Annotated in this window: 94 protein-coding genes and 4 pseudogenes (2 of these 98 cut by a window edge); 58 read left to right on the plus strand and 40 right to left on the minus strand. The window is 59.2% G+C overall.

Annotated elements, in window-relative coordinates:
• The 16 genes from gltB to AC3ZVB_RS06670 all read left to right on the plus strand — a co-directional run.
• Positions 1-3,632: the 3' portion of a glutamate synthase large subunit gene (gltB, locus tag AC3ZVB_RS06595; RefSeq protein WP_162439918.1), read on the plus strand. The gene continues 817 nt to the left of window position 1, outside the view; 3,632 of the gene's 4,449 nt are visible here — the last part of the coding sequence; the start codon falls outside the window, past its left edge; it ends in the stop codon at positions 3,630-3,632.
• Positions 3,633-3,665: 33 nt separating this feature from the next.
• Positions 3,666-5,084, plus strand: coding sequence for an FAD-dependent oxidoreductase (locus AC3ZVB_RS06600; protein WP_045061932.1), 1,419 nt, complete (start codon positions 3,666-3,668; stop codon positions 5,082-5,084).
• A gap of 240 nt (positions 5,085-5,324) precedes the next feature.
• Entirely contained in the window at positions 5,325-6,392 is a 1,068-nt protein-coding gene (gene hemE, locus AC3ZVB_RS06605) for a uroporphyrinogen decarboxylase (protein WP_162439917.1), read from the plus strand.
• 294 nt (positions 6,393-6,686) lie between these two features.
• Positions 6,687-8,153, plus strand: a complete 1,467-nt coding sequence (gene gbpA / locus AC3ZVB_RS06610) for an N-acetylglucosamine-binding protein GbpA (protein ID WP_162439916.1) — start codon at positions 6,687-6,689, stop codon at positions 8,151-8,153.
• A gap of 28 nt (positions 8,154-8,181) precedes the next feature.
• Positions 8,182-8,772 (plus strand): cytochrome b, encoded by a 591-nt coding sequence (locus AC3ZVB_RS06615; RefSeq protein WP_490146111.1) that lies wholly within the window; start codon positions 8,182-8,184, stop codon positions 8,770-8,772.
• 7 nt (positions 8,773-8,779) lie between these two features.
• A complete protein-coding gene (locus AC3ZVB_RS06620) occupies positions 8,780-9,313 on the plus strand; it encodes a type II secretion system protein N (RefSeq protein WP_162439922.1) in 534 nt (177 codons plus the stop codon).
• Positions 9,314-9,320: 7 nt separating this feature from the next.
• Complete coding sequence (gspD, locus tag AC3ZVB_RS06625; protein ID WP_490146112.1) at positions 9,321-11,249, plus strand: type II secretion system secretin GspD; 1,929 nt, start codon at positions 9,321-9,323, stop codon at positions 11,247-11,249.
• The gene (gene gspE, locus AC3ZVB_RS06630; RefSeq protein ID WP_490146113.1) at positions 11,246-12,733 is read left to right on the plus strand and encodes a type II secretion system ATPase GspE; all 1,488 of its coding nucleotides are present in this window, start codon (positions 11,246-11,248) and stop codon (positions 12,731-12,733) included. The genes gspD and gspE overlap by 4 nt, the downstream gene beginning before the upstream one ends.
• Before the next feature lie 3 nt (positions 12,734-12,736).
• Complete coding sequence (gene gspF / locus AC3ZVB_RS06635) at positions 12,737-13,945, plus strand: type II secretion system inner membrane protein GspF (protein ID WP_490146114.1); 1,209 nt, start codon at positions 12,737-12,739, stop codon at positions 13,943-13,945.
• A gap of 3 nt (positions 13,946-13,948) precedes the next feature.
• Complete coding sequence (gspG, locus tag AC3ZVB_RS06640) at positions 13,949-14,404, plus strand: type II secretion system major pseudopilin GspG (RefSeq protein ID WP_162439912.1); 456 nt, start codon at positions 13,949-13,951, stop codon at positions 14,402-14,404.
• 3 nt (positions 14,405-14,407) lie between these two features.
• Entirely contained in the window at positions 14,408-14,875 is a 468-nt protein-coding gene (gene gspH / locus AC3ZVB_RS06645) for a type II secretion system minor pseudopilin GspH (protein WP_194691658.1), read from the plus strand.
• A complete protein-coding gene (gene gspI, locus AC3ZVB_RS06650) occupies positions 14,868-15,251 on the plus strand; it encodes a type II secretion system minor pseudopilin GspI (RefSeq protein WP_162439910.1) in 384 nt (127 codons plus the stop codon). Before gspH ends, gspI begins: the two co-directional genes overlap by 8 nt.
• A complete protein-coding gene (locus tag AC3ZVB_RS06655) occupies positions 15,244-15,786 on the plus strand; it encodes a type II secretion system protein GspJ (protein WP_490146115.1) in 543 nt (180 codons plus the stop codon). Before gspI ends, AC3ZVB_RS06655 begins: the two co-directional genes overlap by 8 nt.
• Positions 15,783-16,634 (plus strand): type II secretion system minor pseudopilin, encoded by an 852-nt coding sequence (locus AC3ZVB_RS06660; RefSeq protein WP_490146116.1) that lies wholly within the window; start codon positions 15,783-15,785, stop codon positions 16,632-16,634. Before AC3ZVB_RS06655 ends, AC3ZVB_RS06660 begins: the two co-directional genes overlap by 4 nt.
• Positions 16,631-17,737 carry a type II secretion system protein GspL gene (gspL, locus tag AC3ZVB_RS06665; protein WP_490146117.1) on the plus strand — a complete coding sequence of 369 codons (1,107 nt, stop codon included), beginning with the start codon at positions 16,631-16,633 and terminating at the stop codon, positions 17,735-17,737. The genes AC3ZVB_RS06660 and gspL overlap by 4 nt, the downstream gene beginning before the upstream one ends.
• Positions 17,734-18,165 carry a type II secretion system protein M gene (locus AC3ZVB_RS06670; protein ID WP_194691653.1) on the plus strand — a complete coding sequence of 144 codons (432 nt, stop codon included), beginning with the start codon at positions 17,734-17,736 and terminating at the stop codon, positions 18,163-18,165. The genes gspL and AC3ZVB_RS06670 overlap by 4 nt, the downstream gene beginning before the upstream one ends.
• On the opposite strand, the gene AC3ZVB_RS06675 is transcribed toward AC3ZVB_RS06670, so the two are convergent.
• Positions 18,158-19,390, minus strand: a complete 1,233-nt coding sequence (locus AC3ZVB_RS06675) for an MFS transporter (protein WP_442966294.1) — start codon at positions 19,388-19,390, stop codon at positions 18,158-18,160. The genes AC3ZVB_RS06670 and AC3ZVB_RS06675 overlap by 8 nt on opposite strands.
• Positions 19,391-19,557: 167 nt before the next feature.
• On the opposite strand from AC3ZVB_RS06675, the gene AC3ZVB_RS06680 reads away from it, so the two are divergent.
• The 7 genes and pseudogenes from AC3ZVB_RS06680 (at position 19,558) to AC3ZVB_RS06710 (ending at position 25,441) form a co-directional block, all read left to right on the plus strand.
• Positions 19,558-20,499, plus strand: a complete 942-nt coding sequence (locus AC3ZVB_RS06680) for a LysR family transcriptional regulator (protein ID WP_162439904.1) — start codon at positions 19,558-19,560, stop codon at positions 20,497-20,499.
• A 51-nt stretch (positions 20,500-20,550) separates the two neighbouring features.
• On the plus strand, positions 20,551-20,934 hold the full coding sequence (locus tag AC3ZVB_RS06685; protein ID WP_490146118.1) for a type II toxin-antitoxin system PemK/MazF family toxin: 384 nt from the start codon (positions 20,551-20,553) through the stop codon (positions 20,932-20,934).
• Positions 20,935-21,660: 726 nt separating this feature from the next.
• Positions 21,661-21,991: pseudogene (locus AC3ZVB_RS06690) on the plus strand (DUF6124 family protein).
• A gap of 359 nt (positions 21,992-22,350) precedes the next feature.
• Positions 22,351-22,839 carry a hypothetical protein gene (locus AC3ZVB_RS06695; protein WP_490146119.1) on the plus strand — a complete coding sequence of 163 codons (489 nt, stop codon included), beginning with the start codon at positions 22,351-22,353 and terminating at the stop codon, positions 22,837-22,839.
• Positions 22,840-22,843: 4 nt separating this feature from the next.
• The gene (locus AC3ZVB_RS06700; protein ID WP_490146120.1) at positions 22,844-24,259 is read left to right on the plus strand and encodes a PAAR domain-containing protein; all 1,416 of its coding nucleotides are present in this window, start codon (positions 22,844-22,846) and stop codon (positions 24,257-24,259) included.
• Positions 24,256-24,645: a hypothetical protein gene (locus AC3ZVB_RS06705; protein WP_490146121.1), complete on the plus strand. Its 390-nt coding sequence runs from the start codon at positions 24,256-24,258 to the stop codon at positions 24,643-24,645. The genes AC3ZVB_RS06700 and AC3ZVB_RS06705 overlap by 4 nt, the downstream gene beginning before the upstream one ends.
• Positions 24,646-25,114: 469 nt before the next feature.
• Positions 25,115-25,441, plus strand: coding sequence for a DUF6124 family protein (locus AC3ZVB_RS06710; RefSeq protein WP_490146122.1), 327 nt, complete (start codon positions 25,115-25,117; stop codon positions 25,439-25,441).
• A 158-nt stretch (positions 25,442-25,599) separates the two neighbouring features.
• On the opposite strand, the gene AC3ZVB_RS06715 is transcribed toward AC3ZVB_RS06710, so the two are convergent.
• From AC3ZVB_RS06715 to AC3ZVB_RS06810, 20 genes are all read right to left on the minus strand, one after another.
• The gene (locus AC3ZVB_RS06715; RefSeq protein ID WP_490146123.1) at positions 25,600-26,826 is read right to left on the minus strand and encodes a beta-ketoacyl-ACP synthase; all 1,227 of its coding nucleotides are present in this window, start codon (positions 26,824-26,826) and stop codon (positions 25,600-25,602) included.
• A complete protein-coding gene (fabG, locus tag AC3ZVB_RS06720) occupies positions 26,826-27,554 on the minus strand; it encodes a 3-oxoacyl-ACP reductase FabG (protein ID WP_490146124.1) in 729 nt (242 codons plus the stop codon). The genes AC3ZVB_RS06715 and fabG overlap by 1 nt, the downstream gene beginning before the upstream one ends.
• On the minus strand, positions 27,547-28,011 hold the full coding sequence (locus AC3ZVB_RS06725) for a hotdog family protein (protein ID WP_490146125.1): 465 nt from the start codon (positions 28,009-28,011) through the stop codon (positions 27,547-27,549). The genes fabG and AC3ZVB_RS06725 overlap by 8 nt, the downstream gene beginning before the upstream one ends.
• Positions 28,008-29,204 (minus strand): beta-ketoacyl-[acyl-carrier-protein] synthase family protein, encoded by a 1,197-nt coding sequence (locus tag AC3ZVB_RS06730; protein WP_490146126.1) that lies wholly within the window; start codon positions 29,202-29,204, stop codon positions 28,008-28,010. Before AC3ZVB_RS06730 ends, AC3ZVB_RS06725 begins: the two co-directional genes overlap by 4 nt.
• On the minus strand, positions 29,201-29,683 hold the full coding sequence (locus tag AC3ZVB_RS06735; protein WP_490146240.1) for a hypothetical protein: 483 nt from the start codon (positions 29,681-29,683) through the stop codon (positions 29,201-29,203). The genes AC3ZVB_RS06730 and AC3ZVB_RS06735 overlap by 4 nt, the downstream gene beginning before the upstream one ends.
• Before the next feature lie 113 nt (positions 29,684-29,796).
• Positions 29,797-30,522, minus strand: coding sequence for a class I SAM-dependent methyltransferase (locus AC3ZVB_RS06740; protein ID WP_490146127.1), 726 nt, complete (start codon positions 30,520-30,522; stop codon positions 29,797-29,799).
• Positions 30,519-31,766 carry an NAD(P)/FAD-dependent oxidoreductase gene (locus AC3ZVB_RS06745; protein ID WP_490146128.1) on the minus strand — a complete coding sequence of 416 codons (1,248 nt, stop codon included), beginning with the start codon at positions 31,764-31,766 and terminating at the stop codon, positions 30,519-30,521. Before AC3ZVB_RS06745 ends, AC3ZVB_RS06740 begins: the two co-directional genes overlap by 4 nt.
• Positions 31,753-32,910, minus strand: a complete 1,158-nt coding sequence (locus AC3ZVB_RS06750; protein WP_490146129.1) for a cation:proton antiporter — start codon at positions 32,908-32,910, stop codon at positions 31,753-31,755. Before AC3ZVB_RS06750 ends, AC3ZVB_RS06745 begins: the two co-directional genes overlap by 14 nt.
• Positions 32,910-35,252: an MMPL family transporter gene (locus tag AC3ZVB_RS06755; RefSeq protein WP_490146130.1), complete on the minus strand. Its 2,343-nt coding sequence runs from the start codon at positions 35,250-35,252 to the stop codon at positions 32,910-32,912. The genes AC3ZVB_RS06750 and AC3ZVB_RS06755 overlap by 1 nt, the downstream gene beginning before the upstream one ends.
• Complete coding sequence (locus AC3ZVB_RS06760; protein WP_490146131.1) at positions 35,236-35,811, minus strand: outer membrane lipoprotein carrier protein LolA; 576 nt, start codon at positions 35,809-35,811, stop codon at positions 35,236-35,238. The genes AC3ZVB_RS06755 and AC3ZVB_RS06760 overlap by 17 nt, the downstream gene beginning before the upstream one ends.
• Positions 35,812-35,978: 167 nt before the next feature.
• Positions 35,979-36,404 (minus strand): acyl-CoA thioesterase, encoded by a 426-nt coding sequence (locus tag AC3ZVB_RS06765; RefSeq protein ID WP_194691642.1) that lies wholly within the window; start codon positions 36,402-36,404, stop codon positions 35,979-35,981.
• On the minus strand, positions 36,397-37,941 hold the full coding sequence (locus AC3ZVB_RS06770; protein WP_490146132.1) for an HAL/PAL/TAL family ammonia-lyase: 1,545 nt from the start codon (positions 37,939-37,941) through the stop codon (positions 36,397-36,399). The genes AC3ZVB_RS06765 and AC3ZVB_RS06770 overlap by 8 nt, the downstream gene beginning before the upstream one ends.
• On the minus strand, positions 37,922-38,863 hold the full coding sequence (locus AC3ZVB_RS06775; protein ID WP_162439892.1) for a lysophospholipid acyltransferase family protein: 942 nt from the start codon (positions 38,861-38,863) through the stop codon (positions 37,922-37,924). Before AC3ZVB_RS06775 ends, AC3ZVB_RS06770 begins: the two co-directional genes overlap by 20 nt.
• Positions 38,860-39,594, minus strand: a complete 735-nt coding sequence (locus AC3ZVB_RS06780; protein ID WP_490146133.1) for a glycosyltransferase family 2 protein — start codon at positions 39,592-39,594, stop codon at positions 38,860-38,862. Before AC3ZVB_RS06780 ends, AC3ZVB_RS06775 begins: the two co-directional genes overlap by 4 nt.
• Positions 39,595-39,740: 146 nt before the next feature.
• On the minus strand, positions 39,741-41,420 hold the full coding sequence (locus AC3ZVB_RS06785; protein WP_490146134.1) for an ApeI family dehydratase: 1,680 nt from the start codon (positions 41,418-41,420) through the stop codon (positions 39,741-39,743).
• Positions 41,417-41,962 (minus strand): COG4648 family protein, encoded by a 546-nt coding sequence (locus tag AC3ZVB_RS06790; RefSeq protein ID WP_490146135.1) that lies wholly within the window; start codon positions 41,960-41,962, stop codon positions 41,417-41,419. Before AC3ZVB_RS06790 ends, AC3ZVB_RS06785 begins: the two co-directional genes overlap by 4 nt.
• Positions 41,959-42,213: an acyl carrier protein gene (locus AC3ZVB_RS06795; protein WP_059408122.1), complete on the minus strand. Its 255-nt coding sequence runs from the start codon at positions 42,211-42,213 to the stop codon at positions 41,959-41,961. The genes AC3ZVB_RS06790 and AC3ZVB_RS06795 overlap by 4 nt, the downstream gene beginning before the upstream one ends.
• Before the next feature lie 9 nt (positions 42,214-42,222).
• Positions 42,223-42,483, minus strand: a complete 261-nt coding sequence (locus AC3ZVB_RS06800; protein ID WP_122841506.1) for a phosphopantetheine-binding protein — start codon at positions 42,481-42,483, stop codon at positions 42,223-42,225.
• Positions 42,464-43,273: a lysophospholipid acyltransferase family protein gene (locus AC3ZVB_RS06805; protein ID WP_194691635.1), complete on the minus strand. Its 810-nt coding sequence runs from the start codon at positions 43,271-43,273 to the stop codon at positions 42,464-42,466. Before AC3ZVB_RS06805 ends, AC3ZVB_RS06800 begins: the two co-directional genes overlap by 20 nt.
• A complete protein-coding gene (locus tag AC3ZVB_RS06810) occupies positions 43,249-43,974 on the minus strand; it encodes a beta-ketoacyl synthase chain length factor (RefSeq protein ID WP_162439886.1) in 726 nt (241 codons plus the stop codon). Before AC3ZVB_RS06810 ends, AC3ZVB_RS06805 begins: the two co-directional genes overlap by 25 nt.
• Before the next feature lie 263 nt (positions 43,975-44,237).
• Between AC3ZVB_RS06810 and AC3ZVB_RS06815 the strand changes: the two genes are divergently transcribed.
• Positions 44,238-45,008: a ParA family protein gene (locus AC3ZVB_RS06815; RefSeq protein ID WP_194691634.1), complete on the plus strand. Its 771-nt coding sequence runs from the start codon at positions 44,238-44,240 to the stop codon at positions 45,006-45,008.
• A 129-nt stretch (positions 45,009-45,137) separates the two neighbouring features.
• Here AC3ZVB_RS06815 and trxC read toward each other — a convergent pair whose 3' ends face one another.
• Positions 45,138-45,572 (minus strand): thioredoxin TrxC, encoded by a 435-nt coding sequence (trxC, locus tag AC3ZVB_RS06820; RefSeq protein ID WP_162440178.1) that lies wholly within the window; start codon positions 45,570-45,572, stop codon positions 45,138-45,140.
• A 269-nt stretch (positions 45,573-45,841) separates the two neighbouring features.
• Here trxC and mazE point away from each other — a divergent pair, with 269 nt between their 5' ends.
• On the plus strand, positions 45,842-46,111 hold the full coding sequence (gene mazE / locus AC3ZVB_RS06825; RefSeq protein WP_490146136.1) for a type II toxin-antitoxin system antitoxin MazE: 270 nt from the start codon (positions 45,842-45,844) through the stop codon (positions 46,109-46,111).
• Complete coding sequence (mazF, locus tag AC3ZVB_RS06830; RefSeq protein WP_162440180.1) at positions 46,111-46,473, plus strand: type II toxin-antitoxin system toxin MazF; 363 nt, start codon at positions 46,111-46,113, stop codon at positions 46,471-46,473. Before mazE ends, mazF begins: the two co-directional genes overlap by 1 nt.
• 6 nt (positions 46,474-46,479) lie before the next feature.
• On the opposite strand, the gene selO is transcribed toward mazF, so the two are convergent.
• The 5 genes and pseudogenes from selO to AC3ZVB_RS06855 form a co-directional block, all read right to left on the minus strand.
• Entirely contained in the window at positions 46,480-47,943 is a 1,464-nt protein-coding gene (selO, locus tag AC3ZVB_RS06835) for a protein adenylyltransferase SelO (RefSeq protein ID WP_490146137.1), read from the minus strand.
• A gap of 48 nt (positions 47,944-47,991) precedes the next feature.
• A complete protein-coding gene (gene mscK / locus AC3ZVB_RS06840; protein WP_490146138.1) occupies positions 47,992-51,342 on the minus strand; it encodes a mechanosensitive channel MscK in 3,351 nt (1,116 codons plus the stop codon).
• 33 nt (positions 51,343-51,375) lie between these two features.
• Positions 51,376-53,118: a potassium/proton antiporter gene (locus AC3ZVB_RS06845; protein ID WP_162440183.1), complete on the minus strand. Its 1,743-nt coding sequence runs from the start codon at positions 53,116-53,118 to the stop codon at positions 51,376-51,378.
• A gap of 469 nt (positions 53,119-53,587) precedes the next feature.
• Entirely contained in the window at positions 53,588-54,460 is an 873-nt protein-coding gene (locus AC3ZVB_RS06850) for a methyl-accepting chemotaxis protein (protein WP_490146241.1), read from the minus strand.
• Positions 54,443-55,213: pseudogene (locus tag AC3ZVB_RS06855) on the minus strand (MCP four helix bundle domain-containing protein); the annotation flags it as partial. The gene AC3ZVB_RS06850 and the pseudogene AC3ZVB_RS06855, both read right to left, overlap by 18 nt.
• A gap of 275 nt (positions 55,214-55,488) precedes the next feature.
• Between AC3ZVB_RS06855 and AC3ZVB_RS06860 the strand changes: the two are divergent.
• From AC3ZVB_RS06860 to AC3ZVB_RS06875, 4 genes and pseudogenes are all read left to right on the plus strand, one after another.
• Complete coding sequence (locus AC3ZVB_RS06860; protein ID WP_162440185.1) at positions 55,489-55,719, plus strand: hypothetical protein; 231 nt, start codon at positions 55,489-55,491, stop codon at positions 55,717-55,719.
• Positions 55,716-56,018, plus strand: a complete 303-nt coding sequence (locus tag AC3ZVB_RS06865) for a cell division protein ZapA (protein ID WP_162440186.1) — start codon at positions 55,716-55,718, stop codon at positions 56,016-56,018. Before AC3ZVB_RS06860 ends, AC3ZVB_RS06865 begins: the two co-directional genes overlap by 4 nt.
• Positions 56,019-56,163: 145 nt before the next feature.
• Positions 56,164-57,207: pseudogene (locus AC3ZVB_RS06870) on the plus strand (HAMP domain-containing protein); the annotation flags it as partial.
• Positions 57,208-57,339: 132 nt separating this feature from the next.
• Complete coding sequence (locus tag AC3ZVB_RS06875; protein ID WP_490146242.1) at positions 57,340-58,071, plus strand: methyl-accepting chemotaxis protein; 732 nt, start codon at positions 57,340-57,342, stop codon at positions 58,069-58,071.
• Positions 58,072-58,182: 111 nt separating this feature from the next.
• Here AC3ZVB_RS06875 and AC3ZVB_RS06880 read toward each other — a convergent pair whose 3' ends face one another.
• Complete coding sequence (locus tag AC3ZVB_RS06880; protein WP_490146139.1) at positions 58,183-59,985, minus strand: acyl-CoA dehydrogenase; 1,803 nt, start codon at positions 59,983-59,985, stop codon at positions 58,183-58,185.
• A gap of 257 nt (positions 59,986-60,242) precedes the next feature.
• Entirely contained in the window at positions 60,243-64,193 is a 3,951-nt protein-coding gene (gene putA / locus AC3ZVB_RS06885; RefSeq protein ID WP_490146140.1) for a trifunctional transcriptional regulator/proline dehydrogenase/L-glutamate gamma-semialdehyde dehydrogenase, read from the minus strand.
• Between the two features lie 462 nt (positions 64,194-64,655).
• On the opposite strand from putA, the gene putP reads away from it, so the two are divergent.
• The 7 genes and pseudogenes from putP to AC3ZVB_RS06920 all read left to right on the plus strand — a co-directional run bounded on the left by putP (position 64,656) and on the right by AC3ZVB_RS06920 (position 73,932).
• Positions 64,656-66,140, plus strand: a complete 1,485-nt coding sequence (gene putP, locus AC3ZVB_RS06890; RefSeq protein WP_162440190.1) for a sodium/proline symporter PutP — start codon at positions 64,656-64,658, stop codon at positions 66,138-66,140.
• A 245-nt stretch (positions 66,141-66,385) separates the two neighbouring features.
• Positions 66,386-68,314 (plus strand): annotated as a pseudogene (locus tag AC3ZVB_RS06895) (type VI secretion system Vgr family protein); the annotation flags it as partial.
• A 1,028-nt stretch (positions 68,315-69,342) separates the two neighbouring features.
• Complete coding sequence (locus AC3ZVB_RS06900) at positions 69,343-69,714, plus strand: hypothetical protein (RefSeq protein WP_490146141.1); 372 nt, start codon at positions 69,343-69,345, stop codon at positions 69,712-69,714.
• A 1,214-nt stretch (positions 69,715-70,928) separates the two neighbouring features.
• A complete protein-coding gene (locus AC3ZVB_RS06905; RefSeq protein ID WP_490146142.1) occupies positions 70,929-71,315 on the plus strand; it encodes a hypothetical protein in 387 nt (128 codons plus the stop codon).
• 30 nt (positions 71,316-71,345) lie between these two features.
• The gene (locus AC3ZVB_RS06910; RefSeq protein ID WP_490146143.1) at positions 71,346-72,077 is read left to right on the plus strand and encodes a DUF4123 domain-containing protein; all 732 of its coding nucleotides are present in this window, start codon (positions 71,346-71,348) and stop codon (positions 72,075-72,077) included.
• 340 nt (positions 72,078-72,417) lie between these two features.
• Positions 72,418-72,744: a hypothetical protein gene (locus tag AC3ZVB_RS06915; RefSeq protein ID WP_490146144.1), complete on the plus strand. Its 327-nt coding sequence runs from the start codon at positions 72,418-72,420 to the stop codon at positions 72,742-72,744.
• A gap of 351 nt (positions 72,745-73,095) precedes the next feature.
• A complete protein-coding gene (locus AC3ZVB_RS06920) occupies positions 73,096-73,932 on the plus strand; it encodes a 23S rRNA (adenine(2030)-N(6))-methyltransferase RlmJ (protein WP_490146145.1) in 837 nt (278 codons plus the stop codon).
• Between the two features lie 135 nt (positions 73,933-74,067).
• Here AC3ZVB_RS06920 and msrA read toward each other — a convergent pair whose 3' ends face one another.
• The 5 genes from msrA to aceE form a co-directional block, all read right to left on the minus strand.
• Positions 74,068-74,715, minus strand: coding sequence for a peptide-methionine (S)-S-oxide reductase MsrA (msrA, locus tag AC3ZVB_RS06925; RefSeq protein WP_490146243.1), 648 nt, complete (start codon positions 74,713-74,715; stop codon positions 74,068-74,070).
• Positions 74,716-74,798: 83 nt separating this feature from the next.
• Complete coding sequence (locus tag AC3ZVB_RS06930; protein WP_490146146.1) at positions 74,799-77,492, minus strand: sensor domain-containing phosphodiesterase; 2,694 nt, start codon at positions 77,490-77,492, stop codon at positions 74,799-74,801.
• A 261-nt stretch (positions 77,493-77,753) separates the two neighbouring features.
• Entirely contained in the window at positions 77,754-79,148 is a 1,395-nt protein-coding gene (locus AC3ZVB_RS06935; protein ID WP_490146147.1) for an alkaline phosphatase D family protein, read from the minus strand.
• 284 nt (positions 79,149-79,432) lie between these two features.
• Positions 79,433-81,388, minus strand: a complete 1,956-nt coding sequence (gene aceF / locus AC3ZVB_RS06940; RefSeq protein WP_490146148.1) for a dihydrolipoyllysine-residue acetyltransferase — start codon at positions 81,386-81,388, stop codon at positions 79,433-79,435.
• 11 nt (positions 81,389-81,399) lie between these two features.
• Positions 81,400-84,045, minus strand: coding sequence for a pyruvate dehydrogenase (acetyl-transferring), homodimeric type (gene aceE / locus AC3ZVB_RS06945; protein WP_490146149.1), 2,646 nt, complete (start codon positions 84,043-84,045; stop codon positions 81,400-81,402).
• 383 nt (positions 84,046-84,428) lie between these two features.
• Here aceE and glnE point away from each other — a divergent pair, with 383 nt between their 5' ends.
• From glnE to AC3ZVB_RS07025, 16 genes are all read left to right on the plus strand, one after another.
• A complete protein-coding gene (gene glnE / locus AC3ZVB_RS06950; protein ID WP_490146150.1) occupies positions 84,429-87,368 on the plus strand; it encodes a bifunctional [glutamate--ammonia ligase]-adenylyl-L-tyrosine phosphorylase/[glutamate--ammonia-ligase] adenylyltransferase in 2,940 nt (979 codons plus the stop codon).
• A gap of 364 nt (positions 87,369-87,732) precedes the next feature.
• Positions 87,733-88,767 (plus strand): lipopolysaccharide heptosyltransferase II, encoded by a 1,035-nt coding sequence (gene waaF, locus AC3ZVB_RS06955; protein ID WP_162437167.1) that lies wholly within the window; start codon positions 87,733-87,735, stop codon positions 88,765-88,767.
• A 1-nt stretch (position 88,768) separates the two neighbouring features.
• Positions 88,769-89,830 (plus strand): lipopolysaccharide heptosyltransferase I, encoded by a 1,062-nt coding sequence (waaC, locus tag AC3ZVB_RS06960; RefSeq protein ID WP_162437166.1) that lies wholly within the window; start codon positions 88,769-88,771, stop codon positions 89,828-89,830.
• The gene (locus AC3ZVB_RS06965) at positions 89,830-90,951 is read left to right on the plus strand and encodes a glycosyltransferase family 4 protein (RefSeq protein ID WP_490146151.1); all 1,122 of its coding nucleotides are present in this window, start codon (positions 89,830-89,832) and stop codon (positions 90,949-90,951) included. Before waaC ends, AC3ZVB_RS06965 begins: the two co-directional genes overlap by 1 nt.
• The gene (gene rfaP / locus AC3ZVB_RS06970; RefSeq protein ID WP_490146152.1) at positions 90,951-91,757 is read left to right on the plus strand and encodes a lipopolysaccharide core heptose(I) kinase RfaP; all 807 of its coding nucleotides are present in this window, start codon (positions 90,951-90,953) and stop codon (positions 91,755-91,757) included. The genes AC3ZVB_RS06965 and rfaP overlap by 1 nt, the downstream gene beginning before the upstream one ends.
• Complete coding sequence (locus AC3ZVB_RS06975) at positions 91,757-92,491, plus strand: lipopolysaccharide kinase InaA family protein (protein ID WP_194691613.1); 735 nt, start codon at positions 91,757-91,759, stop codon at positions 92,489-92,491. Before rfaP ends, AC3ZVB_RS06975 begins: the two co-directional genes overlap by 1 nt.
• Positions 92,488-93,240, plus strand: coding sequence for a lipopolysaccharide kinase InaA family protein (locus AC3ZVB_RS06980; RefSeq protein ID WP_162437162.1), 753 nt, complete (start codon positions 92,488-92,490; stop codon positions 93,238-93,240). Before AC3ZVB_RS06975 ends, AC3ZVB_RS06980 begins: the two co-directional genes overlap by 4 nt.
• Positions 93,240-94,691 (plus strand): lipopolysaccharide kinase InaA family protein, encoded by a 1,452-nt coding sequence (locus tag AC3ZVB_RS06985; RefSeq protein ID WP_490146153.1) that lies wholly within the window; start codon positions 93,240-93,242, stop codon positions 94,689-94,691. Before AC3ZVB_RS06980 ends, AC3ZVB_RS06985 begins: the two co-directional genes overlap by 1 nt.
• 50 nt (positions 94,692-94,741) lie before the next feature.
• A complete protein-coding gene (locus AC3ZVB_RS06990) occupies positions 94,742-95,158 on the plus strand; it encodes a YceK/YidQ family lipoprotein (protein ID WP_490146154.1) in 417 nt (138 codons plus the stop codon).
• Between the two features lie 176 nt (positions 95,159-95,334).
• Complete coding sequence (locus tag AC3ZVB_RS06995) at positions 95,335-97,092, plus strand: carbamoyltransferase family protein (RefSeq protein WP_162437159.1); 1,758 nt, start codon at positions 95,335-95,337, stop codon at positions 97,090-97,092.
• Positions 97,076-98,206, plus strand: a complete 1,131-nt coding sequence (locus tag AC3ZVB_RS07000; RefSeq protein WP_490146155.1) for a glycosyltransferase — start codon at positions 97,076-97,078, stop codon at positions 98,204-98,206. Before AC3ZVB_RS06995 ends, AC3ZVB_RS07000 begins: the two co-directional genes overlap by 17 nt.
• Entirely contained in the window at positions 98,206-99,102 is an 897-nt protein-coding gene (locus AC3ZVB_RS07005) for an antimicrobial resistance protein Mig-14 (protein WP_490146156.1), read from the plus strand. The genes AC3ZVB_RS07000 and AC3ZVB_RS07005 overlap by 1 nt, the downstream gene beginning before the upstream one ends.
• 8 nt (positions 99,103-99,110) lie before the next feature.
• Complete coding sequence (locus AC3ZVB_RS07010) at positions 99,111-100,541, plus strand: PIG-L deacetylase family protein (RefSeq protein WP_490146157.1); 1,431 nt, start codon at positions 99,111-99,113, stop codon at positions 100,539-100,541.
• A complete protein-coding gene (locus AC3ZVB_RS07015; protein WP_490146158.1) occupies positions 100,538-101,494 on the plus strand; it encodes a glycosyltransferase family protein in 957 nt (318 codons plus the stop codon). Before AC3ZVB_RS07010 ends, AC3ZVB_RS07015 begins: the two co-directional genes overlap by 4 nt.
• A gap of 54 nt (positions 101,495-101,548) precedes the next feature.
• Complete coding sequence (locus AC3ZVB_RS07020) at positions 101,549-102,310, plus strand: glycosyltransferase family 2 protein (protein WP_194691606.1); 762 nt, start codon at positions 101,549-101,551, stop codon at positions 102,308-102,310.
• A 48-nt stretch (positions 102,311-102,358) separates the two neighbouring features.
• Complete coding sequence (locus AC3ZVB_RS07025) at positions 102,359-103,453, plus strand: glycosyltransferase (protein WP_490146159.1); 1,095 nt, start codon at positions 102,359-102,361, stop codon at positions 103,451-103,453.
• Here the strand turns inward: AC3ZVB_RS07025 and AC3ZVB_RS07030 are convergent.
• Positions 103,448-104,014: a BUD32 family EKC/KEOPS complex subunit gene (locus AC3ZVB_RS07030; protein ID WP_235992822.1), complete on the minus strand. Its 567-nt coding sequence runs from the start codon at positions 104,012-104,014 to the stop codon at positions 103,448-103,450. The two genes, AC3ZVB_RS07025 and AC3ZVB_RS07030, sit on opposite strands and share 6 nt — an antisense overlap.
• A gap of 148 nt (positions 104,015-104,162) precedes the next feature.
• Between AC3ZVB_RS07030 and AC3ZVB_RS07035 the strand changes: the two genes are divergently transcribed.
• From AC3ZVB_RS07035 to hldE, 3 genes are all read left to right on the plus strand, one after another.
• Positions 104,163-105,335 (plus strand): O-antigen ligase family protein, encoded by a 1,173-nt coding sequence (locus AC3ZVB_RS07035; RefSeq protein WP_490146160.1) that lies wholly within the window; start codon positions 104,163-104,165, stop codon positions 105,333-105,335.
• A 15-nt stretch (positions 105,336-105,350) separates the two neighbouring features.
• Positions 105,351-107,156, plus strand: coding sequence for a lipid A export permease/ATP-binding protein MsbA (gene msbA / locus AC3ZVB_RS07040; RefSeq protein ID WP_162437150.1), 1,806 nt, complete (start codon positions 105,351-105,353; stop codon positions 107,154-107,156).
• A gap of 199 nt (positions 107,157-107,355) precedes the next feature.
• Positions 107,356-108,780, plus strand: a complete 1,425-nt coding sequence (hldE, locus tag AC3ZVB_RS07045; protein WP_162437149.1) for a bifunctional D-glycero-beta-D-manno-heptose-7-phosphate kinase/D-glycero-beta-D-manno-heptose 1-phosphate adenylyltransferase HldE — start codon at positions 107,356-107,358, stop codon at positions 108,778-108,780.
• Between the two features lie 86 nt (positions 108,781-108,866).
• On the opposite strand, the gene AC3ZVB_RS07050 is transcribed toward hldE, so the two are convergent.
• From AC3ZVB_RS07050 to AC3ZVB_RS07065, 4 genes are all read right to left on the minus strand, one after another.
• Positions 108,867-109,835: a metal ABC transporter ATPase gene (locus AC3ZVB_RS07050; protein WP_162437148.1), complete on the minus strand. Its 969-nt coding sequence runs from the start codon at positions 109,833-109,835 to the stop codon at positions 108,867-108,869.
• Positions 109,836-109,867: 32 nt separating this feature from the next.
• Complete coding sequence (locus AC3ZVB_RS07055; RefSeq protein WP_162437147.1) at positions 109,868-110,680, minus strand: aldo/keto reductase; 813 nt, start codon at positions 110,678-110,680, stop codon at positions 109,868-109,870.
• Positions 110,677-111,852, minus strand: a complete 1,176-nt coding sequence (locus AC3ZVB_RS07060) for an FAD-dependent oxidoreductase (protein WP_490146161.1) — start codon at positions 111,850-111,852, stop codon at positions 110,677-110,679. Before AC3ZVB_RS07060 ends, AC3ZVB_RS07055 begins: the two co-directional genes overlap by 4 nt.
• A gap of 265 nt (positions 111,853-112,117) precedes the next feature.
• The gene (locus AC3ZVB_RS07065) at positions 112,118-112,450 is read right to left on the minus strand and encodes a DMT family transporter (RefSeq protein ID WP_162437145.1); all 333 of its coding nucleotides are present in this window, start codon (positions 112,448-112,450) and stop codon (positions 112,118-112,120) included.
• A gap of 102 nt (positions 112,451-112,552) precedes the next feature.
• Between AC3ZVB_RS07065 and AC3ZVB_RS07070 the strand changes: the two genes are divergently transcribed.
• Both AC3ZVB_RS07070 and waaA read left to right on the plus strand, forming a co-directional pair.
• Positions 112,553-113,455: a LysR family transcriptional regulator gene (locus tag AC3ZVB_RS07070; protein ID WP_490146162.1), complete on the plus strand. Its 903-nt coding sequence runs from the start codon at positions 112,553-112,555 to the stop codon at positions 113,453-113,455.
• An 11-nt stretch (positions 113,456-113,466) separates the two neighbouring features.
• Entirely contained in the window at positions 113,467-114,744 is a 1,278-nt protein-coding gene (waaA, locus tag AC3ZVB_RS07075) for a lipid IV(A) 3-deoxy-D-manno-octulosonic acid transferase (RefSeq protein ID WP_490146163.1), read from the plus strand.
• 114 nt (positions 114,745-114,858) lie between these two features.
• On the opposite strand, the gene AC3ZVB_RS07080 is transcribed toward waaA, so the two are convergent.
• On the minus strand, positions 114,859-115,343 hold the end of the coding sequence (locus tag AC3ZVB_RS07080) for a TolC family outer membrane protein (protein ID WP_490146164.1). The gene runs 949 nt beyond the window's last position; only the last 485 of its 1,434 coding nucleotides appear in the window; its start codon lies beyond the right edge, outside the window — the gene reads right to left on this strand; the stop codon is at positions 114,859-114,861.

Raw genomic sequence — 115,343 nt, forward strand, 5'->3', positions numbered from 1 at the left:
GCCCGCTGGTCAACCGCGTCGGTTCCGACTCCTCGAGCATGGACAACATGCTGGAGCTGATGGTTACCGGTGGCATCGACCTGTTCCGTGGCGTGCGGATGATCATTCCGCCTGCGTGGCAGAACGTCGAAACCATGGACCCGGATCTGCGTGCGTTCTACGAGTACAACTCGATGCACATGGAGCCGTGGGACGGCCCGGCCGGCGTGGTAATGACCGACGGTCGTTACGCGGTGTGCCTGCTCGACCGTAACGGTCTGCGCCCGGCGCGTTGGGTCACCACCAAAAACGGTTTCATCACCCTGGCCTCGGAAATCGGTGTCTGGAACTACCAGCCTGAAGACGTGATCGCCAAGGGTCGCGTGGGCCCGGGTCAGATTTTTGCCGTGGACACCGAAACCGGTCAGATCCTCGACACCGACGCCATCGACAACCGCTTGAAGTCCCGTCATCCGTACAAGCAATGGCTGCGCAAGAACGCCCTGCGCATCCAGGCGACCATGGAAGACAACGACCACGGTTCGGCGTTCTACGACGTTGATCAGCTCAAGCAATACATGAAGATGTACCAGGTCACGTTCGAAGAGCGCGATCAGGTGCTGCGTCCGCTGGGCGAGCAAGGCTACGAAGCCGTGGGCTCCATGGGCGACGATACGCCGATGGCCGTGCTGTCCCAGCGCGTGCGCACGCCGTACGACTATTTCCGCCAGCAGTTCGCGCAGGTCACCAACCCGCCGATCGATCCGCTGCGTGAAGCCATCGTCATGTCGCTGGAGATCTGCCTCGGTGCCGAGCGCAACATCTTCCAGGAGTCGCCGGAACACGCCTCGCGCGTGATCCTCAGCTCGCCGGTCATTTCCCCGGCCAAGTGGCGCTCGCTGATGAACCTCGATCGTCCGGGCTTCGAACGCCAGATCATCGACCTCAACTACGACGAGAGCGTCGGCCTCGAAGCGGCGATCCGCAACGTTGCCGATCAGGCTGAAGAAGCTGTTCGTGCCGGTCGTACCCAGGTTGTGCTGAGTGACCGTCACATCGGTCCAGGTAAATTGCCGATCCACGCTTCGCTCGCCACTGGTGCGGTGCACCACCGCCTGACCGAAAAAGGCCTGCGTTGCGACTCCAACATCCTCGTGGAAACCGCGACTGCACGTGATCCGCATCACTTCGCCGTGTTGATCGGTTTCGGCGCCTCTGCCGTTTACCCATTCCTCGCGTATGAAGTCTTGGGCGACCTGATCCGTACCGGTGAAGTGCTGGGCGACCTCTATGAGGTGTTCAAGAACTACCGCAAAGGCATCACCAAAGGCCTGCTCAAGATCCTGTCGAAGATGGGCATCTCGACCATCACTTCGTACCGTGGTGCGCAGTTGTTCGAAGCCATCGGTCTGTCCGAGGAAGTGTGTGACCTGAGCTTCCGTGGCGTGCCGAGCCGCATCAAAGGTGCACGTTTCGTCGACATCGAAGCCGAGCAGAAAGCCCTGGCCGCCGAAGCCTGGAGCCCGCGCAAGCCTATCCAGCAGGGCGGTTTGCTGAAGTTCGTCCACGGTGGCGAGTATCACGCGTACAACCCGGACGTGGTCAACACCCTGCAAGCCGCAGTGCAGCAGGGCGACTACAGCAAGTTCAAGGAATACACGTCGCTGGTGGACAACCGACCAGTGTCGATGATCCGCGACATGTTCAAGGTCAAAACCCTGGACACGCCGCTGGACATCAGCGAGATCGAACCGTTGGAATCAGTGCTCAAGCGCTTTGACTCCGCGGGCATCTCCCTGGGCGCCTTGTCGCCGGAAGCTCACGAAGCCCTGGCCGAAGCCATGAACCGCCTTGGTGCGCGTTCCAACTCCGGCGAAGGCGGCGAAGACCCAGCCCGTTACGGCACCATCAAAAGCTCGAAAATCAAGCAAGTGGCAACCGGCCGTTTCGGTGTGACCCCGGAATACCTGGTCAACGCTGAAGTGCTGCAGATCAAAGTCGCTCAGGGTGCCAAGCCCGGCGAAGGTGGTCAGCTGCCAGGCGGTAAAGTGAACGGTCTGATCGCCAAGCTGCGCTACGCAGTACCAGGTGTGACGCTGATTTCGCCGCCGCCGCACCACGACATCTATTCGATCGAAGATTTGTCGCAACTGATTTTCGACCTGAAACAAGTCAACCCGAAGGCCCTGGTCTCGGTGAAGCTGGTAGCAGAAGCGGGCGTCGGCACCATCGCCGCCGGTGTGGCCAAGGCCTACGCGGACTTGATCACCATCTCCGGCTACGACGGCGGCACCGGTGCATCGCCGCTGACCTCGATCAAATACGCGGGCGCACCGTGGGAACTCGGCTTGGCCGAAACCCACCAGACCCTGCGTGGCAACGACCTGCGCGGCAAAGTCCGGGTGCAAACTGACGGCGGCCTGAAAACCGGCCTCGACGTTATAAAGGCGGCCATTCTCGGCGCTGAAAGCTTCGGTTTCGGCACCGCGCCAATGATCGCGCTGGGCTGCAAATACCTGCGTATCTGCCACCTGAACAACTGCGCCACCGGCGTCGCGACCCAGAACGAGAAGCTGCGCAAGGATCACTACATCGGCACCGTCGACATGGTGGTGAACTTCTTCACCTATGTCGCCGAAGAAACCCGCGAGTGGCTGGCCAAGCTGGGCGTGCGTTCCCTCGAAGAGCTGATCGGCCGTACCGATCTGCTGGACATCCTCGAAGGCCAGACCGCCAAGCAGCAGCACCTTGATTTGACTCCGTTGCTCGGCAGCGATCACATCCCGGCAGACAAGCCACAGTTCTGCCAGGTCGACCGCAACCCGCCGTTCGACAAAGGTTTGCTGGCCGAGAAAATGGTCGATATGGCCACTTCGGCTATCAACGACATGAGCGGTGCCGATTTCGCACTGGATATCTGCAACTGCGACCGTTCGATCGGCGCGCGGATCTCCGGTGAAATCGCTCGCAAGCACGGCAACCAAGGCATGGCGAACGCGCCGATCACCTTCCGCTTCAAAGGGACGGCTGGTCAGAGCTTCGGTGTGTGGAACGCCGGCGGCCTGAACATGTACCTGGAAGGCGACGCCAACGACTACGTCGGCAAAGGCATGACCGGCGGCAAACTGGTCATCGTTCCGCCCAAGGGCAGCATCTACAAGACTCAGGACAGTGCCATCATCGGCAACACCTGCCTCTACGGCGCCACGGGCGGCAAGCTGTTCGCCGCCGGTACCGCGGGCGAGCGTTTCGCGGTGCGTAACTCCGGTGCTCACACCGTGGTAGAAGGCACGGGTGATCACTGCTGCGAGTACATGACCGGTGGTTTCGTCTGCGTCCTGGGCAAGACCGGTTACAACTTCGGCTCAGGCATGACCGGCGGTTTCGCCTACGTGCTCGACCAGGACAACACCTTCGTTGACCGGGTCAACCACGAACTGGTGGAAATCCAGCGGATCAGCGGCGAAGCGATGGAAGCCTATCGCAGCCACCTGCAGCGCGTGCTGGACGAATACGTCGCGGAAACCGACAGCGAATGGGGTCGTAACCTCGCTGAAAACCTCGATGACTATCTGCGCCGTTTCTGGCTGGTCAAGCCCAAGGCTGCCAACCTGAAATCGTTGCTTTCCAGCACCCGTGCCAACCCGCAGTGATATGCGCCTGAAGAGTTTGATGAGGTTTTAACAATGGCTGAACGTCTGAATAACGACTTCCAGTTCATCGAGGTCGGGCGCAAAGATCCGAAGAAGAAACTGTTGCGTCAACGCAAGAAAGAGTTCGTGGAGATCTACGAGCCCTTCAAACCCCAGCATTCGGCCGATCAGGCCCACCGCTGCCTGGGTTGCGGTAACCCGTATTGCGAATGGAAGTGCCCGGTGCACAACTTCATTCCAAACTGGCTGAAACTGGTGGCCGAGGGCAACATCCTTCAGGCCGCCGAGCTGTCGCACCAGACCAACACCCTGCCGGAAGTGTGCGGCCGGGTGTGCCCGCAGGATCGTCTGTGCGAGGGTGCCTGCACCCTGAACGACGGTTTTGGCGCGGTGACCATCGGATCGGTCGAGAAGTACATCACCGATACCGCTTTTGCCATGGGCTGGCGCCCGGACATGTCCAAGGTCAAACCGACCGGCAAGCGCGTTGCCATCATCGGCGCGGGCCCGGCTGGTCTGGGCTGTGCCGACGTGCTGGTGCGCGGCGGCGTGACCCCGGTGGTGTTCGACAAGAACCCGGAAATCGGCGGTCTGCTGACCTTCGGCATTCCCGAGTTCAAGCTGGAAAAGACTGTGCTGAGCAATCGTCGCGAAGTCTTCACCGGCATGGGCATCGAGTTTCGCCTGAACACCGAAGTGGGCAAGGACGTGACCGTCGAGCAACTGCTCGAAGAGTACGATGCCGTGTTCATGGGCATGGGCACCTACACCTACATGAAGGGCGGTTTTGCCGGTGAGGACCTTCCGGGTGTGCATGACGCGCTCGATTTCCTGATCGCCAACGTCAATCGAAACCTGGGCTTTGAAAAGTCGCCGGAAGATTTCGTCGACATGAAAGGCAAGAAGGTGGTGGTGCTGGGCGGTGGTGACACGGCGATGGACTGCAACCGTACGTCGATTCGTCAGGGCGCCAAATCGGTGACCTGCGCCTATCGTCGCGACGAAGCCAACATGCCGGGCTCGCGCAAAGAGGTGAAGAACGCCAAGGAAGAAGGCGTGAAATTCCTCTACAACCGCCAGCCAATCGCGATCGTCGGCGAAGACCGCGTCGAAGGCGTGAAAGTGGTCGAGACCCGTCTCGGCGAACCGGATGCCCGTGGCCGTCGCAGCCCCGAGCCGATCCCGGGTTCCGAAGAGATCATCCCGGCCGACGCCGTGGTCATCGCTTTCGGTTTCCGCCCAAGCCCGGCGTCGTGGTTCGAACAGCACAGCATCCAGACCGACAGCCAGGGCCGTGTTGTGGCGCCGGAACAAGGTCAGTACAAGCACCAGACCAGCAACCCGAAAATCTTCGCCGGTGGCGATATGGTTCGCGGGTCTGACCTGGTGGTAACGGCGATCTTCGAAGGCCGCAATGCCGCTGAAGGGATCCTGGATTACCTGGGCGTCTGACTCCGCGACAAAAAACCTTGTAGGAGTGAGCCTGCTCGCGATAGCGGTGAATCAGTCACCAGATGCAATGACTGATACTCCGCCATCGCGAGCAGGCTCACTCCTACAGTTGTTTCGCGGTGTTGCGAAAACCGCATTCCCCCGCGACAAATTGACCCGATAGACAAAAGGCTGACCTGCAACCGTGCCTTTTGCGTCGCGCTCTGAGAAAATGCCCGCACTTTTTTTCCGGATGCCGACATGACTGCCCTGAAGAACGACCGTTTCCTTCGTGCCCTGCTCAAGCAACCCGTAGACGTCACGCCCGTGTGGATGATGCGTCAGGCCGGTCGCTACCTGCCGGAATACCGCGCCAGCCGTGCCAAGGCCGGCGACTTCATGAGCCTGTGCATGAATCCGGAGTTCGCTTGCGAAGTCACCCTGCAACCGCTCGACCGCTATCCGCAACTGGACGCGGCGATTCTCTTCTCCGACATCCTGACCATTCCCGACGCGATGGGCCAAGGCCTGTACTTCGAGACCGGTGAAGGTCCGCGCTTCAAGAAAGTGGTCAGTACCTTGGCCGACATCGAAGCCTTGCCGATTCCTGATCCGCACAAAGACCTCGGCTACGTCATGGATGCTGTCAGCACCATCCGCCGTGAATTGAACGGTCGTGTGCCGTTGATCGGCTTCTCCGGCAGCCCATGGACCCTGGCGACCTACATGGTTGAAGGCGGCTCGTCGAAAGACTACCGCAAGACCAAAACCATGCTCTACGACAACCCGCAAGCCTTGCACCTGTTGCTGGACAAACTCGCGCAGACGGTCACCAGCTACCTCAACGGCCAGATCATGGCCGGTGCGCAAGCCGTGCAGATTTTCGATAGCTGGGGCGGCAGCCTCTCGGCGGCGGCGTACCAGGAATTCTCCCTGGCCTACATGAAAAAGATCGTCAGCGGCCTGATCCGCGAACACGAAGGCCGCAAGGTTCCGGTGATCCTGTTCACCAAGGGCGGCGGTTTGTGGCTGGAAAGTATCGCCGACGCTGGTGCGGATGCGCTGGGGCTGGATTGGACCTGCGACATCGGCAGCGCCCGTGATCGCGTCGGCAGCAAAGTCGCCCTGCAAGGCAACATGGACCCAACCGTGCTCTACGCCAAACCGGAAGTCATTCGTACCGAAGTCGGGCGCATCCTCGCCAGCTACGGCAAGGGCAGCGGTCATGTATTCAACCTCGGCCATGGCATCACACCGGAAGTCAATCCAGAGCACGCCGGCGCGTTCCTGCGCGCAGTGCATGAGTTGTCGGCGCAGTATCACGAGTAACGGCTACTGAAGTATTTGAAGCCTGCCGGGACGCGTTCCCGGCAGGCTTTTTTTATGCCTGTTGAAATGACTGTCGTAAGGCGCGTGCTTGTCCGTAGGAACATTTTTATCGGCTGACAGAGAGATCATTACAAAGACCATTCCTGCTTTTGAAAGCGATTACTCCTACATAGAAATTGCCGCTATCCCCGTAAGGTTCCAGCCCCTCGTCGGGTGCGTTATGCACCCGGTGATATCGCACCCATTGGCGCTTTTCCGAGCGTCTGTATTTCGATAAGCAGTCTGGAATCCATCATGAAAAACAACTTCGAAAAGAGAAGTGCGTTAGCCGCCTGCACTTCTTCAATGATCCTGTTATCGGCAATGTTCGCTTCGCAAACCGTTTCTGCCCACGGCTATCTGGACGTGCCGCCTTCGCGGGCACTGCTGTGCCAAAAAGGCGTGAACACCCACTGCGGGAACGCGCAATACGAACCGCAAAGCGTGGGTGAAACCTTCAAGGGCTTCCCGGCTGGCGTCGGCGGTGCTCCATTGCAAGGACCGGTCGATGGCAAGATCGCCAGTGGCGGCCACTCGTCATTCTCCGCTCTGGACGCTCAGTCCGCGACGCGCTGGCAGCTGACCGAAATCAAAGACCGCAACATCAATTTCGAATGGCAATACACCGCCGTTCACCCTGCGACCAAGCACGAATATTTCATCACCCGCAACGGCTGGAACCCGAATGAGTCGCTCAAACGCGCCACCTTCGAAAGCACGCCGTTCTGCACTATCGATGGCGGCAACCAGAAACCCGTTTCCGGTGCCAAGCACAGCTGCACCCTTCCTGAAGACAAGTCCGGTCAGCATGTCATCCTGGCGATCTGGACAGTCGGCGATACCGATGCGGCCTTTTACAACGTGGCCGATGTGAACATTCTGGCCGAGGCATCGCTGCCCGGTGGCTGGTCCGCCGTGGGTGGCATCGCGCCGTCGACCGCATTGCTGGTCGGTGACAAGGTCAAAGCTCGCGCGTTCTCGGCCAATGGTGAAAGCCCGCAATACAGCGTCGAAATATCCATCGACAACGTCGAGGAAGGTTCGCCGAACAACTGGGCCTTCAAGCTGGCCGAAAAAATCAATGCGACCCATACCCTTGTCCGTGCTGGCGTTCGTGATGAGAACGGCAACGTCGAACCGGTGAAGGGTAACAACCGCCTGTACGCGCAAAAGGAAAGCGGAATCACCCGTTACGAAGTGCAGCTGGACATGAAAGAAGACGCTGCGGCTCGCCTGTCGGTGGCTTCGCAGCAAGCGGAGTACGTACTGGATAAAGGTCGTGCCAAGGTCGACTTCAGCATCATTTCCAATCGAAAAATGAACGTCGAAGCGACCCTGTTCGATCAGAACAACAAGCCGGTCGGCACTACCTCGGGCCAAGTGGATAGCGGACTTGCGTCGCTCTCCATGGATGTTCGCAGCAACCCGGGCGCGCACACGTTGACGCTCGTCGGCACCACACTGGATGGCCGCACGACTCGCCAGGATACGCAGCCAACCAACATGACGGGTGAAGGCGCAGGCGTCGAATATGACTTCGTGTTCCCTGAAGGCGTAAGCGACTACACCGCCGGCACCAAGGTACTGCAGCCCAAAACCGATGAAGTCTTCGAGTGCAAGCCGTTCCCGGAGTCCGGTTACTGCAAGCAGTACAGCCCGACCGCTAACGGCTTCGAGCCGGGTGTCGGTGCTCACTGGCACATGGCGTGGGACAAACTCTAAGCCCCTCAGGTGACGCTTCAGGCGATCGTTGTCCGATCGCCTGAAGACTTGTGCCTCTATTGAATCGAGTTTGAAGATGACGGTTTCGGGTTACTCCAGACAACGAGTTTGGCTGCATTGGTTGTCGGCGGTTGTCATTATCTGGACCCTGGCCTCGGGGTTTTACGTGGCCAGCGTTCAAGTGCCCGCGCAGCTCAAACAGACGGTTGCGTTCTTCAACGTTTCTCTGACCACGGTGTTCATTCCTTTTTTCATTTGGCGTCTCTTCGCTTTTATCTCTCACACCAAACTTAGGGGTGTCATCCATCTATCGAGGGTCGAAGGACGTGTGCTGCTTGCCCACCTCTCGATCTACATCACCGTGAGCGTTGTGTTGGTCACCGGCGTTTTGATGATGGATCGCCCGATCGATGTATTTGGGGTCGTCGAGATTGCTCAGCCACTGACCCAACCAGCATTTATCCAGTTGTACTTCACGATCCATATTTGGGCATGTGGCCTGCTGTCTTTGCTTGTCGCACTGCATGTCGGTGCAGTGATCGTCCATGAGGTATGCAACCACCGCGTACTCAGACGGATGTCTTTTTGCAGCAAGCGCCGAAATGAGCACCTCGAGTGAAGTTGCCATGAAGCGTTTCCTGAAACAGCTCACTGGGAGCGCCTTGACCAAGGGGTTGTTGTTGCTGATACCCGTCAGCTACGGGACATTTCTCGCTTGGCAAGAGTGGCTCTGGCGCGAAAACCTCGCTTCTGTGGCGCATTCCGTGGTCGCGCCAATCGCCGCGCCTTCCCGTGAGAATCTTGATACGACGGCAGTTGCTACGGTGTTTGGCCTGGTGGATGAAGCGACGCGGTTGCCAAGTGCTGAATCCTTGAGCTTGCAGGCCAGTTTTGTCGTCGCGTCGGGTGTGTCGAGGGCGCTGCTCGCCGACGCTCAAGGCTCGCGCATGTACCAGGTGGGAGAACAATTACCGGGTGGCAGCGTGCTGCGCCGTGTCGAACCCAACCAGGTCGTGTTGTGGAACAAGGGGCGCGAAGAACTGCTGACCTTGCAGCCATCTGCCGAACGTTTTCTGCGCAGGCTTGAATCGCCCGCCGCCCCCAATGCAGCAGCCGCTTCTTCGCGTTTTCTACGTCCGTTTCTCGGGCCGTCAGAGTGATCATTTCATGAACAGCTTCTTCCGTGCGCGGGCGTTTCGCGTCCTGCTTCTTCTCGTCCTTTTAGTGTCGGCGAACGAGCCCGGCACGCTTCAAGCCGAAGACGAAAAATGGCAGCTGGCAATGAACAATGCCGAGCTGCGGGACATCGTCGAGGAGATTTCCACCATTCTCGGAACCACCGTAGTGCTTGATCCCAGAGTCACTGGGCGCATTACCGTCATGTCCCGTCAGGCCCTTGATCGCGAGGGTGTCCGTCGCTTGTTCTACTCGGTGCTGGATGCGCATAACTTCACGGTGATCGACGAGGGCGACCGGATACTGATCACGCCGGTGACCGAAGCCAAAACCCGTGCCGGCCAAGGCGTGGCGAAGAACGCTACAGCCTCGCAATTTGTCACCCAGGTCATCGAACTGGATACCAGCAACGCCGCCGACATTGCCGGGCTGATGCGGCCATTGATTTCGGCCAATGGCTACGTCGGCCCGTCGGTGTCGGCCAACGCCCTGGTGGTGACCGACGCGGCCGCCAACGTGCAGCGTGTTGCCCAGCTCGTCCGGCAGTTGGACGCTGGCCAGAACACACAGCATGCCGTCGTGCAGTTACGTCACGCCCAGGCGGCTGACGTGGCGCCGGTGATGGAAGCGACGCTGGGTAAACGCAATGCCGATACCGCCATTCAGGTCATTGCTGACACGCGGACCAACCGTTTGATCCTCGTCGGTCCGCCGACGGTCCGCCAGCGTCTGGTCGACCTGGCGCGCAGCCTGGATACACCGGCTACCGCGAACCTCGACAACGCCCGAGTCATTCGCCTGCGCTACAGCGATGCCAAGCAACTGGCCGAAGTCCTTGAGACGATGGGCCAGGGCAGAAAGCCGACCCAGACAATGGGAGGGGCGAAGGAACAGGCCTCTGGCCACGGGTTCATCATCAAGGCAGATGAAAGCCAGAATGCATTGGTGCTGATTGCCGAGCCGGCGCAGATCCGCACCATCGAAAACATTGTGCGTCAGTTGGATCAGCCCAGAGCACAGGTGCTGATTCATGCTGCGATTGTGGAAATTTCTGGCGACATGGCCGAGGCCGTGGGTGTCCAGTGGGGCATCAACACCGGTGACGCGAAGGGTTTCCTGAACTTCCCCGGTACCGACATCCCGATCGTCGGTGGACTGAGATTCGACGAGATTAAGAGCGCACCGGAAGGCGCCATTCTGCAGTTGGGCAGCGACCGCTTCGGTGCGTTGATTTCAGCGCTGGCAAGCAATACCCGCAGCAACTTGCTGTCCACGCCGAGTCTGCTGACGCTGGACAATCAGCAGGCAGAAATCATCGTCGGCCAGAACGTGCCGTTCAAAACCGGTTCCTATGCCACCAATAGCAGCGGTGCGGATAATCCGTTCACCACGGTCGAGCGCAAGGACGTGGGCATCAGCCTGAAGATCAAGCCCTACATCAACGAAGGCTCGACGTTGCGTCTTGAGGTCGAGCAGGAAGTGTCCGACATCGCGCCCTCAGTATCGGGCGTCGATTCCTCTGATCTGATAACCAACAAACGCGCGCTCAAGAGCACCATCCTGGCCGACGATGGCGAGATCATCGTCATCGGTGGCCTGATCAGGGACAGCGTCCGCACTCAGCAGAGCGGCGTGCCATTGCTGCGTGATATCCCTTACCTCGGCGCGCTGTTTCGCTGGAAAAAAGACACTCAGAGCAAAAGCAATCTGATGGTCTTTTTGCGCCCGACCATTGTGCGCAGCAAGGAGGATCTGTCGGAGGTCAGCCAGCAGCGTTACAACGCGCTGCACGACCTGAGCAAGTCTGGCGCGCAGGGCAATAACTCATTGCTGCTGCCGGCGGATTCGCGTCAGTTGTTCGAGCCGGTGAGCGATACGCCGGTGATTGATTTGCGCAAGCAAGCGCCGGTGCGTCCTTGAACGATAAGCCCGTAAAAGAAGGTTACGAGCAATTGCCCTTCGGCTTCGCGCGGCGTTTTGGTGTGCTACTGGAGCGTGAAGGTCCGAAGCCGAGCCTGGCACTGCGGGCCGACACGCCGCTGACGGCGCTGGCAGAAGCTCGCAGGATGTGCGGTCAGGACCTGTCGTTTCGAATTCTCGATGCGGATGTTTTCGCCTTGCGCCTGGCATCGGCCTACCGCGAAGGTCAGAGCGCTGCGGAGCAGGTCGCCCAAGGGCTGGACGACGAACTGGACCTGCTCAGCCTGGTCGATCAAGTCCCGCAAACCGCCGACCTGCTGGAGCAGCAAGGTGATGCGCCGATCATCCGGCTGATCAATGCATTGCTCAGCGAAGCGGTGCGCGAGCAGGCATCTGATGTGCACCTGGAAACCTTCGAGCAGTACCTGTCGGTGCGCATGCGTGTTGATGGGCAACTGCGCGAAATGCTTCGTCCCCGGCGTGAGCTGGCGACCCTGTTGGTGTCGCGAATCAAGGTCATGGCGCGCCTGGACATCGCCGAAAAACGCGTCCCTCAAGATGGCCGTATCGCATTGCGCCTGGCGGGGCATGAAGTCGATGTGCGGGTCTCGACATTGCCCTCGGCCCACGGCGAAAGAGTGGTGTTGCGCCTGCTCGACAAACAGGCAGGACGCCTGCAGTTGCAACGCCTGGGAATGCCGGACGATACCCTCGCGACCCTGCGCCAATTGTTGGCCAGGCCCCACGGCATCCTGCTGGTGACCGGCCCCACCGGCTCGGGCAAGACCACTAGTTTGTATGCCGCGCTCAGCAGTCTGAATGACCAGACCCGCAACATTCTCACGGTCGAAGACCCCATCGAGTATCACCTGCCGGGGGTAGGGCAGATGCCGGTCAACCCGAAGGTGGACATGACCTTCGCCCGAGGCTTGAGGGCGATCCTGCGTCAAGACCCGGACGTGGTGATGGTCGGCGAAATTCGCGACCGCGAGACGGCGGAGATTGCCGTTCAGGCCTCACTGACCGGTCACCTGGTGCTCTCGACATTGCACACCAACAGCGCGGTCGGTGCGGTAACCCGGCTGGTGGACATGGGCGTCGACACCTACCTGTTGGCGTCGTCGCTGGTGGGGGTTTTGGCCCAGCGCCTGGTGCGTACGTTGTGTCCCCATTGCAAGGTGCTGTACCTCGCTGATGCGGCGACCTGTGTGCGTTTGGGGATCGACCCCGAAACCTCGCAGCAACTCTTCAGGGCCGAAGGCTGTGAACAGTGTCAGCGCGGGTATCGCGGTCGGGTCGGCATTTACGAACTGATCAGCATCACACCCGAAGTGTCCGCACTGATCCATCAAGGCAGCAGTGAACAGGCCTTGACCGAGGCAACCCGCAAGCACTCGCGCAGCCTGTTTCAGGACGGTCGCCAGCGGGTACTGGACGGTTTGACCAGTCTCGATGAGTTGTTGCGTGTAACGCAGGAGGATTAGCACATGCCGACGTTCGATTACCGCGCCCACGATGCCCATGGCCGCAGTTGTAAAGGTCGACTGGAAGCCGATGGCGCGCGTCATGCCCGACAATTGTTGCGTGAGCGTGGGTTGTGGCCACTTGAGTTGACCGAGACCCGTTCCGGCAGCGACGGAGGTGTAAAGCCGCGCGGGGGGCGTTTGAGTGCGGCTGAACTAGCGCTGCTGACCTTGCAGTTGTCGACGCTGGTCCAGGCCGGCTTGCCCCTGGAGGAAGCGCTCGAGGCGGTGGCGAAGCAGAGCGCCAAGCGAAAGGTGGCCGGTCTGCTGTCCGCCGTCAGAAGCCGGGTGATGGAAGGGCATGCCTTGGCGGCAGCGTTGGGGATGTTTCCCCGGGCGTTTCCCGAATTGTTCCGGGCCACCGTGGCCGCTGGTGAACGTTCCGGGCACCTCGGCCACGTGCTGGAGCAACTGGCGGCTTACACCCAGACCCGTCAGGCCTCGCGCCAAAAAATCCAGATGGCCCTTGTCTACCCGCTCATTTTGATGCTGGCCAGTGTGGCGATCGTCGGCTTTCTGCTGGGTTTTGTCGTGCCCGACGTCGTGAAAATTTTCGTCGACAGCGGGCAGCCATTGCCCTGGCTGACCCAAGCGTTGATCGCCGTGAGCAACGGGCTGCGCAACCACTTTCTGCTGCTGCTGGCGCTGCTGGCAACACTCATCAGCCTGTGGCGCTGGAGCCTGCGTCAGCACTCATGGCGCCTGCGCTGGCATCGGCTGGCCTTGCACCTGCCGGTCATGGGCGAAGTATGGCGTGCGATGGAAGCCGCGAGGTTTGCCAGCACGTTAGCGATCCTCGGCAAGAGCGCGGTGCCCTTGGTGGACGCGTTGGAAATCGCCGCTGCGGTCATCGGCAACCTGACCATTCGCGCCCGCATGGTCGATGTCGCCCGCTCGGTCCGTGAAGGCGGAACCCTGACTCGCGGCCTCGAATTGAGCGGCGATATCCCGCCGATGATGCTGCACATGATTGCCAGCGGTGAACGCGCCGGCGAACTCGATCGCATGCTCGCCCGTGCCGCGGATCAACAGGAAAGCAGCCTGGCGGCGCGTATCGCACTGGTCGTCAGCCTCTTTGAGCCCGCCATGCTGGTGGTGATGGGCGGCGTCGTGCTGCTGATCGTCATGGCCATCCTGCTACCGATTCTCAGCCTCAACCAATTGGTGAATTGAACCATGCAACCCTTACGCAAAAACTCCTCCTCCGCCCAGCGCGGTTTCACCCTGATTGAAATCATGGTGGTGGTCGTCATCATCGGTGTGCTGGGGGCGATCGTGGTGCCGCAGTTCATGAGCCGACCCGATCAGGCCAAAGTCACCGCCGCCAAAATCGACATACAGGCCATCGCCACCGCGCTGGAAATGTATCGCCTGGACAACTTTGCCTACCCCTCGACGCAACAAGGTCTGGAAGCCCTGACCAAGCGCCCTTCCGGGCTCCCGGCCGCACGCAACTGGAACCCTCAGGGTTACCTGAAAAGCCTGCCCGTCGATCCGTGGGGCACGCCGTATCAGTACCTCAATCCCGGGGTGCGATCGATCGACGGGGACTACGACATTGTGTCGCTGGGTTCCGACGGCGTGATCGGGGGTGAAGGGCAGGCGAGCGATATCGGCAACTGGAGTCGCTGACCAATGCGCAAGCGGTGTACAGGCTTCACGTTGCTGGAGCTGATGATCGTCATCGTCTTGATCGGTGTGTTGCTGGGCATGGCGAGTTTTGCCACTGGCCTGAATCCGGCGCGCCAGGCAAGGCAGGAGGCGCACGCGCTTGCGCAGGTCATGCAACAGCTGCGAGAGCGCGCCGTGATCGAGGGGCGCGAATATGGCCTGCGACTGAGCATCGAGGGCTATCGCGTGATGCGGTATGACATTCGCGGCTGGGAATCGGCGGGCAGCTTTTATCGGTGGCCCGATAACGTTCGGGTGCGGCTCAAGCAAGACGGGTATTCGCTGATCCTCGGCGCTGACGCGGGACCGCCTCAATTGCTGTTGCTCAGCAGCGATGAAACCAGCGCGTTCACGCTGACGTTCATGTCCGCCGACAGGACCTGGCTGAGCCTTTCCGGGGACGGCATCGGTGAGGTCGTGATCGATGGGTAGCCGTCATTCCATCACGCACATGCGCGGCTTCACGCTGTTGGAAATCATGGTGGCCCTGGCGATTTTTGCGACGCTGGCGGCCGCTGTACTGTCGGCGAGTCAATACGTGGTGAAGCAGACCGCCGGTATCGAAGCGCGCGTCTTCGCGGCGTGGTTGGCGGATAACCGGCTCAACGAACTGCGTCTGCAACCGCACCTGGCCATCGGTCAACAACACCTGATCGTGCACATGGATCGTCGCGACTGGATGCTGCGCCAGACCATCAGTGCGGCGAGCGATCCGGACCTGCTCAACATCGACATCCAGGTCACGCTGGCGGGTCGCGAGCAGACCTTGTATCGCGCCAACGGCTGGGCACCCAATCGCCATGAATAACCAGCAAGGGTTCACGTTGCTGGAGCTGGTTATCGCGTTGGCGATATTCGCGCTGCTGGGGTTGGCCAGTTGGAGGTTGTTCGATGGTGTGGTGCGCGTGCAGCAAGGTACGACGGCTCATGAACGTGAATTCAGAAGCCTGCAACGCGCCATGGCCGTGATCGAACGCGACCTGATGCACGTGACCGGGCAGCCTGTCGTGCTGACGCAGGCAGGCCTGCAATTACAGCGCAGCCACTGGCGTAATCCCCTGGACCAGCCCCGCAGTGAACGCCAAACGCTGAGCTATCAGCTGGAGAACGGCGCGCTGTGGCGCGAGAGTCGCGGGGACGGCACGGCGATCGTGCAACGCCAGAAGCTGCTCGACGAGGTGCGTGACTTGAGCTGGCGATTGTTTGATGCCGAGGGCGGCTGGCTGAGCGATTGGCCGGCAGGACAACACAGGAACGCGCCAATGGCGCTGGAAGTTCAGGTCTCGGTCGGACGTTTCGACGCGATCCGTCGGGTGCTGCTGATGCCAGGCTCGCGGCCATGAACGGGCGCCAAAAAGGCATCGCATTGATCAGCGTATTGCTGGTCATGAGCCTGGTGCTGTTGATCACCAGCGCCTTGCTGCGCAGTCATCGCCTGATGCTGCAAAGCAGCGCTCAACAGCTGCAGCAGTTACACCTGCGTCAGTTGGTCGTAGGCGCCGAAGCCTGGGCACGGCTGCAGTTACAGGACGCGGAACAAGGCACACCTAAAACCGTTGATCTGACTCAGGACTGGGCTCGCCTGACGCCTGCATTCGACATTGAAGAGGCGCAAATCAGTGTCGACATCGAGGATCTCGCAGGACGCTTCAACCTCAACGCATTACTGAAGCCGGGACAGATTGATCAGGTCACGCTCAACCGTTGGGCGCGCTTGCAGGCATCGCTCGATCTTGCACCGCTGCAGCTCGGCCAGGTGGGGGAATTGCGGGAGCTGAGCCAGCTCCGATTACTGCCGGGCTTTGACGGTCAGGTGTTGCGACAACTTGAACCCTGGGTGGCGCTTCTACCTCCCGAGGCGGCTCTGAACATCAACACAGCACCCGCGCTGATCTTGAGGACCCTCGGTGAAGTCGACGCCGCACTAGGCGATGCATTGGTTCGGCAGGCGTCGACCTCCGCCTGGGGCAGTGTTCAGGCGTTTACCCAGGACCCGATGATTTCCGGTTTGGGCCTGAGCAGCCATGGCCTGGGGATCGCCAGCCGCTGGTTTCGGATCACGGTGCAAGCGACGTCTGGAGAGCGCAGTTTGCGCTTGGTGACCGACGTCGAACGTGACCTCAAGACCCGCCAACTGACGGTCCTGCAAAAACGTTTTCTCCCTTCGATGGCCAACGAGGCTTTGCGATGAACACCTGGCTTTACCTGACCGCCGAAGGCCTCGATGCAGGGTCGACTGACTGGCCCTGCTGCGTCTGGTCACCGACCGGCCAACGTCAACCCCTGTCCATGGATCAAGCAGCGCAGGCGTTGAACGGGCAGGCCGTCGACCTGCTGTTGCCAATCGAGTTATGCAGCTGGGTGCTTAGCGATCCCTGGCCTTCGCGACGTGCTCCCGACAAACGAGTCATCGCGTTTGCGGTGGAAGATCAACTCAGCGAGGCGCTCGAGGCGCTGCACCTCTGCATAGGTTTGCGTGACCGTGAAGGACGTTACCCGGTGATGGTCATTGCCCGACAACGATTGACCGCCATCCTGACGTTGTTGGCGGCGTCGGGCATTGAGGTTCGTTCGATCTTCGTTGATGCCGACGTCTTGCCCGACGATCACGCGCTAGGCGTCTGGTGGTGGGGTCGATGGATTCTGGGTGGGGGGCTGCCGGCGCGGATGGCGTTGTCGGAAGACGGGCTGACGCAACTGCGGCCCATGTTGCCCGCGGACATTCAGTGGTGCGACGAGCGTCAGGATGGCCCACCCCTTGATCAATGGCTGAAGACGCGCCCAGCGCATGCAATCAATCTGCTGCAAGGTGCTTTCGCCCCGCGTCGCAGGTCTTTGCCCTGGCGCCTCGGCGGGTTTGCGATGGCGATGCTGTTGTTGATGACTTGGGGCGCCAGTGAAATGCGCATTCGTTTTCTGGACAGTGAAACCCGTCGTCTTGTCACGCAAAACGAGCAGCGGTTCAAGGCGATCTACCCTGATCAAAGCCGCATCGTGGATCTGGCCGCGCAACTCAAGGCACTTCAAAATCGACCGGTAGAGTCGCCGAACACGCGCATTGCCAGCCTGGTGAAACTGATTGATCAAGTCATCGGTGCCAGCGCTGTCGAGGTGCGTCGTATCGAATTTCGGGTGGGGGACGGATGGAAAATCCAGCTGACCGCCAACAGCTTTGCCGCGCTTGAACAGTTGCGTGAGCGGGGGCGGCAGCAAGGCATGTCCGTCAGGCTCGATAGCGCCACCAAAGAGCGCGACAACGTGCACGCCACCCTCACCGTGGAAGACAACGCATGAAGCAGGTATGGCAGCGCATTTCTGTGCGTGAACAACGGTTGCTGCAAGCCCTGGGTGCTTTCTTGCTGATCGTTGTGGCATTCAGTCTGATCTGGCAGCCGACTCGTCAGCGCCTGGAAACCGTCGAGCGTCAACATCGGCATCAGTTGGCACTGGTTGCGCAGCTGCAACACGCGCAACCGCGCAGCAATGCTCCAGCTGATTCCGGTCAGCCCCTGTCGCTGCGCATCAGCGACAACGCTACGGCGGCGGGGCTCGATATCCACCAGATGGAAACAGACGTCGATACAGTGCGCCTGACCCTCAGCGGCAACGCGAACGCCGTGATGCAATGGCTAGACGGCGTCGAGCGTGAGGGGGTTGCGCTGCAATCGTTGACGCTGGAAAAACGGGACGCGCTGCTGGAGGCGCGGGTGGTGTTCAGATAGGGGTGCCGTTGCCGGGCAATAGCGGCAGTTTCGCCAACTTCAACGCCACGAGCAGCGCAATCACCAGCAAGGTGCCAACGAACAGCCCGATCCCGTTCCACCCACCCAGGTGCCAGAACACGCCGCCCGCCGTCCCGGCAATGCTCGACCCGGCGTAATAGCTGAACAGGTACAGCGAGGACGCCTGGCCCTTGGCCGTGGTTGCGCGTCGGCCAATCCAGCTGCTCGCGACCGAATGCGCGCCGAAGAAGCCGAAGGTGAAAATCAGCATGCCGATGATCACCAGGGGCAGTGGCGTGAACAGGGTCAGGGCAAGACCGGCGATCATCAATACGATGGTCGACCAGAGCACTTTGCGGCGGCCCAGTTTGTCGGCCAACGAACCGATTTTTGCTGAACTGTAGATCCCCGACAGGTACACCACCGACAGCAGTCCGACGAAGGCTTGTTCCATGTGGTAAGGCTCCGCCAGCAGGCGATAGCCGATGTAGTTGAACAGGGTGACGAACGCGCCCATCAACACAAAGGCTTCAAGGAACAGCAGCGGCAGGCCGGCATCGCGAAAGTGCATGGTGAAACCGTCGAGCAGGCTGCGCGGGTGCAGCGAGCGTGGGCGGAAGTTGCGCGATTCCGGGAGGATTTTCCAGAACACCGCCGCTGCAATCAGCGCCAGGCCTCCGATGACCAGCATCGCCGTGTGCCAGCTGACGAAGTCGATCAACACGCCGGTGATCAAACGCCCGCTCATCCCGCCGATGGCGTTGCCGCCGATGTACAGGCCCATCGCCAGGCCGATGTGTTGTGGGTGGATCTCCTCGCTCAGGTAGGTCATGGCGACCGCCGCCAGACCGCTCAACGACAAGCCGATCAGCGCTCGCATGAGCAAGACACCGTGCCAGCTCGGCATCATCGAGCTGGCGATGGTGCACAACGCTGCGGCGAACAACGCAGCAACCATCACCGGTTTACGCCCCACTCGGTCGGAGATCGGGCCGGTGATCAGCAGGCCGATGGCGAGCATGCCGGTGGCAACCGAGAGGATCAGGCTGCTCTGCGCTGCATTGATGGCGTATTCGTGGGACAACAGCGGCATCATCGGTTGCACGCAGTACAGCAGGGCGAAGGTCGCGAAGCCGCCGCAGAACAGCGCCAGCACCGTGCGCATGAACATCGGCGTGCCTTTTTCGATGTAGATCTCCTTCATCTCGGCGACGACATCGTCCAGCGCGGCGGGTGGAACTTCATGGGCGAGTGGAGCGACAACAGTTTTCACTTCGGACCTCGGTAGCAGGCAGCCGGTCAGGCAATGAAAAAAGCATATAGCTGCCTAATGATTCAATCCAATATATTGTTCGACCTGTTTGAGAGGTTTTACGACCTAATGGAGTTTTCATGGAATTACGCCACCTGCGCTACTTCATCGCCGTCGCTGAAGAACTGCACTTTGGCCGCGCCGCACAGGTGCTGGGCATCTCGCAGCCACCGCTGAGCCAGCAGATTCAGGCACTGGAACAGGAAGTCGGGGCGCGCTTGTTCGAGCGTACCAATCGTCGGGTCGAGCTGAGCGAAGCCGGGCGACTGTTTCTGGAAGAGGCGCGACTGGCGCTGGCGCAGGTCGACAAGGCTGCGGACGTCGCACGCCGGGCGCAACTCGGTGAGCTGGGCGAAATGAAGATTGGATTCACCTCGTCGGCGCCCTTCAACTCGACCATTCCCCAAGCGATTTTTTCGTTCCGCCAGCGTTTTCCGGCGGTGCATTTGAACCTGCGGGAAATGAGCAGTACCCAAGTGGCTGAGGCGCTGGTGGATGAGTCGATCGAAGTCGGGATCATGCGACCGCTGGGTCTGCCGGATTCTCTGAGCGTGGTGGAGCTGATGCGTGAGCCGCTGGTGGCGGTGCTCAGCTCCAAGCATCCGCTGGTGAATGGCAGCGAGGGTGGCCTGTTTCTGTCAGCCCTGGCTCTCGAACCGTTCGTCTTTTTCCCACGCAGCTACGGCAGCGGGCTGTACGCGCAACTGCTGAGCCTGGCGCGAGACTCCGGCTTCAGCCCGCACTTCGCCCAGGAAGCCGGCGAGGCGATGACTATCATTGGATTGGTGGCGGCGGGGTTGGGCGTGTCGGTGCTGCCGGCGTCTTATCAGCGGATGCGCATTGATGGGGTCGTGTACCGACCTTTGCTTGATCCGGCAGCGGTGTCGGCGGTGTGGCTGGTGCAACGCAAGGATCAGAAATCGCCGATGGCGCGGGCGTTTGTGGAGTTGTTGACGAGGAAGGTTGAAGGGGAAAATCAAAGCACCGCACCCCGTACATTTGAAGTTACGGATCGACCTTAGAGATTTGTCTGTTCCTTGCGCATTATCGATTTCTTTTGATGAGTGCCACGGATGCCACTTCTGTATCAACCTAAGGAAGGTAGTGTGCTGATTTGCGATTTCAGAGGTTTTGAAGTCCCCGAAATGATTAAAGTCAGGCCTGTTGTCGTTATACGCAAACACAGGACGTACAGCTTGTTGGTAACGGTTGTCCCTTTAAGCACCACTGCGCCGGATCGTCTGCTGGAACACCATTTGGAACTGCAAAGCCATCTCCAGGGTGCCAATGCAGTTTGCTGGGCAAAGTGCGATAGGGTTGCAACAGTCAGCTTGTCGAGACTTGACCGGATCAAAAGCCGGGATCGCCAGGGGAAGCGCGTTTATTTAATTTCACAACTTGAAGCAGATGAGTTTCACGCAATCAAAGCCGCAGTTCGCAGCGCGCTTGGCTTGTGATGTCATGAGGTGTGGCATACGGGCCAACTGCCAGCTGTTGTCCCTGGTTCAGTTTCAAGCAATATTACCGGAGTTCCCGAAAGGGGCTTGTGAGACTCTGAGGATCCTGGGTAACCAGCCATCGCAGAGCCAGACAGGTACAGAGCGATGACAAGCCAACCTGTTTGTGAAGGGGCGCCGAAAGGCGCCCTTTGTCGTTTCTGGTGTCGCATAAGCGTCTGCTTTCCAGTCAATCGCGGGCAAGACCGCTCTCACAGGTCAAGCGGTGTGAACGCGATGGTCGCCACACTGCAAAAATTTGTGGGAGCGGGCTTGCCCGCGAAAGCGTCCGCCAGCCCACCAGAAACGGTGCGTTCACCTACGCCAAATCGGACGATTCGCTGAAGGGTGTAGGACATTTCCATATTGCCTTGAGCAGGCCACAGCGCCTTGCGGCATTGCCTACAACTAATCCAGAATCCGCCGGCTTGTGCGCCTTGGGGGCGGTCGATAACTTGGTTCGGTCACTGATTCCCAGTGATCGGGTTTAGTCGCCCGGGGTTGTTAGTAGGTGCACAGCGTTCTATTCAGTCAGGTATCCCTCATCCCTGTACTTAATGGTGGTTGTGCGCAGGGCGCTTTCGGGCGCGCCGGTATTGCTAACTCCCCGGTCGACTAACCTGCGCACAGCCGCCACCCATTCGTTTAGTCGCGAGGCAGTTGCGGCTCCATTCAAGGAGTTGGCAAATGTTAAAGGTCACACCCAATCCGCCGGACACCGATCCGACGTCGCCGCACGAAGCCCCCAATTCTGAAAAGCCGCTCGAAGCCACCGATCACATGGCCGGTCGCACGCGCCAACCGAGCTCCATCTTCCTCATCGCCCCTGATATCGACAACCAGACCCTGCTGGAATACGCCTGCGAATCCCTGGCCTCAGCGAACGTCATGGCCAGCGACTTTGTGCGGTATCTGGAGGGCTCACAGTGCAACACACTGCTGGGGATTCAGCAGTCGATCATGCTGGGAGAGCTGGCGGTGAATCGGGTGCCTGGATAACCTTGATCCATCCAATTAACCACCGCGTTACCTGTTGAAAAAATCGTCTGAACGCGGCACGAGTCTTCGGCAGCTCCTACAGTGTCCGAGTCGTACACACGACCCCTGTAGGAGCTGCCGAAGGCTGTGATCTTTTGATCTTGATACATATTTGATGGTGGGTCGGAGAATCAGTAATCACCTATTACGGACTGTCTTCAATCCGATAAATGGTTAGTTCTTTTGAATAAGCTCTCTACAGAAACGTCCCTGTAGGAAAAGGTTTTCATGTTGTAGCGAAACTTCCTAATCGGCTTTTTAACACTGTCGCGGGATCTCGGCGCTTTTGACGTCCGTCGTAATATTTTCGCCTCTCATACCAGGAAAAAGGCCAGCGAAATGAATACCTCCGCGAACGTCTACTACACCAACGAAGCTACCCCTGAACATCTGCGCAGTCTGGACAAGCCATACTTCAGTGAGCAGAAAATTGCGCAGTTCGATGAGCACGCCCAGTCGGTTGTTCGTCAGCAACGGAATTACATTAAATCTCACCCCGCCATCGCCATCTTCCGTTGTGCAACGGAGGGCAGCCTATCCCGTAACGGCGGGGTCATCCAGGATGCTTCGGCGTCACTGCAATTCAAACTGGAAAATGGTCAGACCGTCCGCGCAGCACGCAAAGGCGATCACGTTATTTATGCCGATGGCAGTTCAGCGCACATCATCACCGGCGCCGGGGAAGCGAATAGCAACGTTGCGCTGGTTGGCAGTTTGCTCAGCAATGGCGACGAGATCATCAATACACCACAAAGCACTTGTGTGTTGATTGCCCGTGAAGGTGTACCTATGGCAAAGGATTTTCTGCCCTCCTCCGAGGGGAAGTAGATTCATGGCTAAAGGTTATTTCATCGGTCTGCATGATAAAACCAGTTGTGGCGGCACAGTTCTGGATGGTGATACCAGGATTATGTTGTACGGCTTGGCTCATGCCCGCGAAGGTGACCGAGTCTCATGTGGAGTGGACGGCGAAACTTACCGGATCATCGGTGGCATTTCATACATGAACAGTCATGGCAAACTTATGGCTGGCACGCTGGATAGCTACAGCGGTTGTCCTTGCAAGGCCCGGCTGATTCCTTCGATTTTCACGGCTACCTATCAAAATGAGACAAGTCCTGCTTCGCAGGGCATCAGGAGTTCCGCACAACCGACCATCCCTGCGGCTATCCCTCAGCAAGTAGTGCCACGTCAATCCGGCTTCGCTCCCTCCAGCAATCCAGTGCTGTCAGGATTTACCAGCGTCGACTTGCCAGAGCCTGGCTTTTTTGTTGTGCCGAGAACCATGACCCGCGAACAGGTGGAGGCCATGCTGTTCGCCGCGCGCCCCTCAATGGTGATGAGTAAGTTTCAGGCGCTGAACCCTTATCTAGGCGACCTTAAAGCTGGCTCGATGATCGTTCTAAGCGATCCGAACAACACTTCTTGCACCTACCAGGAAGGACAGCTGATGCAGGCAGCTCAAGAGGTCAAGGCGTCACTCGATCCGCTAACGCCGGAGGAAGCCGATTTCATGCATCGTCACGGTGCCGAAATCGCCAGCTTCACTGGCCAGACTTCGACCTGGCTTGGCGTCAGCGCAGTCGTCATGGAAAAACACCTGAGCAGCCTTCGCGATACTCTTCAAGCTATGGAACGCCTGCATCAGGAGAGCTATCGCCAACTCGGTCACCTCAGGTCGGCGCAATTTTTTGCCGATCGCCAGCGGCTGCTCGTCCAGCTGGATGCACACTTGCTGAATTCCACCCGATTGCGCGGGCAGACGACCCTTGGTGATCATCCCAAGTTGAAGACAGCGCTTGGCATTTCCAGTCGTAGCCTGGTTCATCACTGGGACAAGGCTGGGGCGCCTGGGCAGATTCCAGGTTATGTCACACATGTGAGTGCCGTGAGTCGCGCTGCCAAGTACATGCAGTCAGGCGGCTATATTGGAATTGGTATTGGCGGGGTTTCTTCGTTGCTGGCTATTCAAGAAGTTTGTGTGGGTGACTCTGGGGTTGCTTGCGAGAAGATCAAATTTACTGAAGGAGGTAAATTCATCGGGTCCACTGTAGGTGGTATGGCAGGGGGGGCCGGATCCTCTTGGGTCGCTGGTCCTGTCTGTGTGGCGCTGGGTGTTACCACTGCTGTAGGAGGCGTTATTTGTTTTGCCGCCTTGGTCGGACTTGGCGCATGGGCAGGGGCTGAGTTCGGTGGCACAGGAGGGGAATACACAGGTACAAAACTGTTTGAAGCTAAACAGCCATGACCAGTATTGATACGTGGCCGCTGTGGATGGCAATCGTTTTTGCCGGCGGCCCAATTTTGCTGGGATGTGTGGGCATTGCACTCTGTGTGTACCTGAGCCGTCGTCATCTTGATGCAATAGTGGATGCTTTGAAAAACAGTCGCTACCTATATATATGGGCGCAGGGATGGCGGCGGCAAGGCTGGATTGGGGAGTGCGTATTGATCAATAGAGTTGCTGGGATAGTCGTTTGGCCTCAGTACTACATCCGTTGTGGTGACGTGGACCCTTTAGAGATTAGACGCTTCCCGTCTCATCTGAAAAAGCTTCTGACTGCCTATGTGGTGACGGTCGTGGTCACCATAGTTTGGATGTTCATTGTGTATTTGCTGGTGAAGTTTAAGTAACGAAACTCCTACATGTTGTTGTCCGCTTCGTCTGACGACGAAGGTAGAGCCGCTGGCAAGCGTGACTGCTGAACCGTCAATCGTAAGCTCACTAGAAAGGATCCAGCTATCTACGCCAGAACGGACGTTTCGCTAGAAGGTGTAGGACATTTCCATATTGCCTTGAGCAGGCCACGGCGCCTTGCGGCATTGCCTACAACTAATCCAGAATCCGCCGGCTTGTGCGCCTTGGGGGCGGTCGATAACTTGGTTCGGTCACTGATTCCCAGTGATCGGGTTTAGTCGCCCGTCGTAACTAAGTCGTACGAGTGCACATCAGTCAGGTTCCACACCTGAACTTGATGGTAGCTGTGCGCAGGGCGCCTTCGGGCGCGCCGATTTCTTAGTTCGTCGGTCGACTAACCTGCGTACAGCTGCCTCCCTTTCGTTTAGTCGCGAACTGGATGCAGCCAAACAGGAGAACTAAGAGATGGTCAAGGTCACACCCAATCCGCCGGACACCGATCCGACGTCGCCGCACGAAACCCCCAATTGTGACAAGCCGCTCGAAGCCCCCGATCACATGGCCGGTCGCACGCGCCAACCGAGCTCCATCTTCCTCATCGCCCCTGATATCGACAACCAGACCCTGCTGGAATACGCCTGCGAATCCCTGGCCTCAGCGAACGTCATGGCCAGCGACTTTGTGCGGTATCTGGAGGGCTCACAGTGCAACACACTGCTGGGGATTCAGCAGTCGATCATGCTGGGAGAGCTGGCGGTGAATCGGGTGCTGGATAACCTTGATCCACCGTAAGCAGCTACACCACTGATCGTTCCCACGCTCCGCGTGGGAATGCCTCAACGGACGCTCCGCATTCGGCTCTGGATGGGACGCTGAGCGTCCCGGGCTGCATTCCCACGCAGAGGGTGGGAACGATCAATAAACCATCAATGTGGGAGCGGGCTTGCAGATTAAGACCAACGCCGAAAAATCAGCGACGTATTCACCCCGCCAAACGCAAAATTGTTGTTCATCACATACTGATTACTCATCTGCCGGAACTCGCCGCGCAGGTAATCCAGCTTGCCGCAATGCGGGTCAACTTCATCGAGGTTGAAGGTGTGCGCGTACAAATCGCTGTTCATCATTTCGATGCTGAACCACGACTCCAACGCCCCGCAGGCGCCGAGGGTGTGGCCTAGGAAGCTTTTCTGCGAGCTGATCGGCATGTGTTCACCAAACAGCGCGCTGGTCGCGAGGGTTTCGGCAATGTCGCCTTGCTCGGTCGCGGTGCCGTGACCGTTGACGTAGCCGATGTCAGACGGCTGCAAGCCTGCGTCTTCCAGTGCCAGCTCCATGGCCCGGCGCATGGTGAGTTGCTCCGGACGGGTGGTGTGCTGGCCGTCGGCGTTGCTGCCGAAGCCGACGAGTTCGGCATGAATGCGCGCACCGCGAGCCAGGGCGTGTTCGAGTTCTTCGAGCACCAGCATGCCGCCACCTTCACCAATCACCAGGCCGTCGCGGTCCTTGTCATAAGGGCGCGGGGTGGTTTGCGGGGCGTTGTTTTTCAGGCTGGTGGCGTAGAGCGCGTCGAAGACCATGGCTTCGGTGGGGCACAGTTCTTCGGCACCGCCAGCGAGCATCAGCGGCAGGCGGCCGAACTTGATCGATTCGTAGGCGTAACCGATGCCCTGGCTGCCGCTGGTGCAGGCGCTGGACGTCGGAATCAACCGGCCGGTGAGGCCGAAGAAGATGCTGATATTGGCGGCGGTAGTGTGGGGCATCATGCGCACGTAGGAATTGGCGTTGAGCCCCTCGGCGACCGAGTTGAGCAGCATGTTGCCGAAGGCCTTGATCTCGTCCGTGCTGCCGGTGGAAGACCCGCAAGCGACGCCCATGCGCCCATCCTTGATCGATTCATCGCCCAGCAACCCTGCGTCGGCGAGGGCTCGCTCTGACGCACCAACGGCAAGGCGCGAAACGCGGCCCATGCTGCGCAGTTGTTTGCGAGTCCAGTGGCTGGGCACCTTGAAGTCATCGATGGGCCCGGCCAGGCGGGTGTTGAGTTCGGTAAACCGGTCCCACTCGTCCATTCGGCGAATGCCGCTGCGGTTGGCCGCGAAGTTGCCGGCGATGGTTTCCCAATCGCTGCCCAGAGAAGTGATGCCGGCCATGCCGGTGACGACGACGCGCTTCATCAGCACAGGCCTCCGTTGACGGCCAAAACCTGCCGGGTGATGTACGACGCTTCCGCCGACATCAGGAAATTCACTGCACCGGCCACCTCTTCCGGGGTGCCCATGCGTTGTGCGGGGATCATTTTCATCAGTTCTTCCACCGGCACGTTTTCATCGAGCATCGCCGTATCGATCAGGCCGGGAGCGACGCAGTTGACGGTGATCTTGCGCTTGCCCAGTTCGATCGCCAGGGCTTTCGCCGCACCGATCAAGCCCGCCTTGGAGGCGCTGTAATTGACCTGGCCACGGTTGCCGATCAACCCGGACACCGACGTGATGCAGACAATCCGCCCAGCGGCGCGACGACGAATCATCGGCATCATCACCGGGTGCAGCACGTTGTAGAAACCGTCGAGGTTGGTGCGCATCACCACATCCCAATCATCCTCGCTCAGCGCCGGAAAAGCACCGTCGCGTGTCAGTCCGGCATTCAGTACCACCCCGTAATACGCGCCGTGGGTTTCCACATCGGCCTCAAGAATGGCTTTGCAGCTGGCACGGTCGGACACGTCGAATTGCAGCACGCGGGCATGGCGGCCCAGGGCTTCGATTTCTGCCTTCACCGCCTGCGCGTCGGCGAGACCGCTGCGGCAATGCAGCACGATGTCATGCCCGGCCAGGGCCAGACGCAAGGCGATAGCGCGGCCGATGCCACGGCTGGAACCGGTGACCAGTACGGATTCAGTCATGACTGGACTCCTTCGATTCATGAAGATATTGCGCAGGCTGAGGCGGGCGGAACACGTTCAGACGGGCGGTGGCGTGGATGCCGGGGGCGTTGATGTGGCATTCGAACACGCCCATGCCGTTATCGTCTTCGAGCGAGCGCAGCCCGTGGATGGTCAGCTCGGTGCCGGCGGGGAAATGTTCGACGTTGCATTCGAATTTACGGGTGCCCAGCAGGAAGCCCAGCGCCACGGCATCGCCACGCTGGCGTGCATGACAGCCGGCATAGGCGGCAACGCTCTGGGCCATCAGTTCGATGCCGACCCAGGCTGGCAGGCTGCCGTCGGGACGGTTGAACAGGCCGTCGGGTTTGACGATCAGCCGGGTGAGGATCTGCTCGTCATCGAAGGACAAAACCTGCTCGATCAGGATCATGTCGCCAGCGTGAGGCAGCAGTTCGGCGAGCGGCCAGTCGATCATGGTGCGTCTCCGATTATCAGGCTGACGTTGTTGCCACCGAAGGCAAAGGAATTGCTCATCAGGTAGCGAGGTGCAATGGACGTCAGCCGATCGGCCGGGGTCACCCACTTCAGTGCGGGCAGCCCAGGGTCTGGCTGGCCATCCCAGACGTGCGGCGGCAAGGCGTGCTGTTGATTGTCAGTGCTCAGGCTCAACCAGCAGAAGGCCGCTTCGAGTGCCCCGGCCGCGCCAAGGGTATGACCGGTCATCGGTTTGGTCGACGAACACGGCACGCCTGCCGGGAACAGCGTGGCCACCGCCAGGCTTTCCATCGCGTCGTTGTGTTGCGTGGCGGTGCCGTGCAGGTTCAGGTAGCCAATCTGTTCGGGTTGCAGGCTCGCGCGGCTCAGGGCTTTGCGCATCGCTTGCAGGGCACCGCGGCCGGTCGGTTCCGGGGCGGAGATGTGATGCGCGTCGGAGCTGGCGCCGCTGCCGAGCAGGGCAATCGATTGATGTTCGCCGGCACGTCTGGTCATCAGAAACAACACCGCTGCTTCGCCGATGTTGATGCCGTTGCGATTGACCGAAAACGGATTGCAGCGTTGCCCGGATACCGCGTCCAGCGCCGAGAACCCGTTCAATGTCAGCTTGCACAGGGTGTCGACCCCGCCGCACAGCACTGCGTCGCACAGGCCGAGATTCAGCAGGCGCTGGGCACTCATCAACGCCCGTGCGCTGGAGGTGCAGGCGGTGGAAATTACATAGGCCGGACCACTCAATTGCAGCCATTGCGCAAGGAAATTCGCCGGCGCGCCGAGTTCCTGTTGCTGATAGTCGTATTGGGCGGGAAATTCATCTTCACGAATGTAGTGAGCGAGCCCGCGACTGGCTTCGTCGATGCCCGATGTGCTGGTGCCCAGGACCACGCCGATACGGTCACGACCGTAAGTCTGGATGGCCTGGTCGATGTCTCCGCGGATCTGCAGTGCCGCTTCGAGCAGCAATTGATTATTACGGGTGCCTTGGTCCGCGAGTCCAGCGGGAATGGGTGCGAGCTCACCGCGTACGGCGGCCACCGGTAATGAGCGGTCTGCGACCCAGCCGCTTTCATTGCGCATGCCGGAGCAATCACCGGCAAACAGATGGTGTGCTACTTCCTGCTTGTCCCGACCCAGGGCACAGATCACCCCGAGTGCGTTCAGATAGGCCGTCATGGCGTGTCCCCGCTCAGCGGCGTGACCTGATATTTCGGGCCTTTAGGCAGGGTCAGCTCAAAATTCATCGGCTGCGCGTAACGCACATCCCAGTGCTCGGGCAGGCTCCGTTGTGCGCCATGTTGCCAGGCGAGCGGATAGTTACCCTGGAGTTGATCCTTGGGCGTCAGCGCAAACATCAGTGCCGCGAACAGCTCTCTCGCTTCCGGATTCGGCGGCAGCAGACCGTCGGCGTGCCATTCACCGTCGATCAGTTTCTGGCGGGCCTGCGGGATACCCAACAAGTCCATCATCGACCAGCGAATGCCAGGGCCTTCGCGCTGGATCACCAAAACCCAGTCCAGACGCTGATCGTCCTGCAGGCGCTGGATGTGCAGTTGCAACGGCAATGGCAGGTCCGGGGTCTGCTCGGGCAGCGGCGCGCGGGTGGCACAGGCGCTCAACAGCAAGGCGGCGCCCAGTAGCAAAAACCTCGCTATCCCGGTAGGCGTGAGCCTGCTCGCGATGACGGTATTACATCCAACAGTCAGGTTGCCTGAGCCAGCGCAATCGCGCGCAGGCTCACTCCCACAGAATTTGACGACAGTGAACATCACAGTGCTCTCTCAAGCGGTTTGCGGGCCACCACATTGACCAGGGTTTCTTCCCGCTGGCCAAAGGGCTTTGGCTGACGCAAGCCGAAGCGTTCAAGCAAACCGAAATCCCTGGCGCGGCTCCACCACAGGTACGGGTACGAAACGTTCTGCGGACTGAATTCGAAACCCTGTTGGCGGATCATCTGCAGATACCCGGCAGCGCTTTTCTGCACGTGCATCGGATGACGAAACAACCAGCGGATCACCCACGTATCAATGTAAGCCTCGGTGGACTCGGCGAACAGCAGATAACCGCCCGGCTTGAGCACCCGGTAGAACTCGGCCAGGGCTTCGTCTTGCTCGACCAGATGGTGGAACGTCTGGTGGCAAAACAGCAGGTCAACGCTGGCATCCGGCACGTTGATGCGGGCGCAGTCGCTGCCGATCAACTCCACGTCCATCCCCTGACGGGCCGCTTCTTCACGGCTAAGGAGCAAGCTGTGTGGGTCGGCGTCCAGACCGATCAATCGCTGAGGCGAAAAGCGCTGGTGCAAGTACTGGAACGACTTGCCCTGACCGCAACCGGCATCCAGCAACACGGGATTGCACGGCAGCGCTTCAGTGAACAGGTTGCGCAAATCATTGATGGCGACTCGCAACACATGGTGCTGCCAGGTATGGCTGCGCAGGAACCAGAAGCCGAAGCGGGTTTCCTCGACGTAGTTGTCGCTCAGGTAACTCATGTCGCATCCCTTGCACAGAGCTCCGACAGCATGCGCAGTCGGCGTTTGGGTTCGGCAACGAACGGGTTGCGCACGTCCCAGGCATAGCCCGCGAGGATCGCGCTGATCATGCGGCGGATATCGGGTGAGCTGTCCGGGTGGTAAATCACGTCCTGGAAAGTCCCGGCGTACCAGCCTTCGACGTAGCAGCGGAACGTGTCCACGCCACGCTTGAGCGGTTCGGCAAATTCGGTCTGCCAGTCGACGCTTTCGCCTTGCAGTTGGCGGTGCAGAACGGCGGCGGCCATGCTCGCCGAACGCATGGCGATGGTCACGCCGGAGGAGAAGACCGGATCAAGGAATTCCGCCGCATTACCCAACAGCGCAAAGCCCGGGCCATGCAGGGTTTTGACGTTGGCGGAGTAACCGCCGATGGTGCGCGCCGGCGTATCCCACACGGCATTGTTCAGCACGCCGGACAGGCTAGGGGTTTGGGCGATGAATCCGCGCAGGCAGTCGTCGAGATTATCGGCGCGACCTTCGAAATGTTCCGCCGCCGCGACCACGCCTACCGAGCATCGGCCATTGCTGAAGGGGATGGTCCAGAACCAGATGTCGCGTTGGGTCGGGTGGGTGGTGACGAGGATTTTCGTGCGGTCGAAAGACGGGTTGTCGATATGGTCTTCGACGTGGGTGAACACGGCCTGGCGCACCGGAAAATTCGAGGGCGCTTCGAGGTCGAGCAAGCGCGGCAGGACGCGGCCGTAACCACTGGCATCGAGCATGAACCCGGCTTCGATCTGGTACTCGCTGCCGTCTTCTCGCTGCACACCGAGCAGGGGGGTTGGCCGGTCGATATCAACGCTGACAATGGCTTCGCCGTAGCGGACTTCCACGCCTTGCAACGCGGCCTGATCCGCCAGCAGCTTGTCGAAATCGGCGCGCTGTACCTGGAAGGTGGTGGGCTTGCCGTTGCTGAAGGTGTCACCAAAATCAAAGGCGCTGTACTGCTCGCCCCAGGCGAAGGCGGCGCCGGTTTTCAGCTGGAACCCGGCGGCGTTCACTGCCTCGAGCATGCCGGCTTCTTCGACGAAATCCAGGCAGTGGGACAGCAGGCTTTCGCCGATGGAAAACCTCGGGAAATGCTGGCGCTCGATCATCAGCACATCGTGCCCCTTGCGCTTGAGCAGCGCGGCGGCGATTGCGCCCGACGGGCCTGCACCGATGACAACAACCTGGCGACGTTCCATTTCAACTGTTGGCATGGGGATTCCTTGTCGGGGCGGCGATGTTCATGGGGGTTCGGTGCATACCGGCCAGTGCCGGCAGCAGTGTCGCAATCAGGCCCATCAGCATCAGCGCAAAGTACAGCGCCGGGCTGATGAGTTGTTGTTGCAACAGCAGGTTGAGAAAGACGATCTCACTCAAACCGCGAATGTTCAGCAGGATACTTTCGCGCCAGCGGCTGGCGCCTTCGAACGATGCACCAGCCCAGCCCAGGCCGAGCCAGTTGCCCAGCAGTTTACTGGCAATCGGCAACAGCAGCAGTGCACTCAGTTGCAGTCCGCTGAGGCTGTCCATGGCGCTGTGGACGTTGATCTGCACGATACCGAACGTGAGGATCAGCGGGATCGCAATGTACGTCTGCAGGCGACTCATCCACAGGGCCGGCAGCGGCAGAATCAGCGGCACCTTCAATGCCGCCATGCACAACAGATAACCGATGCCGAGAATCAGCGCGTTAAGCCTGTAGTGTTCCGCGACCACCAGCAGGGCGAAGAAGCAGCCACTGTGCAGCAACGGTTGGCGCAGCCTGAGCAGACGCAGCAGCAACGGCAGGCACGCCCCGGCGAGTGGCAGCAACAGGCTGCTCAGGTGCAGGCTGCCCTGGGCGATGGCGAACAGGGTCCAGCACGTGAGGTCGATCAGGATCGCGGTTTGCACCAGTCGCCGAGTGGCGGCAGTCGGGTAGTTGATGTGCCGCAGGTACAGGTACAACACCGGGATCGCGGTAATGGCGAACAGCAAACCGACCGCCAGTGAACTGATCCACGGTTGCGCCGGCAGCAGCCAAGCGGCCGTCGCCAGTCCGCAGGCGAACGGAATGCAGAAACTCGGCAGAGCTATTTTCAGGCTCTGGCGATCAAGGCGCAGGTCGATCACATCACTGAGGATGTGTCCCAGCAGCAGGGCAAAACTCAGGCTGTAGAGATTTTTCAACCAGGTTGGCGAGATCAGTTGAGCGCCGCTCAACTGCCAGCCCGGCTCGATCCAGAAGTACATCAACAGCGGCAAGCCGAGGGTCGCCAGGAGCAATTGGCTGACGATCGGGATCAGCCCGAAGTGGCGCCCGACACGAGTGGCCACGGCGAACAGCGCCAGGGCCATTGCCCAAAACCCGAGGATCATCACTCTGCCCGCTCCGCAACCACAACCGCATGGTTTTGGCGCCCGGCCCACGGCGCCAGCATGAAGCTGAAGGCCAGGCCCAGGCTCACCGAGAGGCCAAAGTTGCTGACGGCAGGGGTGCTCGAAACCGCGAGTAAACCGAACGACAGCCAGGTGGTCAGCGCTGCCAGCAAGGTGCCCAGCAGGCTCACGGCAGCGCCGCCGACCTGCTCGCGCATGAGGATCGCATAATCGACACTGATCGCCGTCACCAGCAGCAGGCCGAACAGGCTGAACAACGTCAGCGGTTGTCCCAGCCAGCCCAGACTGGCCAGGCTACACAGTGCGGCCAGCAACGGCAGGGCGACGATGCGCAGGGCACCGCCGAGGCCGAACGGCAGGATCAGCACCAGCACGATCAATACGCAGGAGGCGAGTTTCAATTCAGCGGCGCTGATCTGGGTGGCGGCAAACACCGAATTCAGTTCACCGAGGCGATCGACCAGTTCCACTCCCGGCAAGTCCCTCGCCTGAATTTGCAGCAGCGCAGGGTTGTTCAGACCTTGCAGGCTGACCATGGCCGCCACACCGCCGTCATCGGTCGGGCCCAGCCAGAGTGGGCGATAAGGCTCCGCCAAGGGGCCGGCCAGTGCCGCGTCGATGTCCTGAGTGGGCAACGCCTGCAGCGTCGTCACTTCGGCGTGCAGCGCTTCGGCCGGCACACCGAGGGCGAGCAGTGGCTGCCAGAATTGCGCCAGTTTTTGCAGCGCTTCGCGCACCTGCAACTGCTCGCTTGGCTGACTGACCAATTGATTGAGCGAGAGGTAGCCCTGAAGTTTTTCCAGGTTGACCAGTTGATCCAGGCGGTCGCTCAGCGCGGTTTGCCGTTCGAGTAATTCCTCTTGATTGGTCGCCCGCACAAGGAAGAATTGACTGGTGGGCTGATAGCCGGTGATGCGCGCAATGGCTTGAGCTTCATCGGTCAATTGCTGCGGTGCGCCGACCCATTGGCGAATATCGTTCTTGCTGTCGAGCTTCAACAGACCGCCCACGCAGAAGGCGATCAGCAAGGCCAGCAGCACCGGCGTGCTGGCATGTTTGAGCAATGCCTCGCGCAGCTTCAGCAAGTATTCGCAGACTTTCAGCGGCCATTGCGCCGGTCGCAGATCGACGCCCTTGAGCAGCGCAGGTAACAGGCACACCGCAGACAGGTAAGCGCCAAGCAGCCCGGCGGCAGAGAACACGGCGATCTGGGTCAGGGCCGGGAAGGGCGTCCAGGCCAGGGCGAGATAGCCGATGCAGCTTGTGATCAGGCTCAGCGTCAGGCCGGGCAACGTCAGGCGCAAGGCCGGCCAACTGTGCCAGGGTTTCAGGCTCCAGCTCTTGGACAGGTAATGCAGCGGGTAGTCGACGGCAACGCCGATCAGGCTCGAACCCAGCACCAGCGTCATGACATGCATATGACCGAACAACGCGACGCACGCGACTGCGCCGAACAGCATGCCCACCAGTACCGGGACGAACGCGAGCACAACGCGCCAGCGTCGGAAGGCCAGCAACAGCAACAGCAAAATCCCGACCGTCGCGCCGCCGCCCACCCAGGTCATCTCGCGGGTGGCTTGCTGCTGGCCATTGGCGGCGTACAGCAGGCCACTGGCAGCAAGCAGTTGCACGTCGGCCTGCGCAGCTTCTTCGCGACTGGTCTGGAGCAGGTCGGCCACTTGCAACGGCAGCTTCATGTCGAAGGCGTTGCCGGTGGTGCGTGCACGCAGCAACACCCAACTTTTGCCGTCGGCGTCGGCAATCAGCGCGCCGCTGCCGATGTCCAGCTGCACTGCGCCGTGCTGCGGCTGGCTGTTCTGGATGCGTCCGGTCAGGCCGAGCCAGTCATCCTGGCTCGGTACCAGCGTGAAGCCAGTGAAAGGGTCGAACAGCGCTTGTACGCGCTGTTGGATGAACGCGTCAGGATGCTCGATCAGCTGTTGCCGATCCTCTGCGGAAAGCATTGCCAATCGACCTTGCAACAGTTGCGTGCGCAACGCCGGCAGGTCGGCTTGCAGGTTCCACTGGACCTTTTCGAACAGGCCGCTGGCCTGCCACTGCTCCCCGAGTTTCTGCGCCATCGCGACGGCTTGCTGGCGATCGGTATGGCCGACCAGCACCAGCATTTCCCGGTTGAGCGGTTCTTGCATGCGTTGTTCGGCGCGCAGTTCCAATGCGTCCGGGGCGGTGCCCGGCACCAGCTCCATGAGGTTGGCCGACAGCGGAGGGCCGTCACGCCATTGCCAACCAGCGAGCGCGAGCACCGCCAGCAGCAGGATCAGAAAGAACGTGGGGAGCCTGCGTTCATTCGGCAAAGTCATGCTGCTCCGCTTCGGTTAACGGTTGTGCGCTGGTGCTGTCCTGCATGCGCAGCAGCGTGCTGTCGCCCTGGGTTTCCAGCAGTTCGATGCTGTGCACCAACTCACCCCCGGTGATGTTGATCTGGTTGAACACCTGCTTGAGCAACATCGAGCGGGGGATCAAGGTCAGCTTCCAGTCCTGTGCGTCGCCGCTTAGCGACAGCTCGAAATCCCTGGTCAGTCCGCTGCTGTCACCTTGCAAGACGGCGAGGAACAAACGGTTCTGCTCGGCGCCGGCACTTTTGCCCGGTAGCAGTTGCCAACCGTTGGCATCACGTCGTGAGATTCCTTTGTCGTTGATGCGGTAATCCTGTTGCAGCGGCGTTTTCAGTAACCACAGCAGGCCCTGATTTTTTGCGAGAACGAACGTGCCCTTGCTGGTCAACGGTTGAGGCAGGGCGCGCAGGTGTTTTTCCTGAATGAAATGGCCGTGGATGACATCGGGTTTGGCCAGTTGATCGCTGAGTTGCTGCAGATCAAACGCCTGAGCGAGCGACGACAAGCCGAGCAGCGCCAGCATACTCAGGCACCTGAGCAGTAAAAATTGTGGCGAGCGAGCTTGCTCGCGCTGGACTGCGTAGCGGCCCCAAAATCGGCGAATTGGTGAGCGCTGCGCACTCAAGCGCGAGCAAGCTCGCTCGCTACAGGGGGTCGGCGGGGCATCAAAAGAGGTGTCGATTCCTGGAGTCATGGAAGCATCCTTTCGACTGCGTCGGTGAAGACCTTGGGCGATGCGAGTTGCATCTCACGGCTGTCCATGTCGACAGCGACTTGCACGGACACGGCGCGGGTCAGGCGTTCGCCGGTGTCCAGGTCGCTGATCAGGTAGTTGATCTTCAGGCGGTTCTCCCATTCCACCAGATTGGCTCGAACATTCAGCTTCTGGCCGAACACGGCGCCGCGTACGTAACGCAGTTGCAGGTCGATCACCGGCCAGGCATAGCCAGATTCGACCATGGCGGTGTAGTTGTGGCCGATCTTGTCCAGCAACGCGCAGCGGGCGACTTCAAGGTATTTGACGTAATGGCCATGCCAGACGACGTGCATGGTGTCGACGTCGAAAAATGGCACCTGGATTTCCGTATCGATGTGAAGCACGCCCTTGCTACGCATGAAGCCTCCAGTGTTGTTCGGCGATACGCTTGAGGCACAGACGCAATTCGCCTTCCAGTGCCCGGTCTTCGATGACCGGCGGGAAGTCCTTGCCCAGGGCTTCGTGCATGGCCGCTAGGGCCGGTGGCAAAGGACGCGCGTCCTCGGCTTTGCTGCGCAACCAGACGCCTTGATTGGCGGCCAGCAGCGTGGCGGCGGCGACCTGTTCGGTCAGCTCCAACACACGGATGGCGTCGCGCGCCGCGATGGTGCCCATGCTCACCTTGTCCTGGTTATGACACTCGGTGGAGCGCGAAAACACACTGGCGGGCATGGTGTTTTTCAGCGCTTCGGCGGTCCAGGCGCTGGTGCCGATCTGCACCGCCTTGAAGCCGTGGTTGAGCATCGCGCGATCAGCGCTGGCGCCGGACAGATTGCTTGGCAGGCCGTGGTTGTAACGCTCGTCCACCAGGAGTGCCAGTTGGCGATCCAGCAGATCGGCGACGTTGGCGACCAGGTTCTTCAGGCTGTCCATCGCGAAGGCAATGTGACCGCCGTAAAAGTGCCCGCCGTGCAGCACACGCTCGGCTTCGGCGTCGATGATCGGGTTGTCATTGGCGCTGTTGAGCTCGATTTCGATGAAGGAGCGCAGCCAGTTCAGGCTGTCGGCCAGCACGCCGAGAACATGCGGCGCACAACGTAGGGAATAGCGGTCCTGCAGGCGATGCAGCGGTGCAGTCGGCGCGTCGATTGCCAGGTCCTTGCGCAGCCAGGCGGCCACTTGCATCTGCCCGGGATGAGGCTTGGCGGCGAACAGGCGCTCGTCGAAGTGCTCCGGATTGCCTTGCAGCGCAACCACGTTCAGCGCCGTGATGCGCGTGGCGAGTTGCAACAGGTAATCGGCGCGGGCATAGGCCAGGCAAGCGAGACCGGTCATGACGGCAGTACCGTTCATCAACGCCAGCGCTTCCTTGGGACGCAGCACCAACGGCTCCCAGCCGAGTTCGTCATGCACATCAGCGGCCTGTCGACGTTCGCCACGGAACATCACCTCGCGTTCTCCCGATAACGTCGCGGCAACATAGGACAACGGCGTCAGATCCCCGCTGGCGCCTACCGAACCTTCCTCGGGAATCAGCGGCAGGATGTCGTGTTCGATGAACGCCTGGAGGCGTTCCAGCAGTTCCACGCGAACCCCGGACACTCCTTGGCACAACGACTGCAAACGCGCCGCGAGTACCGCGCGAGTCGCCTGGGCATCGAGCAGTTTGCCCAGGCCGCAGCCGTGGAACGTGTACAGATGACGGGGCAGCGCCTCGACGTGATGCAGCGGCACCGCGACCACGCAAGAGTCGCCATAACCGGTGGTGACACCGTAGATCACGCCTTCCTTGTCCAGCAGGGAATCCAGGAACTGCGCGCCCTTGGCGATACGCCGACGGAACTCGGGGTCGCCTTGCAATTGCGTCGGCGCCTGACGGTTGGCCAGGGCCAGCACGTCTTCGATGGACAAAGGGAGTTCGCCGAAAGTTACCGGCTCAAGCGTTGGCGTCGTCATCGGTCTTCCAGAAAGGGTAAAAGTTGAACCATTGTTGAGGGGCTTCGAGGCAATAGTGACCCAAGCGTTCGGCGTAGCGGGTCGCCCACTGATGAATGACCTGCTCGCGCTCGCTTCGTTTCCAGACCACGGCGTCGGTGAACGGTTCGAGGGTCAGTCGATAGTCGCCTGTGGGTTTCTTGAGGCACAGCAACAGATTGACCGGGCACTTGAGCAGGCCGGCCAGCAGCCACGGTCCTTGGGGGAACGCCGCTTGATGCCCGAGAAAGTCCACCGTGACGCTTCGCCCGCCGTGCAGCGGCACGCGGTCGCCGGCAATCGCCAGCCATTCACCGCGCTCCAGGCGCTCATGCAGTTGCAGCATGATCACCGGGTTCAGCTCGCTGACCTGGATCAGGCGCAGGTTGGTCGCCCCGGCTTCGCCCAGCAAACGGTTGAATTGTTCGGCGTGCTTGGTGTGCACCAGCACGTTCATGGTGACTTTTTCGCCAATCTCGGCGAGCGCGCGGCAGACTTCGAGGTTGCCCAAATGTGCGCCCACCAGCATCTGCCCGCGAGTACCGCGTAGCTGACTGCGCAGCAGCGCCGGGTCGATGATTTCGATCTGCTCGATGCTCAGTTTGCCGTTCCACACGTCGAGCTTGTCGAGCATGGAATCGGCAAACGCCATGAACTGACCGAACACCCGCCAATGGGTCGGGCGCAGTTCGCTGCGGCCACTCCAGTCGGCGAGGCGCTGCTGGTATTGCCAGGCGCTTTTACGAGCGCTGCGGCCGAACAGGAAAAAGTACAGGACGATGCCGTACAGCAGCGGGCTGAGCAACCGCCGGCCCAGCACTTTGGCGCAGACGGCGGTGAATTTCATCAGCCAGAAACTGCCGCGTTCCTCGCGGTCGGCCCAGTGCTCGTTGTCGACGCTCATGCTCGCCACCGCCGCCAGAGAATCACCGGCGCCCGCAGCAACATGCCGAAGAACAGGCGTGTGTGCATGCTCGAAATCAGCACGTTGTCGTGGAACAGGCGGAAATGCGAAACGCCGTCCAGCGGGTAATGAACCTTGGTGGGCAGCCAGTGCATGGGCTGGTTGCGCCAGGCCAGTCGCACGAGGATGTCCGAGTCGAAATCCATGCGCTTGCCGATTTTCGCCGAATTGATCAGCGCCAGGGTCGGTGGCACGGGATACACGCGAAAACCGCACATGGAGTCGCGAATCTGCAACGACAGCGTGTTGATCCAGACCATGACGTGAGTCAGGTAGCGGGCATACAAGCGACCCTTTGGCACGCTGTCGTCGTACTGCGGATAGCCGCAGATCACCGCTTCGGGATGCGCGCGCGATTGCTCGATGAAAACACTCACGTCCAGCAGGTCGTGCTGGCCATCGGCGTCCACTTGCAAGGCGTGGCTGAAACCCAGGCGGGAAGCCTCGCGCAGACCGGTCATGACCGCGCCGCCCTTGCCCTGGTTAGCGGTGAGGCGGATCAGAAAGACGTTTTCGCGCCGGGCCAGGTGGTCGAGCACTTTTGCGCAGACTGGATCGCTGGCATCGTCAACCAGAATGCAGGGTAAGCCGCTGCCGAGCACCGCATCGACCACGGTGGTGATGGCGGTTTCGTGGTTGTAGACGGGGATGATGGCGCAGGGGTTATGCATGAAGATTCACACCCCTGTAGCAGCTGGCGAAGCCTGCGTCCGGCCGCGAAGCGGTCGTTGAGGGTTTTTTGGAGTGAATGGGCAGGCCAAGGCGAGTGCTTCGCACTCGGACGCAGCCTTCGGCAGCTGCTACAGGGGATCGTACATTACCCACCATTGGCCTCCAGCAAAATCCGCCCGCTTGAACAGGTCGCGGTCTCGTTGCGATAGGCGAAATACAATTTGCTGCGTACCGGGTCGAAGCGCAGATGCAGTTGCACTTCATCCCCAGGACGCACCAGTTGCTGAAACTTCAGGACTTCCATGCCGGCAAATTTTTCCGGCAGGTTCATCAGTTGCTGACCAAAGCTTAACGCCCAATCCACCTGCACCACGCCCGGTAACACGGGCGTCTGCGGGAAATGACCACTGAAGAAGGCGAGGTCCGGTGGCACCGCCAGTTGCAGGCTCCACTCACCCTCGACCTCAACCTGTTCGAGCACCTCCGGTGTTTTCGGACGCGGCGCCAACAGCAATGCTTCGACCTGGCCTTGCGGCAGCTTGCCCTGCGCGTTCAGCGGCAGTTGTCGCAAAAGACGCCAGCGTCGCGGCAGCGCCAGGGTTTCGCAGTGCTGGCTCAGGTGCTGACGCAGTGCTTCAGTGAGTGTGCGCCGGCCTTGATTGCGCAAGGCATGCAGGCCGGACTCGCTCAGCACCAGCAGCGCGCCCAATGAGGCGCGGTTTTCCTGCACCACGCCAAGGCGCGCTTCAGCCACCCAGCCGTGGGCCATCAGGGCGTGTTCGAGCATCGGAAGCGAGATACGTTTCTCTTCGAGTTTGACGATTCGGTCCAGCCGCCCCAGCAATTCGAATCGGCCGTCGGCAGCGATTCGCGCAGCATCCGCAGTGTGTTCGGTATGACCGGGAGGCAGATAAGGCGAAGCGACAAGCAGCGCGCCGTCGCTGTCCTGGCTCAGCTCGACACCGGTAAAGGGTCGCCACAGGTCATCTGCCTGACGCCAGGCAATACCCCCCGTTTCCGAGCTGCCGAGAATTTCTGTCGGCCACTGTTGCAAGCGCTGATGCAAACGTTGCGCGGCCTCGGCCGGTAAGGCGCCGCCGGATGAGAACACCCGACGCACCGCGCTCAAGGCTGGCCAGTCGAGGTTGTCGCCCATACGCTTGAGCAGCGCCGGGCTGGCGACCCAGGCGAAGGTGCCCTGTTCGCGGCTGGCGCGTTGCAGGTCCTCCGGGAAGGCCAGTTGCGTGCGCACGAACGGGCGTGCGGCGCACAGCGGCCACAGCACCCTGAACAGCAATCCATAAATATGCTGGGTGGCGACGCTCGAGATGATGCAAGCCTCGCCCAGGTCCACGCCCCAGAGCGCTTCCAGCGCTTGGACTTCATTGGCCAGTTGACGAAGGGTTTTCTCGATCCGCTTGGGTTCACCGCTGGAACCGGAGGTACACACGCTCAACCGACAAAGGTCCAGATCCAGTTCGGCAGGGGGCATTGGCGGATGTTGATAATCGGTCAGGTGCCCATCGTCTGCCAGATCGGTCAGCCACAGGTCGACGTCGCTCGACCAGCGCTGGCGCGTTTGGGGTTGCAGATCGGCAGGCAGCAGCACGCTGACACCGGCGCGCCAGGCACCGAGCAGGGCAATGGCCAGATCCGCTGCGTCTTCAAAATGCACGGCGACGCGCTGCACGCCTTGCTCTTTCAGGCCGGCGGCCAGACTCAATGCCTGTGCGCACAGGTGCGCGTGATTCAGTACCGGGTCGGCCGTCACCGCGCGTTCCGGTTGAGCCTTGAGCAGCAGATGCTCAAGTTTTATCCAATTCATGGGTGGCCTCGTACCCGTTGGCGTATCAGCCATTCAATGGCAAACAGCAGCCCCATCAACCCGTAGGAGATCAGGCCGGTGTACAACATCCACCAACTCAGCGGAGCCCAGAGGGTCAGGGCGGCGGCCAGCAAACCGTTACACAGAAAAAATACGCTCCAGACGATGGTCACCTGGCGGGTATAAACAATGGCCTTGGCCGGCAGATGCGGCTCACGCAGGCGAGCCAGGCGTTCGACCATCGGCGGACCGAATTTCAGGCTCAGACCAAACAGGCCAAGCATGAATGCGCTGATCAGCACCGGGTACCAACGCAGCAAGAGCGGGCTGTCGAACACGGCCAGTAACAGGCAAAACGTTATCGCGGTGATCGCCATCCACACGCTGCCTGGCTTGCGTGACCCCAATAGCGCCCGCGCCAGCCACAAGCTGCCCAGTAGCAAACCAAATTGCCACGGGGCGAAATGCTCCATGCCGAAAAACACCGCGAAAGGGTACAGCAGGCCCGCCAGCAGCAGGCCCAGGCCGATCAATCGGCTCATGCGGCGGGTTCAACCAGGCGGTAAACCGCCTCGACCACGTCGCTGACGGTACGCACCGATTTGAACTCCTCGGCGGCGATTTTCTTGCCGGTTTGACGCTTGATGTGATCGATCAGGTCGACGGCATCGATACTGTCGATTTCCAGGTCCTGGTACAGATTGGATTCGAGGCTCACGCGCTCGGGGTCCAGCTCGAAGAGTTCGACCAAGGCATCGCGCAAGGTGTTGAATATGTCGTCACGAGTTTGCATGGTCCGGTCTCAAGCTGCCTGTTTTGCGGTGACGAACGCCGCAAGGCTCGCCACGTTACTGAAGTGATTGCGCGTGTCCTTCGCATCGGCATCGATTTTGATGCCGTACTTTTTCTGGATCGCCAGGCCGAGTTCAAGCGCGTCTACCGAGTCCAGGCCCAGGCCTTCACCGAACAGTGTCTGGTCGTCGCCGATATCTTGTGCGCTGATGTCTTCGAGGCCCAGGGCGTCAATGATCAGTTGTTTGATTTCACGGTGTAGATCGCTCATCTTCGGCGAGCTCCTTAATGTAGTAAGAATGCAAAAAATCGTTGAGCTTGCGTGAGGCCTGGGGCGCCGGGCCACACGCGGCGAAGGCTTGTGGGTCTATATCGGCCCCGACGTGGAAACTGAAGTGCACGCGGCGTTTCGGAATGCGATACCAGGGCTCGGCCTTGGTGAGCGTCGTGGGGCTGACTTTAATGGTCACCGGAGTGAGGATTTTCGCACCGCGCAGCGCGATTGCCGCGGCCCCCCGATGAAAGGCCGGTGGTTTACCGGGCTGGGTGCGAGTGCCTTCGGGAAAGATGATCAGGGTCTGGCCGCTTTTCAGCGCATCGGCGGCGGCATCGAGCATGTCCATGCTGCCGTCGTTACTGATGTAGTCGGTGCTGCGCAGGGGGCCACGGGTGAAGGGATTTTCCCACAGGCTTTTTTTGACCACGCAGTTGGCATGGGGCACAAGGCCGATCAGAAACACTACGTCGATCAGCGACGGGTGATTGGCCACGATCATCTGCCCTGGCCGGCCGAGCTTTTCGGCGCCCTGAATGTTGTAGGTCAGCACGCCGGAGCGGGCCATGAACCGCACAAAAAACCAGAAGCAGCGACTGACGGTTTTCCTTGCCCGCAGCCTGTGGGTCTGGGTATCACCAGGCAGGCAGTTCAGGATCGGGAAAACCACCAGGCGCAGGCACAGCCCGCCCAACCCGAAGAGGGTGAAGCTGGCGGCGGTTGCCAGCAGACGCCAGTAATAGGCGTCGCGGGCTTTCTCGGTTACTGGTTGCGTTGCCAGGTCCATACACGATTTTTCCAGGCATGTTGGCAGGTGGTCTGCTGGCCGAGCAGGGTACGCAAGAGATTCAGTGCGTGAGGCCAGTGGGGTTTGGACAATGCTTGTGGGGTGCTGTTCAGGGACAGCTGCCAATCTTTACCGGGTGTGAGTAATAGGCCCAGCGCATACGGGAACGGCACATCGTCAATCCAGGTCGAGTAGGCTTCGGGCGGTTGCTCTTCGGTGACCACCACCAGCACCGCGGTCGCGCCTTCTTCAAGCAGCGCCGCCGCCTCTAGCATGCCGTGTTCCAGCCCGTCGCCGGCCGCCGCGAGCGCGGTCATTTCACTGGTTTCACCCCGCATGATCGACCAGAGACCGATGATCGCGTTGTGAACAGAGAGGCTGAACTGGGTCGGTGAAAGAGGCTGATCAGCGGCCAGTTCACTCAAGATGTCGAAGGTGCGTGGGGTTTCGCCGTGTCGGGAAATAAAGACCAGCGGTAAATCCTTCAGACCATCGGCCAACGGCCAGCCAACACTGAAAGCCATCCGCGCCAGACGGCTGAGTCGGCGACGCTGCATCGCGGGTAGAAAAGAGACGTCGGGGGCTGCATCGCTGCTCGGCAGCACGACCGGATCGCGGCTCCAGGCCTGCCAGTCGTCCACACTTTCGAGCCCAGGGGCCCAAGCGCGCCATTGGGCGATGTTGAAATTGATCACAGACATTCATCCCGCCCCTGGGGCTTTTTTGACGCAGTGAGTCACAAACCAGCGACATGCCTTGCGTGGCGCCAGGCGCCGAGTGGCGCGCATTATCCCGGTGCGGCGGGCGCGTAGCAAATGCTGGTTACATTTTGCTCAACAAAATGTACCGGTTGGTTCGGGAAAAGATGTCGCTTGGCCAGCATTCATATTGCGACGGAGGAGGTAGCTAAGCGGCGTGGTAGACCACTACACTCGGTCATTCTTTGATACACGGAGGTTTTGACATGCGTCGCGTGGTGTTTAATCAAAAAGGTGGCGTAGGCAAATCCAGCATTGCCTGCAATCTGGCGGCGGTCAGCGCCAGTGAAGGCTATCGCACCCTATTGGTGGATCTCGATGCCCAGGCAAACTCCACTCAGTACCTGACAGGTCTTACCGGTAATGACATCCCGATGGGCATTGCCGATTTCTTCAAGCAGACCCTGTCTTCCGGGCCGTTCTCGAAGAAAAACAGGGTCGACATCTACGAAACCCCTTTCGATAATCTCCATGTCATCACCGCCACTGCCGAGCTGGCCGATTTGCAGCCCAAACTTGAGGCGAAACACAAGATCAACAAGCTGCGCAAACTGCTCGACGAATTGTCCGAAGATTACGATCGGATCTATCTCGATACGCCGCCAGCGCTGAATTTCTATGCGGTTTCGGCATTGATCGCAGCCGATCGCGTGTTGATACCGTTCGATTGCGACAGTTTTTCGCGCCAGGCGCTGTACGGTTTGCTGGCTGAGATCGAAGAGCTGAAGGAAGACCATAACGAGGGGCTGGAAGTAGAGGGCATCGTCGTTAACCAGTTTCAGGCCCGGGCCAGCCTGCCGCAGCAAATTCTCGACGAGTTGATTGCGGAAGGATTGCCGGTGCTGCCTGTTTACCTGGGGACGTCGGTGCGCATGCGCGAATCCCATCAGGCCAATACGCCGCTGATTCATCTCGATCCTCGGCACAAGCTGACCCAGCAATTTGTCGAGTTGCATAACCTTCTCGAAAACGCCTGATTTACCGAGAACACAGAACCCATGTGGGAGCAGCCTGCTCGCGATTGAGGTGTAACAGTCAACAACGACGTTGGATGTTACGGCCCTATCGCGAGCAGGCTCGCTCGCACATTTGAATGTGCCGTGATTTTAAATCCCCTGGCTACGCAACCAGCTCATTAGCTGTGGCAGCGGAAACGCTCCGCTCTGGCGGGCCACTTCCCGGCCGTTCTTGAACAAAATCAGGCTCGGAATCGAGCGAATCCCCAACTGCGCCGACAACGCCTGGTTAGCTTCGCTGTCCAGCTTGGCCAGTCGACATTTGCCCGCCAGTTGCACAGCCGCCTGCTCGAACACCGGCGCAAATGACTTGCACGGCCCGCACCAGTCCGCCCACACGTCCACCAGCAGCGGCAGATCACCCTTGATCTGACTGGCGTAATCGCCTTGCTTCAATTCGAACGGCTTGTTCAACAACACCTCGGCCTTGCAGCGGCCGCATTTAGGGTGGTCGTTGAGGCGTTCGGCGGGGATGCGGTTCAGTCCGTTGCAGTGGGGGCAGGGGATGAGGAGAGGGTCGGTCATGTCGGGCTCCAGAATATCGGGCAATCAGTGACGGTGAGGTGGAGTCGACGGCTGTGTTTATCAAGTCGGGGTCGTCTCGTCACAGGCTCGAAGGCAGTTGCAACTGCTAACAGTTTCCAGGCATTCACTTCTGAAACGGCAACTACGCTGGGGAGCAATTTCGGCCATAAATCAATTTAGAGGTGTTAGCTTTGCCGTCAACTGCGTGCTACTTTTGTCGCACTTATCGAGCAATCGATATCTCACCTACTTCGGATAGGAGTTATCCCATGTCCGTGACTTCCAAAATACGCCGTCAAGGTGGTGCTGCGGTGATTACGCTCCCGCCTACTTTGCTCAAGCTCTTGCACCTGGAGGTAGGAGCCCAGTTGGAACTGAATGTAGTAGATGGCGAGTTGATAGCCCGCCCGGTTACTCCGACGCCGCGTAAACGCTTCAGTCTTGCTGAACTGCTTGAGGGCTCTGAAGAAATGTCTGAGCTGAACGCATTGACCGCGTCTGCACGCGAAGGTGATCCAGTTGGCCGGGAGCTGGGTTGATGGTTCGTCGTCAAGCACCACAGCGTGGCGATGTTTACTGGATTGACCCAAATCCGGTAGCGGGGCGAGAGATGATGAATCGACATCGCTTCGTCGTTATAACACCAAGAGAAATCAATGCACTGGGTGTCAGCATGACCGTGCCGGTGACCAGCGGTGGAAGTTTCAGTCGAAACACCGGCTTGGCCGTCATCATTTCCGGCCATGAAACAAACGGTGTGGCCGTCTGTAATCAGGTACGCAGTTTTGACATCGAACAGCGTGTCCGGGATGGTTCTGCCAAGTTCATCGAGCGACTCGACGATGCGACGATGGCGGACATTGTCAGCCGAGTCGTCAGCGCCATCGATCCATTGGTTTAAGCACGATTAGGACGAACAACTAATCTCCAGATGCTTGCCCCACTCCGGCGGCCGTTCGGCGTAACGTTCCATCCCCGGTTGTTCCTCGAACGGCTTGCTCAGCACCGCATGCAAACGGCGAACCTCTGAGTAATCGCCGCCCTCTGCCGCATCGATGGCTTTCTGCGCCAGATAGTTGCGCAGGATGTAGAGCGGGTTCACGGCGTGCATCCGCTCGCGGCGCTGCGGCTGGTCAATCTCTCCTTCACGCGCCACCCGGGCCACATAGCGCTCGGCCCATGCATCGAAGCCTTTGATGTCGACGAAGTCATCGCGAAGTCGGGCGACCGCCAGTTGCGGTGCTTCGTCGCCCAGGCGACGGAAGAACAGGCTGTAGTCGACGCCGCTGTTTTGCATCAGTTGCAGCAGCTGTTCGAGCAGTTTCTGGTCATCGTCTTCGGCGGTGGTGAGGCCGAGGCGACGGCGCATAAGGTCCAGATAATGGGCCTGATACAGCGGCAGGTACAAACCCAGTGTTTCGCGCAGGGCTTCGACGCTGATGAACGGTGTCAGTGCCTGGGCGAGGGCGCTGAGGTTCCACTGGCCAATCGGTACCTGGTTGCTGAAGGAGTAGCGGCCTTGGTCATCAGAATGGTTGCAGATGAAGTTGGCGTCGAAGTCATCGAGGAATGCAAACGGACCGAAGTCGAAGGTGATGCCCAGGATCGACATGTTGTCGGTGTTCATCACGCCGTGGCAGAAACCATAGGCTTGCCATTTGGCGATCAGCTCGGCATTGCGCTCGACGATTTCCCGGAACATCGCCAGGTACGGCTCCGGTTGTTCGAGGCATTCCGCGAAGTGCATGGCCAGGACGTGCTGGCCCAGTTCGTTCTGCTGCTCGGGGCGCTTGGTGTAGTAGAAATATTCGAAATGCCCGAAACGGATATGGCTCGGCGCCAGGCGCAGGACCATGGCCGCGCGCTCCTGTTTCTCGCGCCAGACCGGGGTGTCTGAACCGATCACGCACAGCGCCCGGGTGGTGGGAATGTTCAGGGCGTTCAGCGCTTCAGACGCCAGAAACTCGCGGATCGACGAGCGCAATACTGCCCGTCCATCACCCATGCGCGAGAAGGGCGTCTGACCGGCGCCTTTCAGGTGTAAATCCCAGTGTTCCCCGGCTTCGTTGTAGACCTCACCCAGCAGCAACCCGCGACCGTCGCCCAATTGGGGGTTGTAGGAGCCAAACTGGTGACCGGAATAGACCATTGCCCTCGGCACCGCGTCCGCCCAGAGCTTGTGGCCGCTGAACAACTCGGCGAACTCCGGGGTGTCGGCCACGGCCGGTTCGAGATCAAGCAGCGCCATGGCGGCGGGGCTGGCCACCACCAGTCGAGGGTTGTCGATGGGTTCAGGCAGCACATGAGCGCTAAAGGCATCGCCCAGACGGGCGAAGCGGTTATCGAAGGTCAGTTCGTCGAGGGCTTTCACCGGCCATCTCCAGCAGAATGTCCGAGCATTCTGCTAGGGATAAGCGGGTTAGTCGAGCTTGGCGGCGGGAGGCTCTTGCGGCGGTTTGCCATCGACCAGCGGCACGATGGTTTTGGTTTCCGGCTCGATCGGCACCATTTTGTATTCCTGGCCGTGAAGGTTCTTGAGGTAAACCTCCATCTGCCGGAACGAGATGTTGATGTGCTGCTTTTTGAACTCGCGATTGATGAAGCGGTTGACCTCGTCGAGTACCGGGTTACGGTCACCGAGGTCCCGCACGTGCATGCGCAGCTCATGGTCGAGCGTGCTTTCGCCGAAGTTCAGGAAATACACGTGGGGTTCCGGATCTTTCAGGACGCGCGGGTTTTCCCTGGCGGCCTTGAGCAGCAGCTCTTTGACCAGGTCCAGGTCCGAGCCGTAATCGACGCCGAGCTTGAGCGTGACACGGGTGATGGTGTCGGTCAGGGACCAGTTGATCAATTGCCCGGTGATGAACGTCTTGTTCGGGACAATGATGTCCTTGCGGTCGAAGTCGGTGATGGTCGTGGCGCGAATACGTATCTTGCTCACGGTGCCCGACAGGTTGCCGATGGTGATCGTGTCGCCGATCCGCACCGGGCGTTCGAACAGGATCATGATCCCGGAGATGAAGTTCGCAAAAATCTCCTGCATCCCGAAACCAAGCCCCACCGACAGCGCCGCTACCAGCCATTGCAGCTTGTCCCAGCTCACACCGAGGGTCGACAGGGTGGAAACGAAGCCGATGCCGGCGATCACATAGGACAGCAAAGTAGTCGTGGCGTAGGCGCTACCCTGGGCGAGGTTCAGCTTGGACAGCACCAGAACCTCCAGAAGCCCCGGCAAGTTGCGCGCAAGGGCGAAGGTGATGCCGATAATGATCAGCGCCCCGAGCATGTCGCCGATACTGATCGGCACCATGCTCATGTTGGCGCCGGTGCCGCTGGTGTATTCGTAGAGGGTAATGTTGTCAAGGTACGAAAACACCGAGATCAGGTCCGACCAGACCCAATACAGCGCGGCCATGAACCCACCGAGCAGCGCCAGGCGGATCAGGCGCAAGGACTGTTCGTTGACCTTTTCGATGTCCAGCGTCGGCTCTTCAATCACCGCTTCGCCATCGCCGGCCTCTTTGGCGGCCTGGCGTTTGGCCAAGGCACGCTGATAGGCCAGGCGTCGGGCTGCAACGCTGAGGCCGCGGACGAAGGTCGCTTCGATCACCAGCCAGAACATCAGCAGGTAAAGGGTGTTGATCAGCCGATCGCTGAGTTTCAGCGCGGTGTAGTAGTAGCCGAAGCACACCGCCACGAACAACGCTATCGGCAACGCCGTGAACATGATCCCCACAGCCTTGCGGAACAGTGAGGCATTCTCGTGAGTCGGGCTGCTGATCAGCAGACGGCTGAGCAGCCAGGCCATCAGCGCATAACAGGTGAGGACCACCGGCATGCCGAGCACGTCATCCGCCAGCGCCGCCGGTTGCAGCTCGGCAACCGCCACTACGGCAACCAGCGCCATCACTACCAGCCCGAGTCGGCGGACCCAGCCTTGCAGGAATTCGACCTGGGGCTTTTCCCAACGGAAGTGCAGCTCTGCCACGCCACCCGGCGCGAGAATCCGGTAGGCGGTGTAGAACACCAGCCAGGCCTGCGCCATTTGCAACAGTGCCGCGCCCATGTTGGCGTTTTGACCGCGAGCATCGATCTGCAAGGCCAGGCCACATAAGGCGAGGGCGAGGGAAACCGGCATCGCCAGCAGGATATTGATCAGGATCGCCTGCGGCGTGTGCAACTGACTGTCACGCTTGAAGTGACCGATGTCCTGGTGAACCTTGTTCAGGCGGGCATACAGGCTCTTGCGACGCCACAGCAGCGCGCCGATCAACAACGCCAGCGGCAGGAACAGCAGCGGTCGCTGGGTCAGACCGTCGTACAGCTCGCTTACGCTGGAGGCCCAGGGCAGGGTCGTGACCTGACGCTGCAGGCGCTCCGGCACGCTGTGCATCCACTCGAAATCCAGCGGTTTGTTGCTGGGGATCCAGAACATCTGCTCGTCGAGGGTTGCGCGCAAGCTCTGCGCGGTACTCAGCAGTTGTTTCTGATTGAGTTGCAGCGTGATGGATTCATTGAGCACTGCGCTCAATTCGCGGTTCAAACGCTCCAGCAAATCGGCGCGGGTGTTGGCCAGTTCCATCAGGCTCTTGCGCAGTTGCGGGGTGACTTGCTCCGGCGGTTGAGTCGCCAGCAAGTTGTCAACGTAAGTGGCCGGATTGCTCAGCAGTTCGCGTTGCTGGCTGACATCAAACTGATACAGGCGAATGTCGGCGATCTGGTCCGCGAGGTCGCGGTCGAGCTTGAGGCGCGGCAGGGCTTGTTTCTGTTTGTAGAGAATCTTGGAGAGCAGCAAGCTGCCTTTGAGCACATTGATCTGTTCGTCCAGTGCCGAATCGCTCTGGGTGACGCTGTCCAGTTGCTGTTTGGTTTGCAGGTTTTGCTGGGTGACGATGTTGAGGCGGTCAGTACTTTTGAGCAGGTAGTCGGACAGCTTCAGGTTGATCGAGCTTTCAGTGGCCAGCAGGCTACTGCCACCGGACTTTTGGGCTTCGATGGACTGCTGCGTGACGGTTTCCTGGGACTGGGCCAGGCGCTTCTGGTTGATCAGGTTCTGCAGTTCCTGGATCTCTTGATCCAGACGATCAGATTTCTCCGAGAGCAAGTCATGCTGGCTGTTCCCCAGGTCCTGCAACTGGCTGTTGCCGGCCAGTTCCTGGCGTCGCAGCGGGATCAGGGCATTGAGGGCGGCAAGCTCGGCATTGAGCTGGTCGCGCTGCTCGCCGCTCAGGGCCTTGCCGTTGTCCTTGCCGGCCTTGAGGGTGTTGTTGATCTGCTGGATGCGCGTCTGGCTGGCGGAGATTTCCGCCTGGGCGCGCTCGGGACGGGTTTGGGCCGTGATGACCAGGCTGTTGGCATCGGCCAATGCCTTTTGCAGATCGCTTTGCTGGGTAGAGCGCTCGGTGAGCATCTGCTCAAGTTGCTGAATCGACAGGTTGGCGAAGCGTTGCTCCACCGGCAGCACCTTGGTGCCCTTCAACCGGGTCAGTTCACGCTGATTCTCGATGTTCTGCTTGGGGGCGGTCGCCAGTTGCTGCTTGAGATCGATCAGCTTCTGCTCGTAATCACGCTTATTGTTTAGCTGGGTCAGCGTGTTTTGCAGGATGCTTTGCAGGGCTTTCTGATCGGCTTCCGGCAGTTTGCGATCGGCGATCTTGTCCAGGCTTGCTTGCACGGCTTCGCTGGAAGGTGGTTCGGCGGCTTGCAACGTACCGACCGTGAGGCTCAAGCCCAGCAGGGCCATGAAGAAATAGGTGCGCAGGGTTGACATAGAGACCGATCGAAAGCTGACGAAGTAGGGAGTTTAGAGGAAGAGTCCCGGACCCGGGCGACTTCCTTCGGGGAATCTGACGCCCACTTTACCAATCTTGTTCCCGTCCATGACCGCGACTGTCCAGATGGTGCTGTTCCACTCGACCTGGTCGCCCACTACTGGCGCACCGCCCACTTTCTGCGCGATGAAGTGGCCGAGTGACATGTCCGGATCGATGCCTTCGACCTTCAGCCCGTACAGGGCAGCAACCGCGGCCAGCTGGGCATCTCCTTCGAGCACGAAGTCGCCGAAGAAGCGCAAATCCAGACCCCGTTGCGGCGCTTGGCTGAAGAGTTTTCCGAGGGCCGGAAGGTTGTGTTCATGGCCGATAACACACAGTAAATCATCGACTTCGAGCACGGTACTACCCGACGGATGGAGCAGTTGTTGACCACGAAACAGGGCTGCGATACGTGTGCCTTCGGGCATTTTCAAGTCACGAAGGGGCGAACCGATGCACCATTTTTCGGCGCCGAGGCGATAAACGAACAGCTCCCACTCGCTGGTCACGTGGACTTCCAGAGCGGCGCGAGAGATAGGCGCAGGTTCTGGCGGCACGGTGACCTTCAAAAGCTTCGCCACCCACGGCAGGCTTGTGCCCTGAACCAGCAGCGACACCAGCACGATAAAGAACGCGAGGTTGAAATAGAGCTGGGCATTGGGCAGCCCGGCCATCAGCGGAAACACCGCCAGAATGATCGGGACCGCTCCGCGCAGGCCCACCCAGGAAATAAAGGCTTTCTCGCGGCCATGGAACGCTTTGAACGGGAGCAGCCCGACGACCACCGACAGTGGCCGCGCAAACAGAATCATCCACAGCGCCAACCCGAGGGCGGGCAGGGCGATGGGCAGCAAATCGTGGGGGGTCACCAACAGGCCAAGTACGAGGAACATCCCGATCTGTGCCAGCCAGGCCATGCCGTCGAGCATGTGCAAAATCCCGTGGCGACTGCGCACCGGGCGATTGCCGATCACCAGACCGCACAGGTACACCGCAAGGAAACCGCTGCCGTGCAGGGCGTTGGTCAGGGCGAAGATCACCAGGCCTCCGGCTATCACCAGAATCGGGTAGAGACCGTTGGCCAGGTTGATTCGGTTGACCAGTTGCAGCATGACCCAGCCGCCACCAAGGCCGATGACGCCGCCGATCCCGAACTCGCGCAACAGGTGCGTCAGCAAGCTCCAATGCAAACCGGTCTGGCCGCTGGCGAGCATGTCGATCAGGGTCACAGTGAGGAACACCGCCATCGGGTCGTTGCTGCCGGACTCGATCTCGAGGCTGGCGGTGACCCGCTCGTTCAGGCCTTTACCGCCCAGTAGCGAGAACACCGCCGCGGCATCGGTGGAGCCGACGATGGCGCCGATCAGCAGCCCCTGAATCATGTTCAGGTTGAACAGCCAGGCGGCTGCCATGCCGGTCAGTCCGGTAGTAATCAATACCCCGACCGTGGCCAGCGAGAGCGCCGGCCATAACGCCACGCGGAAACTGGACACTCGGGTGCGCAACCCACCGTCGAGCAAAATGACCGCCAGTGCGAGGTTGCCGACCAGATAGGCCGTTGGGTAGTTATCGAAAATAATGCCGCCACCATCGACACCGGCGGCCATGCCGACGGCAAGAATGATGACCAGAATCGGGATGCCGAGGCGGGACGAAAGTGAGCTCACCAGAATGCTCGCACCTACCAGCAACGCGCCGATCAAGAACAGGCTGTTGATGGTCGTCGCATTCAAAGGCAGTACTCCAGAAAAGCTGAAAGGCGGGCACAAACTGACCATGCAGTCTGCGTGCCAGCGATTCTAACCTGTTGAAATGTGATGCTGTCAAAAAGGTTTTGCAGAATTCCGATGACACCCGGGACGCGGGGTGAAATCACGGTGGCAAGGCATTGATCTGGGGTGAGGGGATTTCGTTGTATGAGGGGATTAATCTGTGGTTTTGGGATTTCGTTGTATGAGGAGATTGATCTGTGGTTAGAGGATTTACCTGTGGTTAGGGGATTTGCCTGTGGTTAGGGGATTTATCGGTGGTGAGGGGATTTATCCCCGTTGGGCTGCGAAGCGGCCCCTGCGTTTCTTCAGGCATACCGGGTAAACAGGTCTTGCGACGGCTTCGCCGCCGAACGGGGATAAATCCCCTCACCACAGGTAAATTCACTCATCCAGAGAAAAGCCCCCTCACCACAGAGATTTCGGTGCGTTCTTAGAGGCTAAACCGCCCAACCATATTGTTAAGATCCAGCGCCAACCGCGACAGTTCGTTGCTCGCCGCGCTCGTCTGGTTCGCGCCCGTTGCCGACTGCACTGACAAATCCCGGATGTTCACCAGATTGCGATCCACTTCTCGTGCAACCTGCGCCTGTTCTTCTGCTGCGCTGGCGATCACCAGGTTGCGCTCGTTGATCTCGACGATGGCAGTGTTGATCGTGTCCAGCGACAGGCCGGCGCCCCGCGCGATGTTCAAGGTCGACTCTGCACGCTCGGTGCTGTTACGCATCGAATTCACCGCATGCTCGGTGCCGCCCTGGATGCTGCCGATCATGCGTTCAATTTCGCTGGTCGACTGCTGGGTGCGATGAGCCAACGCACGCACCTCATCCGCCACCACCGCAAAACCACGACCGGCTTCACCGGCACGAGCGGCTTCAATCGCCGCGTTCAAGGCCAGGAGGTTGGTCTGGTCGGCCAGGCCACGAATAACATCGAGCACCTTGCCGATGTCGCGAGACTCATTGGCCAGGTCGCCGATCAACGTGGCAGTGCTCTGTACGTCGGCACTCATGCGTTCGATGGCGCTGACGGTTTCCTGCACCAGGTCACGGCCATCGCCGGCGGAAGTGGTGGCGTTCTTCGAGGCTTCGGACGTGCTGACAGCGTTGCGGGCAACTTCTTCCACGGCGCTGGTCATTTCGTTGACCGCCGTCGCGGCCTGTTCGATTTCATTGTTTTGCTGAGTCAGGCCACGGGCGCTTTCGTCGGTGACGCTGTTGAGCTCTTCGGCGGCGGAGGCCAGTTGCGTGGCGGAACCTGAAATCCGCTGCAGCGTGTCGCGCAGCTTGTCCTGCATTTTTGACATGGCCAGCAGCAAGCGGCCCGCTTCATCCTCGCCATCAACGGTGATCGGGCGAGTCAGGTTGCCCTCGGCAATGGCTTCGGCGGCGCTCAAGGCATTGGCGATCGGCTTGGTAATGCTGTTGGTCAGCAACCAGGCGAACAGGCAGGTCAGGCCCGTGGCGAGGACCAGCAGCGCAACGACCAGGTTGAAGGCCGATGAATACTGGTCGGCGGCTTCTTGATTGGTTTCTTCGATTTGCTGAGTGTTGATCTCAAGCAACTTCGCGAGTGCGGCGTTAACGGCTTCGGAGTTGGTGAGCAATTCGGTATTCAGCAACTTGCGCAAGTCTTCGACCTGGTTGTTGCGCGACAGGCTCTTCATCTGGTCTTCAAGTTGGCGGTACTGCGCCAGCAATTGCAGGTATTGATCATAGGCTGCACGTTCGCGCGGACCATCGATCAGCGGCTCGTAGACTTTTTGTGCGTCGCGAATCTGTTGGTTGCGCATCTCGAACAGCTCAAAGGTCTTTTGCTGTACGTCGGGTTCGCGGTTGATCAGCAGGCGATAGGACAGCACCCGCAGGCGCAGGGTCAGTTGAGTGAATTCGTCGAGGCTTTTCACGCTCGGCACGCTCGCCGAAGCAATGTCTTCACCGGCCGCGCGGATCTTGCTCATCTGATTCAAGGCAAATACCCCCAAAACCAGCATCAAACCGCCAATCAGGGCGAAGCCGAGGAACGCCCGCGGAGCGATATTCATATTACGAAGGGACATGGTATTTACCGGGAAAAGCGCATTTATGCGGCGCTGAGGCTGACGTATGAAGTGCTTATCGGTCCTACGACTAAAGTCTTGAGCGCCTGCGCGTTTTTGTCGCACAACGGGCTCGGCGACGAAGTGCAGGAACCAGATGGGTCAATCACAGTCTTTAAAACTCGCGAGGAAGGCCGCCCGCCAGGAAAATCAAGGCTTTGCGCCTGAATAACCCTGGCATCCGTGGTGACTTTTCTTTATCGTACGCGCCCCTTGAAAATGCTTGGAAAATCAAAATGTTGGAAGCATCCCTTAGCCAATTGGAACAGCTGGTCAGCGAACTGGTACAACAGAACCAGACCCTGCTCGGCACTAATCAGACCCTGAGCGCAGAACTGGCTCAGGCCAAGGATGAAAACGAAAGCCTGCAGTTGAGCCTGATGGAACAGGAAGAAAAACAAGGCGCCACCGCTGCCCGCATCCAGGCCCTGGTTGAGCGCGTAAGCGCCGGCCCAGTCAGCGCATGAATCAGGGCGCCGCAGGGGTAAAAGTCGTCTCGATCCTGGGGGAGGACTATTCGATCAGGGCGCCGGCCGGGGAAGAGCAAACCCTGCTGGACGCCGCGTTAATGTTGAAGGCTGCACTGGCCGACACCAAAAAGAAGTACCCGACGCTGATCGGTGACCGGCTGCTCGTATTGGCCGCGATGAATCTGTGTTCCCAGCAGATCGACATGCAAAAGCAACACAAGCTCGAACTCGACCGTTACCAAGAGCAAGTCAGCGCCACGGTTGAAGTGATCGCCAAGACCATCAATCAGGCCTGATCCGCTTTGCGCACAACCAAAGAATAAATTGTCGTTTGAGTTGTATACAATCGGCACGGCTGTTGCATTGTTTCAGCCTCTTATTCTTTGGGGGTGTTCCATGCAGTTCTGGCGACGCAGTATTCAATGGCAACTGATCCTGAGCATGGGCACCGCCCTGCTGGTCAGTGTGCTGATCGTGGTTGGCATTTATACCCTTGTGGTCAATCGCCTCGCCCAGAGCTACCTGGTCGAACAGGCGCTGCCGTCGAGCATCGAAGCGATGCGCAATGACATCGAGCGCATCCTCGTTCAACCCCTCACCGCCGCCAAGGATATTGCCAGCAACAGCATGGTGCGAGACTGGCTGGCCGAAGGTGAAAACAGCGCCCAGGCTGCAAACTTCGTCACTTATCTGGAAGGCATCCGCGCCGAGCATGACGCTTTCACCGCATTGATAGTCGGCACAGCGTCCAGTCATTACTACAACGAAAAGGGCCTTGATCGGACCCTCAGTCGTTCGAACCCCAAGGACGCCTGGTTCTACGCGTTCCTCGACAGCCCTCAGTCACGCACCCTCAATATCGACAATGACGCCGCGACCGGTGAGTTGGCGCTGTTTATCGATCTCAAGGTCGAACAGGCCGGCAAAGTCGTGGGCGTTGCCGGGCTTGGCCTGAGCATGAAAGAGCTGTCGGCGTTGATCCACAATTTCAGTTTTGGCCAGCGGGGCAAGGTTTATCTCGTGCGGTCCGACGGGTTGATCCAGGTCCATCCTGATGCGCAATTGAGCGGAAAACGCACGTTAGTGGAGCAAATTGGCGCGGCAGGCGCCCAAGCGGTGATGGGGCAGCGCGCTTCCTCCAACGCGTCCGCCACGCACAGCAGTTTTGTGCGCGACGGTGAAGATTATCTGGCGCTGAGCCTGCCGTTGCGGGATCTGGGCTGGACGTTGGTGGCCGAAGTGCCGCAGTCGCAAATCTATGCCGAAGCCCGTCAGGCCATGTGGATGAGTGCCGGGATCGGTCTCGCTGTGGCGCTGGTGTGCTTGCTGTTGGTCGTGTTGCTGGCCCGTGGGCTGGTGCGGCCGATCCGACAGGTAACAGCGGCGCTGGTAGCCATCGGTAGCGGTGGTGGAGATTTGACTCACCGACTCGATGCCGGTCGCGCCGATGAGCTGGGTGATCTGGCGCGCGGTTTCAATCGGTTCCTGGACAGTCAGCGCGAGTTGATCGGCGAAGTGCTGAGCACCAGCGAGCGTCTGCGCACGGCGGTTAACCAGGTGGCGCGAGTGGTGGACAACACGGCCGAACGCTCCGGGCGGCAGCAGGAAATGACCGACATGGTCGCGACTGCCGTTCACGAAATGGGCCTGACTGTGCAGGACATTGCCCAGAGCGCCGGCAATGCTGCGGTGGCTTCACAACATGCGCGGGATGAGGCGATGCAAGCCCGGGAAGTGGTCGGTGGCTCGATCAGGCACATTGAGAGCATGTCCGACGAAATCGGTCTCGCAGCCAGTGCTGTGGGGGCATTGGCCCATCAGGTCGCGTCCATCGATCAAGTGCTGGCGGTGATCCGCGGGATTTCCGAACAGACCAATCTGCTGGCGCTCAATGCCGCCATCGAGGCCGCTCGAGCGGGTGAAATGGGCCGAGGATTTGCTGTGGTGGCGGATGAGGTACGGACGCTGGCGCGGCGCACGCAGTCGTCCACGGATGAGATTCAGCAGATGATCGGCAGCCTCAAGCAAGGTGCGCAGAATGCTGTTTCATCGATGCATTCCGGGCAAGCGGCGACCGGCACGGGGGTTGAGTCGAGTCAGCGCACCGGGGCATCGTTGACCGCGATAACCGGGCAGGTCGAACGTATTAGCGACATGAACCATCAAGTCGCGACGGCGACGGAAGAGCAGTCGGCGGTAACGGAAGAGATCAACCGAAACGTGCAGGGGATTTCGGATCTGGCTCGAGCGACAGCGGGGGAGGTCAGGGCGTGTCGTGAGGATTGTCAGACATTGCAGCGCTTGGCAGATGATCTGGCGCGGCAGATGGGTGGGTTTCGGTTGAGTTAAAAGATCAAGAGATCGCAGCCTGCGGCAGCTCCTACATTGGAATGCGTTTCCCTGTAGGAGCTGCCGCAGGCTGCGATCTTTTTTGTGGTCGTTACACCGATCTAAACCTGATCAAAACCACTCATCCTGCATCGTCAGGCACACATCATCCCGAGCCTCAAGAATGGCCAGTTCATGGTGGCAACCCGGCACTTCCCAGGTCAGGAAGTACCGCGCCGCCTGCAGCTTTCCTTTGTAAAAGCTCACATCAGCTGCATTGCCTCTGGCCAGTCCTTCCTCGGCACGAATCGCCTGTTCCAACCAGCGCCAGCCGATGACCGAGTGGCCGAATACCTTCAGGTACAGCGCCGAGTTCGCCAGGCTGCTGTTGACTTTGCCCTGGCCAAGATCGGTCAGCAGGCCGATGGTCACGGCTTGCAGGCGCGCCACCAGTTTCTCCAGTGGCTCACGCAGGGTGGTCAGCGATTCGTACGCTTGCGCGCGCTCCGCAGTATCGGCGATCAAGCGGATCAGTTGCTTGAGCCCGGCCCCCCCGTTCTGCGCCAGTTTGCGTCCCAGCAGGTCCAGCGACTGAATGCCGTGGGTGCCCTCATGGATCGGGTTCAAGCGGTTGTCGCGGTAATACTGCTCTACCGGATACTCACGGGTGTAACCGTGACCGCCAAGAATCTGGATCGCCAGTTCGTTGGCTTTCAGGCAAAACTCGGACGGCCATGATTTGACGATCGGCGTCAGCAAATCGAGCAGCTCATGGGCCTGTTTACGTTCGGATTCGGTTTCCAGCGTGGTGGTGTCATCGAACAAACGAGCGGCATATAACCCAAGGTCGAACGAGCCTTCGACGTAGGCTTTTTGGGTCAATAGCATGCGTTTGACGTCCGCGTGCTGGATGATCGCCACCGGCGCCGTGTTCGGGTCTTTACTGTCCGGCACCCGGCCCTGTGGCCGCTCGCGGGCGTACTCCAGGGAATACAGGTAACCGGCGTAACCCAACATCACTGCGCCCATACCGACGCCGATCCGTGCTTCGTTCATCATCTGGAACATGTAGCTCAAACCGTGGTGCGGCTTGCCGACGAGGTAGCCGACACAGTCACCGTTATCACCAAAATTCAGCGCGGTGGAGGTGGTGCCGCGCCAGCCCATCTTGTGAAACAGCCCGGCCAGCAGCACGTCGTTGCGCTTGCCCAGGCTGCCATCGTCGTTGACCAGAAATTTCGGCACGATAAACAGCGAAATGCCCTTCACCCCGGCCGGTGCATCCGGCAGTTTTGCCAGCACCATGTGCACGATATTTTCCGACAGCGAGTGATCGCCACCGGAAATGAAGATTTTGTTGCCCTTGAGTCGATAGGTGCCGTCGGACGCCGGTTCTGCGCGTGTACGAATATCCGACAGCGACGAGCCTGCGTGAGGTTCGGTCAGGGCCATGGTGCCGAAGAAGCGACCGTCGATCATGGGTTGCAGGAAGCGCTGCTTTTGCTCGTCGGTGCCGAAGCTTTCGATCAGGTTCGCCGCACCCATGGTCAGGAACGGGTACGAGGTCGATGCCGCGTTGGCCGACTGAAAGTGAGCGAAGCAAGCTTGGGACAACAACGTTGGCAATTGCATGCCGCCCGCGTCGAAACTGCGCGCGGCGTTGAGGAATCCGGCCTCGAGGAAGGCATCCACCGCCGGTTTGACCTCTGGAATCAGAATCGCCTGACCGTCCTCATAGCGCGGCTCGTTCTCGTCGCCCTTGCGGTTGTGCGGCGCGAAGAATTTTTCAGCGATGTTGCGAGCGGTGCCCAGGGCGGCGTCGAACGTTTCGCGATTATGCTCGGCGAACCGCTCACGCTGGGTCAGGCCCTCGGCATCGAGGACTTCGTACAGCTCGAAAGCCAGATTGCGGGAACCGAGCAACGTCTCGGTCATGGCGGCCTACCTTTTTTTGGGATGGGCCGAGTCTAGGCGTGGGAATTAAGGCTGAACAGGATGATTGATAGCGGTGATGTCGTAGCCGCGTGGCCGCTTAACAAACACTACAAACCACTGTGGGAGCTGGCTTGCCGGCGATGGCGGTAGATGAGTCAACATTAATGGTGACTGATACATCGCTATCGCTGGCAAGCCAGCTCCCACAGGGGGTTTCGCTGAATCGGGCACCTATGCAGGAGCCCGGTTCATCGGTATTAACCGATCGTCATCAAGCTCGCATTACCACCCGCCGCAGCGGTGTTAACGCTCAACGCGCGCTCGATCACCAGGCGCTCCAGCGCAATGTTGGTTTCGCCCTGGGACAAGCCATGGACCCCGACAATTGCTCCGGCACGCTTGGCCACTTGCTGGCAGACCGCACGCAGCTGATCGGAATGGCCGTGATGCAGAACGGCGTCAAACACCACTTCATCCTTGTTCCAGTCGGAAACCAGTTTGATGCGTGCCTGAACGTCCTTCGGCAAACGTGCGAACAACGCCTTGGTCAATTCCGCTTCCGGCCAAACTGCCGAGCCGCCGACTGCCAATACCGCCGTCAGTTGGGTCAGCAGATCGCCCTCGACTTCCGCCAGGCACAACACGTGTTCACGTGGCAGGATCGCGTAGCTGTTGCGCTCGCCGGTCGGGCCGGCCAGCAAACGTGTAATCCCGCTTTGCGATTGCGCGGCGAATTGCACGCACAGAGTGCTCAGGTCGGCGAGCTTGTTGCTGTCGGCCCAGGCTTTCAGCGCGGTCAGCGGTTTGCTCATGGCTTCACGCAGACGCACATCCGGCGCAGCGATCGCGTCACCGCGAGCGAAGGATTGTTCGATAGCGTCGGTAGGACGCGTCGACAGCAGACGGTACAGGTACAACGGACCACCGGCTTTCGGGCCAGTGCCCGACAGGCCTTCGCCGCCGAAAGGTTGCACACCGACCACCGCGCCCACGATGTTGCGGTTCACGTAGACGTTACCGGCGTTGACGTTGTCGATCACCTTGGCAATGGTCTCGTCGATGCGCGTGTGCACGCCCAGTGTCAGGCCGTAACCGGAAGCATTGATCTGACCGATCAGTTGATCGATGTCTTTGCGCTTGTATCGAACCACGTGCAGTACCGGACCGAAGATCTCCCGCTGAAGCTCGTCAAAGCTTTCCAGTTCGATCAGGGTCGGCATCACGAAGGTGCCGCGTTTGACTTCTTCGCTGTTGGCGATAGCCACCTGGTACACGTTGCGACCTTTGTCGCGCATGCCCTGGATGTGCTTCTCGATGCCAGCCTTGGCTTCGGCGTCGATCACCGGGCCGATGTCAACGGACAGGCGCTCTGGATTGCCGAGACGGCATTCAGCCATCGCGCCTTTGAGCATTTCGATGACGCGGTCTGCGGAATCTTCCTGCAAGCACAGGACGCGCAGAGCGGAGCAACGCTGACCGGCGCTGTCGAAAGCTGACGACACCACGTCGATCACGACTTGTTCGGTCAGTGCCGAGGAGTCGACGATCATCGCGTTCTGGCCGCCGGTTTCGGCGATCAGCGGAATCGGACGACCCTGTGCATCCAGGCGTCCGGCAATGTTGCGTTGCAGCAAGCGAGCGACTTCGGTGGAACCGGTGAACATCACGCCTTTGACGCGATCGTCGCCGACCAGGCCGGCACCGACGGTTTCGCCGCGGCCCGGCAGCAGTTGCAGCACGCCTTCCGGGATGCCGGCTTCGAGCAGCAGGCGCACGGCTTGAGCGGCCACCAGCGGGGTTTGTTCCGCAGGTTTGGCCAATACCGGGTTACCGGCAGCCAACGCCGCAGCGACCTGGCCGCTGAAGATTGCCAGCGGGAAGTTCCACGGGCTGATGCAGACCACGGGGCCCAATGGGCGGTGGGCGTCGTTGGTGAAATCGTTGCGAGCCTGCACCGCGTAATAACGCAGGAAGTCCACGGCTTCACGCACTTCAGCGATGGCGTTGGCAAAGGTCTTGCCGGCTTCGCGAGCCAGCAGGCCCATCAGCGGCTGAATCTCGCCTTCCATCAAATCGGCGGCACGTTCCAGAATCGCAGCACGCTCGGCTGGCGGAGTGGCCTGCCAGATTGGTGCCGCGTTCAGGGCGCACTGGATCGCGTTGTCGACGTCTTCGACGGTCGCTTCTTGCACATGGCCTACCACGTCACGCAGGTCGGACGGGTTCAGCACGGGTGCAGGAGTTTCAGTGCTGGAGGCGCAACCGAGCATCGGCGCGGCTTTCCAGTCGTTGTGAGCGGTAGCCAGCAGGGCGCAGGACAGGGAAGCCAGACGATGTTCGTTGGCCATGTCGATGCCGCTGGAGTTGGCGCGCTCGACACCATAAAGATCACGCGGCAGCGGGATACGTGGGTGCGGCAGGCCGAAGCCGCCTTCCAGCGTCGCCATCTGCTCGATGCTGGCCACTGGATCGGCCACCAACGCCTGAATCGAGATCGACTGATCGGCAATCTGGTTGACGAACGAGGTGTTCGCGCCGTTTTCCAGCAGACGACGTACCAGGTACGCCAACAGCGTTTCGTGGGTGCCAACCGGTGCGTACACGCGGCACGGACGGTTCAGCTTGCCTTCGGAAACTTTGCCTACGACCTGTTCGTACAGTGGTTCACCCATGCCGTGCAGGCACTGGAACTCGTACTGGCCGGGGTAATAGTTCTGACCGGCAATATGGTAAATGGCCGACAGGGTATGGGCGTTGTGCGTGGCGAACTGCGGGTAGATGACTTCCGGTACCGACAGCAGTTTGCGTGCGCAAGCGATGTAGGAAACGTCGGTGTACACCTTGCGGGTGTAGACCGGATAGCCTTCCAGGCCATCGACCTGGGCGCGCTTGATCTCGCTGTCCCAGTACGCGCCTTTTACCAGACGGATCATCAGGCGATGACGGCTGCGGCGTGCCAGGTCGATCACGTAGTCGATCACGTACGGGCAACGCTTCTGGTAAGCCTGGATCACGAAGCCGATGCCGTTCCAGCCGGTCAATTGCGGCTCGAAGCACAGGCGTTCCAGCAGGTCCAGCGACAGCTCGAGGCGGTCGGCTTCTTCGGCATCGATGTTCAGACCGATGTCGTATTGCTTGGCCAGCAGGGTCAACGACAGCAGGCGCGGGTACAGCTCGTCCATCACACGCTCGTACTGCGCGCGGCTGTAGCGCGGGTGCAGTGCCGACAGCTTGATGGAGATGCCCGGGCCTTCATAAATCCCACGACCGTGGGACGCTTTGCCGATCGAGTGGATGGCTTGTTCGTACGAGGCCAGGTACTTCTGGGCGTCGTGTTCGGTGAGTGCAGCTTCACCGAGCATGTCGTAGGAATAGCGGAAACCTTTGGATTCGAACTTGCTGGCGTTCGCCAAAGCTTCGGCGATGGTTTCGCCGGTGACGAACTGTTCGCCCATCAGGCGCATGGCCATGTCGACGCCCTTGCGGATCATCGGCTCGCCGCTCTTGCCGATGATGCGGCTCAGGGACGAAGTCAGGCCGGCTTCATTGTGGGTGGCGACCAGTTTGCCGGTCAGCAGCAGACCCCAGGTGGCGGCGTTGACGAACAGCGACGGGCTGTTGCCCAAATGCGGGTGCCAGTTGCCGGTGCTGATTTTGTCGCGAATCAATGCATCGCGTGTGCCTTTGTCCGGAATGCGCAGCAGCGCCTCGGCCAGGCACATCAGTGCGACGCCTTCCTGGGAGGACAGGGAAAATTCCTGCAGCAGGCCCTGAACAATGCCTGCACGGCCGCCAGCGCTTTTCTGATTGCGCAATTTTTCGGCAATCGAGGCGGCGAGCTTGTTGGTGGCTTCTGCCATGGCAACCGGCAGGCGAGCCTGCTCGATCAGCATCGGCACGACTTCCGGCTCCGGGCGACGGTAAGCGGCCGTGATCGAAGCGCGCAGCACCGATTGCGGAAGGATGCTTTCGGCGAATTCGAGGAAGCACTGATGGGCGTGATCCAGCGGCGCGTCGACGGTGTCGTCGGAGTCCTTGGTCAAACCGTTCAGCTCGGTCAGGGTTGCACCACCCTCGAGTTTTTCCAGGTAATTGAAAATCGCCTGTTTGATCAGCCAGTGCGGCGTGCGATCAATCGAGGTCGCGGCAGCCTTGAGGCGCTCGCGGGTAGGGTCGTCAAGTTTGACCCCAAGGGTGGTGGTAGCCATATTTTTATCCTCATGTTTGCCACGACTGCGTGGCATCAGCTGGCGGCAAGATTAGCTGCGCACTGAACGAGGTGCAACCGGGTGCAACCCTTTTTTTGTAGGAAAAATAGGCAGCTCGTCAGGAAATGGATTCTGGAAGCCTTTCCTGCCTTTGCTTGGTGCTTTTACTTATAGCAACATCAAGTTACTGCTCTAAAAGGGAGCAAAAACATACCTTTGCCGCTTATTTCCGACTAGGTGCAACTTATTCTCCAGAAACTGGTTGCACCTTATTTACTTTGTTGAATAGCATTCGCGCCCAAGGTGCAACCGACTAGAAAGCTCGGTGCTCCGGCTGATGGCTTTCCTGGGGAAACATCAGTCATAAATGCGCGGGATCCGGAATCGTCTGTCAAACGTCGTCGTTTGCGAGCGGTTAACCAAGACCGCCGCTACATAAAAACAAAGCCAGGGCGTAACTCAATGAGCGTAAGCAATCCAACCCTGATCACGTTCGTGATCTACATCGCAGCAATGGTGCTGATCGGCTTCATGGCCTATCGCTCCACCAATAACCTTTCTGACTATATTCTGGGCGGTCGTAGCCTGGGTAGCGTCGTGACTGCATTGTCCGCCGGTGCTTCCGACATGAGCGGCTGGTTGTTGATGGGCCTGCCGGGCGCCATCTATATGTCTGGGCTTTCCGAAAGCTGGATCGCCATCGGCCTGATCGTGGGTGCCTACCTGAACTGGCTGTTCGTCGCTGGCCGTCTGCGTGTGCAGACTGAGCACAACGGTGATGCGCTGACCCTCCCGGATTACTTCTCCAGCCGTTTCGAAGACAAAAGCGGCTTGCTGCGGATCATTTCTGCGGTCGTGATTCTGGTGTTCTTCACCATCTACTGCGCTTCCGGCATTGTGGCCGGTGCCCGTCTGTTCGAAAGCACCTTCGGCATGTCCTACGAGACCGCGCTGTGGGCCGGTGCTGCGGCAACAATTGCCTACACCTTCGTCGGTGGTTTCCTGGCCGTGAGCTGGACTGACACCGTACAAGCCACGCTGATGATCTTCGCCCTGTTGCTGACACCGATCATCGTGCTGCTGGCCACCGGTGGTGTCGACACCACGTTCCTGGCGATCGAAGCGCAAGATCCAAGCAACTTCGACATGCTGAAAAACACCACCTTCATCGGCGTGATCTCGCTGATGGGCTGGGGCCTGGGCTACTTCGGCCAGCCGCACATCCTGGCGCGTTTCATGGCCGCGGATTCGGTAAAGTCGATTGCCAAGGCGCGTCGCATCTCCATGGCCTGGATGATCCTGTGCCTGGGCGGCACCGTAGCGGTCGGTTTCTTCGGTATCGCCTACTTCTCGGCGCACCCGGATCTGGCCGGTCCTGTGACTGAAAACCCTGAGCGTGTGTTCATCGAGCTGGCAAAAATCCTGTTCAACCCATGGGTTGCCGGTGTGCTGCTGTCGGCCATTCTGGCGGCGGTGATGAGTACGTTGAGTTGCCAGTTGCTGGTCTGCTCGAGCGCCCTGACCGAAGACTTCTACAAGACTTTCCTGCGCAAGAGCGCTTCCCAGGTTGAACTGGTCTGGGTCGGTCGCGCCATGGTCCTGCTGGTTGCCCTGATCGCCATCGCGATGGCCGCTAACCCGGAAAACCGTGTACTGGGTCTGGTCAGCTACGCCTGGGCCGGCTTCGGTGCTGCGTTCGGCCCCGTTGTCCTGATCTCCGTGATCTGGAAAGACATGACCCGTAATGGCGCACTGGCCGGTATCCTGGTCGGCGCGATCACTGTGATTGTCTGGAAACACTTCGAGTTGCTGGGTCTGTACGAAATCATCCCTGGTTTCATCTTCGCCAGCCTGGCGATCTACATCGTCAGCAAACTGGGCGCGCCGACTGCTGGCATGCTGCAGCGTTTCGAAGCTGCCGAAGCTGATTTCCGCCTGAACAAGTAATGGGGATGAGCTAACGCTCTGAACCTTTGCTGACATGAAAACGGCCCGTTTCCTTTGGAACCGGGCCGTTTTTTTATGCCGGTAGCACTCACTTCAATCACCCGGATTGTCTGTAGCCAAACGCCTGTTTTCGGTCGGTAAAAGCGCCAGGCGCCGTCAGAAAAGTCTGTTTTTCCTGTCCCCCCGTCAGTACCCGTTGTCGCTCATACAGAATCGCTCACCTTCGTTCTGCAGAGACACATCGGATGTTCGCTCCTGCCAATCAGCCGCGTTTCACGTTGACCCTCGATGGCGATTCAAAAAGTGACTTCAAGGTGCTTGAGTTCAGCGGTAAGGAGGCCATCAGCCAACCCTACCGTTTTGACTTGGAACTGGTCAGCGACCGCCCGGACATAGACCTCGAAACGCTCCTGCATCGTGAGGCGTTTCTAAGCTTTGATTCGGGCGAGGCCGGCATTCACGGCCAGATCTTTCGGGCAGGCCAGGGATGCTCCGATCATCGGCGAACGCACTATCAGATCAGCCTTGTGCCGCGTCTGGCGTACCTCGGCCAGCGCATCAATCAACGTATTTTCCAGCATCAAAGCGTGCAGGCCATCATCACCCTGGTCCTCAAGGAGCACGGCATCCTGGGGGATGCCTTCAACTTTCAGCTCGACCATCAATACCCGGAACGCGAGTACTGCGTGCAATACGCGGAAAGCGATTTGGCGTTCATTCAGCGCCTGTGTGCGGAGATCGGCTTTCACTACCATTTTCGACACAGCCCCGACGGGCATTTGCTGGTGTTCGCCGATCACCAGACGGGTTTCACGCTGCTCCCTGAACCGACTGTTTACCGGCCGCGAAGCGCAACAGTGGCGGATCAACCCGTCATCAAGCGCTTCGACGTACGCTTTGAAACCCGAATGACAAATGTGTCTCGTCGCGATTACGACTTCCTGAAGCCGCATCTGGCGCTTGAAAGCCGCGCCGGTCAGAAACAGTCGGTGCATGAGGATTATCAATTTCCGGGGCAATTCGCCGAGCCGGAGCATGGCAAGCGTCTGGCGCAGCGGGCTCTGGAGCGGCATGGCGCCGATTATCAACAGGCCGAAGGGCTCAGCGATCAGCCTGCGTTAATCAGCGGGACATTCCTGCGGTTAGCCGAGCACCCGCAAGAGAAATGGAACGACCTGTGGCTGATTACCCAAACCGAGCATCGCGGTCGGCAGCCGCAGGTGCTTGAAGAGTCAACGCCGACCGACAATCCGAATGATTTAAAAGGCTATCAAAACACCTTTCTGGCGACGCCGTGGGACGTGCTGTTTCGCCCGCCATTGGGTCCAGAAAAGCCGCGCATGCTCGGCTACCAGTCCGCCGTGGTGACGGGACCCAAGGACAGCGAAATCCACTGCGACGCGTTTGGCCGGGTCAAGGTACAGCTTGCCTGGGACCGTGAAGGTGAGCGCGATGAACATTCCAGCTGCTGGCTGCGCGTGGCCTCGGGTTGGGCGCACGACCGATATGGCAGCGTGATGATCCCGCGGGTAGGCATGGAAGTGCTAGTGGGGTTCATTGATGCCGACGCGGACAAACCGCTGGTAATGGGTTGCGTGCCGAATGCGGCCAATCCGATGCCGTTGAACCTGCCAGCGGACAAGACTCGCAGTATTTTTCGCAGCCAGACCAGTCCGGGTGGCGGTGGCTACAACGAAGTGCGAATCGAGGACCGCAAGGGCGCTGAAGAGATCTATCTGCGAGCTCAGCGGAACTGGAATCAACACGTGCTCAACGATCAGCATGTGCAAGTGGGCAATCAGCGCCACGTCGTGATTGGTGGCGATCAGTCGCAGGGGGCGAGCGACAACCTGCGAGTGCACGGTGATCAATCTGTCCGGGTAAACAATCAGAACCTTGAGGCGAGCGGGCATTTCCATGTGCGTGCGGGCCAGCAGGTTGTTATCGACGGCGGTGCCAGCTTGTCGATCCAGGCGGGCGGGCATTGGATCAACATTGGCCCTGGCGGAATCTTCAGCAGTGTAGAGATAGAGCTTGGTGGTGCGCTGATGCCTGTAATGGGCGCCGCGACCCCTAAAGTGGTACCTGCCGCGTTAAGCCCCGCACAAATCCGCAGCCTCAAAAGCCCCGCGCCGTTCTGCGAAGAATGCGAGCGTTGCAAGGATGGCCTCTGCCTTCCTCCGAACTCGTTACTCGACACTTCCAAAGCCGCCGTGAGCGAAGGCGCTGAACCGGGTTTTCACATCGTCGAGCAACCCATGTCCCGTGCGGCGCTCGAGTCTCTGCTCTTCCCCCAGCCGACCCCGGCCGTTATTGAAAAATTTCGCCGCCTCAATCCGCAAGTGAGTGGCTACGCCAAGCCTGGTCAACTGATCGTCCTGAGCGACCCCGGCAACACCCAATGCACCCGCGAAGAAGCGTTGCTGATGGAAGCGGCGCAGACCGTCGACGCGGCGCTGGAGCCAATGAGTGATGCCGAAGCCGAGTTCATGGCGCGGCATCATGATGAGGTTGAATCGTTCCTGACGCAGGGTTCGACCGGCGTCGGGATAGGTGCTGCGATGTTTGGTACGCACCTGGGGAACGTACAAAAGACACTGGTCGACATTGAAGCGCTGCACAAAAGGACCTTCGAACAGAACAGGAAACTGACGGGCGCCGACTTCTACGCCGAACGCCAACGATTGATGAAACAACTGGATAACGGCCTTGGACCGCTGGTGCGCAAAGGCATTGGCATTCCTGATCATCTGAAACTGAAGAACGCGTTGGGTATTTCTACCCGAAGTCTGGTGCGGCATTGGAAACAGGCGGGTACGGCAGGTGGGATTCCGGGGTATGCCACGCATATTGAGGGGGTGAGTAGGGCGAGTAAGGTGATTAAGGCGGGGGGGTATGTCGGGATTGGATTGGGTGCTGCTGCTTCTGGGCTGAAGGTCAAGGAGACTTGTCGGGTTGGAACGGAAGAAGCTTGCAGGAAGGTGAAGTTTACGGAGGCGGGGAAGTTTAGCGGGAACGTTGCTCTAGGGGCGATCGGCGGGGTTGCCGGAGCAACCACATGTGTCCTAGTAGGAATAGGTACTGCCGGGATAGGAGGGATAGCTTGCGGACTTGTACTTACTGGAGTTGGCACAGTCTTGGGAGGGGCGGTTGGGGCAGAATTGGGAGAATTGGGTGGGGAGTTGGTTTATGAGGTTTCCAAGTGAAGGAGAATCTCGGTGAGCTATTAATGTTTGGTGGGCTAGCTTTAATAGTTGTTACTTTGCTATGTTTTTGTTTAATTGTTTATCTTGCGTATTTTAGGTTAAAAGAAATACTTGCTAATTTAAAATCATCCTCTTCTGTTAGTGGTTATGATTTTCCGCTTGGGATTGCACCTTTAATGCGTCTTGCATTGCTTGGTTATATAGGAATGATGTTGACCTTACCGCAGTCATGCATAAAAAAGGGAACATTAAGCGCTCATGATTACGCGCGATTTCCTAAGCGGTTAAAGTTTTTGGTGAAATTTTGCAATTGCTTTGTTTGGTCGCTATTAGTAGTGCTCTTAATTGTATGGGGGAAGCTGCCATAGCACTGCGAGTGGTTCAACGGGTGCCGGGATAAGTGCTGCTATTTTTTGTAAATGTTTTGGCGGCGTAAAAAAGACGTTAGTAGACATTGAAGCGCTGCACAAAAGGACCTTCGATAAGAACGGGAAACTGACGGGCGCCGACTTTTACGCCGAACGCCAACGATTGATGAAAAAACGCGTTGGGTATTTCTACCCGAAGTCTGGTACGGCATTGGAAACAGGCGGGTACGGCAGGCGGGATTCCGGGGTATGCCACGCATATTGAGGGGGTGAGTAGGGCGAGTAAGGTGATTAGGGCGGGGGGGGTATGTCGGGATTGGATTGGGTGCTGCTGCTTCGGGAGTGAGGGTAAGCGAAGCTTGCCGCGCTGGCCGAGAGCAAGAATGCAAAAAAGTGCAAATCGTTGAAAGTTGGAAATTGATGGGGGCTATAGCAGGAAGTAGTGCTGGTCCAGTTGTGGTCGGTAAAACATGTGCTGCCGTTGGTAAGTCTCCCCATGGCCTGCTGGTTTGTGCCTTAGTCGCCGCAGGTGTTGGCGCGATCGGTGGCGGGTTGATAGGAGAGACAATTGGTGAAGGTATTGGCGAATTAGTATACGCGTGGACTGAGTGATGTTAGATGCAAGGGGGATCTATTTTTTAGTTGCGATGATTGTTGTTGTGTCAGGGGTGGGGATGTTTCTATTTCAGTTGTATTTCGCGTACTTCAAGCTTGATTGATTATTAAAAAATCTGCCAAATTCGTATGGGGTCGATATCCGGAAGTCAATGCTGGGTAGAGATCCGATGAGTAGGGTTTTTGTGTCTGCGAACATTGCAATGATGCTTGTTCAATATAAGAAATCAATAAAAAATGGTGAGCTTGATCAGCGGGATTACGACGCAATTCCAGCGAATTTATTGCTGTGTATGAAATTGATTTATTTTGCTGCGTTGGTAATAGGCTGGATGCTGATTAGCATGTTTGTAGTCGGGAAATTTTTGGGTTGGCTTTAGTTAATAAGCGAGCTTGGCTATTAAGGTGGGGCAGTTGAGGTTCGGCCGAAATGGGGCTGCTCGATGGGTCGAGGTTAAGGAGACTTGTCGGATTGGGACGGAACATGCTTGCAAGAACGTCCCATCGATAGTGCTGGGGGAAAACACTTATGGTTGGGGTGTGATCGGAGCATCTGGCGAGGAGAAATCACGTGAAATCACTTATAAGGTATTTAATGAATGACAAACGATAGCGAGGTATGGTTTTTCTTGGATTTTGGTGGTTTGGCTTTTGGGCTCGGCTTTATTTTTATTATAGGACAAATCTATCTCTGTTTTTTTAAGCTGGAACGAATTTTAAGATTGCTCAGTAATTCGTTTGGGGTCGTGATACTTCACCCTTTCCTGAGAAGTGGTTTTTTCAGGGCTAGTTTTATGATGAATCAAATAGCTTCATATTTGTTGTATCCAAATAGATCAATTAGAAGTGGCGCTTTAGATGAGCTGGATTATTTGAATTTTCCTCGCGGGTTACTGTATCTCATACGTGGTTTATATATGACGGCAGTTGGGAGTATGGTTTCAATGCTCGTGCACTATTTTTATAAAAATGGATGGCTTGGATAAGTTTGGTTTTTAGTTCTCATGGATAAATTAATGACTAACGAGCATACAGATACCTGGCTCCACAACAACCCGCTCAAGAGTGCGGAACAACTCTTTGCCATTTTCAGCAGTGCGAGCGCTGCTGAACCTTTCAAAGTTTGGCGGGCTTCGAAGGGTGGTAAGGCTCCCAGCCCGGTTTGGGCCGAAACAATTTATGCCGAGTGGGAAGAGGTGATGCCTTATGTAGGAATTGTCGCGGCTGACGGTGAGTTTTTGCAGTGGGTTGCGACAACTGAGTCTCAGGATTGGGGGTGGTTGGCGGTTTCGGCGGCACCCTTAAAAGTCGTGGTTGAGCACATGCGCAGTCTTACCCAGGTGACATTGCCCAATGGTAAAGCGGTGTTTTTCCGGTTTTGGGATGGGCGATATCTGCTGCCGATTTTGCAGTCTGCGCAAATGAATGCGGCTGAGTTGCTGCCGGTTTTTGACCGGTGTCTGATCAATGGGCAGACGGTTGAAATTGGCGGTAACGCGTTGAAATCGGGGAAGGTTTTTCCATGGTGGGCGGTGCCGGATTCGCTGCTGCAGCAGTTGGGGACTGAGGATGTTTCGACTCAGCTCAACAACTTGATTCAGTGGTTGAGTGAGGAACATCAGACGCTGTTCGAGGCCTTTTCGGAAAGCGTGTTGCGCAGGAAGGTGGAGGCGTTTCTTGCGCAGCCTGGGCTTCCTTCAGCTCCGAAGGTGGAGTTGCTGGAGCACTTGATGATGGAGCTGGGTTGATTTGATGGGGTAGGTTCGAGGAAATTTCTGGGCAAGGTCTTCGGAGATTTCCTTCGAGTTTTGGCGGTTTGCGTGAACTGGTGCGGTGGGCGGTCTATCGATAGTCTTGGTCCGTCACTGCAAATTCAGTGACAGGGTGTGGAAGCCCTTATATCGTTAGGCGCATCAAGCGCCGCCAGCCGGCGTTTTTTATCGTCTGTGTTTTTGGTGGCTGTGCGCGGGGCGCTTTCGAGCGCGCCGGGTGCCTAACGTCCCGGTCTTCCACACCTGCGTACAGCCGCCACCTATTACGTGGAAGTGATAGTTGACGGCTTCTTTCCATACGTTAGGAAACAGACAGATGAAAACACTTACGCCGGATCCTCCCTATGTGAAACCAGCGCCGTATCCCGATAACCGCTTCAAGGCGCTCACCAGCAACTGCAGTGACATGCCAACGCTATTCCTGGATACCCAGGCACCCATCGACGTTTTGACCGACGCAGCCAACTACCGAATCCAGGCTGTCACCCAAGTGCTCGAAAACCTGTCCATGCGTGGATCGATCGAGTGCGACTCTTTCATTCTCAGTGACTTTGCATTGCTCTGCGCGATTCCGTTGCGGGACGGCTGTGATGTGCTGGAAGTGGTGAGGCGGCGGTTGCGGCCTCGAGCTTCCGGATCGTAACGGGCTGTTGTGGCGAGGGAGTTTATCGAATCGTCGCACCGTCCCGCTCGGCTGCGAAGCAGACTCAGGATCAGCGAAACGGTTTTGTCAGACACACCTCGGGGCCTGGTCCGGCGACTGCTTCGCAGCCGAACGGGAGTAAACTCCCTCGCCACAGGTTTTTGCGCTCACTACAGAGTCTGCCAGTGCTCACCACAGGTTTTGCCAATGCCGGCCACAGGTATTGCCAGTGCTCACCACAATTAGTTCTTCTGACGGGCAGTCGCAACAGCTGCAACCGCCCGCTCGGCTGCGAAGCCCTGACGTTCGGCTCGGTACAAGGTAAACTTCCCGGCCTTCGCAGGAGCAATCATGAATTATCGTCACGCCTTCCATGCCGGCAATCACGCCGATGTGTTCAAACACCTGACCTTGACCCGCCTCATCGCCCTGATGTCGCGCAAGGAGCAGCCGTTTGCCTATCTCGACACTCACGCCGGCATTGGTCTGTATGACCTGCAGGGTGATCAGGCCAACCGTACCGGTGAGTACCTGGAAGGGATTGCTCGGTTGTGGGATCAGCCTGATCTGCCGGCGTCGACAGCCGATTACATGAAGGTGCTGCACGACATGAACCCGGATGGCCAATTGCGCTATTACCCGGGCTCGCCGGAGCTGGCGCGTCGTCTGACACGGCCACAGGATCGGTTGATGCTCAACGAGAAGCACCCTGAAGACGGTGTGTTGCTCAAGGACAATATGGCGGGTGATCGCCGGGTCAAGGTGCATCTGGGCGAAGGCTGGCACGTGCCGCGGGCCATGTTGCCGGTGCAGGAGAAGCGGGCGGTGATGTTGATTGATCCACCGTTCGAGCAACTGGATGAGATGCAGCGTTGTGCGGCGTCGCTGAAAGAGGCGATTGGGCGGATGCGTCAAACCGTGGCTGCGATCTGGTACCCGGTAAAGGACCAGCGCATGTTGCGCCGTTTCTATCAGGACCTGGCCGGCACGGGCGCGCCGAAGTTGTTGCGGGTGGAGTTGCTGGTGCATCCACTGGACACGCCGAACACCTTGAACGGTTCCGGACTGGCGATTGCCAATCCGCCGTGGGGGCTGGAGGAAGAATTGCGTGAGCTGCTGCCGTGGTTGTCCAAGAAGCTGGGACAGACTCAGGGCGGGTGGCAGATGGATTGGCTGATTGCCGAGTAGAGGTAATCGATAGGCAAGATCAAAAGATCGCAGCCTCGTTTCACTCGACAGCTCCTACACGGGGAATGCGGAATGAGTATTCCGTTGTAGGAGCTGTCGAGTGAAACGAGGCTGCGATCTTTTGCTTTACGGGGGTCAGATAGGGCAAGTCACGCCCGTACCGCCAATCCCGCAATACCCTTCCGGGTTTTTCGCCAGGTATTGCTGGTGATAGGCCTCGGCAAAGTAGACCGTCGGGGCTTCATCGATTTCGGTCGTGATAGTGCCTTTGCCAGCCTTGTTCAATTCAGCCTGGAAGATCTTCCCGCTGGCCTTGGCCGCGTCCAGCTGTGTCGGGTTGGTGGCATAGATGACCGAGCGATACTGCGTGCCGATGTCGTTGCCCTGGCGCATGCCTTGAGTCGGGTTGTGCAGCTCCCAGAACATCTTCAGCAGCTCGTCGTAGCTGACTTTCGCCGGCTCGTAGACTACCAGTACCACCTCAGTGTGGCCGGTCAGGCCCGAGCAGACCTCTTCATAAGTCGGGTTCGGCGTGAAACCGCCGGCGTATCCAACCACGGTACTGACCACACCCTCACGCTGCCAGAAGCGACGCTCCGCCCCCCAGAAGCACCCCAGACCGAAGATGGCGAAATCCACATCCGTGACGAACGGACCCAGCAACGGCGAGTCGTGGACGAAGTGTTTTTCCGGCAAGTTCATTGGGGTTTCGCGGCCAGGCAGGGCTTGTTCTTTAGTTGGAAGCACGTTTTTGTTCACCAGAATTTCCGAGCGCAGAACCATCATCAGTCCTCTCAGTCAGGTTGAATGTGAATTGTTAGACACGCAGTTTGCCCAATTATCCCTTTGGGAGCGAGGGTGTGCCGTCAGGCGAGTGGGCCGCGCGGATAGCGCTTGAGCTTTTCAATCAGCTCGGTGCCGGGGATCGGCCGGTCGAACAGGTAGCCCTGACCGACGTCACAACGGTGGCGCCGCAAGAACGCGAGCTGTTCTGCCGTCTCGATGCCTTCAGCCACCACCTTGAGTTTCAGGTTGTGGGCCATGGCGATCACGGCGGAGGTGATCTCCATGTCGTCCTGGTTATCCGGGATTTCGTGAATGAAGCTTCGATCGATCTTGATGATATCGATCGGGAATTTTTTCAGGTAACTGAGCGACGAATAACCCGTACCGAAATCGTCCATGGCCAGGGTCAGGCCCAGGCGCTTGAGCTGGTCGAGCTGCAAGTGAGTGTCTTCGGTGGCCTCCAGCAGCAGGCCTTCCGTTAACTCAAGTTCGAGCAAATTGGCCGGCAGCGCTTCTTCCTTGAGGATATTGGCGATGGACGCCACCAGGTCCGGGTCGGAGAACTGCTTGGGCGACAGGTTGATCGCCACCTGAAGATTGCCCAGGCCGGCCGCCGTCAGGTCTTTGCTCATGCGGCAGGCCTGGCGGGCGATCCATTTGCCAATGGGAATGATCAGGCCGGTCTCTTCCGCCACGCTGATGAACTGATCCGGGCGGATCATGCCTTTTTCCGGATGGTTCCAGCGCAGCAGCGCTTCCATGCCCAGCAGGCGACCGCTACGCAGGCAAAGCTTGGGCTGGTAGAACACGTCCAGCTCATTCTGGGTCAAGGCGCGGCGCAGGTTGTTTTCGACGAACAGCTTGTAGCTGGCCTCGGCGTTCAGCGCTTCGGTGAACACCTGAACCTGATGTTTGCCGTTGGCCTTGGCCTTATGCAGCGCGAGGCCGGCGTTGCGCATCAGGGTTTGCGGGTCGCGTCCATGCAGGGGCGCGCAGGCCAGGCCGACGGAGCCCGTGACGCTGATCAACTGGTTGTCGACGAACATGGGCTTGTCGAGGGTCGCCAGTAATTGATTGGCGACCTTCTGGCCGCTGCACAGGTCGGTGTTGTCCAGCAACACCGCGAACTCGTTACTGGCAAAACGCGCCAGGCTGCCGCTCGGGCTCAGGCTGTTGCGCAAGCGTCGGGCCAGGCTGATCAGCAGCTTGTCGCCGGTCTGGTGGCCGAGGCTGTCATTGATGCGCTTGAAGTTATCAATGTCCACCAGCAGCAGGCTGATGGGCGTATCGGTGTCGCGCGCGAAGCGTTCGTCAAGGTTGCGGATGAACGCCGGGCGATTACCCAGGTTGGTCAGGTTGTCGGTGTAAGCCAGGCGCTCGATGCGCTGCTGGGCGAGTTTGGTCTGGGTGATGTCTTCGTAAATGCCGATGTAATGCGTCAGCTCGCGGTTGTCGCCGTAAACCTTGGAGATCGACAACTGCCCCCAATAGGGTTCGAGGTTTTTACGGCGGCTTTTGAACTCGCCTTGCCAGCTGTTGCTTTTGACCAGCGCCGAGGGCGCGTCGAATAGCAGCTCGCTCAGGTTCTCCAGTGCCGGCAGTTCCGACAGCCGCTGGCCGTGGACTTCTTCAGTGCTGTATTGAGTGATCGCTGTGAAACTCGGATTGACGTACTCGACCACCCCGTCGCAATTGACCAGCAAAAAAGCATTGGCACTTTGCTCCACGGCGCGTTGGAACAAGTGCAACGCACTGGTGGCGGCGCGGCGGTTGTGGTTGTTGATCACTTGGGCGAATTGGTCTGCCAGCTCACCGGCGAAGGCAATTTCGTCCGATTGCCAGGCGCGAGTGATACCGATCTGTTCCAGGCAGAGCACGCCCACGACGTTGCCATCAACCCGAATGCTGGCATCGAGCATCGCAATGATGTCCCGCGGTCGCAGGCTGTCCACCAGTTCCCGGGTACGCGGGTCGTGCATGACGTTGTGGGCGTCAATGGCGCGGCCGGTGTTCAAGGCTTCCAGGTAATTCGGGAAGCCGCTGACGTCGATCGGTTCCGGCAGCTGATGGTTCCGAGTGGCGCGATGATAGGCCGAGATCGGCACCAGCAACGAGCCCTCAAGGTTCCACAGACTGGCACAGTCGATTTCGTAGATGTCACACGCGCTGCGGGTGATCAGCTCTGCGGCTTCCTGCAGGGAATTGTTGCTGCTGTAACGCTGGCGAGTCAGCAACAGGATCAGGTCCTGCTGTGCGCGAACCCGATCCAGGTGCAGTAGTTGTTCCTGCTGTGCGCGCTGATTGAGTTCCAGTGCGATTTGCAGGCGCGAGTTCTGAGTTTCCAGGTCCAGCGCGGACAGCTGCGGGTTGCCCTCGAACAGGTCGTCTACGACCATCAGGTAGCCACGCAGCAATTGCCGATTGTGCTGTTTGAAGGCTTCACCCAGCTCCAGCAGGTTCAAGGCGCCGGAGGGGGTGTGCAAGGTGTAGCGGATCAGGTAATTGGGGCTTTCAGTCAGTTGCTGCTGGATCGCGTCATGCAACTGATGGCGCGCTTGCGGCTCCATCAGGCTGGCGTAGGGCGAACTGATCAGGGAGCAGAGCTCCGTAGCCGCCAGGCCGAACTGTCTTTCGCAGTTCGGATCGAGAAACAACAGCGCCCAGCTCGCCTCATTCAGCCGTTCGAAACGCAGCATGCCGAGCCGCGAGGGCACAGGCAACTGCGTCACTACCTCGGCCACCATACGGCTGGCGGCATCGGGTTGGCTTTTCATGGAGGGAACTCGCTTCGAAAGTGCTGATCGCGCCGGGCTTTCGCCCTCTTTACTCTTGCGTGCGGCAAGGTTGCATCATTGCAACACTGACTGACAAGAGACATGAAGGCCAAGTGCTATAAGAATATGTCGGCAGAGAAGAAGATTTCTTCAGTGAGCCGGGGAAAGTAATGTTTGAGGGGAAAAGATCGCAGCCTGCGGCAGCTCCTACAGGGCGCGTACAACCCGTAGGTGCTGCCGCAGGCTGCGATCTTTTGATCTTTAACGCAACGGGATATCCGTCTGTTGAAGCAATTTGCCCTCATGATCGTGATAACTGACACGAATCTGCCCGGCATCAACCACCAGATGGGCAAAGTTGTCCTGGCTGATCACTGCGCCGGTCAATGCGTGCCGGTACTCGCCCTCGGCCGTGCGGGCCAAGGGTTGATCGAGGATAAAGCTGGCGGCATTGGCGTAAGGCAGTAATTTGCTGTTGCTCAGAGGCGACGACACCACGGTGTGCACCTCAAAATCCGGGTCCTCGCTGTGCGTCAGCCGGCTGGTCAGGGAGCCGTGGACATCGCCGGAGACGAAGATGACGTTCTTGATGCGGTGCTGGCGGATCGTCTCCAGCAGGCGCAGTCGCTGTTCGGGAAACGCTTTCCAGGCATCGTCGCCCTGAATTTTCTTATCGGGGTAGAACATGACGCTGGTCACGACGAACTTCACTCGGGCCGAACTGTTGATCAGCCATTCACATAAGGCGATTTCTTGCGCCTGATCAAGAATGCGCCGGTCAGCGGTGGATAGATTTCGCCGTGTTCGGCTGTCGGTCACAAACCATTCGATATCGCCCTCGGTAAACTGATACCAATACCTGTTGAGTGTCGAGCTTACCCGGCCATTATCGAGTAACTCAGGAATGGGACTGTGGCTGGCCTGGTATATCTCATAAGCAGTCATCGCATTCGTATATAAGTAGTCGTCTTTATTGCTCTTGTTGGCGGGCCAGTTGTCTTCTATTTCATGATCGTCAAGGATCATGTAAGTCGGCACACTGGACATTAACTGACTGATATTGGGCTGAGAAAAAGCGGCGCGGTACTTGCTGAAGATATCGTTTAGTTCACGGTCGGGCGCCACGATGTTCAAATCATCGACATAGACTTGATCGCCGGTCATCAACACCGCGCTGACGGGTGGTTGGGCGTGGCGTACCTGTTGCATGATCGACGCGAAGATTCGGTCACTCCGGTGCGGTAGAACGGGCATGCCGCCGGTCATTCGCAGGTATCGGCATGAGCCGACGATATAGGCGCGTGGTTTGGTCGTCGTGTTGGATGGCGTGCGAAAGCGGTAGAGGTCCTGCGGCCATTGCAGCGGTAGCTGTTGCGCTGTCTCCACCGTGTGCATCGGGCCTGCGGGGCTGAACCAGCCAGCCTGATACTCGTACTCGGTGTCGGCGCTCAGTTCATTGAGTGCGATGACTTCGCACCCGTCACGGACAGGTTCCAGTTTCGCAAAAACACTGTTCAGCCAGCACACCTCTCCCGCTCGTCGATAACGAATACCGGCGAAAACAGAAGTGTTTTTTCGTGGCGTGCCGCGCAGGAAGAGGCGCGTCTGATGAGTTGTCGTGTGGCCAACAATAGGGCCGACAGTAGGTTTGAACATAGTTGAGTCCATTCAGTATTGCGCCAGTCAGACAATTAACAATGTCGGCGCGTTTATTAAGGCGTCGCCTCACCAAGACTAGTGAGTGGACCTTAAAAAATACGGAGCGGAAAGGGACTCGAGTTGTGGGCGATATCAGCTACAAATGTAGGAAGGCACACTTTTAAATTAAAAAATATCAGGCAAAAAAAAGCCCCGCCAAATTGGCGGGGTTGAGGTACGAGCGTGGCGCCCGGAAAACGTAGAACGCGGCAGGCCCTCCAGTGAAGGAGGGCCGCCAGGTGTTACAACAGAATGGTACGAATGTCCGCCAGCAGGTCGCTCAGACGCTTGGTGAAGCGTGCTGCAGCGGCGCCGTTGATCACGCGGTGATCGTAGGACAGCGACAGCGGCAGCATCAGTTTCGGCTGGAAGGCTTTGCCGTCCCAGACTGGTTGGATGGTTGCCTTGGAAACACCGAGGATCGCCACTTCCGGCGCGTTGACGATCGGCGTGAAGCCGGTGCCGCCAATGTGGCCGAGGCTGGAAATGGTGAAGCAGGCGCCTTGCATGTCGTCAGCGGTGAGCTTTTTGTCGCGGGCTTTGGCGGCCAGCGCGGCAGCTTCAGCGGCGAGTTGTAACAGGCTCTTCTGGTCGACGTTCTTGATGACCGGTACCAGCAGGCCTTCAGGCGTGTCGACGGCGAAGCCGATGTTCACGTATTTCTTGCGGATGATCGCTTTGCCGCTTGGTGCCAGCGAACTGTTGAAGTCCGGCAGTTCCTTGAGCAGGTGCGCGCAGGACTTGAGCAGCAGCGGCAGGATGGTCAGCTTGACGCCGGCCTTCTCTGCAACGGCCTTCTGAGCGATACGGAACGCTTCCAGATCGGTGATATCAGCCGAATCGAACTGAGTAACGTGTGGAATGTTCAACCAGCTGCGGTGCAGGCTCGATGCGCCGATTTGCATCAGGCGAGTCATCGGCACTTCTTCGGTTTCGCCGAAACGGCTGAAGTCGACAACCGGAATCGGCGGAATGCCCGCGCCACCGGTTGCGCCAGCAGCGGCCGGTGCTTCCTTGGCCTTCTGCATCATGGCTTTGACGTAAACCTGTACGTCTTCTTTCAGGATGCGACCGTGCGGGCCGCTGGCGCCGACGGCGCTCAGCTCGACACCGAACTCACGGGCCAGTTGACGCACGGCTGGGCCGGCGTGAACTTTGGCGCCTGGCCTGGCAGGTGCAGCAACTGGAGCGGCAGCCGCAGGTGCAGCGGCAGCCGGAGCAGCAGCGGCCGGAGCACTTGGCGCAGCAGCGGCAGCTGGAGCCGGAGCAGCAGCAGGTGCTGCGCCCTTGACCTTCAGCTTGAGGATCAGGTCGCCGGTACCGACTTCGTCATCCAGCTTGATGGAAACGCTTTCCACCACGCCAGCGGCAGGCGATGGAATTTCCATGCTCGCCTTGTCGGATTCCAGGGTGATCAGTGACTGGTCGGCTTCAACGGTGTCGCCAGCCTTGACCAGGACTTCGATGATCTTGGCCTTGCCCGACGAGCCGATGTCCGGAACGTGGATGTCCTGAACGCTATCGGCAACCGGTGCCGCCGGAGCTGCCGCTGCAGCAGGCGCAGCGGCCGGTGCAGGTGCAGCTGCCTGAGCTGGAGCGGCAGCAGCAGGCGCCGCAGCACCTGCCACTTCCAGGTCCAGGATCAGGTCGCCGGTGCCGACTTCGTCGTTGAGCTTGACGCTGATGGCCTTGACCACGCCCGCGGCAGGCGACGGGATTTCCATGCTGGCCTTGTCGGATTCCAGGGTGATCAGCGATTGATCAGCCTCGACGGTGTCGCCGACCTTGACCTGGATCTCGATGATCTGGGCCTTGCCCGACGAGCCGATGTCCGGCACGTGCACTTGTTGAACCGAAGCGGCAGCAGGTGCAGCGGCTGGCGCGGCAGCAGCAGGTGCGGCAGCCGGTTTCTCTTCAGCCTTGGCCGCCGGTGCAGCGGCCGCCGCAGGGGCTGGCGCAGCGTCACCTTCGACTTCCAACTCCAGCAGTTCGTCGCCTTCTTTCAGGCGATCGCCCAGCTTTACTTTCAGGCTTTTGACGATACCGGCCTTCGGCGCAGGCACTTCCATGCTCGCCTTGTCTGATTCCAGCGTCAGAATGCTCTGCTCGGCTTCGATACGGTCGCCGACCTTCACAAACAGTTCAATTACTTCACCTTCACCGCTGCCGATGTCAGGTACGCGAATGAGTTCGCTCACAGAGTGTCTCCTCAGCAGTCCAGTGGGTTGCGTTTTTCCGGGTTGATACCGAACTTGGCGATGGCTTCAGCCACGACCTTAGGTTCGATGTCACCACGGTCAGCCAATGCTTCCAGGGCTGCCAACACCACGAATTGACGATCGACTTCGAAGAAGTGACGCAGCTTCTTACGGCTGTCACTGCGGCCGAAACCGTCGGTGCCCAGGACTTTGAATTCCTTGGACGGGACCCACTGACGAATTTGCTCAGCGAACAGCTTCATGTAGTCGGTGGAGGCGATGACCGGACCTTTACGGCCGTTCAGGCACTCTTCGACGTAGCTCAGTTTAGGCTTCTGGCCCGGGTGCAGACGGTTGGTACGCTCAACGGCCAGGCCGTCGCGACGCAGTTCGTTGAAGCTGGTAACGCTCCAGACGTCAGCACCGATGTTGAACTCTTCACGCAGAATCTTCGCCGCTTCACGCACTTCACGCAGGATGGTGCCGGAGCCCATCAGTTGTACGTGGTGCGCCGCTTCGCGGGTGTCTTCTTCGAGCAGGTACATGCCCTTGATGATGCCTTCCTCGGCACCGGCCGGCATGGCAGGTTGCTGGTAGGACTCGTTCATCACGGTGATGTAGTAGAAAACGTCCTGCTGCTCTTCGGTCATCTTCTTCATGCCGTCCTGGATGATCACCGCCAGCTCGTAGCCGTAGGTTGGATCAAAGGTGCGGCAGTTCGGGATGGTAGCGGCCAGGATATGGCTGTGACCGTCTTCGTGTTGCAGGCCTTCGCCGTTCAGCGTGGTCCGGCCGGCGGTGCCGCCGATCAGGAAGCCACGGGTGCGGCTGTCGCCAGCGGCCCAGGCCAGGTCGCCAATACGCTGGAAGCCGAACATCGAGTAGAAGATGTAGAACGGCAGCATTGGCTGGTTGTGGCTGGAGTACGAAGTACCAGCGGCGATGAAGGAGCTCATGGCGCCTGCTTCGTTGATGCCTTCTTCGAGAATCTGGCCTTTCTTGTCTTCCTTGTAGAACATCACCTGGTCTTTATCGACTGGCTCGTAGAGCTGGCCGACGGACGAGTAGATGCCCAACTGACGGAACATGCCTTCCATACCGAAGGTACGGGCTTCGTCCGGGATGATCGGAACGATGCGTGGGCCGACTTCCTTGTCCTTGACCAGCTGCGCGAGGATCCGCACGAAGGCCATGGTGGTGGAGATTTCACGGTCGCCCGAGCCGTCAAGGATGGCCTTGAGGGTATCGAGTGGCGGGGTCGGCACGCTGAAGCTCTGTGCGCGACGTTGCGGCACGAAACCGCCCAATGCAGTGCGGCGCTCGCTCAGGTAGCGGGCTTCTGCGCTGTTTGGCTCCGGCTTGAAGAACGGCAGGTTTTCCAGCTCTTCGTCCTTGACCGGGATGTCGAAACGATCACGGAACAACTTCAGGCTGTCGACATCGACTTTCTTGGTGTTGTGCGCCGTGTTTTTCGCTTCGCCGGCACCGGTGCCATAACCTTTGATGGTCTTGGCCAGGATGACAGTCGGTTGTTCTTTGTGGTTGACCGCTTCGTGGTACGCCGCGTAGACCTTGTACGGGTCGTGGCCGCCACGGTTGAGCTTCCAGATCTCGTCGTCGGACAGATCAGCAACCATCGCCTTGAGTTCTGGCGAGTTGAAGAAGTGTTCACGCACGAACGCGCCGTCTTTGGCTTTGTAGTTCTGGTACTCGCCGTCGATGACTTCGTCCATGCGACGTTGCAGGATGCCGTCGACGTCTTTGGCCAGCAGTGGGTCCCAGAAACGGCCCCAGATGACTTTGGTCACGTTCCACTGAGCACCGCGGAATACGCCTTCGAGTTCCTGGATGATCTTGCCGTTGCCGCGAACCGGGCCGTCGAGGCGCTGCAGGTTGCAGTTGATGACGAAGATCAGGTTGTCGAGCTTCTCGCGGCCAGCCAGCGAGATCGCGCCCAGGGATTCCGGCTCGTCGCACTCGCCGTCGCCCAGGAAGCACCAGACTTTCTGCTTGCCTTCAGGGATGAAGCCACGGGCTTCCAGGTACTTCATGAAGCGTGCCTGGTAGATCGCCTGGATCGGGCCCAGACCCATGGATACGGTCGGGAACTGCCAGAAGTCAGGCATCAGCCAAGGGTGCGGGTAGGACGACAAGCCTTGGCCGTCGACTTCCTGGCGGAAGTTGTTCATCTGGTCTTCGGTGATGCGGCCTTCCATGAACGCACGGGCGTAGACGCCTGGCGAGGTGTGGCCCTGGAAGTAGATCAGGTCGCCGCCGTGTTCTTCGGTCGGGGCCTGGAAGAAGTAGTTGAAGCCGATGTCATACAGGGTCGCACTGGAGGCGAAGCTGGAGATGTGACCGCCGAGGTCAGAATCTTTCAGGTTCGTACGCATTACCATGGCCATCGCGTTCCAGCGAACCAGCGAGCGAATGCGGCGTTCCATGAACAGGTCGCCAGGCATGCGTGCTTCGTGGGTCACAGGAATCGTGTTGCGGTAAGGCGTGGTGATGGCGTATGGCAGCTGCGAGCCACTACGGGTCGCCAGTTCGCCCATACGGGTCATCAGATAGTGAGCGCGGTCTTCGCCTTCTTTGTCGAGAACCGATTCCAGGGCGTCCAGCCATTCCTGGGTTTCGACGGGATCGAGGTCTTGCATGGCTTGCTCCAGGGCGGAAAGGCTTCCAGAATCGGTTGCCTGAGTTTGCGACTGGCCTTGTGGGCAGACGATATAAATTCTTGGATTGCCGAGAGGTTGTTCCGGCGGCGTGTAGTTTTACTACAAATCTTCGGGCATTTCAGCCTTTCGAATGTATAGACGAGTAGTAAAACTACAGATGAGCGGCTTGTGGCCTCCAGCTGCGTTGTGAGAATAATCGTTAAGGTTGGTCTTTTGCCAACCGAAAAAGGTGAAAGCTTGATGATCGCTGCCAACATTAAAAGAATTTCAGCTATTTCTAACCTTTGTTCGACAGTCGATCAGGTAGTGGGTTTTCAGAAATCACTACATGCAGCCCGTTACACGCCGATCAAGGATAGACCATGAGCCTCCCTTCGCTTGCCCAACTGCCCGCCATACTCCTGCCGTTTGTCACCCGTGCCGAGCAGTCGTTCCGTGAAGCCGTCGCTGCACTCGATGGCGACTCGAACCTGTCCGGCTGGATGCCTGAACGTTGGGCCCAATTTGCCCGTATTACCGCCGCCAGCGACTTTGTCACCGAACAGAGTGTGCGTGACCCTTTAATGCTGCTTGAACTGGTGCAGTCCGGCGAACTCGACCGTGGCTTTGCCCCCGGTGAACTGTGTGCGCAGATCGCGGCGGCAGTAGGGCTGGCTGAAACCGAGGACGAATTGGGGCGTGTCTTGCGTCGGCAGCGCACCCGCCATCAGGTGCGGATCATCTGGCGCGATCTGACCCGGCAGGCCGATCTGGTCCAGACCTGCCGCGACCTTTCGGACATGGCCGATGCCAGCATCGATCAGGCCTATCAATGGTTGTACGCGCGCCATTGCCAGCAGTTCGGTGTACCTACGGGACGGCGCAGCGGCGAGGCGCAGCAAATGGTCATCCTGGGCATGGGCAAGCTTGGCGCGGTCGAGCTGAACCTGTCGTCGGACATCGACCTGATCTTCGCCTACCCCGAGGGGGGCGAAACCGTCGGTGTGAAGCGCTCGCTGGATAATCAGGAATTTTTCATACGCCTCGGTCAGCGCCTGATCAAAGCGCTGGACCCCATGACCGTCGACGGCTTCGTGTTCCGCGTTGACATGCGCCTGCGGCCCTACGGTTCGGCAGGTGCCCTGGTGCTGAGCTTCAATGCGCTGGAGCAGTATTACCAGGATCAGGGGCGCGACTGGGAACGCTACGCGATGATCAAGTCGCGGGTGGTGGCCGGCGATCAGGTGGCCGGCGCGCAATTGCAGGAGATGCTGCGTCCTTTCGTTTACCGACGGTATCTGGACTTCTCGGCCATCGAAGCGCTGCGCACCATGAAGCAGCTGATCCAGCAGGAAGTCCGCCGCAAGGGCATGGCTGACAATATCAAGCTCGGCTCTGGCGGCATCCGCGAAGTCGAATTTATCGCTCAGGCTTTCCAGCTGATTCACGGCGGTCGCGACCTGAGCTTGCAACAACGCCCTCTATTAAAAGTACTGAGCACACTGGAAGGCCAGGGGTACCTGCCACCCGCGGTGATCAGCGAGTTGCGCGAAGGCTACGAATTCCTGCGTTACACCGAACATGCGATCCAAGCGATCGCCGACCGCCAGACCCAGATGCTGCCCGACGGCGCGCAGGATCAGGCGCGCATTGCTTTTATGATGGGTTTTGCCGATTGGCCTGCCTTCCACGAGCAATTGATGTACTGGCGCGATCGTGTGGCCTGGCACTTTGGTCAGGTGATCGCCGATCCCGACGAAGAGGAAGGCACCGAGAGCGAAGTGGTGGTCGGGGGTGAGTGGCTGCCGCTGTGGGAAGAGGCTCAGGATGAAGAAGCCGCTTGCCGCCAGTTGGAGGACGGAGGTTTTGCGGACGCTTCAAAAGCCTTGAAAACCTTGGCCAGTCTGCGGGGCAGCCCGCAATTGCGCGCCATGCAGCGCCTCGGTCGCGAACGGCTCGACGCCTTTATTCCGCGGCTGCTGGCTCAGGCCGTGGAGCACGCCAACCCGGACCTGGTGCTGGAGCGGGTATTGCCATTGGTGGAGGCTGTCGCCCGTCGTTCCGCGTACCTGGTGTTGCTGACCGAAAACCCGGGTGCACTTCGCCGCCTGCTAACCCTATGTGCCGCGAGCCCGTGGATTGCCGAGCAGATCACCCGCTTCCCGTTGTTGCTCGACGAACTGCTTAACGAAGGCCGGTTGTTCAAGCCGCCCCTGGCGCCGGAATTGGCCGCCGAGCTGCGCGAACGCCTGACACGAATTCCTGAAGACGACCTCGAGCAGCAAATGGAAGCGCTGCGCCATTTCAAACTGGCGCACCGCTTGCGTGTTGCCGCCTCGGAAATCGCCGGCAGCCTGCCACTGATGAAAGTCAGTGATTACCTGACCTGGCTGGCGGAAGCGATCCTGGAGCAAGTGCTGGCACTGGCCTGGCGTCAAACGGTGGCCAAATATGGCACGCCCCTGCGCACTGACGGCACGTTGTGCGATCCCGGCTTCGTCATTGTCGGTTATGGGAAAGTCGGCGGGCTGGAACTCGGGCATGGTTCCGACCTGGACCTGGTGTTTATCCACGACGGTGATCCGCAGGCAGAAACGGACGGGGCGAAACCGATTGATGGGGCCCAGTTCTTCACGCGGCTCGGGCAGCGGATCATTCACTTGCTCACGACCCAAACCAACTCGGGCCAGTTGTATGAGGTGGATATGCGCCTGCGACCATCCGGTGCGTCGGGCTTGCTGGTGAGTTCGCTGGGTGCGTTTGCGCGTTATCAGGAAAACGAAGCCTGGACCTGGGAGCACCAGGCATTGGTGCGGGCGCGAGTACTGGTGGGCAGTCAGGATGTGGGGCTGGCGTTCGAGAAAGTCCGAGCGGCAATTTTGGGTAAACCAAGGGACTTGCCGACCTTGCGCCAGGAGGTCAGCGAGATGCGCGCCAAGATGCGCGATAACCTCGGCAGCAAGAGCACGGCGGCCGGCACCGGGACAAATGCTTTCGAAGCCACGGCGCCGTTCGATCTCAAGCAGGATGCCGGAGGTATCGTCGATATTGAATTTATGGTGCAATACGCGGCCCTGGCGTGGTCCGAAACGCACCCGTCATTGCTGCGCTGGACCGACAATATCCGCATTCTGGAAGGGTTGGAGGAGGAAGGGCTGATGCCCGCCGAAGACGCCGGTTTGTTGCGCGAGGCCTATAAAGCCTATCGTTCCGCCGCGCACCGACAGGCCTTGCAGAAGGATGCTGGCGTAATACCTGGCGATCAGTTCGCGGACGAACGACGGCAGGTGCTGCGTATCTGGCACGAGTTGGGGCTAAGCTGAAACCGGAGATTGGCAGCACCGTATTACCCTGTGGGAGCGAGCCATGTGGCGAGGGGATTTATCCCCGTTGGACTGCGCAGCAGTCCCATTTTTTAGGGCCGCTTCGCGACCCAACGGGGATAAATCCCCTCGCCACATGGCTTGCTCCCACAGTAGATCTTCATTGTTTTGTAGATTGAGGCAGCTAAGCTGCACCGCACTGGATGTGCACCAATACCCAATGTGGGAGCGAGCTTGCTCGCGATAGCGGAGTGACAGTCGACAGTCATGTTGAAGGTGATGACCCATCGCAAGCCTGCATGCTTCCACAGTGATTCTCGAGGCGGGGAGGCGTAAGCCTCCCCGGTTCGTTTTTGGAAACCACATGAAAATTCTGATCGTTGGGCCCAGTTGGGTCGGTGACATGGTGATGGCGCAGACACTCTTTCAGTGTCTTAAACAGCGCCACCCGCAATGCGAAATCGACGTGTTGGCCCCCGAGTGGAGCCGGCCGATTCTGGAACGCATGCCCGAAGTCCGTCAGGCCTTGAGCTTTCCGCTCGGCCACGGCGCTCTCGAGCTGGCGACCCGCCGGCGCATCGGCAAATCCCTGGCCGGCCAGTACGACCAGGCGATCCTGCTGCCCAATTCCCTCAAGTCGGCGCTGGTGCCGTTCTTCGCCGGCATTCCAAAACGCACAGGCTGGCGGGGCGAGTTTCGCTACGGCCTGCTCAATGACGTGCGCACGCTGGATAAAGAACGCTATCCGCTGATGATCGAGCGCTTCATGGCGCTGGCTTACGAGCCCGGCGCCGAGCTGCCGAAACCATATCCCCGGCCAACCCTGCAGATCGATCCGGTCACCCGCGAGGCGGCTCTGGCCAAATTCGGCCTGACCCTCGACCGCCCGGTGTTGGCGCTGTGCCCAGGCGCCGAGTTCGGTGAGTCCAAGCGCTGGCCGTCCGAGCATTACGCCAAGGTCGCCGAAACGAAGATTCGTGAAGGATGGCAGGTCTGGTTGTTCGGCTCTAAAAACGATCACGCGGTGGGCGAAGACATTCGCGCCCGATTGATCCCTGGCCTGCGCGAGGAGTCGGTGAACCTCAGCGGCGGAACGTCCCTGGCTGAAGCCATTGATCTGCTGTCCTGCGCCGACTCGGTGGTGTCTAACGACTCGGGCCTTATGCACGTCGCCGCCGCACTGAACCGTCCTCTGGTTGCGGTCTACGGCTCGACGTCGCCAGGCTTCACGCCACCCTTGGCCGAGCATGTCGAAATCGTTCGCCTGGGCATTGAATGCAGCCCTTGCTTCGACCGTACGTGCCGCTTCGGTCATTACAATTGCTTGCGCCAGCTCATGCCGCAAGCGGTGAACGAAGCCTTGCAGCGGTTGCAGGGCACTGTGGTCGAGGTCAATTAGTTTGCGGGTACTGTTGATCAAGACTTCATCGCTGGGTGACGTGATCCACGCGTTGCCGGCGCTGACTGACGCGGCACGGGCAATTCCTGGCATCCAGTTCGATTGGGTCGTGGAAGAAGGTTTCGCCGAAATTCCGACCTGGCATCCCGCCGTGGGCAAGGTGATTCCGGTGGCGATCCGTCGCTGGCGCAAGAACATCTGGCAGACCCTCAAGAGCGGCGAGTGGAAGCGCTTCAAGCAAAGCGTTCGCGCCACGAAATACGATCTGGTCATCGATGCCCAGGGCTTGCTGAAAAGTGCGCTGCTGACCCGTTACGTCAAAGCGCCGGTGGCCGGGCTGGACAAAAACTCCGCCCGTGAACCGATCGCTGCGCGCTTCTATTCCCGGCGTCTTGCCGTCGCCCGTGGGCAGCACGCGGTCGAGCGTGTGCGTCAGTTGTTCGCCGTGGCCCTGGGTTATGACTTGCCCAAGGGCCTGGGCGACTATGGCCTGAACGTTGAACGACTGGTGGAGCTGCCACGCAAAAATCCTTACGTGCTGTTCCTGCACGGAACCACCTGGGACACCAAGCACTGGCCGGAGGCGTACTGGCGCGAGCTGGCCGAGCGCGTAGGCTATCTGGGCGTCGGGGTGAAACTGGCGTGGGGCAACCCGGCAGAGAAAGCCAGGGCCGAGCGCATCGCCAAAGACATGCGACACGTCGAAGTGCTACCGAAGCTGAACCTGGCGGGCGTTGGCAAAGTGCTTGCCGGGGCGCAAGCCTGTGTGGCAGTGGACACCGGTCTGGGCCATCTGGCGGCCGCGCTGGACGTGCCGACGCTTTCATTGTTCGGCCCAACCAACCCCGGCCTGACCGGTGCCTACGGCAAGTCGCAGATTCACATGGCGAGCGATTTTCCCTGTGCGCCGTGCCTGCAAAAGAAATGCACTTATCAACCGACGGCTGAAGATGCTCGTCGGTTCGACCTGAAACGCGAGTGGCCCCTGTGCTTCACGCGTTTGAATCCCGAGCGTGTCGCGACCCGACTGAGCACGTTGTTACTGGCTGAGGAGCTGCGCTGATGCAATTGGCATTCGTCTTGTACAAGTATTTTCCATTCGGGGGCTTGCAGCGTGACTTCATGCGCATCGCGCTGGAGTGTCAGCAGCGTGGTCATCAGATCCGCGTCTATACGCTCATCTGGGAAGGCGACATTCCGCCCGGTTTCGAAGTGCTGGTGGCGCCGGTCAAAGCGTTCTTCAACCATCGCCGCAACGAAAAGCTCAGCGAGTGGATGGCGGCGGACCTGGCCAAGCGCCCGGTCGACCGATTGATCGGTTTCAACAAAATGCCGGGTCTGGACGTCTACTACGCCGCCGACGGGTGCTTCGAGGACAAGGCGCGGAACCTGCGCAATTCCCTTTACCGTCGCTGGGGCCGCTACCGGCATTTTGCCGAGTATGAGCGTGCGGTGTTCGCCAAGGACGCCAAGACCGAAGTCCTGATGATTTCCGAAGTTCAGCAACCGCTGTTCATCAAGCATTACGACACACCGCTGGAGCGTTTCCATTTGCTGCCGCCGGGCATCTCCCAGGACCGTCGTGCGCCGCCGAATGCGGCCGAGATTCGCGCTGAATTTCGTCGCGAATTCAACCTGAAAGACGACGAGCTGCTGTTGGTGCAAATCGGCTCCGGCTTCAAGACCAAGGGCGTCGATCGCAGCCTGAAAGCCCTGGCCGCATTGCCCGCTGATCTGAAGAAACGTACCCGGCGGTTTGTAATTGGCCAGGACGACCCCAAATTATTCCAGATGCAGAGCGCGACGCTGGGGCTTGGCGATAACGTGACGTTCCTCAAGGGACGCAGCGACATTCCGCGTTTTCTGCTGGGCGCCGACCTGTTGATCCACCCGGCGTACAACGAAAACACCGGAACCGTGTTGCTCGAAGCCGTGGTGGCCGGGTTGCCGGTGCTGGTGAGCGCGGTCTGTGGTTATGCCCATTACATCGCCGAGGCCGACGCTGGCCTGGTGCTGGACGAGCCTTTCGATCAGACCCAGCTGAACGGTTACCTGAGCGATATGTTGAAAGACCCTCATGCCCGCGCGGCCTGGAGCCGTAACGGTCTGGCCTTCGCTGAGACGGCGGACCTCTATAGCATGCCGCAACACGCGGCTGATGTGATTCTGGCGGAGCACGCTTAATGAAGTTGATGCTGGCTGAACCGTTCAAGAGCCTGTGGGCTGGACGCGATCCGTTTACCGAAGTCGAACGCCTTGAGGGCGAGGTGTATCGCGAACTCGAAGCGCGCCGGACCCTGCGTACCGTCGTCGGTGGCAATGGGTTCTTCGTGAAGATTCACCGTGGCATCGGTTGGGGCGAGATCTTCAAGAACCTGCTCACCGCCAAGTTGCCGGTGCTCGGCGCCGGGCAGGAATGGAAGGCCATTGAGCGCCTCAAAGAAGTCGGTGTGCCGACCATGACGGCTGTCGCCTATGGCGAAAAGGGCAGCAACCCCGCAGACCAGCATTCGTTTATCGTCACCGAAGAACTGGCGCCGACCGTCAGCCTCGAAGACTTCAGTATCAACTGGCGCAAGCAGCCGCCGGAACCCGCACTCAAGCGCGCATTGATTGCCGAAGTGGCGCGCATGACCGGCATGATGCACCGCGGCGGGGTCAACCACCGCGACTGCTACATCTGCCACTTTCTGCTGCACATCGACAAGCCTGTGACGGCTGGAGATTTCAAACTCTCGATCATCGACCTGCATCGTGCCCAGACTCGCCCGGCGATCACTCAACGCTGGCGCAACAAAGACCTGGCCGCGTTGTATTTTTCGGCCCTCGATATCGGCCTCACCCAACGCGACAAATTGCGCTTTCTAAAAGGCTACTTTCAGCAGCCGCTGCGCCAGATCCTGGCGGAAGAAGCGGCGTTGCTGGCCTGGCTCGAAGGCAAGGCCAACAAGCTTTACGATCGTAAGCAGCGATACGGGGACGCGCTCTGATGTCGGGTTGGAAACTTGAACCGGCTTACAGCGACCTGGCAGAAGATTTCGGCAGTCTCGAGGCGGTGTTTTCGCTTCAGGGCGAGCGCCTGACCCGCGACCCGTTGTCCGAAGTCATCCGGGTCGAGCGCAATGGCGTCAACTATTACGTCAAGCGCTACGTCGGTGCCGGTAAGGGCTTGCGTCGGTACCTGGGCAAGCCTCGTGTCAAAGCCGAGTGGCAGAACCTCAAACGCTTCGCCAAGTGGGGTATCCCGACAGCCGAAGTCGTGGCCTGGGGGCTGGAACGTCGCGGCGCGGCCTATGATCGCGGGGCGATGATTACCCGCGAATTGCCGCATACCGAAGACTTGTCGGCACTGGCCGAGCGGCACGATCCGAAGCTGCGAGATCGTGCGTGGGTCGATACGGTGAGCCGGCAACTGGCCGGTTACACCCGGATCATGCACGACAATCGGTTCACCCATAACGATCTGAAATGGCGCAACCTGTTGATCGATGATCAGACCCGACTGTTCCTGATCGATTGCCCCAACGGTGATTTCTGGCGTGGCTTCTGGCTCAAGTACCGTATTACCAAGGATCTGGCGTGCCTCGACAAAGTCGCCAAGTATCAACTGTCGGCCACTCAGCGCCTGCGCTTTTACCTGCAGTATCGCCAACGTGATCGTCTGAATGACGCGGACAAAAAGCGCATTCGGCACGTTGTAAGATTTTTCGAGGGACGCGAATGACTGATTTTCTGGCGGCTGAAGACCGTGCGCTGCTGGAGCGTCACGGGCTCGGCAACTTTGATGCGCTCTGGGCCAAGCAACTCGAGGCGGTGGATGAACCCAACACCGCGCGCGGTGGCTGGAGCAGCGTGTTTCGCCTGGATCTTGAAGGTCATGGCTACTACCTCAAGCGCCAGAGCAACTATCAGATGCGCACGCTGCATGCGCCCTTTGGCGAGCCGAGTTTCTCTCGTGAGTTTCGCAATATCAGTCGTTACGAAAACCTGGGAATTCCCGCATTGAAAGCGGCGTTCTACGGTGAACGCAAGGTCGAGGGTGAAGTCCGGGCGATTCTGCTGACCCGTGCGCTGGATGGCTGGGACGATCTGGATTCGCTGTTGCAGCGCTGGTCGGAGCTGAGCGAGGCGCAGCACTCGGCGATCATGAACGCCTGTGGGCAGTTGGCTCGACGCCTGCACGGCGCTCGTCAGGTTCACGGCTGCTTTTACCCCAAACACATTTTTCTTCAGGCGACCGGCGACGGTTATCAAGCCCAGCTCATCGACCTGGAAAAGACCCGGCCATTGCTGTTCGGTCTTCGTGATCGGGTCAAGGACCTGGAACCGTTACTGCGCCGAGCGCCACAGTGGAACGACGCTCAGTTGCGCGAGTTGCTGGCGGCCTACCTGGTTCAATCGCCGGACAGCTCGCTTATCGACACCTGGCTGGTGCGGCTGACCGCGCGGCGCAGTTACAAGGGAGTGCGTTGATGCGTTTATCCGAACTGAAAAACGCGGGGCGCAGCCCGAGCCTGCCGCTGAGCATCTCACTGGCAGATGCTGCCGGGCCTGCTGACTTGCAGTTGCTGACCTTGTTGCGAGTGTTGCCGGGACAGCGCTATGTCGGTGCCGGTGTGTGGCGTGGTCGGCCGGTGCTGGCCAAGTTGCTGGTCGGTAGCAAAGCATCGCGACACTTTCAGCGTGAGCTCAACGGCGTGCGTTTGCTGGCTGATCAAGGACTGACAACACCCTTGCTGCTTGCCGATGGATTGAAAGAAGGCGAGGGCGGTTGGCTGCTGTTCGATTTTCTCGAAGGTGCCCACAGCCTGGGGGATGCCTGGCAACAGGTCGAATCCCTGCCAATGCTCGCGGACGAGCAATCGGCGGTGTTGGCCGATGCCCTGGGCGCGATTGGCCAACTGCATCGAAAAGGCTTGTGGCAGGAAGACCTGCATCTGGACAACCTGCTGCGTCAGCGCGGTCGGTTGTACTTGATTGATGGTGCCGGTATCTGTGCAGAAACACCGGGACAGCCGCTTTCACGACAGAAAGTGCTGGAAAACCTGGGTGTGTTTTTTGCCCAGTTGCCTAAATCCCTGGAACCGTTCACCGAAGAGCTGCTGGTGTATTACCTGCTGAGCAATGGCGAACATGCGTTACCGATGGAGGCGCTGCAAAAGCAGATCAACAAGGTGCGTAGTTGGCGGCTCAAAGACTTCCTGGACAAGGTGGGACGCGAGTGCACGCTGTTCAGCGTCCAGCGCGGCGCATTTGGATTGCGGGCGATACGGCGAGAAGAAGAGGCGGCGATGTTGCCGGTGCTGGATCAGGCAGACGCCTTGCTTGATCAGGGGCATCTTTATAAAACCGGTGGCGCTGCGAGCGTAGGAAAAGTCCAGATTGATGGTCGCACGCTGGTAATCAAGCGCTACAACATCAAAGGCTTCGCTCACTGGCTCAAACGCTTCTGGCGTCCGAGCCGTGCCTGGCACTCCTGGCGCGAAGGTAACCGCCTGGCGTTCCTTGGCATTGCGACACCCAAGCCACTGGCGGTGCTGGAGAAGCGTTTTTTCTGGCTGCGGAGTCGGGCTTACCTGGTGACTGAATTTTTGCCGGGGCCGGACATTATCGAGCGCTTTGCGCCCTACGTTGAGAGCGGCGATGCGCCTGAAGCTGAGCTGCTGGCGCTGGATCATCTGTTCGCCGAGCTGATTGGCGAGCGGATCAGTCATGGTGATTTCAAAGGGCACAATCTGTTCTGGCAGCAGGACCGTTGGGCGCTGATCGATCTGGATGCGATGCGTCAGCACACTTCGGTAAGCAGCTTTGCCCCAGCCTATGCGCGGGATCGGGCAAGGTTCATGCGTAACTGGCCAGAGGGCAGTGCGCTGTATCAGGTCATTGATCAGCGTCTGCCCAGAGATATCTCCAGCGCTGCCTGAATCGCCTTCGTGAGCAATCTCCCGAGGTCTGGCGGACAAGTTTTTATGAAATGTCCTACATCATCCTCAGATTCATGAGCTATGCCCTGAATAGTCGCGATGCTAGCTTGCCTGACGTTTTCGGAGGGCAGCTTGTGACTATAAAAATGAGTATGGCGATGGGTGCTGTCGCACTGGCCTTATCCGGCTGCGGAACCGTCGTTACGGTCTTTCAGGATGAGGCTGAAACGGCAAAGGATCTGCGGAAAAGGCAGACCTACTGTCAATCCATACCGCGTGTCTACAGCGGTCTGGCCTACGACTTCTGCATACTCAACTCGCCACCCAGCCAGACGGCAGGTTCAGCCCAAGTGGGCTCTATTCCACTGATCTTTCTCGACATTGTGGTTTCCGGCGTACTGGACACTGTCATCTTGCCTTACACCATTTATCGCCAGAGCGAGGACGGAAGCCTCTGGATCAAGTGAAGGCACCACCATGCGAAGCGTTCTGTTGCGACAGACCGGTGTAAACAACCGCCGGGTCATTCCCGCCATGTTTACGCTATAATCCCGCCCTTTAGCTGTCTCTCGCCACTTGCGAGGGGCACATCAATTTTCGAGGCGCCTTGCGCCTGCATGCAGACTAAAGAGGCTAGACCCCTGTGGCATTGACGATTCTTGGCCTGTCCGGCGCCCTTAGCCATGATCCTTCCGCTGCTTTGTACATCGACGGCAAGCTGGTTGCGGCGGCTGAGGAAGAGCGCTTTGTGCGCGATAAACATGCAAAGAACCGCATGCCTTACGAATCGGCGAAGTTCTGTCTCGAACAGGCAGGTATCAAACCGTCCGACGTTGACGTAGTAGCGATCCCGTTCGCGCCTATCAGCCTGTTTGGCAAGGCCCGCTGGCACTACGCCAAGCGTTACTGGTATGCCCCGGACCGCGCTCTTGACGCGATCCTGATGGGCAACCGTCGCTACAAGCGCTATCGCAACAAGATTGTCTGGTGCCTCGAGCAACTGGGCTTCGATCCGAAGAAAATCAAGATCGAGCCGGTTGAGCATCACCTGGCCCACGCCTCCAGCGCTTACCACTGCTCCGGTTTCAAAGAGAAAACCGCGATCCTGGGGATCGACGGCAAGGGTGAGTACGCCACGACGTTCTTCGGTTACGGCGAAAACGGCAAGATTCACAAGATCAAGGAATTCTTCGATCCGGACTCCCTCGGCGGCCTGTATGGCGCGATCACCGAATTCCTCGGTTTCGAGATGCTCGACGGTGAGTTCAAGGTCATGGGCATGGCGCCGTATGGCGATGCCAGCAAGTACGATTTCTCCCGATTGGCCTCTTTCGAGAATGGCGAATTGGTGATCAACACCGAATACGCGAATGTCATCGGTCTGCGTCGTTATAAAGAGAAGGGCAAAGGCTTCTACTTCTCGCCAAAGCTGATCGAGTGGCTGGGTCCAAAGCGCGAAGGCGACATTGCCGACGAGCCTTACATCCACTACGCCGCGAGCATGCAGGCGCTGTTCGAAAAGCTCTCGCTGCAGATGATCGACCACTACCTGGGCGATGTGCTCAAGGAAACCGGCAAGCTGGCCTTCGCCGGTGGCTGTGCGCTGAACGTCAAGCTCAACCAGAAGATCATTGCCCGCGATGACGTCAAGGAGCTGTTCGTACAGCCTGCATCCGGCGACGCCGGTACTGCGGTGGGTGCGGCGGCTTATGTGTCCCACGCCCGTGGCGTGCCGGTCGAGAAGATGGAGCACGTCTACCTCGGTCCGTCGTACACCAACGAAGACGTGCTTGCCGCGTGTGCTCGCCACCCAAGCAAGCCTGTTTGGCGCAAGCTCGACAACATGCCGGAAAACATCGCCAGGATCATGGTCGATGGCAACCCTGTGGCCTGGTTCCAGGGCCGGATGGAGTTTGGTCCGCGTGCGTTGGGCGGTCGTTCGATCATTGGTTGCCCAAGTGCCACCGGCGTGGCTGACCGGATCAACCACCAGATCAAGTTCCGCGAGCGCTGGAGGCCTTTCTGCCCGTCGATGCTCGACACCGTCGCGCCGCAGATGATCAAGATCGATCACCCGGCCCCGTTCATGACGTTCACTTTTGAAGTGGCGGAAGAGTGGAAGACCCGCGTACCGGAAGTCGTCCACGAAGACGGTACGTCCCGCGCCCAGGTGCTCAAGCGCGAATACAACCCGCGCTACTACGACATGATGAAGGCACTTGAAGTGCTCACCGGTAACGGCGTGTCACTGAATACGTCCCTCAACCGCCGCGGCGAACCCATGATCTGCTCGCCGACCGACGCCCTGAACATGTTCTTCGGGTCCGATCTACAGTATCTGATCATGGAAGACATTCTGGTCGTCAAAGAGGGCGCGGACGCATATGACTCGCTCGGCTGAACGCCATGTGCTGCAGTTCTGTCACGGCTATGACGGGCCGTTTCTGGACTGCGCCCGGCAGTATGCCAGTCTGTTCGCGGGTACCGGCTATCGAGTGACCACCGTGTTCCTGACCGGGGTCGCCGATGCCGACGTGGCTGCGGGCTGTGCCAGCGATGAAGTGTTGTTCATGGAATACAGCTCCAAAGCCATTCGTGGCCTGAAGCTGGGTGCCATCGGCGATCTGCGCAAGATTGCCGCTTCGCGCAATTTCAGTTTCTGCATTGCTCACCGTTTCAAACCCATCTATATCGCCTTGCTCGGTACTTCATTACCGGTCATTGGCGTGCATCACGCGTTTGGTGATTACAAACGCGGCACACGCAAACTCTTCGCCCATATTTTTCGTAAACGCCTGAGCCTGCTGGGCGTTTCCGATGCTGTGCGCGACGACATGCGCGAGTGCCTGCCGAAATGGCCGGCCGACCGGATTCAGACGCTCTACAACCGAATTGACGTGCAGGCGTTGCTAGACGGCCAGGTATCAATTCAGGAAGCCCGGGAAACCCTCGGCCTTTCGATGGATGCCTGGATCGTGGGTAATGTCGGTCGGCTGCATCCAGACAAGGACCAGACTACGCTGCTGCATGGTTTTGCTGCGGCATTGCCGGGTTTGCCGAGTCACAGTCAGTTGGTCATTCTGGGTACCGGTCGGCTGGAGCAGGACCTCAAAAGCCTGGCGCGTGAACTGGGAATCGGCGATCGCGTGCTGTTTCTCGGTCAGGTGCCTGAGGCCCGACGTTACTTTCGTGCCTTCGATGTCTTTGCCTTGAGCTCCGATCACGAACCCTTCGGCATGGTGCTCCTGGAAGCCATGGTCGCCGGTGTGCCGTTAATCGCTACAGCGGCGGGCGGTGCCAGGGAAGTCGTTGAGGGTGTCGGCATTCTGTTTCCGCTGGGCGATGCCGAGCGTTTGGCTCAAGGACTTCAACATTTGGCAGCGATGGATGAGCAACAGCGTCGCCAGTGTGCCGAGCTGATGCTCGACCGCTTGCATGAACGCTTCAGCGATCAAGCCGTGCGTGACGCTTTCTGGCGTTTGCCGCGTGTTCGCGAACTGGCACCGAGGGCCTGATGCTCAACAGATTTCAAAGCTGGCGTGAACGTGGCTGGTCGGTCATCGATGCCTCGACTTATGCCGACGCCTGGCAGCGTTTTGGCGGTAGCGTCGCCACTCATCCCATGGTGGTCGAACGGCTGGCACAATTGGCCGCAATCCCGGTGCGCTATCTGGCGTGGGAACAAGACGGGGAGATCAAAGCAGCGATTCCGACCTGGGGCCGCGACCTTGCCTTGTCCAAGGATGTGCTTAAGCGCAGCGGTAAAAAGGGTTTGTTCGACTTGGGTAATGCCGAACTCATCCTGCCGGCTGTTGCCGATGCCCAGGCGCCGTTGCGTCATCGCGCGCGTTATCTGTCGGCGCTGAACGAAGGCCGCTTTATCGGCCTCAAGGCGCAGACCGAGCAATTGGCCATGGCCCGCACTCCTGAAGAACTGTCGAAGAAATTTCGCTATAACCAGCGCCGTGAATTGCGTTTGCTGGAAGAGGCGGGCGGAGTGGTGCGGCCGGTCACCGACTTTTCCAGCAGCGAGCTGGCAGCGATCTATTGCGACCTGTTCCAGCGTCGCTGGGGTTTTCCTGCAACGGGGGCCGAGCGCATGGCTGAGGTCATCGAGTTGCTGCGAGAGCTGCTGATCGGCTCGGTGATTTTCCTTAACGATGCGCCGATTGCGATTCAGCTGGTTTACCGCGTTGAAGCACCGCAATGGATCAGCGTCGAGTACATCAACGGTGGCGTCGACCCCGAAACCCGCGAGTTCAGTCCTGGGAGCGTGTTGAGTTTTCTCAATACCCAAAGTGCGTGGGAGCATGCCCGGGCGCTGGACAAACCGTTGCGTTTTTCCTTTGGTCGCGCCGACCGTGAATACAAGGATCGCTGGTGCAATCCTGTGCCGGTATTCACCGTATGAGACAGCCCATGAGCCGCAAACAACAACTGCTCAAGCGCCATCGGCGCAATAAACGTTTTGGTCTCATCATCGCGCTTTTGTTGCTGATCGCCATAGGGGTGTTGGTGGCCTGGTGGTTGCCGGTGGTACTTGCGGTGCTGGGCTGGGTTGCCCACGAAGCCTGGTTCGCTGACCATTTGTTTTATTCCCCCGCAGACGATTACCAATACAGTTTTCCGCCCTACACTCAGCAGCCGAAGGTCCATCTGGACGGTGAGCGCTTGAGGCTGGATGACGGTGTCATGCTGGTCGACGACGCCACGTTGATACTGGCGCTGCGAATTAAAAGTAACTGGCTGGGGCGCTTCATTGACCCGGTTGTCGAGCTATCGGGCGGCAGCAACCCCGACCGGCAAACCTTTGAACGCGGCGTCGATGGTCTGCGTTACCTCAATCTCAGTGGTCAATCGTCGGCGTTATCCCAAGGCGAATTGCGTCTTCGTGGTCGATTCTGCCGACTACTCGGCGAGCCGGTGCTTTGGGCGTTCGAGTACCCGGACTACCGCAACAAGCGGGTGATGGTCATCGCCCCCCACGCCGACGACGCCGAACTGGCCGCGTTCGGGCTGTACAGCAGCGCCGAGCAAAGCTGGATCGTGACGTTGACTGCCGGTGAAATCGAGGCCGGGCACTATCAGCAGATGGGGCTCGATCGCGTTGAAGCGTCGCGGCTGAAAGGCTCTCTTCGTGCCTGGGACAGTGTCAGCGTGCCGTTATGGGGCGGTGTTCCGCAGGAGCGCTGTATCCAGTTGGGTTACTTCTGTCTTCAGTTGCCCGTCATGCAACGGGCACCTGCTGAGCCGGTGGCATCGAATGATGCGCAACTGGGAGATACCCGATACTTCCGACGATTCAATCCGTTTGCCCTGCACAGCGATGTTGATGGCGTGCCGTCCTGGAACAATCTGCTTGGGGACCTGCACGAGCTGATCGAGCGCATCCAGCCTCAAGTCATTGTGTTGCCGCACCCTCGCTTCGACCCTCACCCAGATCACCTCTGCTCGCAGCAGGCTGTCCTACAGGCGCTTGCCGCGACAACCTGGCAGCCTGAAACCCTGCTGTATTACGCCAACCATTTGCACGACAACGATCGCTGGCCGATGGGCGACGCTGGCACGGGAGTGGCGCTTCCGCCGCAGATCACGGCGGATGAGCCGTTGCGGCCATGGACGCTGGGCCTGTCGACCGAGAAACAATGGCACAAGGCAATGTCGCTGGGCATGATGCATGACCTTCAGCCGCGACTTCCCTTCAAACGACTTCTTCGGCGTGTGATACAGCGATGCCTGGCTGCCCGACGCTGGCCGGTTTATGGCGAGAATGAGTTTTTCCGTAAAACGGTGCGGCGCCACGAATTGTTCTGGGTCCAAGAGTTGTCTGGAAAGAGAGAAAACAATTGAAAGTTCTGTTTCTGGTGCAGAAGGAGCAGAGGGCGATCCTGGATCGACTCTATGACGGCATCGCCGAGCATTGCGATTGCGACAAACGTGAGCTGACCAGTGAAGAACAGGGCGACTTGCGCGGCTACTTTCGCAAGCACGTCGACGTGACGCTCTACGATCGCATTGTGTTTTTCCTGCGATTCAAAAAAGAAATAAGGCAGGTAAGGTTCATCCAGACCGTGCCCAACCTGGTCTTTCTGGAACACGATGCTTACCAGAATTACATCCCGTGCAAGTACACCGGTAAATTCAGCGCCCATTATCGCAAGCTGCCATGGGTGCGGGTGATCAGCTCGGGGTATGTGGTCACCGAGCGTCTGCGTGGGGAAGGCTTCGATGCGGTGTTCGTTCCCAAGGGATACGACCAGACACTGCTGCAGGACCGGGGTCGTGAGCGGGATATCGAGCTGGCATTTGTCGGCAGTACCAACAGCGTCGCCTACAGCGGTCGTAAAGCCCTGCTTGATGAGTTGGGGCGCGTAGAGTCGCTGGTGGTCACTCGGACCAAGTCTGGCGAAGAGTATTGCGAAACCCTCAACCGTATTCGCTTTTTCGTCAGCGCCGATGTCGGTATGGGCGAGTTCATGATCAAGAACTTTGAAGCGATGGCGTGCGGTTGCGTGTTGCTGGCGTATGACCAGGGCGAGGCAGAAAGCCGCGCGCTGGGGTTACAGGACATGCATAACGTGGTGTTCTATCAGACCATCGCGCAGCTTCAGGAAAAACTGGCGCAGCTGCGGGCAGACCCGGAGCTGGCGCAACGTATCGCTCGCAATGGCCGCGAACTGGTGGTTGGTCAACTCAGTTTTGCGCGTATCGGACAGCGTATTGTCGAAGAACTCGAGCCGCCATTACGTCCTCGCGCACCGTTGAGTTTTTTGGAAAAAGCGCGCTTGAAACTGGGCGTTTGACAAGGGGTAGCCAGCCATCGATATTGCTGGCACTTTGGCTTGATTGGAGGTCTGGTGCAGTTTTCTAAAGGAAGTGACATCACATTAGTGGTTACCAGCTGTGGCCGTCTTGATCTGCTCAAGGCGACCCTTGAAAGCTTTGACCGCTTCAATACGGCTGCCATTCGCGAGGTCTTCATCACCGAAGATGCAGGCGACGATGCCGTTCATTCGGTCATTCCGGCTAGCTGGAAAGGTCATTGCACCGTTTTCGTCAATCGACCCAAGCTGGGTCAGTTAGCGTCCATCGACCTGGCCTATGAACACGTCACGACGCCCTACATTTTCCATTGTGAGGATGATTGGGAGTTCTATCGTCCAGGTTTCGTTGAAGATTCTTTGGCGGTTCTTGAGGTGCGACCGGAAATCCTCCAGGTCTGGATGCGCAGCTATATTTATGATCTGAGTGTTCATAGTCCCTACATCCGTTTGGGCGAGCGGGAATTCATCGCAGGCGTGGCCTGTTATCCGCTGATTTCCGACAAGCCCGAGTGGCAAAGTTTTTCTCTGAACCCAGGTTTGCGCCGCATCAAGGAATATCGGCTGTGTGCTCCATATTCCGCGCACGACGGAGAGAAGGCGTTGTCCAAGCGGTACGCGCAGCTGAATTTGACGGCTGTGACGCTGGAAGGCGATGCTGTCCGGCACACCGGATTTGGGCTCCACGTCCAGACATCGGAAGAGCGTCAACGCAAGGCGCGTCGCAGTCGCCGCGAAAAGATCAAGTTTGCATTGTCTCTACTGTTGGGAGTCTGCATTGGCTGGTTCATCAATTAAGTGCACCAGAGCATCTCTCCCCAAGGTCCTGCATGGGCTTGGGGCGCTATGAGCATTCTCAACGTCATGTGGTCAGGCGGTGCGCCATTCGCGTCGATTCACAAGGTTCATCAGCAGATACTGTCGCAGGCCGGTTCTACAACTCCTGTAGAGACCTGGTTACTCCAGGGCGGTGTTTCTGACTGCGGCGTGAATGTTGATGGTGCCAGGGAATGGAAGCTGTCTTCTGCTCGCTTGAAAGGGCGACATTTCTGGCGGCTGGCTAAACCCTGGATGCGGGCTGGCTTCAAGAAGGCGCTGGTGGAGAGCGGTGCGAAACTACTGCTCCTTGATGGCCTTGGGGTTGCGCGCGCACTTTTGCCTCTGCTCAAAAAACTCCCCCATATCCGTGCTGTCGTTATTTTCCATGGCTCAACGCGGATACGTGCCGAGGATCGAGTCCTCTTTCAACACTTCAAGCCGTCTCAGCTGACATTGGTTGCCGTGTCGGACACCTTGGCGACCAAGCTGGGGCAGGATCTTCAACTACCCATCATTACGCTACGCAGTGCCTTCGATCCAGTTGCCTTTCGCTCGCAAGTATTGTCGCGAGACGATGCTCGTGTCCGTCTGGGTTTGCCGGTGGACGGAACGCCGGTACTCGGGGCGGTGGGGCGACTGGAAGACAAGAAAGGCTTCGGATGCCTGCTTGAGGCATTTGCCGGCGCTTTGAGGCGGCGGGCCGATTTGCGCCTGGTCATTATCGGTGAAGGGTCGAACCGGGCGGCCCTGCAGGGTCGTATCGACCACCTCGGGTTGGGTTCCAGTATCTCGTTGCCAGGTCATTTGACTGACGCCGCGCAGCTTTACCGTGCTTTCGACTGGGTCGCGATACCTTCGCTGAGCGAGGGACTCGGGTTGATCATGCAAGAAGCTGTGATGGCGGGTGTGCCGGTGGTGTCCAGCGACTTGCCAGTGTTCCGTGAACAGCTCGCTGACAAGGGGTTGTATGCAGCTGCCGCTGATGTCGATGCCTGGAGCGATGTCATCGTTCGCGCATTCAACAACTCCGCAACGACGGTCGCTGCCGACCAGCGCCAGGAGCTGGCGCCCGAGCAGGCCTGGCTGAACTTCAGTCAGGCTGCCCGCGCATTGCTTTCATGACGACAGGACAGCCTGCTCGAGTGCTTGCATTGGAAAGCTCCCGTTCAGGTTCTCGCGCGCAATATATCGCGCGAAGTGTCGCAGGTTGCGCTTGATCAAATGCTTGGGCAGTGGCGCACGCAAAAAACGCATGTCAGCGACATCGATCAGGCCCATCCGGTTGTCTGGCGTGACCACGATGTTGCCCAGATGCAGTGAGCGAAAGTAGATCCCCGACGAATGAAGACTGCGTATCAACCCGGCCAGTGCGGGTAAGGCCTGTTGCCAGGTGAAGCCTTCCTTGCCGGCGATCTGGCGCAAGGTTTCTCCCGGCAAAGGTTCATACAGCACAGCCGTCATGCCAGGCGCTTGCAGGCGATAGAACTGCAGTACCTGAAGGGTGGGTACGCCAAGCTTTTGCAGTCCCGCGACATTGTCGATGAACCGTTTCGAGTACGGACGGAACATCGCAGAAGAAAATATGCGTTTACGTCTAAACAGTTTGAGGATATTCCCATCCTGCAACAGGTAGACTTTCGGGCCGTAGCTGTCAGCCTCCAGTACTCTGGCGCCTTCAATCATGCGATTTAAAGCGTCTTGCGGAAGTCGGGAACATTGCATCGTATAAAGCCTTGTCGGAATAGCGGGCACTGTGGCGGGCAATGATGCCCAAAAGTTTCAGTTTTAACCATGCCGGGTTGGGCAGGGTGAATATCCAAGGAGCAAATTGATGCAGGAAACACGCTGGGCGCAACTATGGATGTCGACGGGGCTGCTGTGGTTTTTGCTGGCTATTGCCGTTGCGCCGTCCAACAAGGTCTACCAACAGGGCCTTATTGCCCTGATCTGGCTGCCGGCATTGGTGTTTGCCTGGCCAGCGCGAGCTCGCCTCAGGGAACTGTTCCATGAGCAGCGTTGGGTCTACCTGCCTATGCTCGGATTGCTGGTCTGGTCAGTGATCAGCCTGTCCTGGACCAATGTCGAAGAACCGAGTCGCGAAGCGAAGCGCTTGCTGTATATCGTCGTTTTCCTGCTGTTCTTCCCGGCTTTCGCCAATTCCCGGCCCGAGCGCGTGATTCGCATCATGCAATGGGGCGGTATAGGTCTCGCGCTGACGGCGCTGGCCGCCATCGTTAAGTTTTATGGGCTCCATGCCAACAGCTGGGTCGCGCGTCTTGAAGGGTTGGGCGAGCTATCGCATCCAATTCTGGGTGGGTATGTCATTGGGCTCGCAGCGGTGTGGCTTGTTCTTTGGGTGCCGAGCAATCGCTGGTTGCAAGCCGTCTGGGTGGTCGCGCTGAGCCTGCTGGGCTTGTTTGTGGTGCTCAGCCAAAGTCGAGGTGCTGGTCTGGCGTTGTTCTTCACATTGCTCGCCATGCCACTCTGGTGCCGCAATCGACGCAGTTGTGTCGTGGCGATCGGTGCGTTGATCGTGGCGATGGCGGCATTCTGGCTTTTCGAGCCGTTGGTGATGGCTCGCGGCGCTTCTTTCCGCCCGCAAATCCTGATGGCAAGTATGAATATGGTCGCGGAGCACCCATGGCTCGGTCTCGGCCTGGGTGGAAACTACAAAGTCTTTGCCGAAGGCATGTACTTTGATCACGCCCATAATCTGTTCAGTCACGTGGCGATCGAGCTGGGTTTGCCGGGCCTGCTATTGTGGTGCGCGGTGTGGTTCGCGGTCTTGCGTGAAGCCTGGAAAGCCCGGGAAACCCTGTATGGCCAAGGCATCATCGGTATTTGGCTCTTCTCGACACTTGCCATGCAGTTTGACGCGGCCAGCCTGACCGGAACGCCAAGGGCCGAATGGTTCATCAGTTGGTTGCCCATTGGCTTGGCCAGTGTTTTGGTATGGGCACGGGTCAACTCCAGCGGCTGTGATAAAATTTCGCGTTCTTCCTAACAAGTGAGCTCTACGATGAGTGACGCACCGCCCAAAGCGGGACAGGATTCCAGCCTGAAAATCTATCTTCGGCTGTTGGGGTATGTAAAACCCTATGTGGGCCTTTTCCTGCTGAGTATCGTGGGCTTCGTGATCTTTGCCTCTACCCAGCCGATGCTGGCGGGGATTCTCAAATATTTCGTCGATGGCCTGAGCAACCCTGAAGCGGTGCTCTTCCCCAACGTCCCCTACCTGAAAGACTTGCAACTGCTGATGGCGGTGCCGTTGCTGATCATCCTGATCGCCGCGTGGCAGGGGTTGGGTTCGTTTCTGGGTAACTACTATCTGGCGAAAGTTTCGCTGGGACTGGTACATGACCTGCGCGTCGAGCTGTTCAACAAGCTGTTGGTGCTGCCGAACCGCTATTTCGACACCCACAACTCCGGTCATCTGATCTCCCGCATCACCTTCAACGTCACCATGGTCACTGGTGCCGCCACGGATGCCATCAAAGTGGTCATCCGTGAAGGCCTGACGGTGGTCTTCCTGTTCGCGTATCTGTTGTGGATGAACTGGAAACTGACGATCGTGATGCTGGCAATCCTGCCGGTGATCGCTTTCATGGTCGGTAATACCAGCAAGAAATTTCGCAAGCAGAGCAAGAAGATCCAGGTGGCGATGGGGGACGTGACTCATGTGGCGTCCGAAACCATCCAGGGCTATCGCGTAGTGCGCAGCTTCGGCGGCGAGAGCTACGAGGAGCGTCGCTTCGCCGAAGCCAGTCAGGGCAACACCGACAAGCAATTGCGCATGACCAAGACCGGTGCGGTCTACACGCCGATGTTGCAGTTGGTGATTTATACCGCCATGGCCGTGTTGATGTTCCTGGTCCTGTTCCTGCGGGGCGATGCCACAGCGGGCGACCTGGTGGCCTACATCACCGCGGCGGGACTGTTGCCTAAACCGATTCGTCAGCTGTCAGAAGTCAGTTCGACCATCCAGAAAGGCGTAGCCGGTGCCGAAAGCATTTTCGAGCAGCTGGATGTCGAGCCCGAGGTTGATCACGGTACAGTCGAGCGCGATCGCGTCGATGGTTACCTGGACGTACGCAACCTGAGCTTCACCTACCCGGATACCGAACGTGAAGTGCTGAAGAACATCAGTTTCACTGCGGCGCCAGGGCAGATGATTGCGCTGGTAGGTCGCTCGGGCAGCGGCAAGTCGACCCTGGCCAGCCTGATTCCGCGTTTCTATCATCACGAAACCGGCGAGATCCTGCTCGATGGCGTAGAGATCGAAGATTACCGCCTGCGCAATCTGCGCCGGCACGTGGCGCAGGTCACGCAGCATGTCACCCTGTTCAATGACACCATCGCCAACAACATTGCCTACGGCGACCTGGCCGGCGCTCCGCGTGCCGACATTGAAAAAGCGGCCACCGACGCCTACGCAATGGACTTCATCTCGCAAATGCCCGAAGGCCTGGATACCCAGGTTGGCGAAAACGGCGTGTTGCTGTCCGGCGGTCAGCGTCAGCGCCTGGCGATTGCCCGGGCACTGTTGAAGAACGCCCCGTTGCTGATTCTCGATGAGGCAACCTCGGCGCTCGATACAGAGTCCGAGCGCCATATTCAGGCGGCACTGGATCAGGTCATGAAAGGTCGGACCACACTGGTGATTGCTCACCGCTTGTCGACCATCGAAAAAGCTGACCTGATCCTGGTCATGGATCACGGTGAAATCGTCGAGCGTGGCACCCACGCGCAACTGTTGGCGCAGAATGGCTACTACTCGCGTCTGCACGCCATGGGGCTCGATGCTCCGGTGGAAAACATAGCCTGACGTGACGAGAGGGTGGGTCCAGGCTCACCCTCTCGGATCACCGGCGTGCAATGCGTCCGGTGTTTAGACAATACCTTTATTTCAGCTCAATTTTTGAACAGAAAATCCCCTGTATTCATCCTCTTGCAGCCGTCACGCAAGCCTGTGCCAACCCTGTGTTAATATCGCGACCCTGTTCATTTTGTATGTGGGTTGCACCATGAAGTTGTCCATGCCGCGATTCGATCAAGCCCCTGTCTTGGTGGTCGGCGATGTCATGCTCGACCGTTACTGGCATGGTGGTACCTCACGGATTTCTCCCGAGGCGCCAGTACCGGTAGTCAAGGTCGAGCAAATCGAGGACCGTCCGGGCGGTGCCGCCAACGTTGCGCTGAACATTGCCGCCCTCGGTGCACCAGCCTCATTGGTTGGCGTCACTGGCGACGATGAAGCCGCCGACAGCCTGGTCAATAGCCTCAAGGGCGCGGGCGTCCGGGCATTGTTCCAGCGCATCGCGCACCAGCCGACCATCGTCAAGCTGCGAGTCATGAGCCGTCACCAGCAATTGCTGCGTATCGACTTCGAAGAACCCTTCGCCACCGACGCCCTGGCGTTGGGCGAACAGGTCGACGAGCTGCTCGACGGCATCAAGGTATTGGTGTTGTCCGATTACGGCAAAGGCGCGTTGAAAAACCATCAGGTGCTGATCCAGGCTGCGCGAGCTCGAGGCATTCCGGTGCTGGCCGATCCCAAGGGCAAGGATTTCTCCATCTACCGTGGTGCGAGCCTGATCACCCCGAACCTAAGCGAATTCGAAACCATTGTCGGCAAGTGCGTTGATGAGCACGAGTTGGTGAGCAAGGGCGCGACCTTGATGCACGAGCTCGATCTCGGCGCCTTGCTGGTCACCCGTGGTGAACACGGCATGACCTTGCTTCGTCCGGATCATCCCGCGCTGCACTTGCCGGCGCGAGCGCGTGAAGTGTTCGACGTGACAGGTGCTGGTGACACGGTGATATCTACCCTGGCCGCAGCGATTGCTGCAGGCGAAGAACTGCCCCACGCAGTGGCGCTCGCCAACCTGGCCGCAGGCATCGTGGTAGGCAAGTTGGGTACCGCGGCCATCAGTGCGCCCGAGCTGCGTCGCGCGATTCAGCGTGAAGAGGGCTCCGAGCGCGGCGTGCTGGGACTTGAGCAATTATTGCTGGCGGTCGACGATGCGCGTGCGCACAAAGAGACGATCGTCTTCACCAATGGCTGCTTTGACATTTTGCATGCGGGTCATGTGACCTACCTCGAGCAGGCGCGAGCCCAGGGTGATCGCCTGATCGTTGCGGTCAATGACGATGCTTCTGTGAGCCGCTTGAAGGGACCGGGTCGCCCGATCAATAGCGTCGACCGTCGCATGGCTGTACTTGCCGGTCTGGGCGCTGTGGACTGGGTGATCAGCTTCGCCGAAGGCACTCCGGAAAACCTGCTGCGCGAGGTCAAGCCGGACGTGTTGGTCAAGGGCGGAGACTACGGAATCGAGCAGGTGGTGGGTGCTGACATCGTGACGGCTTACGGCGGAACGGTGAAAGTGCTGGGGCTGGTGGAAAACAGCTCGACCACGGCGATTGTGGAGAAAATCCGCAAGTCCGAGTGAAACAACAAAAGATCGCAGCCTTCGGCAACTCCTACAAGGTTATGTGTACACCTGTAGGAGTTGCCGAAGGCTGCGATCTTTTGATTTCAAGAACTCACCTTCTTGCGCGGCACGATCTTCTTCAACAACTGCTTCGCCTTCCCGCGCAATCGCGCCAGACCTGAATCTTTACCCTGCGGGCTCAAGCCCTGCTGGCGTACCCAATCCTTCCACTTGATCCGCTCATCCCGCACCAGCCAGCCATCCTGCAGTGCAAAGCTCTCCGCCAGGTACAACCCTCGCGTACTCGCCGGATACAGCTGATCTTTTTTAAGGGTATAGAGTTCAGCCATCGGCTGGCCGTCCTGCAAGGGCATCAAATACAAATCGGGCCGTTTGCGATCGAGTCGCGCGACCAGTTGATCGCCCTCCAATCGTTCATCGACATGAAACAGGCTCAAGGATTTCGCTTCCTTGGGCACGTCCAGTCGCAAGTCATAGATCAGTTGCAGCGACGCCGTCGGCAAATGCACATAGGCCCGCGGCCGTTCGATCAACTGCATGTTGGCGCAACGCACTGGTCGCGCCGAGCCGGACAATGGCGTCAGGCGAAACGGCAGGGCTTCGCGATAATGCAGGGCGGAGGAGTAGGGTGCCGGTAGCCAGGTGTCATTGAAACGCCCTCCCAGCCAGCCTTCCGGTGTTTCCAGCAGACACTCTTCAGCAATCTCCTGGATGGCCGTGTGCAGCGGCAGGTTCAGCTCATGGGCGGGCACGTAACCTGAGATCAGCTTCAGCACCACATCGCCACGGTCTTGCCGGCGTTGACGGACCAGCACCCAGTAATCCCGATTCTGCCAATGCAGGGTCAGTCGCACCGACACCCCAAGGTTGGCCAGCTCGACCGCAAAGCGCTCGCTGTCAGGCACTGCCACCGGGCGGCGACGTTGCAGGGTCTGGGAAAAATTGAGCGGCATCCCGACGCTCTGATAACTCAAGCCTTCGGGAGTCGCTTCAACGAATAATGGCAGGGTCTTGAAGTTGCTCGGGTTCTTTCTAATGAGCGTACGCGGCATGTCGGCTCCTGCTTAAGGCCGCGTGGGCGGCGTCAGTGACTACGTAGGACCTTGGCAACGGTCGCGACGTTGTGGGCGAGGTGCAGCGGATTGATGGTCCCGACAATAGCACTGGCTACACCCGGATGCTCAAACAACAACTCGAAGCTGGCACGCACCGGATCGACACCCGGACTCAGGCAGACGTGGCCGCTGGCGAGTGCTTTTTTTACCAGAATGGCTTTGCCGTGAGCAGCAGCATAGTCAATGACGGCTTTCTCGCTCAATTCGTTCAGATTGTAAGTGACCATCGCGCAATCACCCTGTTCCAGAGCCTTCAATCCACCTTCGACGGTTTTCCCGGAAAAACCGAATCCACGAATTTTCCCTTCGGCCTTGAGCGCAGCGAGCGTTGCGTAGACCTCGCAGTCGTTGAGGATGGCCAGGTCGTTGCCGTCGGAATGCACCAGCACCAGGTCGATAAAATCCGTTTCCAGACGTTGCAGGCTGCGCTCGACCGACAGGCGGGTATGGGCGGCGCTGAAGTCGTGACTCGATAGACCGTCGGCAAACTCTTCGCCGACCTTGCTGACAATCACCCAGTCCTGACGCTGACCGCGCAACAACGGGCCAAGCCGCTCTTCACTGCGACCGTAGGCCGGGGCGGTGTCGATCAGGTTGATGCCCATGTTCTGCGCCAGTTTGAGCAACATGCGTGCTTCATCGTCGCCCGGGATCTGGAAGCCGTTCGGGTACTTCACACCTTGATCGCGACCCAGTTTGACGGTGCCCAGGCCTAGCGGTGAAACCATCAGGCCTGTGCTGCCCAAGGGGCGATGCAAATCGTGCAGGGTCGGTTGGGTCATGGCAGCAGTTGCTCCCAGGCAGGAACGCCCATCGGTGGTTTGGGTAGCTCGGGCAGTGGCGCGCAGTGGCTGGGTTCAATGCCGTCGCGCTGCAGAGAGGCGATGACACGGTCAGCGAAGTCCGGCGCCAGCGCCAGTTTGGTAGGCCAGCCGACCAACAGTCGGCCTTCCTCGGCGAGAAATGCGTTGTCCGGTCGCGTCAGTCCCGATTGCAGGGGCTCGGCGCGATCTACCCGCAACGTCGCCCATTGCGTGGTGCTCAAATCGATCCATGGCAGCAATTGGCCAAGCTCTTTCTGCGCCGTGGCAATCTGCTCGGCGGGTTCGCGGGCAACACCTTCGGATTCAGCGATGTCACCGCCCAGGTACCAGACCCATTGGCCATCGGCGGCCGGATGAGTGGTGACGGTGATGCGAGGTTTGGTACCGCCTCCCAGGCAGTGGGCATACAGCGGTTTAAGGCCTGGACCTTTGGCGATGATCATGTGCAGCGGCCGACGTTGCATGGCTGGCCGACTCAGCGCCAAGGCTTCGAGCAGCGCTGCCGTGCCTGCACCGGCGCTGAGAACGATGCGCTGGGCGCGAATGTCGCGCCCATCGACCGTCAATCCCACCAGAAGGCCACCTTCCAGCAACGGTTCGATCTGTTGTCCGGCCAGTAGACCGTCACCCGCCAGGTCGGCGAGGCGCTGAATCAGACTCGGGACATCCACCACCAACTCGGCCAGGCGATAAACCTTGCCCTTGAAGCGCTTGTCTTGAAGCGCAGGTGGCAGTTGATCGCCCTTTACCTGATCAACCCGGCCGCGCACGGCTTTGCTGGCGAAGAAACTGGTGAGGTTTCCAGCGAGTGTGCCGGGTGACCACAGGTAATGCGCTTCGGACAGCAGGCGCACGCCAGACAGGTCGAGTTCGCCATTGCCGGCCAGCGCTTCACGCCAGCGCCGTGGCATGTCGGCGATTGCTTCCGACGCGCCGGTCAGGGCGCCGTGCAGCGCGTACTTGGCGCCGCCATGGATGATGCCCTGGGACTTCAAACTCTGACCGCCGCCGAGGCTGGCGCTTTCCACCAATACCGTCGAAAAACCCTGACGGCGCAGACGCGCATTCAGCCAGAGGCCGGCGACACCAGCGCCGACAATCAGAACGTCGGTGGAAATAACGGATGGCATGCAGCGACCTCAGTGTTCAAGACGAGGGCGCAGTATACAGACTCGACGGAAAGGGGATTTGATGGATCAATCAGGATATACGCACGACCTGTGGTGAGGGAGCTTGCTCCCGCTGGGCCGGGCTGGCGCTCCAGCGCAAAGCGGCCCTTAAAACCATGCGCCGCGGTTTTTCAGACTGACCGCGTCTAATGGTCCTGCAACTGCTGCGCAGTCGAGCGGGAGCAAGCTCCCTCGCCACAGGTTACTGTTTGTCTCCAAGGTTCGGTCAATGCCCCGCCGTTTTGGAAAATAGCTGGATGACCACAACCCCCAGCACAATCAGCCCCATCCCCAGCATCGCCGGCACATCAAGCTTTTGCCCATAGATGAACAACGCCGCAACGCTGACCATCACGATCCCCATCCCGGCCCATACCGCATAGGCTACGCCGACCGGAACGCTGCGCACCACCAGCGTCAACATCCAGAAGGCAATGCCATAACCGACGATGACCAGCACCAGGGGCAGGGGCGTGCTGAATCCTTTGACGGCTTTCATCGAAACGGTCGCGATCACTTCGGCGCAGATGGCAATGGCCAGGTAGTAGTAAGCGGTCATAGGTGCATCCTCAAGTGAAGTGTTGCTGTCTTGGCTGGGCATTCTAGAGCTTCGTCAGATGCGGTAAAGTCATTACCTATCTGTTTTGGAGATGGGTTAGCCATGAACGCGCAATGGGATCTGGAACAGCTACGACTGTTTGTCAGCGTAGCGGAGCAGCGATCGTTTTCGGCCGTTGCGCGGGATCAGCGCAAGGCGCAGTCAGCTGTCAGCAGTTCAATTGCGATGCTTGAAGAGGACCTCGGCGTCAGCCTGTTTGATCGTAGCAGTGGCCGTCAGCCGACGCTGACCGAAGCCGGCAACGCGTTGCTTGAAGAGGCGCGGGAAGTATTGCGTCAATGCGAGCGCCTCAACGGACGGGCATGGGCGATGATGCGCGGCCAGGAGGCGCGGCTGCGTTTGGCCCAGGATGAGGCAATGCCTTATCAGGCTGTGGTGGATAGTTTTGAAGCCCTGGCGGAAAAATTTCCCAGCCTTGAGGTGCAATTGACCAGCGCCGCGCAAGGGGAAGTGGCGCGCAAGCTGGTGGAGCGTCAGGCCGATCTGGGTTTGCTGTTTTACCACGATCAGATTCCCGAAGCGCTTGAGCGGCAAGTGCTGGGCAGCGTTGAGATGGTCACCGTGTGCGGTGCCGGTCATCCGTTGGCGGGGAAAGCGGCGGTGGACTGTCAGCAACTGGCGCAGCATCGGCAACTGCTGATGTCCACGCAGTCCAGCGTCTACCCCGGCAGCGAGCCTGCCAGCCCGCAAGTCTGGCGCGCCGACAGTTTCTACGTCATGGCAGAGTGGCTGGTTCGCGGTCTCGGCTGGGCCTGGCTGCCGCGTCATGTGGTGCAATACCCCGCTTATCAGGGGCAGATGATCGAACTGGTCAGCGAATGGACTCCGCCTGCGTTGGTCGTGGAGTTGGTCTGGCGCCGTGATGAGCCGCTGGGGCCGGCAGCTCGGTGGCTGGCGGAACGTTTTGCTGTGCACTTGCGGGCGATCGGCGATAAAAGCCGATAAACTCCGCCGCCATGAATAGAACTCTCTACACCGCGCTGTTTTACCTGGGGCTGCCACTGGTAGCGATTCGGCTTTGGTTGCGAGCGCGTAAAGCGCCAGCCTATGCCAAACGTATCGGCGAGCGTTTTTCCTACGCGATACCGGCGATGAAACCAGGGGGCATCTGGGTGCACGCGGTGTCGGTGGGCGAGAGCATCGCCGCAGCGCCGATGATTCGTGCCTTGCTGCAACGTCATCCACAGTTGCCGATCACCGTGACCTGCATGACCCCGACCGGCTCGGAGCGCATCCAGGCCTTGTTCGCCAATGAACCGCGCATCCAGCACTGCTACTTGCCGTATGACTTGCCCTGCGCAGCCAAACGGTTTCTGGATCGGGTTCAGCCGAAATTGGCAGTGATCATGGAGACCGAACTCTGGCCTAACCACATTCACCAGTGCGCCAAGCGCGGGATCCCGGTGGCGCTGGCCAACGCGCGGCTGTCCGAGCGATCGGCCAAAGGCTACGGTCGTTTCCGAAAACTGACCCAGCCGATGCTTGGCGAAATGAGCCTGTTCGCGGTGCAGACCGAAGCAGAAGCCCAGCGCTTTCTTGATCTGGGCGCGCGCCCGGAGACTGTCGAAGTGACCGGTTCGATCAAGTTCGACCTGACCATTGACCCGCAACTGCTTCAGCGTGCCACCGAGTTGCGCGGGCAATGGCAAGCACAGGAACGCCCGGTATGGATTGCTGCCAGCACCCACGACGGTGAAGACGAAGTGGTGCTGGCGGCCCATCGTCAGCTGTTGGCCAGTCATCCGGATGCCTTGTTGATCCTGGTGCCCCGTCATCCGGAACGATTCAACGCCGTGTTCGAGCTGTGTCAGCAGCAAGGTTTCGCCACTGTTCGTCGTTCCTCCGGTGAGCCAGTCCGCAGCGATACTGCTGTGCTGATGGGCGACACCATGGGTGAGTTGCTGTTTCTCTACGCCTTGGCTGATACCGCGTTCGTCGGCGGCAGCCTGGTGCCCAATGGCGGGCACAACCTGCTGGAGCCGGCCGCGTTGGCCAAACCGGTCTTGAGCGGTCCGCACCTGTTCAACTTCCTCGAAATCGCCGCGCAATTACGCAATGCCGGCGCATTGCAGGAAGTGGAGGATGCCGAAGGGTTGGCCGTGGCGGTACAGCGCTTGTTTGAACTGCCGCGTGATGCGCAGCGGATGGCGGATGCCGGATTGAAGGTAATGCGCAGCAATCAGGGCGCATTGCAGCGATTGCTGGAGGGGTTGGGGCGGTTGATCGAGCGTTGATTCAGCTCATCCTGTGCCCCCCCGCGCCGGCGTCCTTCGACTGATTCTGCCGCGACACTGCACCTGTGGCGAGGGAGTAAACTCCCTGGCCATGGCATCTCGGTATTTAGTCGCTTATGGCCGGGCTTTCAACTGTTCCGCCGCAGCCTTCGCCAGATCGGGCGGCAGGAAGTCCTTGTCCGGGTTGTAGTCAGGCTTGAGGTAACGCTTGAGGTCCTCCAGGTCGCCCGGGTTCAGCGTGCCGGCAGCCTGCTTCAAACGCAGGTTGTCGAGGATGTAGTCATAGCGGGTGTTGTTGTAGTTGCGCACCGAGGTGTACAGCTGACGCTGGGCATCCAGGACATCGACAATGTTCCGTGTCCCCACCTGATAGCCGATTTCAGTCGCTTCCACCGCACTCTGGTTGGAGATGATCGACTGTTTGCGCGCTTGAACCTGCTCAACGTCGGTGTTCACCGCGCGGTGCAGGTTACGGGTGCTTTCGACGATTTGCCGACGCAGGCCTTCGCGCTGTTGTTCCGTCTGGTCCAGGCGCGAGTAGGACTCACGAACCTGCGAGGTGGTCAGGCCGCCGCTGTAGATCGGGATGTTCAGTTGCA

The sequence above is a fragment of the Pseudomonas sp. MDV22-iso1 genome (genome assembly GCF_058145095.1).

Bases quoted from the DNA above. Each gene is read 5' to 3' on its own strand.
- AC3ZVB_RS06600 (WP_045061932.1), top strand. From the start codon at position 3,666: ATGGCTGAACGTCTGAATAACGACTTCCAGTTCATCGAGGTCGGGCGC.
- hemE (WP_162439917.1), top strand. From the start codon at position 5,325: ATGACTGCCCTGAAGAACGACCGTTTCCTTCGTGCCCTGCTCAAGCAA.
- gbpA (WP_162439916.1), top strand. From the start codon at position 6,687: ATGAAAAACAACTTCGAAAAGAGAAGTGCGTTAGCCGCCTGCACTTCT.
- AC3ZVB_RS06620 (WP_162439922.1), top strand. From the start codon at position 8,780: ATGAAGCGTTTCCTGAAACAGCTCACTGGGAGCGCCTTGACCAAGGGG.
- gspD (WP_490146112.1), top strand. From the start codon at position 9,321: ATGAACAGCTTCTTCCGTGCGCGGGCGTTTCGCGTCCTGCTTCTTCTC.
- gspF (WP_490146114.1), top strand. From the start codon at position 12,737: ATGCCGACGTTCGATTACCGCGCCCACGATGCCCATGGCCGCAGTTGT.
- gspG (WP_162439912.1), top strand. From the start codon at position 13,949: ATGCAACCCTTACGCAAAAACTCCTCCTCCGCCCAGCGCGGTTTCACC.
- gspH (WP_194691658.1), top strand. From the start codon at position 14,408: ATGCGCAAGCGGTGTACAGGCTTCACGTTGCTGGAGCTGATGATCGTC.
- gspI (WP_162439910.1), top strand. From the start codon at position 14,868: ATGGGTAGCCGTCATTCCATCACGCACATGCGCGGCTTCACGCTGTTG.
- AC3ZVB_RS06655 (WP_490146115.1), top strand. From the start codon at position 15,244: ATGAATAACCAGCAAGGGTTCACGTTGCTGGAGCTGGTTATCGCGTTG.
- AC3ZVB_RS06660 (WP_490146116.1), top strand. From the start codon at position 15,783: ATGAACGGGCGCCAAAAAGGCATCGCATTGATCAGCGTATTGCTGGTC.
- gspL (WP_490146117.1), top strand. From the start codon at position 16,631: ATGAACACCTGGCTTTACCTGACCGCCGAAGGCCTCGATGCAGGGTCG.
- AC3ZVB_RS06670 (WP_194691653.1), top strand. From the start codon at position 17,734: ATGAAGCAGGTATGGCAGCGCATTTCTGTGCGTGAACAACGGTTGCTG.
- AC3ZVB_RS06680 (WP_162439904.1), top strand. From the start codon at position 19,558: ATGGAATTACGCCACCTGCGCTACTTCATCGCCGTCGCTGAAGAACTG.
- AC3ZVB_RS06685 (WP_490146118.1), top strand. From the start codon at position 20,551: ATGCCACTTCTGTATCAACCTAAGGAAGGTAGTGTGCTGATTTGCGAT.
- AC3ZVB_RS06695 (WP_490146119.1), top strand. From the start codon at position 22,351: ATGAATACCTCCGCGAACGTCTACTACACCAACGAAGCTACCCCTGAA.
- AC3ZVB_RS06700 (WP_490146120.1), top strand. From the start codon at position 22,844: ATGGCTAAAGGTTATTTCATCGGTCTGCATGATAAAACCAGTTGTGGC.
- AC3ZVB_RS06705 (WP_490146121.1), top strand. From the start codon at position 24,256: ATGACCAGTATTGATACGTGGCCGCTGTGGATGGCAATCGTTTTTGCC.
- AC3ZVB_RS06710 (WP_490146122.1), top strand. From the start codon at position 25,115: ATGGTCAAGGTCACACCCAATCCGCCGGACACCGATCCGACGTCGCCG.
- AC3ZVB_RS06715 (WP_490146123.1), bottom strand. From the start codon at position 26,826: ATGAAGCGCGTCGTCGTCACCGGCATGGCCGGCATCACTTCTCTGGGC.
- fabG (WP_490146124.1), bottom strand. From the start codon at position 27,554: ATGACTGAATCCGTACTGGTCACCGGTTCCAGCCGTGGCATCGGCCGC.
- AC3ZVB_RS06725 (WP_490146125.1), bottom strand. From the start codon at position 28,011: ATGATCGACTGGCCGCTCGCCGAACTGCTGCCTCACGCTGGCGACATG.
- AC3ZVB_RS06730 (WP_490146126.1), bottom strand. From the start codon at position 29,204: ATGACGGCCTATCTGAACGCACTCGGGGTGATCTGTGCCCTGGGTCGG.
- AC3ZVB_RS06740 (WP_490146127.1), bottom strand. From the start codon at position 30,522: ATGAGTTACCTGAGCGACAACTACGTCGAGGAAACCCGCTTCGGCTTC.
- AC3ZVB_RS06745 (WP_490146128.1), bottom strand. From the start codon at position 31,766: ATGCCAACAGTTGAAATGGAACGTCGCCAGGTTGTTGTCATCGGTGCA.
- AC3ZVB_RS06750 (WP_490146129.1), bottom strand. From the start codon at position 32,910: ATGATCCTCGGGTTTTGGGCAATGGCCCTGGCGCTGTTCGCCGTGGCC.
- AC3ZVB_RS06755 (WP_490146130.1), bottom strand. From the start codon at position 35,252: ATGACTTTGCCGAATGAACGCAGGCTCCCCACGTTCTTTCTGATCCTG.
- AC3ZVB_RS06760 (WP_490146131.1), bottom strand. From the start codon at position 35,811: ATGCTGGCGCTGCTCGGCTTGTCGTCGCTCGCTCAGGCGTTTGATCTG.
- AC3ZVB_RS06765 (WP_194691642.1), bottom strand. From the start codon at position 36,404: ATGCGTAGCAAGGGCGTGCTTCACATCGATACGGAAATCCAGGTGCCA.
- AC3ZVB_RS06770 (WP_490146132.1), bottom strand. From the start codon at position 37,941: ATGACGACGCCAACGCTTGAGCCGGTAACTTTCGGCGAACTCCCTTTG.
- AC3ZVB_RS06775 (WP_162439892.1), bottom strand. From the start codon at position 38,863: ATGAGCGTCGACAACGAGCACTGGGCCGACCGCGAGGAACGCGGCAGT.
- AC3ZVB_RS06780 (WP_490146133.1), bottom strand. From the start codon at position 39,594: ATGCATAACCCCTGCGCCATCATCCCCGTCTACAACCACGAAACCGCC.
- AC3ZVB_RS06785 (WP_490146134.1), bottom strand. From the start codon at position 41,420: ATGAATTGGATAAAACTTGAGCATCTGCTGCTCAAGGCTCAACCGGAA.
- AC3ZVB_RS06790 (WP_490146135.1), bottom strand. From the start codon at position 41,962: ATGAGCCGATTGATCGGCCTGGGCCTGCTGCTGGCGGGCCTGCTGTAC.
- AC3ZVB_RS06795 (WP_059408122.1), bottom strand. From the start codon at position 42,213: ATGCAAACTCGTGACGACATATTCAACACCTTGCGCGATGCCTTGGTC.
- AC3ZVB_RS06800 (WP_122841506.1), bottom strand. From the start codon at position 42,483: ATGAGCGATCTACACCGTGAAATCAAACAACTGATCATTGACGCCCTG.
- AC3ZVB_RS06805 (WP_194691635.1), bottom strand. From the start codon at position 43,273: ATGGACCTGGCAACGCAACCAGTAACCGAGAAAGCCCGCGACGCCTAT.
- AC3ZVB_RS06810 (WP_162439886.1), bottom strand. From the start codon at position 43,974: ATGTCTGTGATCAATTTCAACATCGCCCAATGGCGCGCTTGGGCCCCT.
- AC3ZVB_RS06815 (WP_194691634.1), top strand. From the start codon at position 44,238: ATGCGTCGCGTGGTGTTTAATCAAAAAGGTGGCGTAGGCAAATCCAGC.
- trxC (WP_162440178.1), bottom strand. From the start codon at position 45,572: ATGACCGACCCTCTCCTCATCCCCTGCCCCCACTGCAACGGACTGAAC.
- mazE (WP_490146136.1), top strand. From the start codon at position 45,842: ATGTCCGTGACTTCCAAAATACGCCGTCAAGGTGGTGCTGCGGTGATT.
- mazF (WP_162440180.1), top strand. From the start codon at position 46,111: ATGGTTCGTCGTCAAGCACCACAGCGTGGCGATGTTTACTGGATTGAC.
- mscK (WP_490146138.1), bottom strand. From the start codon at position 51,342: ATGTCAACCCTGCGCACCTATTTCTTCATGGCCCTGCTGGGCTTGAGC.
- AC3ZVB_RS06850 (WP_490146241.1), bottom strand. From the start codon at position 54,460: ATGTCAAAAATGCAGGACAAGCTGCGCGACACGCTGCAGCGGATTTCA.
- AC3ZVB_RS06860 (WP_162440185.1), top strand. From the start codon at position 55,489: ATGTTGGAAGCATCCCTTAGCCAATTGGAACAGCTGGTCAGCGAACTG.
- AC3ZVB_RS06865 (WP_162440186.1), top strand. From the start codon at position 55,716: ATGAATCAGGGCGCCGCAGGGGTAAAAGTCGTCTCGATCCTGGGGGAG.
- AC3ZVB_RS06875 (WP_490146242.1), top strand. From the start codon at position 57,340: ATGGTCGCGACTGCCGTTCACGAAATGGGCCTGACTGTGCAGGACATT.
- AC3ZVB_RS06880 (WP_490146139.1), bottom strand. From the start codon at position 59,985: ATGACCGAGACGTTGCTCGGTTCCCGCAATCTGGCTTTCGAGCTGTAC.
- putA (WP_490146140.1), bottom strand. From the start codon at position 64,193: ATGGCTACCACCACCCTTGGGGTCAAACTTGACGACCCTACCCGCGAG.
- putP (WP_162440190.1), top strand. From the start codon at position 64,656: ATGAGCGTAAGCAATCCAACCCTGATCACGTTCGTGATCTACATCGCA.
- AC3ZVB_RS06905 (WP_490146142.1), top strand. From the start codon at position 70,929: ATGACAAACGATAGCGAGGTATGGTTTTTCTTGGATTTTGGTGGTTTG.
- AC3ZVB_RS06910 (WP_490146143.1), top strand. From the start codon at position 71,346: ATGACTAACGAGCATACAGATACCTGGCTCCACAACAACCCGCTCAAG.
- AC3ZVB_RS06915 (WP_490146144.1), top strand. From the start codon at position 72,418: ATGAAAACACTTACGCCGGATCCTCCCTATGTGAAACCAGCGCCGTAT.
- AC3ZVB_RS06920 (WP_490146145.1), top strand. From the start codon at position 73,096: ATGAATTATCGTCACGCCTTCCATGCCGGCAATCACGCCGATGTGTTC.
- msrA (WP_490146243.1), bottom strand. From the start codon at position 74,715: ATGGTTCTGCGCTCGGAAATTCTGGTGAACAAAAACGTGCTTCCAACT.
- AC3ZVB_RS06930 (WP_490146146.1), bottom strand. From the start codon at position 77,492: ATGAAAAGCCAACCCGATGCCGCCAGCCGTATGGTGGCCGAGGTAGTG.
- AC3ZVB_RS06935 (WP_490146147.1), bottom strand. From the start codon at position 79,148: ATGTTCAAACCTACTGTCGGCCCTATTGTTGGCCACACGACAACTCAT.
- aceE (WP_490146149.1), bottom strand. From the start codon at position 84,045: ATGCAAGACCTCGATCCCGTCGAAACCCAGGAATGGCTGGACGCCCTG.
- glnE (WP_490146150.1), top strand. From the start codon at position 84,429: ATGAGCCTCCCTTCGCTTGCCCAACTGCCCGCCATACTCCTGCCGTTT.
- waaF (WP_162437167.1), top strand. From the start codon at position 87,733: ATGAAAATTCTGATCGTTGGGCCCAGTTGGGTCGGTGACATGGTGATG.
- AC3ZVB_RS06965 (WP_490146151.1), top strand. From the start codon at position 89,830: ATGCAATTGGCATTCGTCTTGTACAAGTATTTTCCATTCGGGGGCTTG.
- rfaP (WP_490146152.1), top strand. From the start codon at position 90,951: ATGAAGTTGATGCTGGCTGAACCGTTCAAGAGCCTGTGGGCTGGACGC.
- AC3ZVB_RS06975 (WP_194691613.1), top strand. From the start codon at position 91,757: ATGTCGGGTTGGAAACTTGAACCGGCTTACAGCGACCTGGCAGAAGAT.
- AC3ZVB_RS06980 (WP_162437162.1), top strand. From the start codon at position 92,488: ATGACTGATTTTCTGGCGGCTGAAGACCGTGCGCTGCTGGAGCGTCAC.
- AC3ZVB_RS06985 (WP_490146153.1), top strand. From the start codon at position 93,240: ATGCGTTTATCCGAACTGAAAAACGCGGGGCGCAGCCCGAGCCTGCCG.
- AC3ZVB_RS06990 (WP_490146154.1), top strand. From the start codon at position 94,742: ATGTCCTACATCATCCTCAGATTCATGAGCTATGCCCTGAATAGTCGC.
- AC3ZVB_RS07000 (WP_490146155.1), top strand. From the start codon at position 97,076: ATGACTCGCTCGGCTGAACGCCATGTGCTGCAGTTCTGTCACGGCTAT.
- AC3ZVB_RS07005 (WP_490146156.1), top strand. From the start codon at position 98,206: ATGCTCAACAGATTTCAAAGCTGGCGTGAACGTGGCTGGTCGGTCATC.
- AC3ZVB_RS07010 (WP_490146157.1), top strand. From the start codon at position 99,111: ATGAGCCGCAAACAACAACTGCTCAAGCGCCATCGGCGCAATAAACGT.
- AC3ZVB_RS07025 (WP_490146159.1), top strand. From the start codon at position 102,359: ATGAGCATTCTCAACGTCATGTGGTCAGGCGGTGCGCCATTCGCGTCG.
- AC3ZVB_RS07030 (WP_235992822.1), bottom strand. From the start codon at position 104,014: ATGATTGAAGGCGCCAGAGTACTGGAGGCTGACAGCTACGGCCCGAAA.
- AC3ZVB_RS07035 (WP_490146160.1), top strand. From the start codon at position 104,163: ATGCAGGAAACACGCTGGGCGCAACTATGGATGTCGACGGGGCTGCTG.
- msbA (WP_162437150.1), top strand. From the start codon at position 105,351: ATGAGTGACGCACCGCCCAAAGCGGGACAGGATTCCAGCCTGAAAATC.
- hldE (WP_162437149.1), top strand. From the start codon at position 107,356: ATGAAGTTGTCCATGCCGCGATTCGATCAAGCCCCTGTCTTGGTGGTC.
- AC3ZVB_RS07050 (WP_162437148.1), bottom strand. From the start codon at position 109,835: ATGCCGCGTACGCTCATTAGAAAGAACCCGAGCAACTTCAAGACCCTG.
- AC3ZVB_RS07055 (WP_162437147.1), bottom strand. From the start codon at position 110,680: ATGACCCAACCGACCCTGCACGATTTGCATCGCCCCTTGGGCAGCACA.
- AC3ZVB_RS07060 (WP_490146161.1), bottom strand. From the start codon at position 111,852: ATGCCATCCGTTATTTCCACCGACGTTCTGATTGTCGGCGCTGGTGTC.
- AC3ZVB_RS07065 (WP_162437145.1), bottom strand. From the start codon at position 112,450: ATGACCGCTTACTACTACCTGGCCATTGCCATCTGCGCCGAAGTGATC.
- AC3ZVB_RS07070 (WP_490146162.1), top strand. From the start codon at position 112,553: ATGAACGCGCAATGGGATCTGGAACAGCTACGACTGTTTGTCAGCGTA.
- waaA (WP_490146163.1), top strand. From the start codon at position 113,467: ATGAATAGAACTCTCTACACCGCGCTGTTTTACCTGGGGCTGCCACTG.